Consider the following 109246-nt stretch of genomic DNA (forward strand, 5'->3'; position numbering starts at 1 on the left):
ATCCTCGGCCTCGACCATCTGGTCGCGGGCTTCCTCGGTTTCGATCTCGATTTCGGCGAGCCGGTTCTTCTGGGCGAGGCGCAGGGCCGCAGCACTCGGGGCGTCGGCGCCGGTGACATGGCCGTCCCAGCGGTAGACGGCGCCGTCGCGGGTGACCAGGCGCTGGCCGGGCGCGAGGTCTGCCATCAGCTTGAGAGCGTCTGCTTCCTCGACCACACCGATCTGGCGGAGTGCACGGGTGAGTGCTGCGGGGGCGCGGACATGGGCGATAAGGGGTTTGGCGCCGGATGGCAGGCTTGGGTCCCCTGCCCCGTCGCCATTGCCGTGCCAATGCGCAGGTGCTGCGGGATCGAGCGCACTGTCGAGATCGTCGCCAAGGGCAGCGCCCAGAGCGGTCTCATAGCCACGATCGACCGAGAGTTCGTCGGCGACCGGCGGGAAATCGCCTGTCGTCGTCGAGGCCAGGATGCGAGCGATGGTGCGGGCTTCTGTTTCCAGACCGTTGACCCGGGCGCGCGCGGCATCCAGCGGCTGGCGCAGATGGCTTTCGGTGCGGCGGGCCTCATTGAGCGCCGCCTCGGCTTCCATGGCCGCACTTTCCGCATCGGCAACCGCCTGCTCGGCGATCTCGACCATTTCGCGCTTCTCGTCCGGATCGGGGAGAGCGGCGATCCGGTCTGAAATCTCAGAGAGTTCGCGGGAGGCTTCCGACACCTGGCGCTCAAGGCGGGCGCGGCGCTCGGCGAGATCGCGGATGGCGCGTTCCAGCTGGTTGCGGCCGGCGGCGGCCTCGGCGCGCTCGGCGGTCAGGCGGGTGAAATCACGCTCGCTGTCGGCAAGGGTCGCGGCAGCGGCCTCGAAGGCTTCCTTTGCCTCTTCGCCGAAGCGTCCGGCATCGGCGAGGATTTCCTCGAGTTCGGCCTCTTCTTCCGCCAGCCGCTGGATGACTTCGGCATTCTCCGACACCAGACGCTCCTCGCGGCGGATGTCCTCGTCGAGCTGGGCGAGACGGCGGGTGAGCTCGTCGCGGCGGCGCAGGATGCGGCTGGCTTCCTCGTCCAGCTGGCTGCGGGCGATCTGCAGGCGCTGCAGGGCAGCGGCGGCCTTCGCCTCCTCCTCGCGCAGTTCCGGCATCTTGAGGCTTGCCACGGCCTGAAGCTTTGCCGCCTCCATCTGGTGGTTCGCCTTTTCGGCGACCGTCGACATGGCCTGGTTCAGGGCGCTTTCCGCCTCGCCTTCCGCCTGCTTGGCCTGCGACCAGCGGATGTGCAGGAGCATGGCGTCATGGGCGCGGATATCGGCGGACAGCATCTTGAAGCGGTTGGCCTGGCGGGCCTGTCGCTTGAGGCTCTCGATCTGGCTTTCGAGCTGGGCGGTGATGTCTTCGAGCCGCTCGAGATTGGTTTCCGCCGCGCGCAGGCGAAGTTCCGCTTCATGGCGGCGAGAATGCAGGCCGGAAATGCCGGCGGCTTCTTCGAGCAATTGCCGCCGCGCCTGGGGCTTGGCCGAAATCAGTTCGCCGATGCGCCCCTGGCCGACCATGGACGGCGAGCGGGCACCGGTCGATGCATCGGCGAAGAGCAGTTGCACATCCTTGGCGCGGGCTTCCTTGCCATTGATGCGATAGACGGAACCGGCGCCACGCTCGATGCGGCGCGTCACCTGAATCTCGTCGGCATCGTTGAAGGCGGCGGGTGCCGTCCGGTCGGAATTGTCGAGGTGAAGGCCGACTTCGGCTGAGTTGCGCGCGGGGCGGTTGCCGGAGCCGGAGAAGATGACGTCATCCATGCCGGACGCGCGCATGTTCTTGTAGGAGTTCTCGCCCATGACCCAGCGAAGCGCTTCGACAAGGTTCGACTTGCCGCAGCCATTCGGCCCGACAATCCCGGTCAGGCCGCGTTCGATGACGAATTCGGACGGCTCGACGAAGGACTTGAAACCGACGAGGCGGAGGCGATTGAATTTCATCGGCACTGCCTCCCCTTCGCCCCGCCTGCGGGGAGAAGGTGGCCCGAAGGGCCGGATGAGGGGCCTAGGTTTAGCGATACTCGGAAGTTCGAAACGCTACCGTCGAACGAGCGCGCCCCCCTCTGCCCTGCCGGGCATCTCCCCCACAAGGGGGGAGAGCGGCGCGTGGTTATCCTCGTGGCACCTGCTGGCGTCGAGTTCGGGGTTGATGGTGCGATCGGGGGAAATGGGACCCCGAAGGGAGAGGCCGGCGGGTTCCCAATCTCCCCCCTTGAGGGGGAGATGTCCGGCAGGAAAGAGGGGGGTAACGGCTGGCTGAAGCTCAAAGGATTGCCCCTCAACCGGCTGCCGCCACCTTCTCCCCGCAGGCGGGGAGAAGGACGATTAACGCCGCCCTCGCGCATCCAGACACCAGACAAACGATAGGGCGCACGGGTTTCCCCGGCGCCCGTCGTCAGAACGGAACGTCGATCAGAGCAGGCTGTCGATGAGGGCCGACATGGAGTCAACCGACATGTCCCCCGAATAGGCCTTGCCATTGATCAGGAAGGTCGGGGTCGACTGAACTCCGAATTCCTGGGCGCCGCGATCGCGGACTGCCGACACATCACCGGCAAGCTTCGCGTTCGTCAAGCAGGCGTCGAAGCTCTCCTGTGTAAAACCGGCGAGCTTGGACATTTGCAGCATGGCGCCGCGCACATCGCCATCGGCGGGCGCAGCCCAGGTGCGCTGCTGTTTCAGGAGCGTCGAGACGAAGGGGAAGAAGCGGTCTTCGGTGGTGCAGCGTGCCAGCATGAAGGCGGCAAGCGATGCGGTGTCCTGCGGGAACGGGAATTCGCGCAGCACGAAGTAGACCTTGCCGGTATCGACATACTTCGTCTTGATCGCCTCGAAGGTGTTTTCATGGAAGTGCGCGCAGTGGGGGCAGGTCATCGACATGTATTCGATGATCTTGACCGGTGCGTTCGGATCCCCGAGCGCCATTTCCTTGAGCGGACCAGGCTTCAGCGCGGCTTCCATATCCACATCGCGGTCGGCGGTCGGGATTTCCACGGCAGGCGTGGTCGAGGCCGTCGTCTCGTTGCTGACGGCAGGCTTGGCCTCGGTGCTGGCGGCCTTATCCTCGCTGTCGCTGCAGGCCGTCAGCGCCATGGTCACTGCGGCGATGGCGATGCCGCCGAGGAGACGGCGCTTGGTGATCGAGAGTTCTGAAGTCGACATGGGTGAATTACCTGCTTGCAAGGGTCCGTGATGGCATCACCGTTATAACGGCAACGGGTGCCAAACAAGGCAGGGTACCCCCTCAGATATCAAAGTTGCGTGACCTTTTTTCGTCGTGATGGCGGGCTGCGGCAGACAGCCGTCGCGGGCTGGAGCCGCACAAAATCAGGCGCCTGCGGAACGCAAACCTGCTGCGGGTTTCCTTGGACAGGCGCATGCGGGGGCTTACCAAGAGCCCTTCAGCTATGCGAGGGGACGGTCGGATGGGTTTCATCGCGGCCGGCAGGCTCCCCACAACCGACCCAAACTTGGCCGGTGCAAGCGCATTTCTTACCTTTTAACAAAAGCTTAACCTGCATTAAAGACTAGCCAGCGTTTTCAGTCCGAGTTCCTTTCACCATGACTTTGCCGAAGAGCCGGAAGGCTGCCATCCCCTTCGCCGATCCGTTGATGCTCTGCCTCGCAGCGGTTTGCCTGTCGCTCTCGGCCGGCAATCCTGCTGCGCAACAGTCGCAGAATGTCGCGCCGCGGATCGGCAGCTCTTCCGCCGAAGAGATCGAGGCCAAGCGGAAGGTGCTGTTCGCGAGGATGATGACGGCCCCGGATGATCTCGACTCCGCCTTCGAATATGCAGGACTTTCCTCTCAGATCGGCGATCTGGAGGGCGCGATCTCGACTCTGGAACGCATGCTGATCTACGCACCCGGCCTGCCCAGGCTGCAGCTGGAACTCGGCGTGCTCTACTATCGACTGGGTGCCTACGAGACGGCACGGCAGTATTTCAACGGGGCAAAGTCGGCGGGCGACATACCGCAGGAGGTGTCCGCCAAGGTCGAGCAGTATCTCGCGGCCATCGACCGGCGTGGCGCGCCCTCTGAATTCTCCGGCATGATCCGCAGCGGTCTGCGCTATCAGAGCAATGCCAATGCCGGCCCCGGCAATTCGACCGTTACCTTGAACGGCCTGTCCTATACGCTGGATGGGCAGACCGTGGCGGGCGAGGACTTCAACGGGTTCGTCAATGGTGCAATACGCTACCGTCTCGACACCGATCATCAGGGACTGTCCCTTGAGGCCGGCCTGTCGGGATATGCGGCCGGATACAGAAACCGCGATACGCTGAACACCGCAGCCGTCGAAGCCTATGCTGGCCCGGTGTTCGATCTGGGACGCTTCGGTCTCGACAACCGGACGCTTTCGGTTCTGCTGACCACCGGGGGCGTCATCATCGAGGGCGACCGCTATCTGGCTTCTGCGGGCATCTCGACGACCTCGGAATGGCAGATCACGCCCAGCGACAGCCTCTCGGCGAGCCTGCAATATCGTTACGAGGACTTCTCCAACACCAAGTCGCGCCGGACTGCGGAGCTGCAAAGCGGCAACCGGTTCGACGGACAGGTTTCGTGGACACACAATTTCACTGAGGATTTCAGCCTGACGGGGCGCATTCTCGCAACCCGGCGGGAAGCGAGGACCGGCTATCTTGCGGGGACGGAAATCGGCGGCGCAATCGCCGGCACCTACCGCTATGCCGCTTTGCTCGGGGACGGTCCGGCCTGGATCACCGGACTGGAAGCGGCCGTCACTGAGCGCCGCTACGACGATCCGGACACGATGATCAATGCCTCGCAAAGCCAGCGCGACAAGGAGTTCAGCCTGAACTTCAGGCAGATCATGCCCTTCACCGAGCAGGCAGCCCTGGTGATGGAGGCCGGGTATCGCAAGGTCCGGTCGAACTATGACATCAAGGCCTTCGACAACATTTCCCTGTCGATCGGCATCCAGGCGGCATTTTAGGAGCATCCCGATGAAGCCAAGGTCCCGTCGTATCCTGCTTGCCGCGTCTGCAGCACTTTTGGTCATCGCGCCCCATTTGGCGCTGGCGGAAACCGATGTGGCGGGTGTAACCGCTGCCGTCAATCCGGATGCCACCGCAATCGACGGTTCCGGGCGGACGAGACTGGTTTCGCTCGGCGATCCCGTGATCCGCAATCACCGCATTGAAACAAGCGGTGCCGGTCTGGTGCAGATCCTGCTGGCTGACGGCACGTCGTTCACGGTCGGGCCGAATTCCTCCGTGGTGATCGACAGCTTCGTCTACGATCCGGAGAAAAACACCGCTTCTCTGGCGGCGACCATGACCAAGGGCGCGCTGCGCTTCATTGGCGGCAGGGCATCCAAGGCCAGCGGCAACGTCAAGATCAACACGCCGATCGGCACGGCCGGTATCCGTGGGGCGGTGGTCGATATCAACCTCGGCGGTCAGGCGCCCGATGGTCAAACGCTGCCGCCGCATCTGACGCTGGTCTATGGCAACGAGGTGCAGCTGACCGGCAACGGAGCACCACAACGGCTGTTCCAGCAAGGGTTCTCGATCGTCGCCGGCGAGGGACAGCCGCGCATCCAGCGGACACCACCGCAATGGGTCAGCGGGCTGCAACAAGTTCTGGCCGGTCGCCCGGGCCAGACCGGTGGCGCGACCAACACGCCGACAGAACAGACTGTTGCGAGCAGCCCGATCGCCCAGAGCAATTCGGCTCAACTGCCATCGGAAAATGCTATCCCTGTTCCCACACCACGGCCGGTCGCCGCAGCGCCGGTGGAAGACGTGGCGGGCAATTCGCAACGGGATGTCGGACCGCGGTTGCAGGTGTCAAGTAGCGGCGGCAGCGGCAGCGGCAGCGGCGGCAGCGGCGGCAGCGGCGGCAGCGGCGGCAGCGGCGGCAGCGGCGGCAGCAGCGGCAGCGGCGGCAGCGGCGGCAGCGGCGGCAGCGGCGGCAGCGGCGGCAGCGGCGGCAGCGGCGGCGGCAATAACAATGGCGACCTGCCGACTGCAGTTTCGGTGCTCTCGCCGAAGGATACGGGCGGCGGCGGTGGCTCACCTCCGTCACCCGGGGGTGGCTCCGGCAACCTGCGACTTGGCGAGGCGCGGGGGACGCTCGTTCGCAAAACCGACGGAAGCCTGAGCGGCACCGACAACGCAGGCAACACCTTTGCTCTGCCGGCGCTGTCCTCCACGAACACATTGACCAGGCGGACAATGTCAGGCCAGGTGAACGGGGCGGCGGTGACGGGTACGGCCTTTACCGGAAGTGGCGGATTTTTCACCTATGGCCTGGCAGCCCAGAACGGCGCACCGCAAGCCTTCTATGTGGTTGGCGGCACACCGGCCGTCGCGAGCACGACGCTTTCGACGGCGCAAATTCTTTCCTACGTCGTGCAACCGGACCTGCTTGCTGCGCTGACCAATGGTGACGGCGTCACAATCCCGTTCACCGGCAGCTTCACCAACACCGCAGAAGCCGTGGCGAGCCATCTTCTCGTCGGTGGGGTGAGCGGTGGCAACAGCACCATTATCGGACGCGCGCTGCAGGCCTCGCTAGTCATCAGCGGCACGGGTGCCGGGCAAACCAGTGCGATCAACGTGTTCGGCGGCAGAGTCGATGCCCTGGATGGCGGGGGATACGGCCTCGTCGCCTCGACGGCGGGATCGAGCCGGGCCAATGCAGCCGATGCCGCCCAGAATGGCCAAGGCAAGGCCGGGAGCATTGGCTCCACCGCCGGGAAGGATCACTTCCTCGGTGCAAACGGCGAGTATCTGGTGATCGGATCGGGATCGATCGGTGCAACACAGTTCGGCTCTCCTGCTCCCGTCTATCAAGGATATGAGCAGGTGCATGTCGCAAGCCGTGACGATGCGGCAACGGTCTCGAGCAGCCGCACTTTCAACGGGCAGGTTGGCGGCTTTTCCTCCGCCGTGATCCGGCAGTGGGGCAGCAACAATCTCACGCGCGGCAGCTTCAGCCTCAACTTCGACAATGCTGCGGGCACATTCACGGGAGGCATCAGCACGGGCGGCGGCAGCTACTTTGCCGAGTTCTATGACGAGGCAGACCGATCCTATCTGTCCGACCAATTGATGGCCGGAACCAATTCAAAGGACGGCGCCTACATGGTTTCGTCTGCCGTCGTGCCGGCAAAGATCTTCAACAACAATACCAGCTCCGCCATCTGCAATGCCTGTGACTTCATGACCTGGGGCTGGTGGGGCCGAAATATCTATGGCGAAGTGAACTACACGGCTCATCTCGGCAACTGGATCATCGGCAAGCAACCGGAGAACAGCGCCCTGCCGATATCCGGTACGGCGTCCTACAACGGCAATGCTGTTGGTACTGTGGTCAACGGAGGCGCTCAATACATCGCCACGGGAACGATGACCTCGACGATGGATTTCGGTGCGCGCTCCGGTACCGTTTCCGTTTCCAACTATGACAGCAAGAGCTTCAGCGCCGCGGTCAACTTCGGCACCAACGCGGCGACTTTCAGCGGCAACGTGTCGAGCGGTGTCGCCTCGGGCAGCGTCAGTGGCGCCTTCGCTTCCAATGGCACAGATCCCGTCAAGGGCATCATGGGCAACTTCACCGCCAACGACAACGCCGGCTGGTCCTCCACCGGCGTCTTCGCCGGCAGTCGTTAAGCCTCACGATGGTCGCAACGAAACCCAGCCTTCGCCGCCTCTCCTCCTCGCAGCGCCGCCGGCTTGCCGTCATCCTTGCCGGCATGGCGGCGCTTCTGGCCGTCATCTTCGGTCAAGCAGCCTTCGCCCCCCAGGCTTTTCGGCTGACGGCGCTGGTCTTCGACGCCTATCAGCTGATCAAGCCACGCGCGGCGACCGATCCACCGGTTGCGGTCATCGATATCGACGAGGCCTCGATCGGCAAGCTCGGACAGTGGCCTTGGTCGCGCAGCACGGTGGCGGGGATCGTGACGCAGGCGAGCGGGCTCGGGGCAGCCGCAATCGGCTTCGACATCGTGTTTTCCGAACCGGACAGAACGGCACCCGCGCGACTCGTCGATGAGATGCGGCGGCAGGGGGTGGCGATCGAGGTGGGGGCCGATCTGCCCGATCCGGATGCCGAACTGGCCGACGCGGTCGCGTCCAATCCGGTGGCGCTCGGCATTGCACTCAGCAACGAAACCTCAGCGAAAGCACCGGATCCCAAGGCCGGATTCTCGTTTCTCGGGCCCGACCCCAAGGCGCGCCTCACCCCCTATGCGGGTTCGCTATCCAACCTGTCCGCTCTGACCGACAGGGCAACCGCGATGGGTTACTTCTCCTTCCCGCCGACGCCAGACAACATCATCCGCCGTTTCCCTCTGGTCTCCTTGAGCGGTTCCCGGCTATACCCGGCGCTATCGATCGAGACGCTCAGGATGGCGCAGCAGGAAGGTTCGTTCATCCTGCGCTCGGCCGGAACGGAAGAAGGCGCGGCTTTCACCGATCTCAGGGTTGGGGCCCTCGACGTCCCCGTTTCGGCCGACGGCGAGATCTGGATCTATTACTCCGGCCTGCCGAACATGCCGGTGATCTCGGCCGCCGATTTCTTTGATCCGGCCAAGTCCGATTGGCTGGCCGGACAGATCCAGGGACGCATCCTGCTGGTCGGTACCAGTGCGGTCGGGCTGCGGGATATCGTGGCGACGCCGGTCGATCCGGCCATGCCGGGCGTCAAGGTGCACGCCGAAATCATCGACCAGATCGCAAGCGGCGTGTTTCTCCAGCGGCCCGACTGGATCATCGGGGCGGAACGGGCGGCGGCGATCGTCGCCGGGCTGATCCTGCTTGCGGTTCTTGCAACCGCCACCCCTGCCCTTTCCGTGGTGACAGCCCTGTTGCTTGCGACACTCGTGACCGGCGGTTCCTGGATGGCTTTTTCGCAGGCACTGACACTCTTCGACCCGCTGCTGCCGCTCGCCGGTCTCGGCGCCGTGCTGCTGACCGCGCTGCCGCTGCTCCTCATGCTCACCCACCGCGAGAAGCGCTTCGTGCGCGAAAGCTTCGGGCGCTATCTCTCGCCGACGCTGGTCGAGCGCCTCTCTGAAAATCCAGAGAGCCTGACACTGGGCGGAGAGGACAGGGAACTCACCATCCTGTTCTCCGACATCCGTGGCTTCACCACCCTTTCGGAGAAGATGACCCCGACTGAGCTGACCAGGCTGCTCAACAACTTCCTGACGCCGATGACCGACGTGCTTCTCAAGCGCGAGGCGACCATCGACAAATATATCGGCGACGCGATCATGGCCTTCTGGAATGCGCCACTCGACATAGCCGAGCATCCGCAGAAAGCCTGTCTGGCCGCCCTCGACATGGTTTCGGCTCTCGACCGGCTCAATCGCGAGAGCGGCATAGAGCTCAAGATCGGCATCGGACTGAACACCGGGATGGCCTGTGTCGGCAATCTCGGCTCCGACCAGCGCTTCAGCTACTCCTGCCTCGGCGACAGCGTCAATCTCGCCTCCCGTGTCGAGGGCATGACCAAGCTTTACGAGGTCTCGATCCTCGCAACCGAAGAGGTGCGGGCGGGCACGACGGAACTCGTTTTCGCGGAAGTGGACCGGGTGCGCGTGGTCGGCCGCAAGGCGCCCGTCACGCTCCATGCACTGATCGGGCTCGCCAATGCACAGCCCGAGGAGCACTCCGATCTCCTCAAATCCCATGCGGCTTTCATCGCGGCCTGGCAGTCGGGAGATTTCGGCGCAGCGCGCGCCCTGCTGAAAGATCTGCTGGCGCTGCCACCGAACCCGCTCTCGGGCGCGCACAGGCTCTATCGCGAGCGGCTTGCCATGCTGCCAGACACGGCTGCAGACGATTGGGACGGGGTGTTCACCGCAAGCAGCAAGTAGTGGTCTCACTCGTGCAGCGACTGGACGACGCGGTTGGCGATGGTCAGGCGTTCGGCCAGTGTGGTGGCGCAGAGGCGGTGGACAAGGAGCGCGAGCTCGGGGTCTGCCTGTTCGAAATAGCGCAGCTGACGTCTGGCCAGACGGTAGACCGTCGAGGGGACTTCGGCGACGACATCAGCCGTGCGTACGCCCCCGCGATAGATGGCGATTTCGCCCAGCACCACGCCGGGCTTGACCGTTCTCAAACGCAGGCGCTTGCCGTTGGCGAGCATGGCTTCCACCTTGGCACGGCCCGTCCAGAGCAGGAAGAGATCGTCGCCCGGTTCGCCCGCCCGGATGAAGCGGTCACCCGGCTGCAGGCGGATTTCCTCCATCGAGGCGACCAGATCCTTCAACCGAGCACTCGGCCCGATGGTCTTGGCGAAATAGTCCTCGATATCCTGCCAGGTCTCCTCCCGGCTGATTGCGGCGATCAGGCGCTCCTCGCAGCGCTCCAGGGCATGGTCGAGATCCCGTTCGCACCCTACAGCCGGGTCGCAGACGAAATCGATCCCGTTTCGGGCCAGAACCTGCTCGATCTCTGGCGAGAGGCTGCTGAAGATCAGTTCGACGTCGCTGCCAGCGAGCAGGTTGCGGATCTTGGCGAAGGTGGCCGCAGCGGCCGCATCCATGCCGCTGACACGGCGGAAATCGATGACGACGAAGCGCAGCGACAGGCGGCCGCGATCCTGCTGGCGGCGGCGTATCGCCTCGATGATCTGTTCCGCCGTGCCGAAGAAGAGGAATTCCTGAAGCTCCAGAACCTGGACCTGTTCGCCCTCCAGCTCGATCAGGCTGTTTTCTGCCGGCGGGCGGTCGATGCTGCTCTTGCGCTCGCGCAGCGAGGCATCGACGCGAATGACGGAAAGACGAGCGTAGTTGTAGACGAAGGTGACGATGGACAGGCCAAGACCGAGCGCCATGCCGCCCATGAAACCGAAAACGGCCATGCCGAGCGGAATGGCGAGAACGACGAGCCATTCCATGCGCGGCAACTGCCTGCGCGTGCGCCAGAGCCAGTCGTGGATGAGTTCGACACCAAGCGCAATCATCAGGCCGGCCGCAACGAAGGTCGGCATGGCGCCCGCAAGTTCTCCCGCGAACGGCAGCATCAGCGCGAGCATCAATGCAGTGGCAATACCGACGGATCGGGCCTTCGCACCCATGCGGTTGGCCAGCAGCGTCATGGACAGACCGGTAAATCCCGGTGCACCACCGAAGCCGCCAGCCACGATGTTGGCGATGCCCGTCGTGCGCAGTTCGGCATCTGCATCGATCTCCTGTCGGGTCGCAACCTCCAGGCCACTGGTGTTGAGCAGGAGCCCGACCATGCCGAGAAGCGCCACGGAAATGATGGCCGGCAAAACATGAAGCACCACCGACCAATCGGCCGCGGTGACGACCTCGACCGGATTCGGGAGGGCAAAACCCTGATCCGCAGGCATGGCGGGGAGCCACTGCATCGCCCTTGCCTGTTCGCTCTCGACGCCGATCACCGCCAGCATGGCATAAAAGAGGATCCCACCGCCGAGCAGAACCAGCGGCATGGTGAGCGGGCTCGTCGAGCGGCGCAGGGCAAAGACCATGACGATCGAGAAGACAACTGCGACATAGAGATTGGCTAGCGCCTGCTGGCCCTCTGGCCTTACGAGAAGATCCACGAGGTTGCGGTCGCCGATCATCATCATGACAGCCCCCTGGATGAGCAGCCAGCCCGAGCCGGCGAGGAAACCGGCAACGACCGGATAGGGCATGAAACGGACCAGCCGTCCGAAACGGCAGAGGCCGAAGAGCCAGAAGACCGCACCGGTGACCACCGCACTCGACCCGAGGATGGCAAAGGCGGTGGCGACCTTGACCTCGTCGGGCGCGAAATCGAGATGCACGGTTGCCGTTGCGATTGCGGTGGCCAAGATGGCGATGCTGGCTTCCTGCACCTGGCCGATGCTGGAGGGATAGCGGCTGCGCAGCGCAATCCACAGAGCCATGACGATGCTGGATAGCAGGATGACGCCGACGCCCCATGTAAAGCCGGCGGCCAGCGGCCCGGCGAAGATCAGCGCAGCAAAGGCAATGCTGGTGCCAAGACCATCGATCCCGGCAATCATCGCGAAAAGCATGGGAGCGAGGAACGGGGTCGCGGAGCGGAGGACCGGGATACGCCATGTCCGCCGTCGCGGGCTGGCATCGACCGGGGCCTTGCGATCCGGAGCGGGCGCTGCATTGTGGATGTTCACGGGGTTACCTGCTGGACAAGCTGGAATTCGTCGGGTCTGTGGCCTTCCGATGCTTGGTAGACCCGGCCTTTGCGCGCGGCAACGCAGCGCTCCAGATCGGCCCAAACTTGGCCGTCTGTAGAGGGTTAAGGTGACGATAAACTCTGGAAAACCCTTCAGTTTCAGGGAGACTGCCGGCGCGCTGTACGCGGGCCCGTCACTTGCGTTTCGCCTGCAATACGGCTGTGCCGAGACGCTCGACGGCGCGGCGGAGGTTCTCGTCTTCGATGCCCTCCATCATCGCTGCCAGGCGTTTTGCCTTTTCGCCTTCGAGCTTGCGGATGCGAGGCCTGGTGCTTGCGACCGAGACCGGCTTCTGGACGATGCGGACCTGGCCGATTGCGGGGTAGCCGAAGAAGCCGTTGATGCGGGCGATCAGCTCGCCCTGGGCATGGGAGAGGAAGAGCGCGCGGGCGCCTTCGCAGGCGATCGTCAGCACGCCTGGGCGGTGGCCACCATCTTCGGGCAGATCGGAGCGGCGGGGCCAGGCGATCTTTTCCGGCCGCGTGCAATCGGCAAAGCCCTCCCCGACGATGTCTTCCCAGGAGCCGAGCAGCGCCGTGTTGATGCCGGCGCGGCGCGCCAGCACCGGGTCGACGATGCCGTTGGCGATCTCGGCGATCTGGTTTGCGCCCTTGAAGGTGGCCATGGCGTCTGGGGATCCTTCACATCGGCCCTTGAACGGGCGACTGCTTTGGCCAGATATAGGCCATCCGCCCCTCTTTCCGCAAATGACCGATTTGACACTCCCCAGCAAAGCCCTGACGAGACCCAAGGCCGCCAACCTCCTTGCCTGGTATGACCGGCATCACCGGGAGCTGCCCTGGCGCATTTCTCCCAGCGCGGCCAAGCGTGGGGTCACGCCAAACCCCTACTACATCTGGATGTCCGAGGTGATGCTGCAGCAGACGACGGTTGCTGCGGTGAAGGCCTTTTTTGCCAAGTTCATTGCGCGATGGCCGACGGTCAAGGATCTCGCGGAGGCGCCGAACGAGGAAGTCATGGCGGCCTGGGCGGGGCTTGGCTACTATGCCCGCGCCCGCAACCTGAAGAAATGCGCCGAGGCCGTGGCTTTCGATCATGGCGGTGTCTTTCCGGATACCGAAGAGGGATTGCGCGCGCTTCCGGGCATCGGCGACTATACGTCGGCAGCGGTTGCGGCGATCGCCTTCAACCGGCCAGCGGCTGTCATGGACGGCAATGTCGAGCGGGTGATCTCGCGGCTCTTTGCCATCGAGGCGCCGCTTCCAGGATCAAAGCCGCAGATGAAGGCGAAGGTGGCGGAGCTGACGCCGACCGACCGGCCGGGAGACTTTGCCCAGGCGATGATGGATCTGGGTGCGACGATCTGCACGCCGAAGCGCCCGGCCTGCGCGCTCTGTCCGTTCAACTACGCGTGTCTGGCGCTCGCGACCGACGAGCCGGAACGTTTTCCGGTCAAGGCGGCGAAGAAGGCAAAGCCGGTGCGGTTGGGGGCAGCCTTCATTGCCGTCGATCGCGACGGGCAGCTTCTGTTGCGCAAGCGGGTGGAGAGCGGCCTGCTCGGAGGCATGACCGAGGTTCCGACGACCGACTGGACCTCGCGGCAGGACGGCGAAACGGGGATAGAGGCTGCCCCCTTCCCGGCCGACTGGCAGGCGACCGGGGTCATCACCCATGTCTTCACGCATTTCGAGCTCCGCCTCTCGATTTTCCGTGTCGGCCCGATCGACAGGCCATCGGATCATCACGGTTTCTGGGTGCCCGTCACCGAACTTGATGGGGAAGCGCTGCCGACTGTCATGAAGAAAGCAATTGCAGCGGCTATTCCGACGGCCTTTCAACATTCCAAAGGGTAAGACATGACCGAAATCCGCCATATCGTTTTCGACATCGGCAAGGTGCTCATCCATTACGATCCGAACCTGCCTTTTTCGCGGATCATCCCGGACGCCGAAGAAAGAGCGGAGTTCTTCGCAAAGGTCTGCACCCATGACTGGAACCTGGAGCAGGATCGTGGCCGCAGCTGGCACGACGCCGAAGCGCTGTTGATCGAGCAGTTCCCGGACAAGGAGACGCATATCCGCGCCTTCCGGAAATACTGGGCCGAGATGGTGCCTTACGCCTATGAAGACAGCGTTGCCATCATGACCGGGCTGATCGATGCCGGACGCGACGTGACCATGCTCACCAACTTCGCCGCCGACACTTTTTCGGAAGCGCGCAAGATGTATCCCTTCCTTAACCTGCCGCGCGGCGTCACGGTGTCCGGCGAAATCGGGCTGATCAAGCCTGATGTGGCGATCTACGAGCGCCATGCAAAGGATTTCGGGCTTTCGCCGGCCCATTCCGTCTTCATCGACGACAGCCTGGCGAATGTCGAAGGCGCGCGCGCTGCGGGCTGGCAGGCGGTGCATTTTACCGGAGCGGAAAAGCTGAAGGCGGATCTCGGCGCACTGGGCGTGACAGCCTGACCATGGAAAATGCCCTTGAATGCATATGCATTCGAGAGCATATTGAGATCTAAGTTGGCCCGTTCTTCTGCATACGGATTTCGAGCCGGAGTTTCATGCCCTGCCGGAAGTGGTGCGGGATGAAATCTTCGTCTCGCTTCCGCTTATGAAGACTTACGGACCAACACTCGGCAGACCCTGGGTGGACACGCTCAAAGGGTCGCGATTCGCCAAGATGAAGGAGCTGCGGTTTCGCGCAGCAGACGGTGTCTGGCGGCTCGCCTTTGCCTTCGATCCCAAGCGGCAGGCGATCCTGCTTGTGGCAGCCGATAAGTCCGGCGTGAGCGAGCAGCGGTTCTACAAGGTGCTGATCGACAAGGCCGACAGACGCTTTGCCGCGCACTTAAAAACTCTTGAGGGTGAGTGATGATGGTACGTGCATTGGACGATCTCCTGGCGGAACTGCCGATGGAAAAACGGAAGGACCTCGAATTGCGCGGTCAGGCCCGGCTTGAGGACTATAGAACCCTGCAAGAACTGCGCAAATCCCGGGACCTGACACAGGAAAAGCTTGCCGCCCTGCTTGGCATCAACCAGGAAAATGTATCGCGCCTCGAACGTCGCAATGATCTGCTCTTGTCGACGCTGAGAGACTATGTCGAAGCCATGGGAGGAGATCTTGAAATCATCGCCCGATTTCCGGATCGGGAACCTGTACGGCTGAGTGGTCTCTTGCGAGATGTGGTGCCGGGCGAAGCTTCGAAAGAATAAGGCGCTGGCGCGGGTGGAGTTGGCGGACCCCTGCCCGCGCCAGATCGACCCCTGAAGATCGAATGCAGCCGGATGTAAGAGCTTCGACTTGCTCGAAACTGATCACAGGAATGTGAAGTTATTCTAATGTTGATGAAAATCGGTTTCGGCGCGTCCTGCGCGCCGAAAGCTTGTGTTCACTCCAGGCCGCCCATGCGGCTGCGAATGACGGCGCGCAGATCATCGATCGGTTTCAGGGCGCCCTTTTCTTCGACATGCCAGAAGGTCCAGCCGTTGCAGGCGTCCAGCCCCTGAACACGGGCGCCGACGCGGTGGATGGAACCTGCCTCGCCGTTTGCCGTCAGCGTGCCGTCGGCGCGAATGATGGCGGAGTGGCGGCGCTTGGCATCGGTCAGGACCTGGCCGGGCTTCACCAGGCCTGCTTCGAGCAGAACGTTGAAGGCGACGCGTGGTTCGGCCTTCTTGCCGGACATGACCGTCAGCTCGACCTTGCCGAGCGGCTCGACGGCGGCGATGCGGGCCGAGGCCGCATCAATGTAATCCTGCTCGCGCTCGATGCCGACGAAATGACGGCCGAGACGTTTTGCAACGGCTCCTGTCGTGCCGGAGCCGAAGAAGGGGTCGAGCACGATATCGCCCGGCTTGGTGGACGCCATGATGACACGGGCGAGCAACGCTTCCGGCTTCTGGGTCGGATGGACCTTCTTGCCGTCGTCACCCTTCAGACGCTCGCCGCCCGAGCAGATCGGGAAGAGCCAGTCGGAGCGCATCTGCACGTCGTCATTGGCCGCCTTCATCGCATCGTAATTGAAGGTGTAGCCCTTGGCCTTCGGATCGGGCGAGGCCCAGATCATCGTCTCATGAGCGTTCTGGAAACGACGGCCCTTGAAGTTCGGCATCGGGTTGGTCTTGCGCCAGACGATGTCGTTGAGGATCCAGAAATTCAGGTCCTGCAAGGTCGCGCCAACGCGAAAAATGTTGTGGTAGGAGCCGATGACCCAGATCGTGCCGGTCGGCTTCAACACGCGGCGGCAGGCCAAGAGCCAGGCGCGGGTGAAGGCGTCATAGGCTTCGAAGGAGGCGAACTGGTCCCATTCGTCGTCGCAGGCATCGACGAGCGACTGATCGGGGCGGTGCAAAGCGCCACCGAGCTGAAGATTGTACGGCGGATCGGCGAAGATCACATCGACGGATTTGTCGGGAAGGGCCTCGAGGGCGGCAACGCAATCGCCCTTGATGATGCTGTCGACCCAGGCCAGCGGGTCGGACGAACGGCGGAGTTCGGCAATCGGAAACACAGAAGCCATCGGTTACTCACTCTTACGCTGACGCAGCACGGGAACACGACGCTATGGTTACCGAAGTTGGTTACCGAAGGGTGAAGAGGCGGCGAGATTTTGTGCGGGGGTGGGATGGGGGGACGACCGGGGAGTGCGCCACTTAAAGGCAACTTATACGCGAGCCAGCCTTTTCGACTCAAGGCTTCCCGGTCAAACTGTCCGATATCGCCGCTCCAGAGGCTGGACAGAAGGACGGCATTGCCGTATAGAGAGGGAGTCATGCAGACCGTCATCCAGACGCAGACTTTTCTGGTGCAGGCGAAGCGCTGCGGCCTTTCCGACGACGAACTGCAAGACATTCTGGCTGTCATCGCGGCCGATCCCGAAGCCGGAGACCTGATGGCGGGAACGGGTGGGGCACGTAAGCTGCGGCACCGACGCGATGGTCATGGTAAACGTGGGGGCTTTCGGACGATCCACTATTTCGGTGGCGGAGACATTCCGGTGTTTGCGCTGGCGATTTACGGGAAGAACGACAAAGGCAACCTCTCGAAGGCCGAACGGAACGAACTGGCGCGCATCCTTCCCAGGTTGGCCGATGCCTACAGACAGAGAAAGACCAGAGCATGAGCTTCGGAAAAGAGCTGATCCAGAGTGCAGAAGAAGCGCTCGCTATTGCCGAGGGCCGGGCCGAACCTGCGGCTGTCTTCGTTCCGGAAACCGTCGACGTCGCGGCGATCCGCAAGCGTCTTAAGCTTTCACAGGCGGAGTTTGCGCGGCGTTATGGACTGCCTGCTGGCACGATCAAGGACTGGGAACAGAAGCGTCGCCAGCCTGACCGGGCTGCATTGGTGCTGCTGAAGGTGATTGACCGGGCGCCCGAGATGGTCGCTCAGGCGTTGCACTCCCGGGGCTGAGCTGAGGAAATTCGACATCTCAGTGTAACGTCAGAGCGTAACACGCCTGCGGCGCCCCCTCACCGTCCCGCATCCCAGGCCTTCACCACCGCCTTCTTGGCCTGCGCCCGCCAGACGCGGGTGAGGTTTTCGCGCGCCCATTCGATATCGAGGCGATCGGGGTGGGCGAGTACCATCGGATAGGGGCGGTGATGATCGGTGGTGAAGAAGGTGTCGGGGTCCATGTCGATCAGGTGGTCGCGCTCCTCGAAGGGGACCTTGAAGACCGGGCAGTCATGGGTCGGGTTCCAGAACAGCATGGCCTTGCCGTTGACCTTGAAGGACACGGCGTTCCAGGAGGTGGTTTCCTCCGTGGTCGGCAGGGCAAGGATGATCTGGCGCAGCATATCGAGGGTGATCATGGCTATTTCATCTTCCGCTCAGAACGCTTTCGGCAAACCTGCCTGTTTGAGCGTTTCGTTGCTATATGGCGGGACTTCATACCGTGATCGACGGTGAAATGGCGATTGGTGATCGGGCTATACCAAATCTCGTGATCGCCCTTTCCCGGCCGCACGAAGGTGCAGCCCGCAGCGGTCAAGCGCTCCTTCAACTCGCGGAGATAGCTTGCCATATCCGCGTCAAAAGCTCGGGTTCGGCACCTTGCCGATCTGTTCGGCAACAATGTGCACAGGAATTTCCGGCAGGTCTGAGCCGACCCCATTCAGCTCCAGTAGATCTGCGACAGCCGCCATGACCTTCGGCTGAAGCTTTTCCATGCTTTCCGACTCAACCGCCAGGCCTTCGATATCATTGCTGGTGGCCACCCAGACCTCGGCTTCGTCGTCCCAGGTGGCGCGCACAATGATCGACCGCATGTTCATCTCGGCTTCCTCCGGTGTCGATGGAGAGACCCTACACTCAACCGAGGACAGACGAAAGCGCCTGATACGCTCCTCGTCCCCGGTGCAACCAGTTGCACCTGAGCGCTTCGGGCACCTTCTCCCCGCCAAGTGGGGAGAAGGAAACGCCGACCGCCTCAGGGCGCGACGCGGACACCCCTATAGCCGCCATCGGCGACGCTGTCGCAAAGGCTCGACCATTCACAGCCGGAACAGGCGGTGCGGATCTCGCCGGTGGCGAAGGTTTTTCTCAGACGCGTCAGCAGAGCGGCAGAGGGCGTGATGCGGGCACCCAGCGGCAGCGGGCTGCCGATCAGGCGGGCGACGGCGTCTGCTGCCGCGCGATCCCGCTCGATGACGCTTGCCCCATGGCAATGGGCCTTAGGGTCTGCGGTCAGAGGCCCGCAGATATCGTCCGGCCCTGCCACCAGTTCGATCTCCTCGCCGGCCGAGAGCCTTGCGGCAATGACCTCGTAATTCTCGACGAAGGCGGGCGAATAGCCCTTGCCGACATAGGTCAGCATGCAGAGCAGGTGGTGGGCGCGGAGCCGGACGGTCATGCGTGTTTCAGTCTGTTGTCAGGCGCTCAGAGGTGGAGCTTGCTCGTCTGGCGGCGTGCCAGCGCCAGCAGCAGAGCGGCGGCAAGCGCGGATTTCAGCACTGCACCCAGAATGAAGGGGGTGACGCCGAGAGCCAAGCCCTTTTCGGCACCGATCAGATAGCCAAGCCAGGCGCCACCGATGGCGAGGCACAGAATGTTGGCGGAGAGATGGGCGAGGAAGCTCTTGACGACGTGGCTGCCCGTCCAGCCCTTCTCAGCGAGATAACCGGCAAGGGCCGCGATGATCGGGAAGGAGACGAGGTAGCCGGCAGTCGGCCCGACAAAGGGTGCCAACCCGCCGCCGCCACCCGCCAACACCGGCAGACCCATCATCGCCTCGCCGAGCCAGGCAAGCACGGTGAGCGCGCCGAGGCGCCAGCCGTAGAGCACGCCGATCATGGTAATGGCAAAGGTCTGCATGGTGATCGGCACCGGCACCATGGGCACGGAGATCTGCGAGGCAAGGGCCAGCACACCCGTGCCGAAGAGGAGAAGGGCGGCCTGCACGGGAAGCGAACGGCCGGATATGCCGAGCGGATCGAAACCGCGAGCGGCGGGCGCGAGAATGGTCGTCATGGGCAATCTCCATTTTATAGATAATTTATGTGGCGACGAATCTTTTATCTATGGAATTGGCGGGTGCCAAGGTGGTGGATGCAGGAATCTCGTGAGTAGCCGTCAAATTCGGCGTCGGATTTGTTTATCGTGATATGATCTGGTGGACGTTCTGAACTTTTATCTATAAATTTACACTGAGAATTAGAGCGTAGCCCCTCACCCTACCCTCTCCCCGCAAGCGGGGAGAGGGAGGCACGCGCGGTTAGCGCTTCGGCTTTACTCGCATGTGGGGAGACGGTGCCGCCCTCGGCAGGCTCAGAAGTCGGATGAGAGGTAAAGGATCCCCCTCACCCTAAGGCGCCTGCGCCAGCAGGTCTCGAAGGGCGAGGCCACGAGAGGAGCCACCCGCCCTCGTCCTTCGAGGTGAGCATTCGCTCCCACCTCAGGATGAGGGCTGGTCAGCAGCAAGGGGCGCTCCTATCACAGGGCGATGGCTGATCAGCGGAGAACAGCACGTTCCTTTGCCTGGATGAGGGTTTGTCTGAGGCGCCACCACCAACACCCTCCCCTTGAGGGGGAGGGTCGGACCGAAGGTCCGGGGTGGGGTGACGGCAACGCTTGCCGGGATCAATGGCGAAGTGGTTCTTCGGCTCCCAAAAGCGGCCCGTGGCGGAAGTCGGACAGGTCGGCGGGGCTCACACCCACCCGCCGCTTTGCAGCGACTTCCCCCCTCAAGGGGGAGGTAGACAGCGGCGGAGCCGGTCGGCGACGCTCACCCGACGATGGCGAAGCCTTCGGTCTCCGCCCGGCCCGGAACCGGCAGAGGCGCGCGGCCGATCCACTGGACGTGGCGCTCGAGGATGCGGGCGGCTTCCGTCGCGTCGCCGGACTTCAGCGCTTCGAGGATGGCGCGGTGGTCATGGTCGGTGCGGGCTTCCCAGGTGGCGCGCCAGGCGACGAAGAGGAAACGGGCGGAGACGGCGTGAAGATCATCGATGACGGACAAGAGGCGCGTCATGCCGCAGGTGGAGACGATCAGCCGGTGGAAGCGGCGGTTCGCCTCCTCCCAGGTGCGAACATCCTTGGCATTGTCGGCATCGGCAGCGGCCCGTTCGGCGGCGGCCAGCACCTCCGGCGTGAGGTTAGGGGCGGCGTGGCGCAGTGCGAGCACTTCCAGCGCTGCGCGCATTTCGGCGACTTCTCGCACCTGTTTCAGGTCGAAGCTTGCGACCCGCACGCCGCGACGGGGAATGCTGACAACAAGGCCTTGCGCCTCCAGCCGTCGAAAGGCCTCGCGCACCGGCACATGGCTTGCGCCGAATTCCTCGGCGATATGATCCTGGGCCAGACGCGATCCGGGCACGAGTTCGCCATGGATGATGCGCTCCGCCAGCGCGCGGCTGATGCGGCTCGCAATCGTATCCTCAGGAGAATCTTGGGGCTTCTTCGGCATGGGTATCTGCATAGTCAGCGGCTGCCGGCTTGTCGAGATATGGCGGCGGAGGACGCGCGTCACTCGAGCGCCCTTAGGATCGCCTGCCAGTCCTGCCGGCCACCGAGAACGCGCAGGATGGTCACCTGCCCTTCCAGATCCACACAGACAATCAGATGGCTGCGATAGGGATAGATCCGGACCGGGGGTGAAAACTCGAGGCGCTCGCGAAACAGCGTCGGAGACCGAGCTACCCGATCGAAGGCCTGCACGAGTTCATCGAGGTAACGATCAGCCTGATCGGCGGACCAGGTATCCGCACCATGGGCCCATACACCTTCGAGGTCTCGCAGTGCCTCAGGCGCAAGGGTGTAGCGGGCGCTATCGGGCGCCATGGCTCTCGCGCATCCGCCGCTTGAAAGCCTCGGGATCAAAGGGCTCCGGTGGGCCGCTTTCGATCCCCTTGGTGATGGCGGCCTGAAGCTGGTCGAAAGCTGCCAGACGCTCCTGGTCCTTGCGAATGAGGTCGCGGATATAGTCGCTGGCATTGCCATAGCGACCGCTTTCGGCCTGACGCTCGACCCAGGCCTTCATCGGATCGGGAAGGGATACGTTCATCGTTGCCATGGTCTGCCTCCGGTCATGCAGACAAAATGGCGCGTATGGCAAAGTTTGTCAAAACACGGCCTCACCCATGCCGGGCGCGACTGTCCTCCGGGGCCTCGGCACGATCCTCAAGGCCGTAGTCGCGGAGCACTTCGGCGACGCGGAGGCGGTAGGCGGCGAAGACGCCGCCCCGGCCGGCGGACTGGGCAGCGCGGTGTTCTTCCGTCTCGCGCCAGCGGCGGACGGCCTCTTCGTCGCGCCAGAAGGAGAGCGACAGAAGTTTGCCGCGCGTGGTCAGGCTCTCGAAGCGTTCGACGGAGATGAAGCCGTCGGTCGCCTCCAGGTGGCCGCGCAATTCGCCGGCGAGATCGAGATAGCGGTGGCGCTCGCCGAGAAAGGGCACGACCTCGAAGATCACCGCGATCATGGCTGGACTTTCGACAGTGGTGGATTGGAGACGTTTTTGAGGAAGAGGCGGTCCTCCTCCAGGATGAAGCGGGCGTTTCTGGCGAATTCGTAGTTCGCCTTGCCGAGTGGATCGGCGGCAAGCCTTCCGCGATAGGCCTCGTAGGCTGCCAGATTTTCGATGTTGTAGATGCCGTAGGCCGTGGTTGCCGAGCCCTCGTGCGGGGCGAAGTAACCGACGAGGTCGGCGCCACAGCGCGGAATCGCCTCGCCCCAGTTGCGGGCGTAGGTGGCGAAGTCGTCGCGACCGAAAGGATCGATGCGGTAGCGGATGATGCAGGTGATCATGGGTGGCTCCTCGTTTGTTGCGAGGCGGGTTTGCCATGAACGAAGGGCGCGATGCTTCGATCGGGATCGAAGTTACCCCATACCTCGCCTTCAACAGTTCGACCGGGATCGAAGCATTGGCTAGACTGGCCAGGCAGACTGCGCGTCAAAACCTGGAGAAAATCTTATGGCGGAAGGTCCTGATATCGCGCGCATCGCCTCGCTGATTGGCGATCCCGCGCGTTCGAACATGCTGCTGGCGCTCCTCGGCGGCAAGGCGCTGACGGCCACGGAGCTGGCGGGGGCCGCCGGTGTCACGCTGCAAACCGCGAGTTCGCATCTGTCCAAACTCGAAGAGGGCGGGCTCCTCTCCCAGCGCAAGCAGGGTCGACATCGCTATTTCGCGCTGGCGGACGGTCATGTCGGGACAATGATCGAGACCCTGATGAGCTTTTCGGCGACGCGCGGGCATCTGCGCCACCGTACCGGGCCGAAGGAGCCGGAGCTGCGCAAGGCGCGGATCTGCTACGATCATCTGGCAGGCGATTTCGGTGTCCGGATGCTGGACAGCCTGATTGCGCAGGGCGCGATCCGGGCGGAGGACGAGGCGCTGACGCTGACGGCGCAGGGCGAGGCATTGCTCGACGCCAGAGGTATCGACATCGGAAGCCTTCGCGCCAGGCGCCGACCGCTTTGTCGCGCCTGCCTCGACTGGAGCGAACGGCGGACGCATCTCGCGGGCAGCCTGGGGGCGGCATTGCTTACACATTTCCTCGATCGCGGCCTTGCCCGACGGGTCGAAGAGAGCAGGATCATCCGATTTTCTCCCGAGGGGGAGCGGCATTTCGCAGCTTGGTTTCCTGTGGGTGGAGACCGTGAATCGGGCGCTGCAACGCCGGCAGGAATGAGCAGTGCGATCAATCGCGTTCAGGCGGCCCATAAAGAGGCGAACTGATGAGCATACCTAGCCTCGCGGAGATTGTAGCATTGGAAGAAACACTTCATCGGCCGGAGGTCAGGCGCTGCCGACAAACTGTGGAAAACCTGATAGCCGAAGACTTCATGGAAATAGGCGCTTCGGGCAAGATTTATGACAGGAGAGCAATTATCGAGCTGCTGGCAAAAGAGCCGGCGCTGCCCGATGACGTCGTGAAATCGATGAATTATTCGTTGAAGATGATCAGCGAGGGATCGGTGCTCCTGACCTATGAGACGGAGCGCATCCATGCTGACGGGTTGCAGAGGCGCGCTGCAAGAAGCTCGATATGGGTGCAAACCGGGTCCAAATGGCAAATGCTGTTTCATCAAGCTACGATCAGGCTCTCATTCTCATAGGTAAAGTCGTCTTCCAAGGTTGATCTCCGGCCGTTCGTCACCTCCTGCCCCTCGCGAGTCTGGTCGCACTTGAAAACAAACCGACCGTACGGTATGTTTACTCTTCTCTCGTCCGGAGCCCTGTCATGAACCCCACCCTTACCGCATATGGTGCCCTCGCTGCGGCCATTGTGCTCGAAGTGATCGGCACGACGCTGCTGCAGAAGTCGGCGCAGTTCACCAAGCTTTTGCCGACGGCGGGCATGGTGATGTTCTATGTCGCCTCCTTCTACCTTCTGTCCCAGGCGCTGAAGGGCATGCCGCTCGGCATTGCCTATGCCATGTGGGGCGGGCTTGGCATCGTGCTGACGGCGCTGATCAGCGTGTTTTATCTCAAGCAGAGCCTGGACCTTGCAGCGCTAGCGGGTATTGCGCTGATCGTCGCCGGGGTGATCGTGATGAACACGCTGTCGAACACGGTCTCGCACTGATGGCGGCCTCCCCTGCATCTGCCGAGACCTCGCTCTCGGCCCATCATCGCAAGAAGCAACCGGAGCAGGTGCGTCGGGCGCTGCTCGATTGTGCCGCGCAGATTGCCGCCGAACAGGGAGCGCAAGCGATCACAATTCAGGCGGTCGCCGAACGGGCCGGCGTGACCAAGGGCGGATTGCTGCACCACTTCGACAGCAAGCAGGCGCTGCTGGCGGCCGTGTTTTCCGATCTGCTCGCGCAGATGGACCGGGAGATCGACCGGACCATGGCCGGCGATCCTGTGGCGCATGGGCGCTTCACAAGGGCCTATGTGCAGGTCTGCTTTTCCGACCGCCTGCTCGGCGAACGCAGCCTCTGGGCTGCACTTTCGGTCGCCATCGTTTCCGAGCCGGCGCTGCGCGCGCTCTGGTCCGGCTGGCTCGACGGTCGCATGGTCCGGCATGCGGAGACGGACGGCGATCCCGCTCTCGTCGCAGTACGGCTTGCCGCCGATGGGGTCTGGCTCGCCGACATGATGGAAAAGGCGGGTGGGCTGAAACGCTATCCGCAGCATTTCGAGGCGGTGCTGCTCCAAATGGCAAGCGCGCAAACGTGACGACAATGGCAGAAGGGCTGCCATGCGCCTTGCATGATTGTCCTTGCCGTTGCGATCGTGTAGGAAGCCGCCTTCTCCCAGACGACACGATGGATATCCCCATGAGCGGCTTCGACCTCACCCTTTTTGATTGCGACGGCGTGCTCGTCGATTCCGAAATCATCGCGGCCAAGGTGGAATCGAAGCTTCTGACGGAAGCGGGCTATCCGATCTCGGTCGAGGAAATGGGCGAGCGTTTTGCCGGCATGACCTGGAAGAACATCCTGCTGTCGATCGAGAAGGAAATCGACATCCCGCTCTCGGCGAGCCTCATCGACAAGTCGGAACAGTTGCTCGACCAGAAGCTTTCGCGCGAGGTCAAAGCGATCGAGGGTGTGCAGTATGCGCTGTCGCGTCTATCAGGCCCGCGCTGCATCTGCTCCAACTCGTCCTCCCACCGCCTCGACATGATGCTCTCGAAGGTCGGCCTGAAGGAGTTCTTTGCACCGCATATCTATTCGGCGAAGGACCTCGGCGCAGACCGCGTGAAGCCGAAGCCGGATATCTTCCTGCATGCGGCCAGCCAGTTCGGCGTCCCCCCCTCCAAATGCATCGTGATTGAAGATTCCGTGCATGGCGTGCATGCGGCGCGCGAAGCCGGCATGCGGGTCGTGGGCTTTACCGGCGCTTCCCATACCTACCCCTCGCATGCCGACCGGCTGACCGATGCCGGCGCCGAAACGGTCATTGCGCGGATGCAGGACCTGCCCGGCGTGATCGCTGCCATGGCCGAATGGGAAGGCGCGTTCTGAGAGTTTTCGAGCCGGCCCTTAAGTCTTGACGGTCAGGGCGCCGGGCAGGATTTCGGCCGTGAAGGCACCCCGGATGGCGCCCTCGCCATCGACCTCGATCGGAAAGCGCGTGGCGTCGAGCGGGCGCACCTCGACCCGGCGGCCGCGATGGAAGCTCAAAAGCGGGTGGCCGACATGACCAGCGGAATGCAGGCGTCCCAGTAAATTCAGAAGCCCCAACACTTTCTCTTCGCGCATCACGGCAATATCGAACCGGGCGTCAGCGACATCCGCTTGCGGCGTGATGTGCATGCCGCCGCCAAACCAGGCCCCATTCGCAATCGCGACCACGGCGAGCCGTCCGGCATGCACCTTCATGCCATCGATCAGGATCTCGAATTCATAGGGGTGGTATCGGAGGATGGCGAGTGCCGAATGGACGAGGAAGCGAAGCGGACCGTTCAGGATGCGCCGGCGCCCGGGAGCATTCACGGCGTAGACGATTTCCCCGGAAATGCCGACGCTGGTGATGTTGGCGAAATGCCGGCTGATCTCCCGGCCCGCGTGGTCCCTCGAGATCAGTAGACCCGCATCGATACGCCGCAGCGGGGCGTTGGCGATATGTTCGGCCAGCTCTGCGGGATCGGCGGGCAGGTTGAAGTTGCGGACGAAATCGCAGCCGGTGCCGACGGGCAGAAAGGCGAGCGGCATCTCGGGGCGTGTCGACGTCAAAACGCCGTCAACGACGTCGCTGATGGTCCCGTCACCGCCTGCCACAAGCAGCAGGTCATAGGGACCAGCGGCCAGTTCCTGCGCCAGCCTTTTGGCATCGCCACTTGAGCGACTTTCGTGGATTTCCAGATCCGGGAAACGCTGACCAAGAGCTCTGTGCAGGGGCGCCCATTGCTTCTGGCCCACGCGGCCTCCGGCGACGGGGTTTCTTACGACCGCAATTCTCAATCAGGCCTCCCCAGAGGCATCTTCGCGGACGCCTCCCCTTCTTCTTCTTGCCGGAGCGTCCGTGGCACGAGCGACGGTCGCATCCGGTTACGCGCCGGAAACTAGCATCCGCCACGCGCCGAGAGCAAGGTGAGGTTCCAGCCCTCAGAGGAGCGCGGCAACCGGCGACCGGGGATCTCAGCCGGGATGGTATCGATGGGTTGCGGCAACATGAGCCTTGCCGAGGCGTGGTTTGCCGAACAGCTTCTGACGCAGCGGCCCTTCGCCGTATTCGGTCTTGTAGAGGCCTCGCTCCTGCAGGCGCGGGACGATCAGTTCGATGATGTCATCGAAGCACTCTGGCACCACGGTGCGCGAGAGGTTGAAGCCATCGACGCCGGTGTCTTCGACCCAATCCACCAGCCAGTCGACGACCTGATCTGCGGAAGCGACGAGCGGCGGCTGGCGGCTGCCGAGCACCATCTGCTCGATCAGCTTGCGCTTCGTCCATTGCGGGCCAGCGGCCCGATCCATTGCCTTGATGTTGGAGGTGATCGCCTGGCTCTTGCCCGTCTCGACCGGTTCGTCCATGTCGAACCGGTCGAAGTCGATGCCCATGGAGGCAGCGGCATGCACGAGCGCTGCTTCCGAACTCACATAGTGGCGGTAATCCTCGAACTTTTCCCGTGCTTCCTTCTCCGTCCGACCTGTGACGATCGTGGCGCCGAGGAAGACCCTGATGTCATCGCCGCGGCGTCCCAGACCTTCGGCACGGGCGCGGATGTCGGAGACAATTTCACGTACACCCTCCTTCTTCTGGCCGTTGACGAAGACACATTCGGCATGGGTGGCGGCAAACTGGCGGCCGCGCGGCGAGGAGCCAGCCTGATAGAGGACCGGCGTGCGCTGCGGCGAGGGTTCGCAGAGGTGATAGGCATCAACCCTGTACTGGCGTCCATGATGATGGACGGGATGCACCTTGTCCGGATCCGTATAGACCTTTGCCTGCTTGTCGGCGACCACAGCGTCATCTTCCCAGCTCCCCTCCCAGAGCTTGTAGACCACATCCATGTATTCATCGGCCAGATCATAGCGGTCGTCATGGGCCATCTGGCCGTCGAGACCGATGGCGCGGGCGGCGCTGTCCAGATAGCCGGTCACGATATTCCAACCCATGCGGCCGCCGGTCAGATGGTCGAGCGTCGCCATTCGACGGGCGAAGAGAAAGGGCTGTTCGTACATCAGGTTTGCGGTAACGCCGAAGCCGAGATGCTGCGTGACGGAGGCCATGGCCGGCACCAGCATCAACGGGTCGTTCACCGGCACCTGGACGGCGCCCCGCAGCGCTGGTGCCGGACTGCCGCTCAGCACATCGTATATGCCGACGACATCGGCCAGAAAGATGCCGTCGAACAGACCAGCTTCAAGCCGCTTCGCATAATCGGTCCAATAGGCGAGGCTGCGATAGTTCATCGACCGGTCGCGCGGGTGGGACCAGAGGCCTTGCTGGATGTGGCCGATGCAGTTCATATCGAAGGCGTTGAAACGGATTTCACGTGCCACGGCGGTTCGCCCCCTTCCTATTTATCGTGGCGGCTTGTGGATGCGCCGTCACCTATCGTATCCTCTTGTCCACCATAGAAGACAAAGCCGCAGAATTTTGCAAGGGTCGAGATGCCAAAGACGGCGCATAGCAACGAAGTTCACGACGAAAACTGCCAAGCGCGGGCGATTGCCGAACGCATCCGGCTGGAGCGAGAGACTCGCGGCTGGTCGCTTGCAGAACTGGCGGCCCGTTCCGCTGTGTCCAAGGCCATGATCAGCAAGGTGGAACGGTGCGAGGCGAGCCCAACGGCCACCGTGCTCGGCCGCCTTTCGGGTGCCTTCGGCCTGCCGCTCTCCGTGCTTCTGGCGCTTGCCGAACGCGAGGGGGAACGACTGGCGCGACGGATGGAGCAGCCGGTCTGGACGGATCCGGAAACCGGCTACACGCGTCGGACGCTATCACCTCATAATGGTGGGCAACTGGAACTGTTGGAAGTGGTTTTGCCGCCGGGTGTCCGGATCCCCTACCCCGCTTCAGCCTTCAGCTTCCAGCATCAGCAGATCTATGTTCTCGACGGGCGTCTCGACTTCATCGAGGGCTCCCGCAGCCATGCGCTTTCAGCAGGCGATTGTCTGCAGCTGGGGGCACCTTGCGACTGCGTGTTCATCAACGCCAGCGACGAAGCGATCCGCTATTTGGTGGCCCTGACGCGGCGCGGGTAGGCGCCGATCATCCGACCGGGCGCCTTCTCTCGGAACTTACTTCTTCTTCGGCTGTTCAAAGCCGATGAAGACACGGGCCGTACCGGAGACATTGCCGGGGACGGTTGCCACCTTGCTGTAGATGAACTGTGTCGGTGTGTTCACGTCGGCGAGCGTGACAGGATACTGTTCGACCTCGCTGAACAGTTCCTGGTCGCCGTCCATCACGGTTACACGGACCGGAAGATTGATCGTGCCCGCCTTGCCCTGAGGGCCCGCAACGAGGCGGCCCTTCACGAGGGCATTGATCGTCAGCGAGGTGTCGGTCCGCGAGCAGGAGCGCGTCGTGTCGGCGAGCGAGGCCTGCAAGACCACCTGCTGGGCGTCGCCGTCCTTGCCGCGCGCATAGGTGCGATAGACGGCGGTTCCGTCCCGAAGAGAGATGACGGGGCAGAAGCCTTGCACGACGGCCTGCTGTGCTGCGGCAGCCGCCGCGGCGTTTCCGGGCTGCGACTGGGGCAGGCCGAGGCTGCTACCGAGGCTGCCGGCATTGCAGCCAGAGAGAACCATCATCAGCGAGACGGCGACAACACCGCGCGACACGTTTACAGACACGAGACTTCACCTTCCGCATGCTCGGCCAAAAGCCGAAAAACAGTCAAACTTGAGGCTTTTCAGCGCCCTCGCGGATGGTCTATACCAGCGGCCACAACAAAAATCGATTGGGTAGCCGGCAATTTGCTTCAATTTTCGATGGGCCTTCGAAGGACGGCGAACTGCCCCAAACCGGCCACGCCATCCGCAACTGCCGAGCTTGCGAAATCCTGGCCGGCACTCTGGCGCAAACGGGCAAACCTCTTTATCGGAAACGCCATAGGTTTGACGGCGATTTCGGCTCCGATTTCTTGAACTTTAGGGATGAGCATCGTGGAATATATCTCGACCCGCGGCGAGGCCCCCAGCCTCGGCTTTTGTGACGCACTTCTGGCGGGTCTCGCCCGCGACGGTGGTCTTTATGTGCCCCGCGAATGGCCGCAAATGTCGAAGAAGGCAATCCGCGGACTTCGCGGCAAATCCTATGAAGAGGTCGCCTTCGAAGTCCTCCTGCCGTTCACCAATGGCGAGATCGAGCCCGCCACCTTCCGGGCGATGATCGACGAGGCTTACGCGACCTTCAAGCATCCGGCCGTCGCGCCGCTGGTGCAGACGGGTCCGAATTCCTTCGTGCTCGAACTTTTCCACGGCACGACGCTCGCCTTCAAGGACGTGGCGATGCAGCTGCTCGCCCGCCTCATGGACCATGTTCTGGAAAAGCGCGGCGAGCGTGCGACGATCGTTGGCGCGACCTCGGGTGACACCGGTGGGGCTGCGATCGACGCCTTTGCCGGACGGTCGCGTACCGACATCTTCATCCTCTTCCCGCATGGCAAGGTGTCGCCGGTGCAGCAGCGCCAGATGACCTCCTCAAAGGACGAGAACGTGCATGCGATTGCCGTCGAGGGCAATTTCGACGACTGCCAGAACCTGGTGAAGGCGATGTTCAACGACGTTGCCTTCCGCGATCGTGTCAGGCTGTCGGGCGTCAACTCGATCAACTGGGCCCGCATCATGGCGCAGGTGGTCTATTACTTCACCTCGGCGGTCGCGCTCGGCGCGCCGGACCGCAAGGTGTCCTTCACCGTGCCGACCGGCAACTTCGGTGATATCTTTGCCGGCTACGTCGCCAAGAAGATGGGCCTGCCGATCGACAAGCTGGTGATCGCCACCAATGACAACGACATCCTGGCGCGCACGATGAAGACCGGCCGCTACGAGATGAAGGGCGTGTCCGCCACCACCTCGCCGTCGATGGACATCCAGATATCCTCGAACTTCGAACGCCTGCTTTACGAAGCCTATGGCCGCGACGCATCCGCCATCCGCTCGTCGATGGAGGGCCTGAAGCAGTCCGGCGCCTTCGAGATCCAGCCAGAGGCGCTCAAGTTTATCCGCAAGGACTTCCGTGCCGGCCGCGCAACCCAGAAGGAAGTGGCCAAGACCATCAAGGCCGTTCTCGACGAGACGGGTTACCTGCTGGACCCGCATACGGCCGTCGGCGTGCATGTCGCAAAGAAGTTTGAAAAGCCGCAGAGCCCGATGGTCGTGCTCGCCACCGCGCATCCTGCGAAGTTCCCCGCTGCAGTAAAATCAGCCTCCGGTATTGACCCCGCGCTTCCGGCGTGGCTTGCTGATCTGATGGACAGGGAGGAGCGCTTCGAAGTCCTGCCCGCGGAACTGAAAGCCGTCGAAAGCTTTGTCAGTGAACATGCGCGGGCAGTCAGGTAGGAAGCGCGGAAAGACGGACCATGAATGTTGAGTGCACCCGGCTTCCATCGGGTTTGACTGTTGTAACCGAGAACATGCCGCATCTGGAAAGCGTGGCTCTCGGCACCTGGATCAAATCCGGCTCGCGTAACGAGACCGAAGCCGAGCACGGCATTGCGCATCTGCTGGAGCACATGGCCTTCAAAGGCACGAACCAGCGCACGGCCCGGCAGATCGCCGAGGAAATCGAGAATGTCGGCGGCGAAGTGAACGCCGCCACCTCGACGGAGACCACCTCCTATTACGCCCGCGTTCTGAAGGACAATGTCCCGCTCGCGGTCGATATTCTCGCCGATATCCTCACCGACAGCGTCTTCGACGAAGAGGAGCTGGAGCGCGAGAAACACGTGATCCTGCAGGAGATTGGTGCGGCCGACGACACGCCAGACGACGTGGTGTTTGACCGCTTCTCCGAACAGGCGTTCCGGGGCCAGACGATCGGGCGCAGCATTCTCGGCACGCCCGAGACGGTGCAATCCTTCTCCAGCGACCAGATCCGCGGCTATCTTTCGCGAAACTACACGACGGACCGGATGTTCGTGGTGGCCGCCGGCAAGGTGGACCATGATGCCTTCGTCAAGCAGGTCGAGGCCCGCTTTGCCTCGCTGCCGACGAAACCCTCCACGACACCCGTGATGGATGTGGCGCGCTATACCGGCGGCGAAGCCCGGGAAGAGCGCGACCTCATGGACACGCAGGTTCTGCTCGGCTTCGAGGGCAAGGCCTATCACATGCGGGACTTCTACTGCTCGCAGATTCTGGCCAACATTCTCGGCGGCGGCATGTCCTCTCGCCTCTTCCAGGAAGTGCGCGAGATCCGCGGCCTCTGCTACTCGGTCTACGCCTTCCACTGGGGCTTCTCCGACACCGGCATCTTCGGCATCCATGCGGCAACCGGCGGCGAGAACCTGCCGGAACTGGTGCCCGTCATCATCGACGAACTGCGGAAGTCGTCCGAACATATTGACAGCCAAGAAATCGAACGCTCGCGGGCGCAGATCCGCGCCCAGCTGTTGATGGGCCAGGAAAGCCCGGCCGCGCGTGCCGGCCAGATTGCCCGGCAGATGATGCTTTACGGCCGGACGATCCCGAACCAGGAAATGATGGACCGGCTCGCCGGGATCACCACCGAAAGGCTGACGGACCTCGCGGGCCGCCTGTTCTTCGACACCGCACCGACACTGTCGGCCATCGGCCCGATGGATCACCTGGTTCCACTTGATGACATCCGGGGCGCATTGACGACGCAGCCTGCCGGTATCCGCAAGGCCGTCGGTTAGCAGCCGTCGGCACAGACCTCGACCGGCGGCAAAACCGCCGGACATCGCTTGAGGATTGACGATGACGCGCTCGGTCTTTCGGTTTCTGTCCCGGCAGCCGGATATGCCAGAGCTTGCGAGCGAGGGACATCTGCTGCGCCTGCCCCGCTTTCGCGATTTCGAGCAATGGCACCAGTTGCGCCGTGAAAGCCGTGCCTTCCTGCAGCCCTGGGAACCGACCTGGCGCGCCGACGAGCTTACCGAACGCGCCTTCCGTCAGCGGGTCCTGCGTAATGAACAGGAATTTCATTCCGGCATGGCGGTGCCTTTTTTTCTTTTCGATCGGGCCGAAAACACCATGCTGGGCGGGCTGACCATCGGCCTCATCCGGCGCGGAGCGGCGCAAAGCTGCATGATCGGCTACTGGATGGGCGAACGTTACGCGGGCCGGGGCCACATGTTTGCCGCACTTCAACTGGCTATTCCCTACATCTTCGGGCCACTTGAGTTGCACCGTATCGAAGCAGCCTGTATTCCGGACAACGTCAACAGCCTGCGGCTACTCGAAAAAGCGGGATTTGAGCGGGAAGGTCTTTTGCGCGACTATCTGAAAATCAACGGGCAATGGCGCGATCACCTGCTGTTCTCACGGATCGGCGACGCCAAGGTGCGGAACGGCAAGACGTCCTCATGACCATATCTGCCCCCCTGTCGTCCGTCGTGTCACGCGTGGCCGCCCTCTGGTCAGCGGCGCTTGCCTTGGCCTATGTCTGCCTGGCCGCTTCGGCTGCCTTTGCCGTCGAGCCGGTGAAGATCGCACGCGACGACAATGCGCTGGACCTGACAGCGACGACCGAGATCTATACGAACCAAGGCGAGGCTTTCCAGGTCTCTACGGCCGCCGGTGCCGACGGGATCCGCCGTCGCATCGAAGTGCGCTCGACATCCGAGGGGCATCAGGGCGACTGGGCGGTCTTTGCGCTCGCCAACGTTTCGGAAGAACAGCTCGAGCGCGTGATCGTCGCACCCCATTTCCGTCTCTCCGGCTCCAAGATGTTCTGGCCGGATCTCGGCTCGCAGCGCATTATGGCGATCACGCCATCGGAAGGCTTTGCGCTTGACCGGGTACCGAGCGCCGATGCCGACGTCTTTCGCATCACGCTGAACCCCGGCACGGTGATCACCTTCGTTGCGGAACTGGCGACGCCTGAACTGCCGCAGATCTATCTGTGGGAGCCCGACGCCTACAAGGACACGGTCAACGCCTTCACCCTCTATCGCGGCATCGTGCTTGGTATTGCCGGCCTGCTCGCTGTGTTCCTGACGATCCTTTTCGTGGTCAAGGGCACGTCAATGCTGCCAGCCGCCGCTGCTCTCGCCTGGGCGGTTCTTGCGTATATCTGCGTCGACTTCGGCTTCCTCGAAAAGCTGATCACGCTGACCTCCTCCGACATCCGAATATGGCGCGCGGGTGCGGAGGTGGCGCTTGCCTCGTCGCTCGTCATCTTCCTGTTCACCTATCTCAACCTCAACCGTTGGCATGTGCATCTCGGTTATGCGACGCTTGCCTGGATGCTGGGCCTCACCGTGCTCTTCGGTGTGGCGATCTTCGACCCGTCGATTGCCGCCGGTATTGCGCGCGTTTCCTTCGCACTGACGGGCGTCGTCGGCATCGCGCTGATCATCTATCTCGGCTTCAATCGCTACGACCGCGCCGTGCTTCTGGTGCCGACCTGGGCGCTGATCCTGGTCTGGCTCTTCGCCGGCTGGCTGACCGTGACCGGCCAGCTCGACAACGACATCATCCAGCCGGCGCTCGGCGGCGGGCTGGTTCTCATCGTTCTCCTCATCGGCTTCACGGTGATGCAGCACGCCTTTGCCGGCGGCGCCTACCAGCAGGGTCTGTTCTCAGACCTCGAACGCCAGTCGCTGGCGCTCACCGGATCCGGCGATACCGTCTGGGACTGGGACGTGGCGCGCGACCGTGTGGTAACGAGCCCGGACGTCTCTCTCCGTCTTGGCCTCTCGCCCGGCACCATGCACGGCCCTGCCCGCAACTGGCTGCCGCGCCTGCATCCTGATGACCGCGACCGCTTCCGCGCCACGCTCGACGTGCTGCTCGAACACCGCAAGGGCCGCCTCAGCCACGAATTCCGCATTCGCGCCGAAGACGGGCACTTCCACTGGCTGAAGATCCGCGCCCGGCCGGTGCTTGGCTCGAATGGCGAAGTCATCCGCTGTGTCGGCACGATCATCGATGTCACCGAGCAGAAAAACTCGATCGACCGGCTGCTGGTCGATGCCATGCACGACAATCTGACAGGCCTGCCCAACCGCGAAGTGTTCCTCGACCGGTTGCAGGCGATCCTGTCGCTGGCCTCGTCCTCCGAGAGCGTGCGGCCGACGGTGCTCGCCATCGACATCGACCGCTACAAGCAGGTGAATGATGCGCTCGGCATTGCCGCGGGCGACAATATCCTGATTGCCATCACCCGCCGCCTGCGTCGTTTGCTCAAACCGCAGGACACGCTGGCGCGCCTATCCGGAGACGAGTTCGGCCTGATCCTGGTGTCGGAAAAGGACCCGGCGAAGATCGCCGACTTTGCCGATGCCGTATCCAAGGCGATCATGGTGCCGCTCAACTTTGCCAATCGCGAAATCAATCTGACGGCCTCGATCGGCCTTGTTTCCTGGGTCGACCAGCAGGAAAGTGCCGCCAGCCTGCTTGCCGATGCCGAGCTTGCCATGTTCCGAGCGAAACGCTCCGGCGGCAACCGCGTCGAGCCCTTCCGCCCGGCCTTCCGCACGGTCAGCACCGATCGTCTGCAGCTGGAAACGGATCTCCGCCGCGCCATCGAGCGCAAGGAACTGTCGATGGCCTACCAGCCGATCGTCAAACTTGCGAATGGCGAGATCGCCGGTTTCGAGGCGCTCATGCGCTGGGATCATCCGAAGCGCGGCAATATCTCTCCGACCGAATTCATTCCGATCGCGGAAATGTCCGACCTGATCGAGCCGCTCGGCATGTTTGCGCTGGAGCGTGCCTCCAGCGACCTGATGGAATGGGAACGCCAGACGGGCGAACTGCCGGTCTTCGTTTCGGTCAACCTGTCCTCGGCGCAATTGATCTCGAGCGAAATCTACAACGACATCCGCGCCATGCTGGTGAAGACGCAGTGCGATCCGAAGCGGATCAAGCTGGAGCTCACCGAAAGCGTGGTGATGGAGAACCCGGAGCAGGCGCGCCTGATGCTGGAAAAGCTGAAGGATACGGGCATCAGCCTGGCGCTGGACGATTTCGGAACCGGCTATTCTTCGCTTGCCTACCTCACCCGCTTCCCCTTCGACACGATCAAGCTCGACAAGGCGCTGGTCTGCGACCAGTCGGACAAGAAGTCCGTGCTTCTGCGCTCCGTCGTCTCGATGGCGCGCGGGCTCGACATGCAGGTGGTGGCCGAGGGCATCCAGACCGACCAGGATGCCGCCGACCTCGCGATGATGGGCTGCGACTTCGGCCAGAGCTATCTCTTCGGCCCGCCGCTGGGCGCGGAGTCAGTGCTCAGGTTGCTCAAGGAGCGGTTTCCGCTGATGAAACGGGCGTAATCGAGAGGCCGCAGATCGCGGCCCCTTACCTCAAGCGTGTCCCGCCTCCATCGACAGCATCGCGGGATTGATGCCCATCAAGGCCAGTGCCCTGTCATACTTGTTGTCGAGGCTGCGATCGAAGATCAGGCTTTCGGTGGCGGCACAATGCAACCAGCCGTTCTGGGCAATTTCCTCTTCCAGCTGGCCCGGGCCCCAGCCGGCATAGCCGAGCAGCATGGTGGCGTGGCGGGGACCGCGGCCGTCGGAGATCGCACGGACGATATCGAGGGTGGCGGTCAGCGAGATATCGTCGCTGACGGGGATGGAGCTGTCCGAGAGATAGTCGTCGGAATGCAGCACGAAGCCGCGGTTTTGCTCCACCGGGCCGCCGCACTGGATGGGGAAATGGCGGGCGTGATCGGGCAGCATGATCGCATCGTTGCGGTCGATCAGCTCCAGATGCAGGAGCAGATCCGCGAAGGTGACCGATTGGGCACGATTGATGATGAAACCCATGGCACCCGCATCGGAATGGGCGCAGATATAGACCACGGAACGGGCGAAGTTGCCGTCTGCCATGCCGGGCATGGCGATCAGCAGCTGGCCATCCAGGAAGCCGCGCTCTCTCAGACTGGTTTTGGACGACAATGCCATGCCCGCCTCCTTGGTTTGCCTCGAGGGCAATCGGCTTCATGCGTGGTTCAGATGTGGTCTCTTCTTCAAGATGGGGCAGAAGACGATTGTGATCAACCCAAAATGATGACCATGAAGCAAGCGTGACTGGCGAATGTGAGAATGATCTTCTACAGCCTGAGACATGACCTTGAGGATGAAAACAGAGATGTCTTGTTCGCGCCCTTTGCGGGTCTTTCGGGCCGCGCGGCCGATATTGCTTGCGGTAATCATTGGGCTGATGCCGATGGTGACCGGCCTTAACGCCCTTGCAGCGAGCAGCGACTGGGCCGTGAACGAAGGCGGCCGCATGCGGCTCATCCTGTTGCCGGAAGGACCGGACGGGCTTCGGCTGGGCGCCCTTGTGATCGAACCCAAGCCCGGCTGGATCACCTATTGGAAAGAACCGGGCGATGTCGGCATTCCGCCGGCGATCACACCTGCGCCGGGTGCGCCCTATACGGTCGAAGACCTGGGTTTTCCGATACCGAAGGTGATGGAAAGCGGCGAGATCACGGATGTGGGCTACGACGAACCGGTAACGCTTCCGCTGACGCTGAAAAACGCGCCCGACAGCATGGGCGTCACGCTCAATGCCTTTGTCGGCGTCTGTCAGAATATCTGCATTCCGTTCCAGGCCGATCTCCGGGTGCCGCCGGACGAGGCAGGGGTGAGCAATCCGGTTGAGGCAGCGCTGGTTCGTTCGGCGCGCGCCCAGGTGCCGCCCGGCCCTGCACCCGATTTTCATGTGGTTGCCCACGAACTGAGTGCAGACCGGAAGGAACTGACCATCCGCCTGAAGATGCCAACCTCCGGCGAGGCACCGAAGGCCTTCGTGCGAGGCCCCAGCGGACACGTGTTTGTCGAGGCCACTACCAGCCAAGGCGCCGAGGGCGAGACCTTGCTCACGCTCCCGATCGGAAAGCTGCCGAAGAAGTATGACGTCTCCGGCAAGGAATGGGGTCTGCTGGTCGTCAGCGGCGGGCGCGCAATGGAAACCAAGCTTGCCTTTGATTGACCCATTCCTATATTCGCCTCGATTGCCATCCCGGAGGGGTTCCGAGTGGCGCAACCAAGCGAGGACGACTTCATGACCATTGCCATTGGCGAAAAGCTGCCCCAGGCCACCTTCAAGGAAAAGACCGCCGACGGTCCGGTGGAGATCACCACGGAACAGCTGTTTGCCGGCAAGAAGGTCGTTGTTTTTGCCGTTCCCGGCGCCTTCACCCCCACCTGCACCCTGAACCATCTGCCGGGCTATCTCGAGAACCGTGACGCGCTGATGGCGCGCGGCGTCGACGACATCGCCGTCCTCTCCGTCAATGACTGGCATGTCATGGGCGCCTGGGCCCAGCATTCCGGCGGCATGGGCAAGATCCACTTCCTCGCCGACTGGGACGCCTCCTTCACCAAGGCGCTCGGCCTCGACGCCGACCTTTCGGGCGGCGGCCTCGGCGTGCGCTCCAAACGCTATTCCATGTTGGTGGAAGATGGCGTGGTAAAGAGCCTGAATGTCGAGGAAAATCCGGGACAGGCAACCGTTTCGTCGGCTGCGACGATGATCGAGCAGCTCGGCGCGTAAGCTATATCGAGAATTCTCGGAGAATTTTCAGAGGCTCGGGAAACCGGGCCTCTTTCCGTTTCGATCGCGGCTCAATGAGCGAGGTCGAAGACGAGTATGCCGGCAAGTCCTCCATCGGTGGCGCTGACGATGCGCTCGCCGACCTCGATATGCTTCGGGTGCTTCAGGTAGTAATCGCGGACCACCTCATCCTCGAAGGTGACGATGAAGCCGTCATTATAGCCGCCCGTCAGCCCCTCGGGCGAAACATTGGCACCCGCCTTCACCTCCAGCATGCCCGGCACCACGTCCTTCAAATCGGCAATCGCCGCGTAGATCGCCTGCTTTTCGGCTTCCTGAACGGCAGCCTTGAAGCGCAGGAACACGCAGTGCTGGATCATGGATGTCTCCCGTCGGTTTTGTTTTGACGGGAGCATAGGGGCAACGGAGGAAAGGGCAAGGGGAGGACGTGCTTGCTGTGCCATTGCGACGGACGACATGTTCCAGCAGACTACAACCGGAGATAATCACAGCATCGGTTGTCATCTGACAACCGATGCTGTAGGATCTTTGGGGCAATCGGTGAGGCGCAGGCATCCGAACAAGGATATCGAAGAAGCCTTGCGTTACGCGGAGGTACAAGGTTGGCGCGTCGAGGTCGGTGGCAGTCATGCCTGGGGTCGCATCTATTGTCCCTATGACGACGAGACATGCCGATGCGGAGAATTCTGTATCACGAGCATCTGGAGCACGCCGGCCAGTCCAACGAACCATGCACGCGCCATCCGACGCGTTGTGGACCGCTGCAGTCGCCGATCGGATGAACGCGGGTTTTGAAAGGGCTGCGGATGAACGATTACCTCTTCGTACTGAAGTATCGACTTCCTCCTGATCTAGAGGTTGGCGCGGTCGTCGAAAGGCTCGGAGCAGCCGGCTGTACCGATGCACTTGTCGGCATCGGGATCGCGGGACGGCTCGCGCTTGAATTCGATCGAACTGCAGCCAATGCATTCGACGCCATCATCAGCGCGATCACGGATGTTCAGGACGCCTTGCCCCATGCCGAACTCATCGAAGTGGGCCCCGATCTCGTCGGTCTGAGCGACATCGCCGATTTCGTTGCCGTAAGCCGCCAGAATATCCGCAAGCTGATGGTCGGCAACCCAGCGGCGCCTCTCCCGGTCCATGACGGTACGACGACACTCTGGCCCCTGGCGGAGGTTCTGGATTGGTTGTTTGCAGAGAAGGGCTACCCGCCACAGCCCGTATTGCGCGAAACGGCAATGGCAGCGCGGAGCGTGAATATGGACCGTCAAAGGCTTCGTTATGACGTACTGAAGCGGGTCGACCTGCAGCCCGCAGCAGGCTGACTGCTTTACTTCACCATCAGCGACTTCGGAAAACCGCCGGTCTTCTTGAAGGGCTCCATGCCCTTGCGGGCGAGTTCGTCGGCGCGTTCGTTTTCCGGATGGCCGGCATGGCCCTTGACCCAGTGCCACTTGACCTTGTGGCGCTGGTTGGCGGCGTCGAGCGCCTGCCAGAGCTCACCGTTTTTCACAGGCTTCTTGTCGGCGGTCTTCCAGCCGTTCTTCTTCCAGCCGAAGATCCACTTGGAGATGCCGTCCATCACATATTTGCTGTCCGTGTAGAGGTCCACCTCGCAGGCATCCTTCAGCGCGTTGAGCGCCGTGATCGTGGCGAGCAGTTCCATGCGGTTGTTGGTCGTGTCGGCCTCGCCACCGGAAAGCTCCTTCTCGACCTCGCCGTAGCGCAGCACGGCGCCCCAGCCACCGGGGCCGGGATTGCCGGAGCAGGCGCCATCTGTGTAGATCTCGACATGTTTCATGCGATCAGTCCGTATTCGGAGGCATTGGTGACCGCGCGGTGGAAGCGCAGTTTTTTCAGATATTCGAGCGGGTCCTTCTTCACCACAAGCGCGCCGGCCGGCGTCGTCAGCCAGTCGTAGAGGCGGGTGAGGAAGAAGCGCAGCGCGGAGCCTCGGCAGAGGATCGGCAGGGCCTCGATCTCGGCGGCCGAGAGCGGGCGCACGGACTGGTAGCCTTCGATCATCGCCTTGCCCTTGGTGATGTTGTAGGCACCGTCCTTCTCAAAGCACCACGAGTTCAGGCAGATCGAGAGGTCGTAGACCAGCAGGTCATTGCAGGCGAAGTAGAAGTCGATCAGGCCCGACAAGTTGTCGCCAAGAAAGAAGACATTGTCCGGGAACAGGTCGGCATGGATGACGCCCGCGGGCAGATCCTTCGGCCAGTGGGTGGCGAGGAAATCCAGTTCCGCACCGATCTCCGCTTCGAGCCCCTCCTCCACCTCGTCGGCGCGCGCCTCTGACTTTGCCCAGAGCATCTGCCAGCCTTCCAGCGACAGCGCATTCGGGCGCGTCAGCTCGAAGCCTTCGCCGGCAATGTGCATCCTGGCGAGTGCTGCCCCCACTTCGCGGCAGTGCTGCGCCTCCGGCTTTCTCAGCCACATGCCCTCCAGGAAGGAGATGAGCGCTGCCGGCCGGCCGGAGAGCTCGCCGAGCAATTCGCCATCCCTGCGCGGCAGGGGCAGCGGGCAGTTCAGACCACGTTCGGAGAGGTGATGCATCAGGCCGAGGAAAAACGGCAGGTCGGACTTCTCGACGCGCTTTTCGTAGAGCGTCAGGATCAGAGGTGATTTCGAGGTGTGGAGCAGAAAGTTGGAGTTTTCCACGCCCTCGGCGATGCCCTTGTAGGACAGCAACTCTCCGGCGTCATATTGCGCGAGAAAGGCCTTGAGGTCGATTTCGTTGATATCGGTATAGACTGCCACAGCGCTCAGGTTCCGTGCCGCTTGAAGATCGACCGAGTCCTATAACGGGCGGACGGACAGTGCCAGCCCCGCAGCGACACGGGGCACAGGAAATGGGACGGTGATGACCCACTGCGATTGCTAAGCTCGACGAGCCCTCAGCGCCTTTGTTGCGCCTCTTACGGGAATACAGTAAGTTCTGGGTTCTGAGCGGCGTATGAGGAGATCATGAGCGGTACAACGAGCATCAATCTCGGAGATCACTTCACCGCATTGCTCGAGAAGTTGACGACTAGCGGTCGATATGGATCAGCAAGTGAGGCCGTCCGCGCTGGCCTTCGGCTTCTTGAGGCGGAAGAGCTAAAAGTCGAAGCACTGCTGAACGCCCTGGATGAGGGTGAGCAAAGCGGCGAGAGCGCACGGACCCTTGATGAAATCATTGGGGAGGCGAAAGCGCGGCAGCATGCAGGCTAGCTATGCCCTTTCGCGTGCCGCAGACCGAGACATCCTAACCCTGCTTGTAAGCAGCATCGACACGTTCGGTGCATTTCAGACTGATGTCTATATCAATGGGCTCCGCGATATTTTCGCCATGCTCGCAACGCATCCGGGATCAGGCGTGGCCTTTATCCATCCGCGAACTCATCGAACCTACCGCCGGTTCCACCATGGCAGTCATGTGATCTATTATCGCCAGCGCGCTACCGACATTCTGATTGTCCGCGTTCTACATGCCAGGATGCTGCCCGAAAAGCACCTGTGAACACACCTCACCCATTCACCCAGGCCATGTCCTCCCGGGTGAGCTCCACATCGCGCAGTTCGCGATTGACGAGGAAATGCTCGTTCTCTTCCGCGGTGATGGCGAGTTCGACCTTTGCGTCGAAACGTTCGCGGAAGGCGTCGATGATTTCGTCGACGATGACCTCAGGCGCCGATGCCCCGGCGGAAATGCCGAGGGTGCCGATCTCACCGATTTCGGCCCAGTCAATCTCGGAGGCGCGCTGGACCAGCATCGAACGGGTAGCCCCTGCCCTCAAGGCGACTTCGACGAGGCGCTTGGAATTGGAAGAATTCGGTGCGCCGACGACGATGAAGAGATCGCAGCCGGGGGCGGCCTGCTTGACGGCCTCCTGGCGGTTGGTCGTCGCGTAGCAGATGCTGTCGGCCGAAGGGGCCGTCAGATTGGGGAAGCGCTCCATAAGACGCGCGATCACGCCTGCCGTGTCGTCGACGGAAAGCGTCGTTTGGGTCACATAGCCAAGATTGTCGGGATCAGCAGGCTGGTAGGCGTCGGCATCCTCGATCGTTTCGATCAGTGAGACGCTTCCAGGCGGCAGCTGGCCCATGGTGCCGATCACTTCCGGATGGCCTTCGTGACCGATCAGAATGACATGGCGGCCAAGGCGCTGGTGACGCATGGCCTGCTTGTGGACCTTGGAGACCAGCGGACAGGTGGCGTCGAGATAGAAGAGGTTGCGGCTTGTCGCATCCTCCGGCACCGATTTCGGCACGCCATGGGCCGAGAAGACGACCGGCTGCAGGCGATGCTCGGCAGGGATTTCGTCGAGCTCCTCGACGAAGATCGCACCCTTGGCTTCCAGCCCTTCAACCACATACCTATTGTGGACGATCTCGTGGCGGACATAGACCGGCGCCCCGTAACGCTTCAAGGCGAGTACGACGATCTGGATCGCGCGATCGACGCCGGCGCAGAAGCCGCGCGGGCCGCAAAGCCTGATCGTCAGAGGGGGGCGGTTCATGTGCATGTTCATCGGGTCAACCGGCAATCAGGACAGCGAGAATGGCGAGTGCGGCGGGAAGAGCCTGGATGACGAAGATCGTCCTTGAGGCCGTCGCACCTCCATATAGGCCCGCGACCAGCACGCAGCCAAGGAAAAACAACTGAATTTGAAAACCGAAGGCGAGATCGGGCTGCAGAAGACCCCAGATCAGGCCGGCAGCGAGGAAGCCGTTGTAGAGGCCCTGATTGGCCGCCATGACCTTGGTCGCTTCGGCCTGTTCGGGCTTCAAACCGAAGGCACGGCGGCCGGTCGGCGTTGTCCAGAGAAACATCTCGAGGACGAGAATGTAGATATGTTCGAGCGCGACCAGCGCCACCAGTGTTGCAGCGACGTAAGACATGCAATCCCCCTTCAGGAGCGGCCGATTCAGACCGCAGGTCGAGCGTGTTTAGACCAAAAGAGGGTCAGGGACTATCGGGATCTGCGCTTGAAGAGACCCGCCACCGTCACGGCCACAAGGGCGATGGCCAGGCCGTACCAGGTGATGGCGTATTGCATGTGGTTGTTGGGAAGGTCGATCTGGGTCACGCCGCCCTTCGGGAGCCCTCCAGCCACCGGCGCTGCGTCGGCATCCAGGAAGAAAGGCAGGACGCGATCGATGGGAAGATCGACCGAGGCCGCCATGCGCGTCAGATCCTTCCAATAGAAGATGTTCGCCGCTTCGTCATTGTCGGGCACGAGTGAGGACGGCTTTTCTGCCAGTTTCGCGCGGGCGAGACCGGTGACGGTCTGCATGCCCTCGACCTGGCCTTCGCTGCGGCTTAGCGGATCCTTGCGGTCGTAGGGCACGAAGCCCCGGTTCACGAAGAGATAACGGCCATCGGCGAGTTCGAGCGGCGTGTAGAGATAAAATCCCGATTGTCCCTGGAAGGTGGCGAGGAAGTGGCGCTCCTTGTCATGGAGATAGCGCCCCGCGCTGCTCGCATGGCGGTAATCGATCGGCTCGCCCGCCGCCAGCTGTCGCTCCACCTCCGCGATGCTGATCGCGGCTGCGGTGCTGCGAGCCTGGATATCGGCGAGAAGAGTTTCCTTCCAATGCAGTCGGTTGACCTGCCAGGTGCCGAGCGAGAGGAGGATGATAAGCGCCGCCGGCACCAGGATCGTCGCCAGCCAGAAGCGCCAAGTGCCGCGGCCGGCGTCCTTGCCCTGCCCCATCCGCCTGTCAGCCACGGTCTATCACTCCCTGCGAGGCATTGTGCTTGTATTGGAGCGCGATCAGCAGCGCTTTCAAAAAGCGCATCAGCCAAAGCGTCAGTGCCACACCGAGCGGGGCGAAGACGAGGATGTGGAGCCATACGGAGGGTTGATAGGTCAACTCCACCCAGACGGCGAAACCCACCACGAGCAGATCCGCCAGAAGAATGACAAAGATCGCGGGGCCGTCGCCCGCATCGATCCAGGAGAGATCCAGGCCGCAGGCATTGCAGCGTGTCTTGGGCTTCAGCAGTCCATCGAAGAGTTTGCCGGTACCGCATCGCGGGCAGGAGGCTGTCAGCGCTGCCTTGACCGGTTCCACCGGCGGGAATTTTGCCTTGTCGTCGGTCATCTGACTCTCCTCGCTGCTCAGTTGCTGTCCCTCGCCAACCCATAGAGCACCGGAGCGTTCCCTCCCAGTGCCGGATCGTCGCATGAGGCCGAAAGCACGAAGGGCGGCTTGCGCCGCCCTTCTGAAATCGTATCACCCGGATCAGTGGGCGAGCGGTGCGCCCCAATCGCCCCAGATGTAGATGGCGAAGAAGAGGAACAGCCAGACCACGTCGACGAAGTGCCAGTACCAAGCAGCCGCTTCGAAGCCGAAATGCTGCTTCGGGGTAAAGTGGCCGGCAAGCGCACGGAACAGGCAGACGATCAGGAAGATCGTGCCGACCAGAACGTGGAAGCCGTGGAAGCCGGTCGCCATGAAGAAGGTCGCGCCGTAGATCGAATTCTTGAAGTCGAACGGCGAGTGGATGTACTCGTAGGCCTGCACGAAGGAGAACAGGATGCCGAGCAACACGGTCAGCACGAGGCCATAGACGAGGCCCTTGCGGTCATTGTGCAGCATGGCATGGTGCGCCCAGGTCACGCAGGTGCCGGACAGCAGCAGGATGACGGTGTTGTAGAGCGGCAGGTGCCAGGGATCGACGACCTCGATGCCAACAGGCGGCCACTGGCCACCGGTGAATTCGACGCGGCTGGCCTGGATCGCTTCATTGGCGAAGAGGCTGGCGTCGAAGAAGGCCCAGAACCAGGCAACGAAGAACATCACTTCGGAAGCGATGAACATGATCATGCCGTAGCGAAGATGCAGCGAGACGACGCGGGTGTGATGACCGTCGTGCGCTTCCTTGATGGTGTCGGCCCACCAGGCGAACATCGTGAAGAGCACGATCGCCAGACCGATGAAGAAGAGCCACGGATTGGCAAAGTCAACGCCGAACAGGTTCAGCGAGCCGCCGTTCAGGTAGCGCATGTAGCCAACGCCACCAAAGGTGAGGACGAAGGCGCCGATCGAGGCCAGAAGCGGCCAGGGGCTCGGATCGATGATGTGGTAGTCGTGGTTCTTCTGGTGCGCTTCGGCCATTTCAGCAATCCCCGAATGTCAATTTCATTACGAGTTCCGGCGAACCGGAGCCCTCTCACAGTTTCGGCTGTTCCTTGCCTTCCTCGACCGCCAGAGCGGCCACCGGCTTCTGATCATTGCGCGGGTAGAAGGTGTAGGACAGGGTAATCGTGCCGATGCCCTTTGTCTCCTCCGAGTCTACGATGGAGGGATCAACAAAGAACACGACCGGCATTTCGAGCGTCTCGCCGGGCTGCAACGTGGTCTCGGTGAAGCAGAAGCACTGGACCTTGTTGAAGTATGCACCAGCCTCGAGAGGCGTGACGTTGAATATGGCCTCGCCGGTCACAGGATGCGGCGAGTTGTTGGTGGCGGTATAGGTCACCTGTACCGTCTCGCCGATCTTCGGCGTGACCTTCTTGTCCACCGACTTGAAGTCCCAGTTCAGGCCGGGCGCCGAATTGGCGTCGAAGGTGACGTTGATCGTGCGATCGAGCACAACATCCGACATCTGATCGACACGCTGGGTGGTGCCGCCGAAACCGGTGACCTGGCAGAACAGCTGGTAAAGCGGCACGGCTGCATAGGCCATGCCGACCATGGAACCGACGAAGACGACGCAAGCGGCCGCCACGCCGACATTGCGGCGGTTCGATACCTTTGTGTTGTCGTGCGATACAGTCACGGTACGAGCCTCGTTAACCCACGTTGCCGATCTTAATGATGGTAATGACGTAGAAAATGATCACCAGCGCTGCCAGGACCACGCCAAGGGCGATGTTGCGGCCTCTGCGCGACTTCTTCTGCTTTTCGTTCAGCTCGACGGTCTCCATCAGACAGCACCCCCGAGCATGACCGCCAGCGGCGCGACATAGAAGTCGATCATCAGGGCCGAGAAGATGGCGAAGAGATAGAAGATCGAATAGGCAAACAGCTTCTTTGCCGGAACCATCTTCTCATCGCCGTCGGCCATGCGCCAGACGGCGATGGAACAGTGGACGAAGACGGCGCCAAGGAGCGCGGCGACGATCCCGTAGCCGACCGAGGACAGGCCGGTGAATGTCGGCAATACGCCGGTCACGGCAGTCAGCACCGCATAAAGCGTGATCTGGCGCTTGGTCGAGGGAATGCCCGCGACATTCGGCATCATCGGCACGCCGACATCGCCATAATCCTTCATCTTGAACAGTGCGAGCGCCCAGAAGTGCGCCGGGGTCCAAAGGAAGATGATCATGAACAGAATGAAGCTGTCGAGCGAGACGCCGCCGGTGACACAGGCCCAGCCGACCATGGGCGGGAAGGCGCCGGCCGCACCGCCGATGACGATGTTCTGCGGGGTCGAGCGCTTCAGCCACATCGTGTAGACGACGGCATAGAAGAAGATGGTGAAGGCCAGCAGGCCAGCGGCAAACCAGTTGACCGCAAGACCCAGCACGCCGACGGAAAAGACCGAGAGAACCAGACCGAAGGCGAGTGCCTCCTGCGGCGTTACACGGCCGGCGGGGACAGGACGGGTCGCGGTTCGCGACATGATCGCGTCGATGTCGGCGTCATACCACATGTTGAGCGCACCCGACGCACCGGCGCCGACGGCAATGCAGAGGATGGCGATAAAGCCGATGATCGGATTGATGTCGCCCGGCGCAAGGATAAGCCCGGCGAGCGCGGTGAAGACGACGAGCGACATGACCCGCGGCTTCAGGAGCGCGAAGAAATCGCGTGGGCCGGCTTCGGACAGGCGAACCTCGCCTTCGATGCCGAATACGTCGCGATTGTCGATGACCGTCATGCTTTCGGATTCCGTCTTTCGTTTGGCTTTTCGGGCGCCGCGATCCTGATGACCGCGGCGCCCGAGAGTGTGGCGCGGGTTGCGCGCTGCTTACTTGATCTTCGGCAGCTGTTCCCACTGGTGGTACGGCGGCGGCGAAGAGAGCTGCCATTCCAGCGTGGTCGCACCTTCACCCCAGGGGTTGTCGCCAGCGACGCGCTTCTTGGCGAAGGCTTCGAAGACACCATAGAGGAAGACGAGAACAGCAAAGGCCGAGATGTAGGAGCCGATCGACGAGACATAGTTCCAGCCGGCATAGGCATCCGGATAGTCGATGTAGCGGCGCGGCATGCCTGCAAGGCCGAGAAAGTGCTGCGGGAAGAACACCAGGTTGACGCCGATGAACATGATCCAGAAGTGCAGCTTGCCGACGAACTCGTTGTACATGTAGCCGGTGATCTTCGGGAACCAGTAGTACCAGCCGGCGAAGATCGCGAAGACGGCGCCGAGCGACAGAACGTAGTGGAAGTGAGCCACGACGTAGTAGGTGTCATGCAGCGAACGGTCGAGGCCGGCATTGGCGAGCTGGACGCCCGTGACGCCGCCGACGGTGAACAGGAAGATGAAGCCGATCGACCAGACCATCGGGGTCTTGAAGCTCAGCGAACCACCCCACATCGTCGCGATCCAGGAGAAGATCTTGATGCCGGTCGGCACCGCGATGACCATGGTCGCGAAGAGGAAGTAGCGTTGGGCGGCAAGCGAGAGGCCAACCGTATACATGTGGTGTGCCCAGACGACGAAGCCGACGGCACCGATGCCGACCATGGCATAGGCCATGCCGAGGTAGCCGAAGACCGGCTTCTTCGAGAAGGTCGATACGATGTGGCTGACGATGCCGAAGCCGGGCAGGATCAGGATGTAGACTTCCGGGTGACCGAAGAACCAGAACAGGTGCTGGTAGAGAACCGGGTCACCACCGCCTTCGGGCGAGAAGAAGGTCGTGCCGAAGTTGCGGTCGGTGAGCAGCATGGTGATGCCGCCGGCGAGAACCGGGAGCGACAGCAGGAGCAGGAAGGCGGTGACCAGAACGGCCCAGGCGAAGAGCGGCATCTTGTGCAGCGTCATGCCCGGAGCGCGCATGTTGAGGATGGTGGTGATGAAGTTGATCGCACCGAGGATCGAGGACGCACCGGAAACGTGAAGCGCGAAGATCGCCAGGTCAACCGCCGGACCGGGCTGACCCGAGGTCGCGAGCGGCGGATAGAGCGTCCAGCCACCACCGACACCATAACCGCCGGCCGGGCCTTCGACGAACATCGAGAGCACGAGCAGCAGGAAGGCCGGGACGATCAGCCAGAAGGAGATGTTGTTGAGGCGCGGGAAAGCCATGTCCGGAGCACCGATCATGATCGGGATCATCCAGTTGGCGAAGCCGCCGATCAGCGCTGGCATGACCATGAAGAAGATCATGATCAGAGCGTGCGCCGTCGTGAAGACGTTATACATGTGCTTGCCGCCATCGATGGCGGCATCGCCTTCGAAGCCGTAGACCATGGAGGCCAGACCGTGGAAGATCTGGATGCCGGGGTCCTGCAGCTCCATACGCATGGCAACCGAGAGGCCGGCACCGATGATGCCCGCGACGATCGCGAAGATCAGGTAGAGGGTGCCGATGTCCTTGTGGTTGGTCGACAGGAACCAGCGGGCGAAGAAGCCCGGCTTATGGTCGTGATGCGCACCGTGCGCGTGTTCGTCGTGGGCAACAGAGCCAGCCATTGTCCTCACTCCTCTCAGTTCGTTACGTTTTCGGCAGTCTGGACGGCGGCGGGAGCGCCGTCGACAGCAGCCATCAGCGCCTTGTTGGCGCCGGACAGATCGGAGGTCGCCGCCTGCAGCCAGGTCGCGTACTGCTCGTCCGAGACCACACGGATCGCGATCGGCATGTAGGCGTGGTCCTTGCCACAGAGCTCGGAACACTGACCGTAATAGAGGCCTTCACGATCAGCGCGGAACCAGGTCTCGTTCAGGCGGCCCGGGATGGCGTCGATCTTGATACCGAAGGCCGGCATCGCAAAAGCGTGGATGACATCGGTCGGAGCGGCCGTGACGAGCAGGCGAACCGTCTTGCCGACGGGCACGACGACCTCGTTATCCACAGCCAGAAGGCGCGGATAACGCGCCATGTCTTCCTTGCCGGCGGAGGCGCGATCGCCTTCCTTCAGCATGTAGCTGTCGAAGGACACGGCCTGCTCGCCCTGATACTCGTAGCTCCAGAGCCACTGCGTCGCGGTCGCCTTGATGGTGACATCAGGGTTTTCCGGCATCTTCAGCTGGTAGGTCAGCAGGTTGAAGGACGGAATGGCAATCGCGAAGAGAATGAGGACCGGAATGACCGTCCAGGCGATTTCAATCGCCGTGTTGTGGCTCGTCTTCGACGGCACCGGGTTCGCCGATGCGCGGAACTTGACCACGACGACCACGAGCAGCAGCAGAACGAAGATGGTGATCGGAACGATGAACCAAAGAGTGTACTGCTCGAACCAGCTGTTGAACTCCATGATGGAGGTTGCTGGTTCCTGCATACCCATCTGCCAGGGCTTCGGCTGATCGGCGAAGCTGACAGAAGCGAAAAGCAGACAGGCCAAAGCGGCCAAGGCTGCATAGGTTCTCTTCATCACGGTTGGTCTCCCCAAGCGCTTGATCCACATCAAATCAGAGCGCAAAAATCATGCTAGTGTCGCCGTTTCAAATCACAGATTGGCCGCAATCGCAATACGCTCAGGCGAATGGCGGTGCGGCATTTTTGCGCTTCATCAAATAGATGACCGCTCGATTCACAGTCTTTCGTCCGAAGCGACCGAAAAGGCTGCATGATTGCGCTCCCGCCTCGAAGCCACAGTCCCAATTATGCCGCAGTCCGCTTTAAAACAGCCATCAGGGCTTCCATTTGCGGACCCCCGCGACAAGAATGTCGTCAATGATTCGTTTTCCAGAGGTTTTCATGGGTCTGCCTAGACTTGCCTGGTCGAGCCTGATCGCGAGCGCCGTATTGACGGCCGCACTCGCCACGCCGGCGCTGAGCCAGCAACCCCAACAACAGCCGGGCTCGATCCGTTCCAACCACGGCGCCTGGTCTGTGATCTGCGACAAGCCAGCCGGCGCATCGGAAGAGCAATGCGCATTGATGCAGAACGTGATCGCCGAGGACAGACCTGAAGTCGGTCTGTCGGTCGTCGTCCTGAAGACCGCCGACCGCAAGTCTCGTATCCTTCGCATTCTGGCACCGCTCGGTGTGCTCCTCAAGGATGGGATGGAACTCTTTGTCGACGGCAACAACATTGGCCGCGCCTATTTCACCCGCTGCTTCTCGGAAGGCTGCTATGTCGAGGTCGAAATCGACGAAGAACTGATGAAGATCCTGCGCGTGGGCAAGGCTGCCGTGTTTGCGCTGCGGGAATCGGCGGATCAGGATCGTGTCGGCATTCCGATCGAGCTGGCCGGCTTTGCCGAAGGCTATGACAAGCTGCCGTGAGGCCGCAGTCGCCGGATCGTGATGACATTATAGATAGGGGCAAGTCCGGCGGGCTTGCCCCTTTTTCGTTGCGCGCCTACATGCAGGAGGCGAGCGCCCAAGGAGACATGCATGACCCAGGACCTTCTCTCCCTTTTCGACTGTGACGACGCCACGCTGACGCGGCGCGTTGCCGATGCTCTCAAGGGCGCCGATGACGGGGAGTTGTTCGTCGAACATGCCCAAGCGGAATCGCTGACCTTCGACAATGGGCGCCTGAAGGGCGGCTCGTTCAACACCGACCAGGGTTTTGGCCTACGCGCCGTCGCCGATGAGGCGGTCGGTTACGCCCATTCCGGCGAACTGTCGCTTGCGGCTCTGTCGCGCGCGGCCGATGCCGTCGGTGCGGTTACCCACGGCTATTCCGGCTCCTATGCGACCGCGCCGCAGCGGACCAATGCCAAACTCTATGGCGACGGCAATCCGATCGGTTCCCCGACCTTCGAGGAGAAGGTGAAGCTCTTGTCCGAGATCGACGCCTATCTGCGCGACAAGGACCCCAAGGTGCGGCAGGTGACGGCAACCGTGGGCGCAAGCTGGCAGGTGGTCGAGATCCTGCGCGCCGACGGACACCGGGTACGCGACATCCGCCCGATGACCCGTATCAACATCTCCGTCGTCACCGGACAAGGAGACCGGCAGGAAAGCGGTTCCTTCGGCACCGGTGGACGCATGGGCTTTCAGGAGTTCCTGACGCAGGAAAGCTGGCAGCGCGGCGCTGACGAGGCGCTGCGCCAGGCGCTCATCAATCTCGACGCGCAGGAAGCGCCGGCCGGGACCATGGACATCGTGCTCGGCAACGGCTGGCCGGGCGTCATGCTGCATGAGGCGGTCGGCCACGGGCTGGAAGGCGATTTCAACCGCAAGAGAACGTCAGCCTTTGCCGGGCTGATGGGCGAGATGGTGGCGGCTCCCGGCGTGACCGTCGTCGACGATGGCACGATCAACGACCGCCGTGGCTCGATCACCGTGGACGACGAGGGCACGCCGTCTGCCTACAATGTGCTGATCGAGAACGGCCGCCTCGTCGGCTATATGCAGGACCGGCAGAACGCCCGGCTCATGGGCATGAAGGCGACCGGCAACGGCCGACGCCAGGGTTATGCCCACCAGCCGATGCCGCGCATGACGAACACCTACATGCTCTCGGGCGATAAGACGCCGGAGGAGATCATCGCTTCGGTGAGACAAGGCATCTATGCCGTTTCCTTCGGCGGCGGCCAGGTGGACATCACCTCGGGCAAGTTCGTCTTCGGCTGCACAGAGGCCTATCTGATCGAAAACGGCAAGATCGGTGCGCCGGTCAAGGGCGCCATGCTCATCGGCAACGGTCCGGATGCGATGAAGCGCATCACCATGATTGGCAATGACACGAAGCTCGACACCGGGATCGGCAATTGCGGCAAGGCCGGCCAATGGGTCCCTGTCGGCGTCGGCCAGCCGCATCTGAGGATGGACCAGATCACCGTGGGCGGGACGAAGGCTTGAGGACAAACGCCCTCGTTCCCGAGCTTGCCGTCAGTGACTGGCGGACGAGCCGGGCGTTCTATTGCGACCTTGTCGGTTTTGATGTCGCCTATGAGCGGCCGGATGAAGGCTTCAGCTTCCTGACGCTCGGCGCAGCGCAACTGATGATCGACCAGATCGGGATCGGGCGCACCTTCGAGGTAAAGGATGTCCCTCTCGAACGGCCTTTCGGTCGCGGCGTGAACCTGCAGATCCTGGTGCCACAGGTTGCGCCCATCCTGGCGCGGCTCGAAAGTGCCGGGGTGCCACTCTATCTGCCGCTTGAGGAAAAATGGTATCGCCGCGACGATCACGAGGTCGGCAATCGACAATTCGTCGTTGCCGATCCGGATGGTTATCTTCTCAGGCTGTTCGAAGATCTCGGGGAGCGTCCGGTCGCCAGGCCATAAGGCCGCCCCTTGCCGGAATGGAAATTTCCATTACTCTATCCTTCAAGGAGATTTCCATGACGTCACTTACCGTCACGATGAAGGGCCAGGTCACCTTGAAGCGCGAGCTTCTGCAGCATCTCGGCGTCAAGCCGGGCGAGCGGATTGCGCTGGACAAGCTACCCGGCGGAGAGCTGCGGGTTCGGGCAGACCGGCCGGCAGGCGATATCGGCAGCTTCATTGGGCGGCATGCCGGTAAGGTGAAAGCGCCGCTCACCCTTGACGAAATCAACGAGATCGCCGCGTCCGGCTGGGCCGGTATGCGGTGAAGATTGCAGTCGACACCAATGTGCTGATCCGGGCAGTCCTGCAGGACGACCCGGATCAGGGGCCGGCTGCAGCGAAGATAATGTCGGAAGCGTCGCTGATTGCCGTTTCGCTACCGAGTCTCTGCGAACTCGTATGGGTGCTCAGGCGTGGAGCGAAGCTTTCGACCACTGAGGTCGCTCAGTCCATTCGGGATCTTCTGCAGGCCGGCAATGTTGCCATGAATCGTCCGGCGGTCGAAGCCGGACTTGCTATGCTGGAGGCCGGTGGCGATTTCGCTGACGGTGTCATCGCGCATGAAAGCCAGTGGCTTGGTGGCGATACGTTCTACTCCTTCGACAGAGACGCCGTTTCGCTCCTGACAAGGATCGGGCAGACAGCCCGACTGCTGGCCTGATCCATTTTTGCACCCGCTCGAGAAAACCCCTGATGCCCCACCTCCCCCGCCCTCCCCAGGCCGTTGTCTTCGATATGGACGGGCTGCTGCTCGACACCGAGATCCACTACCGGGCCTCGGTCATTTCGGCTGCGCGGGAACGAGGCCTGCCGATCGATGAGCGGGTTTATGAGGGCATGATGGGGCAGCCCTGGACCGGGATCTCGGCGCTCTTCAAGCGGACCTGGGGCGACGGTTTTGACGCGGACGGTTTCCGGGTTCTCTGGCTTGAGCATTTCCACGGGCTCCTGGAAAAGGATCTGCGGCTGAAAACCGGTGTGGTTGAATTGCTCGACCTCCTTGATACCCTTGGGCTGCCCAGGGCGATTGCCACTTCGTCTGCGCATCACCAGGTCGAGCATCACCTGGCGCGCTTCGACCTGATCCGCCGCTTCGACGCCGTGGTGGCGCAGGGGGATTATCGCGAGGGAAAGCCCGCGCCCGACCCCTATCTCGTGGCGGCCGAGCGGCTGGGTGTTGCGCCCCACGACTGTCTGGCACTCGAGGACAGCCATAACGGCATCCGCTCGGCCCATGCTGCAGGCATGATGGCGGTGATGGTCCCGGATCTGCTCGCACCCACAGAGGAAATCGAGGCGCTCTGCGCCCATGTGGCGCAGGACCTCCTGGAATGCATGCGGTTCTTCGAGGTGGTCGAGGCAGGCTGATCAGTCGGCTTTCAACATGTCTCTGATGCGCAATCGCGCGGCTTCTGCCAGAAAGCCGGACCGCGACTGCTTGGCATATTCGGCGGCGCGATCGATTGCCTCCACCAGCGTCTCGTCCATCGATATGTTGATGCGCACCGACTTTCGCGGCAATTCGTAGCGCGCGAGAAACAGCACACCTTCAGCCAGGCTCTCCTTTGCATCAGGATCCGCCAGAAGCGCCTTCACGCTTCGCCTGGCAGGCAACGCTTCGCCGCCCTCCAGCATGCCACTCACGTGGAATGTCAAGACTTCATCGGCTTTGCGAATGGCGTCCTCTTCGCTGTCAGCGCCTGTAATGCATCCGGGAAAATCCGGGAACGAGACACCGAATACGCCGTTTTCTTCATGAAGAATTGCATGGGCAAAAGGCATTGTCACTCTCCATGGCCACTTCAGGTTACCAAACCCAGCCGGCCTGCCCGTAGATGGATCGCAGCGTTCCGGTCGGGACTTCGCGAACACCCATGTCCAACGTGACTTTTCCCAACTTGTCTGTATGGGCATATTGCACATGGTCGCCTGGTCCCTTGCGCTTGATGGTCCAGCCATCCGCTCGTAGCCTCTTGTCCACCTCACGGGGCGTTAGCGGTCTGCGTTTTGCACCCATCCCGACCCTTGTGTATTTATACACAACGCATAGCAAAATCTACACATGTGACAGCTGGCGAAGATTAGGTAATGAGAAATACCGGTCTACTCCGGATAGCTAGGGGCTTCCGGGTAAGAATGGTATCAGCTCGGGCAGGAAAATCGCCAGCGATGCAGCTGATGACTGAGGCAGGCAAACCCAACTGATCCTGGTTCCCTCAGGCTAAGGGGTGAGGCGCCACTTCCTTTGGATGGCTTCCTCCGAAGGCAGAACATGATGGCGTGCAAAGAGCAGGACATGGCCGAGGAGATCGGCGGTCTCATTTGCGAGCAGAGATTTCAGCTCCTAGGTGGACCTCTGAAGGCTGAACCTCACCCCCGCGCGGGCATCAGCACGCAGTCGTAACGCTTGCGCACCAGCTTGTCGCAGGCAATCCGGGCTTCTTCCTTGGTCTCGAAACCGGTGAAGCGGGCACGGTAGAAGGTGACGCCATTGCGGGTGACCATTTCGGTGTAGGTGTCGAGATCCTCCAGCGGATCGCCGACCTTCTGGCGCGCCTGGGAAAGCAGCTCCATCGCCGCCTGGGCGGACGTGGCTGCGGCAATCTGGATCTGCCACTTGCTCTTGGCGGGCGTCATGGCAGTACTTGCAGTGTGTTGCGGATCGACTGTGGCAAGACGACTGGCCGGCGCGGCCGCGAGGTCGGTCGAGGCGGCAGGTGCCGGTGCATAGGCTGCAACAGTGCCGGGTGCCTCCGTTCCCGTTGCTCCCGCCATGGTCTGGACAGCGGCAAGGGCCGACTGGCGCGAGGCGGGGACCGGTATCGTATCGCCGAGACGGGCGAGATCCATCTGCACACCGGTCGAACGGGAGACCAGGAGCTGGCTGCCGCTCGATGCCTTCCTGATGTTCGCATCGATCAGACGCTCCATGATCGTGTCGCGGCTGGCTGCCGTGCGGCCACCCATGACGACACCGACGACGCGGCGGCCATCATGTTCGACGGCGCTGACGAGATTGAAGCCCGAGGCATTGGTGTAACCGGTCTTGATACCGTCCATGCCCTTGTAGCGATACATCAGATTGTTGTGGCCATTGATGGTCTTGCCGCGGAACTTGAAGCTGCGCGTGGCAAACATCTCGTACTCCTTGGGGAAGTCACGCATCAATGCCACGCCGAGGGTCGACATGTCCCGGGCGGTGGTGAACTGGCGGGGATGCGGCAGGCCGGAGGCATTGAAGAACGTGGTGTTCATCATGCCAAGCTGGCGAGCCTTGCGCGTCATCATCGCAGCGAATGCCTCCTCCGTGCCGCCAAGCTTCTCGCCGATGGCGGCCGAGGCATCGTTGGCCGACCTGATGATCATGGCCAGCACGGCCTCGCGCACGGTGATTGAATCGCCGGCCTTGACGAAAAGCTTGGTGGGCGGACGGGAGGCGGCGTGTTTCGAAAAGGGAACCGGGCTGTCCCAGCTGATCTTGCCGGCGCGGATCGCGTCAAAGACCATGTAGACCGACATCATCTTGGTCAGGGAAGCCGGATGATTCAGCTCGTCGGGGTTTTCCGACGCGAGAACCTCACCGGTGCGGGCATCCAGAAGAAGCTGGGCGCTGCCGGCCTGGGCTGTTGTCGAGAGGGAGAGGATCGCCACGCAAAACGACAACGCGATCAGCAACTTGCTCATGAAAACTCCAATGCCGCCGGATTTCGATGAAGACTGGGAATGGCTCGATTCGATCGATCGACCGTCTTGGTCCGACGCCCTATGGCAAGAATGGGGCGACAATCAGCCGAACAGAATCAAATGCAACCATCTTTCCACAAAAGGTCGCTCAATCATGGTCAACAGAGGGTTAACCGATTGTGCAATTGCTGACATGACCGGTCACGAAGGCGTCAGCGAGCCAGCGTCACGGCGCCAGTCCCCTCTTCGCCCAGCCGGTCGGCAGGATTGACCAGCTGACAACGCTGAAGCGACAGGCAACCACAACCAATGCAGCCGTCGAGATCATGCCGCAGGCCTTGGAGAATGCGGATGCGCTGGTCGAGTTTCTCAGCCCATCGCGTGGCAATGTGGCGCCAGTCTTCCGGTGTCGGCGTGCGCTTCTGCGGCAATGCGGACAGCGCCTCGGCGACTTCCGAGAGCGGCAGTCCGACTTCCTGCGCGGCGCGGATCAGGGCGAGCCGGCGCAGCACGTCGCGGCCATAGCGTCGCTGGTTGCCGCCCGTCCTGTCGGCAAAGATCAGGCCCTTGCGCTCGTAAAAGTGGATGGCGGACACGGCCAGTCCGCTGCGCCGGGCGACGTCTCCGACGCTCAGGTCGTATTTTTGTTCGGGCATGGCTTTACCTCAACCGTTGTTGAGGTTGTAGCATCCGCGCAAATCACATCCAATGCCTTGTACAAAGTGAGTTCAATCATGTCAGACAGCGCGACCGACAGACTTGCGGGCCCTTCCCTCCCCTCATATCGAGAGGGGATGGAAGAGCTCGGGCCGCCGCCAGGCGAAGCGAGCGGCTGGCTCGATCTTCTGTCACGCGAACACCTCGCCACCACGCTGATGCTGAGCATGGGGGTTGCGCTCTTTGCCTTCAACGGCTTCTTCGTTTCCACCGTCCTGCCGAGCGCGATTGCCGAAATCGGCGGCGGTCACCTCATCGCCTGGTCGGTCTCGCTTTATCTCATTGGTTCGATCGTCGCAGGCGTGACCGCGGCCCAGTTCAAGCAGCGCTTCGGTGCCCGGCGGGTCCTGATCGTGGCGACGCTGGTCTTTCTGGCCGGCACGATCACGGCGGCTTTCGCTTCAACGATGGAGCAGGTTCTCCTTGGGCGGATCGGCCAAGGGCTCGGTGAGGGCGTCGTCGCGGCGATCTGCTATGCGCTCATCCCGGCACTCTATCCGTCGCGCCTGGTGCCGAAGGTCTTCGGAGTGGAGGCGCTGGTCTGGACTTGTGCATCGTTCGGAGGACCGTTTGCCGCGGGCTGGCTGGCGGAGAGCTTTTCCTGGCGGACCGCCTTCTTGATCAATCTGCCGTTCGGGCTCGTCTTTCTGGTTCTAGCGCTGTTTACGGCGCGGCCACGCCATGAGTCCGGCGCGATGTATGCCGGCGTTCCGCTCTCCCCGCTCGTGCTGCTATCGATTGGCCTGCTGATGATCCTCTCTTCCGGCGTCATGGCCGAGCCTCTGCACTCGGCCGTGCTGGTCGTCCTTGGTCTCACCCTTCTGGTCGCGAGCGTTCGCCGCGATCGCGCTCTGCCGACGCGCCTGATGCCTGCAGACGCTTTCGGTCTGTCCTCAACGGTCGGGGCGGGTCTCTGGCTGGTGCTGCTGATGCCCGTCGCCCAGGCGACCAGCAGCGTCTATTTCGTCTTCGGACTGCAGCACGGCTTTGGCTTCGGTCCTCTGGCGGCAGGTGGGCTCGGAGCGATCATGGCCATGAGCTGGAGCCTGGTTGCCGTGCTCGTCGCCCATGCCGGGACGGAGAAAGCGCGGCGACGGGCGATCGAGGCGGGACCGCTCCTGCAATGCTGCGGCATGGTGCTGGTTGCATTGGGCTTTCAGCAGGGATCGCTTGCCTTGCTGATAACCGGCCAGGTCGTCGTCGGTGCTGCCTTCGGCGCCAGCTGGGCCTTTCTCAGCCAGATGCTGATGGAGGCGAGCACGAGCGCCGAGCGCGACAAGACCTCGGGCCTCATCCCGACACTGCAATCTGCCGGTTTCGCGATTGGGGCTGCCTTTGCCGGGCTCGCCGGCAACAGCCTCGGGCTCGGCGAACTGACAAGCGAGACGCTGGCGCACCAGGCGTTTTCAGTCACGTTCCTGATCCCCATCGTCTGGACGGTCCCGGCCATGCTGCTCGCCCGTCGGGCAACCCGGCTTGCAGAAGAGCAGCCTTCGAATGCATAAGAGAATTGAATGAGGCCGTTGAACCTCGCTTAAGGACTCCAAGGTTAGCCTGTCCGACATTGCGCAAAATGACATTTCAGGCAGGGCTATGACGGGACGGTTCAAACAAAGGTTGAAGCGAGCGGTGATAAACGGCGGGCTTGAAGCCTCGTTCCTCTTGTCACGGCTTGGGCTGACGACGGGGCTGAAGGGCCGCGGCGTGATCTTCACGCTGCATCATGTGCGGCCTTCCGACCCCCGCCCCTTCCAGCCGAACAAGCATCTGGAGGTTACGCCCGAATTTCTCGACGCGTCGATCGCGGCGCTCAGGGCGCGCGGCTATCGCTTCATCCCGCTGGATGAGGTGCCTGCAGCATTGACGGGACCGGAAAGCGCCAAGCCGTTCGCCGTCTTCACCCTTGATGATGGGTTTCGCGACAATCGCGACCATGCGCTCCCAGTGTTCGAGAAGCATGCCGTGCCGTTCACGATCTTCGTCTGCAAGGGGTTTTCAGAACGCAGTCATACGATGTGGTGGGACACGGCCGCAACGATGATCGAACGGCGTGACCGCCTGACCGTGTGCCTGCCAGCCGGTCGGCTGGATCTGGACTGCACGACGACTGCCAGGAAATGCCACGCCTTCACGGTGCTCGCGGAGCTCTTGATGAAGGGAGACGAAACCAAGAGCGTTGCACAGCTCGATGCGGCGGCGAATGCCGCCGGGATCAATCCGCATGCGCTGGTGTCCGAACTCATCATGGACCAAGGGGAGCTTGCGGCGCTTGCCCGACATCCGCTCGTCTCCTACGGCGCCCATACCGTCAGCCATCGTGGCCTGGCGGCCCTGAGCGATGAGGACCTGCTGCGCGAATACAATGAAAGCGCGGACTATGTGGCTGGAATTACCGGATCACGGCCGGCGACTTTCGCCTATCCTTACGGCGACGTCCGCAGTGCGACCGTTCGCACTGCAGGTTTCGCGGACTGGACCGGTTTCAAGCTTTCCGTCACGACACGACCGGGAACACTGACCCCTTCATCGATGGAGACCCCGCAGCTTCTGCCGCGGATCTCGCTCAATGGGTTCTATCAGAAGAGCCGCTATGTCGAAGCGCTGGCCTCGGGGCTGCCGTCAAAGCTGGCCGGCGGCTGAGCCCCTTCAAGGATCAGGGATACATCCGGACTTTGGACCAACCGTCGCCATCGGCATCGCGGCGGAACTCGATACGATCGTGCAGACGGAACTTGCGATCATGCCAGAACTCAATCGAGCGCGGCATGATGCGGAAGCCGGACCAATGCGGCGGACGGGGGACATTTCCGAGAGCGTATTTCGCGGTGTATTCGGCCACCGCCTTTTCCAGCGCGAAGCGGCCTTCGAGCGGCCGGGACTGTTTTGAGGCCCAGGCGCCGATGCGGCTGCCGAGCGGGCGGGACTGATAGTATTCGTCGGCCTCCTCGTCGGAAACAATCTCGACATCGCCCCTCAACCGAATCTGACGGCGCAGTGATTTCCAGTGAAAGCACATGGCTGCCTTTTTCTGGCCGAGAATTTCCTGTCCCTTCTGGCTCTCGAAATTGGTGTAGAAGACGAAACCCCTGACATCGAACCCCTTGAGCAGCACCATACGGACATTTGGCAGGCCTTCCGCATCGACCGTTGCAAGTGCCACGGCATTGGGATCGTTGATTTCGGAGGCCTCGGCATCCTTGAGCCAGGTCGCGAAGAGGGCGAAGGGTTCGTTCTCTTCGGTGAAGTCACCAGTTGTTAACCCGATCTCTGACATATTGTGTAAAATGCTCCCGATATGCATATTGGCCGTCGATGACGAAGCACTGGATCGCAGGGCCCTTGGCAGACATACCAAAATCGGTCGAGCGGACAAAGGGTTGGTGCATGCGTAGAAGCTCTATCTTGCTCATCATCGCTGCGACACTTCCGCTCAGCGGTTGCTTCGGCGGGAGCATGGACCTGTTCGGAACCGATACGGTCGACAACTCGATCTCCACCTCCACTGTCGCAAAAGGTGGTAACACCACTAGCCGATCCGATGAATTGACTGTGCAAAGCGCCGTGTCGTCCGCAGATCTCTCCAAGACTGAAGGCAAACCTTTGCCTTGGGCCAATGCCAGCACCGGCAGCGCCGGTGTCGTGACGGCGATCCAGGAGGAGAAGGGAGACGGCGTTATCTGCCGCAACTTCTCGACCACCCGACACTCCTACGAGGGCATCGCCTATTTCTCGGGAAAGACGTGCACCTCCGGCTCGGGCAACTGGCAGCTGATGAGCTTCGACCGTCAGTCGTAAACGCCGGGCCGTTTTCGGTTGCATTCGAAAGATTTGCTTAAGCAAACCCGAAGAAATGCCCCCCTCTGCCCCCAGGCTGCGTAACCTTCGATTAGGACCTCACATGCGACGCTTCGCCGGATTATAGGCGCGGCCCCCCATGTATCAGGCGGGACGGCATTTCAGAGTCGCGGAGGAGACGCCATGAACGGGTCTTCCCGCATGGGGTTTGTTGGTGTCCTCAATGCGTGACTTCTACTCGATTCTTGGCGTGAAGCGTGATGCCGGTGCCGACGAGATCAAGGCGGCCTGGCGCAACAAGGCGAAATCCGTGCATCCGGATCAGAACCGTGACGACCCGCAGGCGCATAATCGCTTTGCCGAAATCGGTCGCGCCTATGAAGTGCTGAAGGATCCGGCCAAGCGCAGCCGCTATGACCAGCAGCGCATGAAGGTCGAGGCCCTCGAACGCGAACAGACCATCATGCAGCAGCGCCAGGCGGCCCGTGAGGCGGCCGAGAAGGCCAAGCAAGCCAAGGCCAATGCCGAACGCGTGCTTGAGGAACTCGCCCGGGCCGAGGCCGAAAAGGCCAGGGCCGACGCCGCGCAGGCAGCCAAGGTCAAGGCCGCCCAAGACAAAGCCGCCCAGGACAAGGCTGCCGAAACGAAGGCAAAGGCCGATGCCAAGGGGAAAAGCGAGCCCAAGGACGATGCTCAAGCCTCGGCCAATGCAGGCAGCGCCGAAAAACCCGGCTTTCAAGATCAGACCGGCGCACGGGGTCCGACTGTCGGCGGAACCACATCCGGCCCCGAAGAGGCAGCGTCGCGCATTTTCGGCGACAGTCCTGAGGCTGCAGCCGCTGCTGAGAACCTGCGTCGCGAGCAGGAAGCGGCCGAGCTTGCAGAGGGCATGCCGCTCAAGCCGGCTGCGTCGCCGCTGCTGGCGCCGATCGAGCTGTTCAGCTCACTTGTCCGCCGACTGCGCGGGACACCGCCGCCGCCCCCGGAAAAGGCGCCGGACATCTTCTTGGAAGCGGTGGTCGCGATTGCTGACCTGCTTGAGCAGAAGTCCGTGCCGATCACGCTCAACGACGGACGCGAGGTACGCGTGCCGCTGGAGGGCGTGACCGAAGGCCATGTTGTGCGTCTGAAAGGCCAGGGTCTGAAGTTCCAAGGACTGCAGCGCGGCGACGTCGCCGTGACGATCCGCGTATTGAAGGCGGAACGGTTCGTGGTCGACGAGTACGACATCAAGACGGTCCTGCCGATCACGCTTGAAAACGCCGTGCTCGGCTGCGAAACGCAGGTCGAGGGGCCCGACGGGAGCATGGTGCCGCTGACCGTTCCGGCATGGTCGAACTCCGACCAGGTCATCCGCATAGACGACCTCGGCCTGCCCAGGGCCGAAGGCGGACGCGGCGCCCTCGTCGTGGAACTGCGTGTGATGCTCTGGGAGAAGCCGGACGAAAAAGTCACGGACCTGATGCGCCTGATGCGCGAGGGCCTCTATCTCTGAGGTCCCGACTGACAGCCCAAAGATGCCATGAGCAGCCTGCCGGCTTCCGGGCCTGTGACCTCAACCTTCAAGGCCACCGAGGTATCTACCCTTGCTGCAGAGCGCCTTGGCCATGGTGACGAAATTATCCTGATTTATGAGGAGTTTCTAACGTCTGGCGGGAAACAGAAACACTCCCGTGCCTAACTCCGGCTGTTATCTTGAAGGATGGAACGGCCTATGCCATAGGCAACACCACCGAAAGTCTCAAAGGGTCTCGATATGGTTCAGGGTTCCGGCCTTATGGCAGGCAAGCGCGGCGTCATCATGGGTGTCGCCAACAATCGCTCCATCGCCTGGGGCATCGCAAAGGCCTGTCGCGATCAGGGTGCGGAAATCGCGTTGACCTGGCAGGGCGATGCCCTGAAAAAACGCGTCGAACCGCTGGCACAAGAGCTCGATGCCTTCCTCGCCGGCGATTGCGACGTGACCAACCTGGACAGCATCGATGCGGTTTTCACCAACATCGAGGCGAAGTGGGGCAAGATCGATTTCGTCGTGCATGCCATTGCCTTTTCTGACAAGGATGAGTTGACCGGCCGCTATATCGAGACGAGCCGTGACAACTTCGCCCGCACGATGGATATCTCTGTCTATTCGTTCACCGCCGTTGCGGCACGTGCGGAAAAGATCATGAACGACGGCGGCTCGCTGCTGACGCTCACCTACTACGGTGCCGAGAAGGTCATGCCGCATTACAACGTCATGGGTGTCGCGAAGGCGGCGCTCGAAGCGTCGGTGCGTTATCTCGCCGTCGACATGGGCGGGCGCGGTATCCGGGTCAACGCGATCTCCGCCGGCCCGATCAAGACGCTGGCGGCGTCGGGCATCGGCGACTTCCGCTATATCCTCAAGTGGAACGAGTATCATTCGCCATTGAAGCGCAACGTCACGACCGATGAAGTGGGCAAGTCGGGCATGTATCTCCTGTCCGACCTTTCCACCGGCGTCTCCGGCGAGGTCCACCATGTCGACTGTGGCTATCATACGGTCGGAATGAAGTCGGTCGACGCGCCCGACATCGTGCTTGGCAAAGACTGAATCCGGAGTTTGGCGCCGTGCTCATCTACATGATCCGCCACGGCCAGACCGACTGGAATGCCGAAGGGCGAATGCAGGGGCAAAAGGATATCGGACTGAACGATATCGGCCGTCAGCAGGCCAGTCAAAACGGGCGCAAGCTTGCAAAAATCCTCGGTGACAGCGCCGGGGATTTCGATTTTGTGAGCTCCCCACTCGGACGGACGCGCGACACGATGGAACGCGTGCGGACTGCCATGGGGCTTGCCCCAGCTGGCTATCGGACCGACGAGCGGCTGAAGGAATTGTCTTTCGGGGATTGGGAAGGCTCGACGCTGCCGGAACTGGCTTTGATCTCGCCGGAGCGCGTCGAGGAACGGGCACGACAGAAATGGGGCTTCATCCCCCCCGGCGACGACGCGGAAAGCTACGAAATCCTGTCATGGCGGATCGGTGCGTGGTTGACCTCGGTTGAGCGGCAGACGGTCTGCGTCAGCCATGGGGGCGTCATCCGCAGCTGCTTCAGGTTGATCGGCAATATCAGCGAGGACGAAGCTTGCGAGATGAACATTCCGCAGGACCAGATCCTCAAGATCGACCGTGATCAGAAGCTGATTGGCTGGCTGTGAACCCCGGCGGGCCGCCATGCAGCAACGGCCCGCAATACCCCTTTACTTACTGCAGGACTTCCAGGTCATCGACGACGCGCTTGCCGTCGACTTCGGTATAGAACACGATCACTTTCTGCCCAGGTTCCAGGCCTTCGAAGTTGAACTCCGATGGAACCGCGTAGGTTTTGCCGTCTTCAAGCACCAGGCTCATGCCGTCGACATTGACGTCGCGAATGGTCGATTCGACATCGGCACTGCCGGCGAACGCGCTGACGGGAAAGAGGAAGCCTGCCGTGGCGAGGAATACGGAAACCATGAGACGCATGCGCACCACCTTCAACCAATTCGATGCTGAAAACCTCTGCAAGATAGCCTCCTGAATGTGGCGGAATTCGCCCCCGATCTTGTTATTTCAAGGGAGTTTGGACCCGAATGGTGACCGGGATCAAGCGCTTATCCCGATTTCCGGCCCGATATCCAAGCCCATGATGCCGATCGTGCATGATAGCGTTCGGTCAGAAAAACATCGCCAGAGAGAAAAACCTGTCTTTGCCGAAATCCTAAGTTAACCGCAGAAGCATAGACTTAGCGCACTCGCGATCTGGAGACCCTTACACTTGCGCAAGTTGATGATGGACGAACGTGCCGATTCGAAACTGAGCAACGGCATGTTTTGGCTGATCGGCGCTGCCGTTCTAAGCCTCCTGATCGTGTCTGTCGGCCTGATGATCGACCGGCAGACGGCGCAAAAGGAGCGCGGACGCATCGAGCGCGCCATTCTCGACCGTCTTGTGCATGTGAAGTCCGAAATCACCACCCGTCTCGACGACGAAGTGGAGCTTGCGCTCAGCCTTGCCGACGACCTGGCCGATGACGAGATGATTTCTCCGGTGGAATTCAACCGCACGATCAACCGCCTTCTCGCCGACAAGCCCTATCGGCGCAGCATCCGTCTTGCGCCTCTCGACGACGCCAGCCGGATGGCGTTCACGCCCAAGGTCGATAGAGAGGGGCGGACTTTTGTGATCGACATTCCGGTGTCCCCGCCATCATGGCAGGCAAGTCAGGCATGGGTCTCACTCGTCATGGAAATCGACGGGGATCTCTTCTTCGATCACCACGGCATGCTTACTCATGCCGACCTGCCAGACCATGAGAACAACGACCACACGAAGGTCGCCGTCGTCATGACCTCGCCTTCCGGAAGCCGGGAGGTGTTCGGAGAGGGGTCGATCTTTGACGGCCAGCCCATCTCGATTGAGGCCGAGGGCGGACAGCTCCGCTTCCAGCTTCACGGCGTGCCGGCCGATGGTTGGGACGCGGCGATGAACCGCCTGCTTCCAAGCCGCCTTCTCGTTCTGGCCGGGGTAACGGCCATGACGATATCCGTGCTGCTCGCGCTTTATCTGCTGCGGGAGCGCAACCTGAACATCAATCGCCTGAAGGCCCGTGAACAACGGCTGCTCGAACTGTCGCAACGCTTTCAGCTGGCCCTGGAAACCTCCAATATCGGCATCTGGGAGATCGACTCGGTCACCCATGCCCTTATCTGGGATCCCCGCAGCGCCGGTCTGCATGGCCTTCCAGAGAGCCTGTCCGATGACGAGGACCGGCTCGCCGACTGGTTTGCCTGTCTGCACGCCGACGACATCGGCAAGGCGGAGCAGCTGTATTTCCATTGCGTCATTGCCGGTACGGCAGACCAATGGGATATCAGCTACCGCGTTCCGCTGGCAGACGATAACTTCCACTACCTCCGCTCCGTCGGCGCGCGCACGCTGGATGGCAATATCACCGGCATCGTCTGTGACGTGACGCGCGACACGCTGCTCACCCAATCGCTGAGCAAGGCGAAGGAAAACAGCGACATCAAGAATGCCGAGCTCGAGCTCGCGCTCGAGGAACTTTCGAGCCGAGAACATCAGCTGGCTGAGGCATCCCAGCGGCTCGACCTGGCACTTGGCTCGTACAGTTGCGGCACGTGGGAAGGCGACCCCGTCACCAAGAGTGCCATCTGGGACGAGCGCATGCACCAACTCTATGGTCTGCCGTTCAGCGAGAAGCCGGTCCCGGAACACACCTGGCTGTCACGGGTCCACCCGGACGACCGAGGCGAGCTCCAGCTTGCGACGAAGCGTGCCGTGACGCTCGACCAGGTGATCAACACGACCCAGCGCATCGTGCTGCAGAATGGCGAGATCCGCTACATCCGCTCCGTCGGTCAGCCGCATACGGGTCGGGACGGCAAGAAGAAGCTGATCGGCATCGCCTTCGACGTGACCGCGGACGCGCTGCTGGCCGAGCAACTGCGCACTGCGAAGGCAGAAGCCGACATGCGCAACATCGAGCTCGAACTGGCAAAGAACCGTATCGAATTCAACGCCCTGCACGATCCGCTGACCTCGCTTGCCAACCGCCGCAAGCTCGATCTCGAGCTGGACACGCTGGCGCGCAGCAAAGACCGTCAATCGTCGAAATTCGCAATCCTGCATCTCGACCTAGACCGCTTCAAGGAAATCAACGATACGCTCGGCCATGCGGCCGGTGACGCCATGCTGGTGCATACCTCCCGCATTCTCATGAAGCACGTCCCGCGTGGCGACCTTGTCGCGCGTATCGGAGGTGATGAATTCGTGGTGCTCGCGCGCCGCCAGACATCGGTCGACGAACTCGCAACACTCGCGAACAAGATCATCGAGGAAATGCGGCAGCCGCTTGATTTCGAAGGGTTCGACTGTCGCTGCGGCGTGTCGATCGGCATCGCCCAGGCCCATGGCGCCTCGCCCGACCCGCGCAAGGTGTTGATCAATGCCGACATCGCGCTCTACCAGGCGAAGGAAAAGGGTCGCAACTGTTGCGAATTCTTTACCCCGGATCTGCAGGCCAATATCGTTGCCAAGAAGCGCATGGCCGATGACATGCTGGCGGGTCTCGACCGCGACGAATTCATCGTCTGGTATCAGCCGCAATTCGAGGCCGACAGCATGCAGCTCTGTGGTGCCGAGGCGCTGATCCGCTGGCGGCACCCCGACCGGGGGATCCTCGCTTCCGGCAGCTTCCTCAAGGTCGCCGAAGACCTCAATGTCATGGCGCGCATCGACGAACTGGTGCTGCAGACAGCGCTGAAGGACCAGATGCGCTGGACGGCGCTCGGGATGCAGGTGCCGCGGATTTCGGTCAACGTCTCTTCCAAACGCCTGCATGACGACAATCTGATCGACCAGCTCAAGGGGCTTTCGATCTCGCCGGGCTCGATCTGCTTCGAACTGGTGGAATCGATCTTCCTGGACGAAAGTGACACGATCGCCTCCGACAATATCGAAAAGATCAAGGCGCTTGGTATCGACATCGAAATCGACGATTTCGGCACTGGCCACACATCGATCGTTTCGCTCCTGAAGCTCAAGCCGAAGCGGCTGAAGATCGATCGACAGCTGGTCATGCCCGTCACTGTCCAGCCGCAGGAGCGCAGCCTCGTGCGCAACATCGTCGAAATCGCGCGCTCGCTGGGCATCGAAACGGTCGCCGAGGGCGTGGAGACGCATGAGCATGCCGGTATCCTGCGCCAGTTGGGCTGCGACTACCTGCAGGGTTATGCCTTCGCAAAGCCGTTGTCGTTCGAGGACTTCACCCGCTTTGTCGATCGTCTGCCGCAGCGCAAGGCTTCCTAAGGCGAAGCGGCTGACGGATTACGATCGCTGCGGTGACACAGAGTCATCGCGAATCCGCCGGATGCGCCGCAAAAGCGCTTCACAGAATTCGCGCATTTGCTCTATGAGTGACGCCATCCGATGCAAGGCCCGCCGGAAGACGTTCCGGTGGACGAGAATGGAACGGTAGCTCACGCATGTCGCACAATACCTTCGGTCACCTTTTCCGCGTCACCACCTGGGGCGAAAGCCACGGGCCAGCGCTCGGCGCGGTCGTTGATGGCTGCCCTCCGGGCGTGCGGTTCCGACAGGAGGACCTGCAGGTCTTCATGGACAAGCGAAAGCCCGGCCAGTCGCGTTTCGTCACCCAGCGACGCGAAGACGACATCGTCAAGGTGCTCTCCGGCGTCATGCCGCAGGAAGACGGCTCGATGATCACCACCGGTACGCCGGTCTCGCTGTTCATCGAGAATACCGACCAGCGCTCCAAGGATTACGGAGAGATCGCCAAGCGCTATCGTCCCGGCCATGCCGACTATACCTATGACCTGAAATACGGGATCCGAGACTATCGTGGCGGCGGGCGCTCGTCCGCCCGCGAGACCGCCGCCCGCGTGGCCGCCGGTGCGCTCGCACGGCTTGCCATGCCCGGTGTCACCATTCGCGGTGCTCTGGTCCAGATCGGCACGCACAAGATCAACCGCGACAACTGGGATTGGGCGCAAGTCGACCAGAACCCGTTCTTCTGCCCGGATGCTTCCATGGTTCCGGTCTTCGAGGACTATCTCGACGGCATCCGCAAGGCGGGTTCCTCGGTCGGTGCGGTTATCGAGGTGATCGCCGAAGGAGTGCCGGCCGGGATCGGCGCGCCTGTTTATGGCAAACTGGATCAAGACATCGCTGCGGGCCTCATGTCGATCAACGCCGTCAAGGGCGTCGAGGTCGGCAACGGTTTTCAGGCGGCAGAGATCACCGGCGAGGAGAATGCCGACGAAATGCGGATCGGGGCGGACGGCAAGCCGGTCTTCCTGTCGAACCATGCCGGCGGCGTCCTCGGTGGCATTTCGACCGGGGAGCCGATCGTCGCGCGCTTCGCCATCAAGCCGACTTCATCGATCCTGACGGAAAAGTGCTCGATCGATGCCGATGGCAACGAGGTGGACGTTCGCACCAAGGGTCGCCACGACCCCTGCGTCGGTATCCGCGCTGTTCCTGTCGGCGAAGCGATGCTCGCCTGCATTCTTCTCGATCATATCCTGAGAGACCGGGGCCAGAACGGCCGGACCAGATGAGGACCTTCCCATGACCTACGATCAGAAACGTGTCGTCGAGGCGATCAGAGCCTTTGAAGCCGGGGAGATCGTGGTCGTCATGGATGACGACGGGCGCGAAAACGAAGGTGATCTGATCGTTGCCGCCGTGCATTGCACGCCGGAAAAGATGGCCTTCATCGTGCGTCATACCTCGGGCATCGTCTGTGCCCCCATGCCGAAGGAAGAGGCCAAGCGCCTCAATCTGTCCGCCATGGTCGCCGACAATGACAGTGCGCATACGACGGCATTCACCGTCTCGGTCGACTTCAAGCATGGTACCAGCACCGGCATCTCGGCGGACGATCGGACGCTGACGGTGCGCAACCTCGCCAACCCGAATGTCGGCGCCAGCGACTTCGTTCGTCCTGGCCATATCTTTCCCTTGGTCGCGCGCGAAGGCGGCGTGCTCATGCGCTCCGGGCACACGGAAGCAGCCGTCGACCTTTGCAACATGGCCGGTCTCCCGCCGATCGGTGTCATTTCCGAACTGGTCAATGATGACGGCACCGTGATGCGCGGGCCGCAGGTCGCAGCCTTCGCCGTCCAGCATGGCCTGAAGCAGGTTTCGGTCGCCGATCTCATCGCCTACCGTCAGCGCAAGGAAACGCTCATCCAGCTTGCCTCCAAGTTCGATATTCAGACACCTTATGGTCCCGCCAAGGCCTACGCGTATTCGCTGCCCTGGGACCCGATGCAGCATCTCGCCGTGGTCTTCGGCGATATCCGCGACGGGGAGGACATCCCGGTGCGCCTGCATCTCGAACATGTGGGCAAGGACGTCTTCGGCACGGATCGCCAGATCGACGCGATCATGAAGCGGATCGCCGACAAGGGGCGTGGCGTCGTCGTCTATCTCCGCGAGGGATCCGTCGGGGTCGGGATTTCGACCACGGCGCGCAGCGGCAAGCATGACCGCGAGGAACACTCAGAAGCCCAGGCCCGCGAAAGCGAGTGGCTGGAAATCGGGCTCGGCGCACAGATCCTGAAGGATCTCGGCGTCACCTCGATCCGCCTCTTCTCCTCGCGCGAGCGCCACTATGTCGGCCTGGAGGGCTTCGGGATCAAGATTTCGGCGACAGAGATCGTCTGAACCCGTTAGGGCCCCTCGTTAGCGACGGGGCGCGGACGCCTGAAGGTCAAGACGCCAACGGCCCTTCGATGACGGGCTCCGGCCCGCCCTTCCATGTGAGCCGCCAGACATCGCCCTGGCGGACAGACTGGACGGCGGCAGGGCGCAGGATGGCAAAGCAGGTGCCGCCTTGCTGGCGGACGGAGGGATAAACAATGCCGTTCAGCCCTGCCCGTCTTGCTTCCAGGGCCAGACGGTTGCCTTCCGGATAGCCGGTCGCCTTGTCCGGCGACAGAGCCGGATGACCGGGCACCGGCCGCAGGTCGAGAAATTCGCCGGAGACACTGCAGAACATTTCCGCATAGTCGGCAACGGCCTCGAACCGACCGGTGCGGGCCAGAAAATCCGTCATGTGGAAGGCGATCTCGGCGAGGCATGTCTTGACGGACAGGGCCGCATACCAGGCGCCGCGCATGTCCCCGTTGAAGCGGTTCGGCTCACGCGGCTTGGCATAGGCGAAGCTGGCATTGATGAAATGCGCGTGCGGCACGTCGTAGACAAGCTCGTTGGCGGCAAGGCCCGAAATGCCGGTCGCCTGCGCCTGCATGCGGCTGGAGGTGGCTGCCTCGATCTCGGCCAGTTCAGCGAGTCCGTCTGCCGTATCCGCAAGGTCGGCCAGCACGGGCCGGCGCAGGCGAGCGGTGGATACCAGCCGCACCGTTTTTGGCTCGGCCAGCGTCGTGACCGGCAATCCGACGAATTCCACCTAGAGGCCCCCGCGCACGGCGTCGAGATAACGGCGAACCTCGAGCATATGCGGGATCCCGCCCTCGATCATGGCGGCGACGGGTGTGCGACGATCAAACAGCGGACCGGTGTTTTCCAGCATGGGCCAGCGATCGGCCATGGCATCGACAAAGAGCAGATGCAGCGCCTTGTAGATGCCGGTGAGCGCAGAAATGCGGGTCATCTGATCTTGGCTCAGCGTCTTCACCACAGTTTCCGGCTTCAGCCGCTCCCAGGTGCTGACCGAGACGCCAAGAAGGGCTGCCGCCTGCTGACTGGTGATATCCCACTTGTCGACGAGGCGACGGAAGGCCTTGAGAGCTGTCGCGGACAGACGCTTGCGCTCGGTCTCGTCCGCAAAACCTTGCGGGACGGCGATCACTGTGGCTTGGCGTTCGGTGGCGTGCAGCACGGCCAATCTCCTTCAAATGACGTTACAAATATATATCACTTGATGGAGTTTACAACCGGAAGCGGCCCTGTCTTTGCCACCATGATGCGATCGGCGCTCTCAGCGCCCGTCGCCTGTTGTGTCCGATGACCTTGCGGGCCCAAAGCGGCGCTCCTAGACTTGCGGCGGGTTTCAGGCTTCGGGGATTTCAGCATGTGGGATTTTTCGATCGGGCGGGCGCTTGCGATCCTGCTCCAGACCTTGCCGTTCGTCGCGCTCCGGATCGTCATCTATTTCGCCATCACGCTGGCCTATGTGCTGGGCACCGGCGGATCCGCCGGGATTGGCTATGGGCTTGGCGGCGTTTTCGGTTCCAGCGAGGATCTCGCCGTCTGGGGCGGGATCATCGGCTTTGGCCTTGTCTCCTTCGCGGTCTACTGGATCCGCGAATGGCTGCTCTACATGGTGAAGGCGGCCCATATCGCCGTGATGGTCGAGATCCACGAGGGGCGGAACCTGATGCCGGATGGCAAGGGGCAGATCGCCCATGGGCGCGCCGTCGTGGAAGCCCGTTTTGCCGAGGCCAACCTGCTCTTCGTGCTCGACCAGCTGATCAAGGGCGTCATCCGCGCGATCACCGGTCTCGTCGGCGGGATCGGCATGATGATCCCCGGGCTGGAGGCGGTTACCCGCTTCATCAACACGGTCATCCGGCTGTCGCTCACCTATGTCGACGAGATCATCCTCGCCCACAACATCCGGACCAACAGCGACAACCCCTGGGAGACAGGGCGACAGGGTCTCGTTCTCTATGCCCAGAACGGCGGACGCATGGTGAAGAACGCGGTGTGGCTTGCGATCTTTCTCTGGCTGCTGACCGCTGCGATCTTCCTGCTCCTGATCGGGCCGGCACTGGGACTGGTCTACGCCTTTCCCGGTGCCGCCAGCGGCTTCGGCATCGCGATCGCCGTGGTCGGGGCGCTGGCGCTCAAGGCAGCGGTGCTTGAACCCTTCGCGATCGCGGCCCTGATGCAGGTCTATTTCCAGACGATCGAAGGGCAGCGACCTGATCCGACCTGGGATGCCAAGCTCGCCTCCGTGTCGCGAAAGTTTCAGGAGTTGAAGGACCGGGCGTTGATGGGCATGCGGGAGGCGATCTGATCCTCAGCAGCGCGTCGAGAAAGCCGAGAAGGTCTGTCCGTCCTGCTCATAGTAACGAAGGATGTAGCCCTTGCTGCCGCCCCGGAGGGGGACCTCGCAGCGCATTTCGGCAGCGGTCTCGAAACAGCCTCCGATCTTGATGCACTGGCCCTTCTGCAACTCCCCGACAATCCCGCTCTTGTAAGTGGGGGCTGCGCGCATGGTCAGCTTGCGAAGGATGCGCACGCTTTCCGGCCCGCGTGGCACACGCAGTTCCGCCTGGGAGGCGCATTGTCCGGTCACCGGACTGAGAATGCAGCCGTTGTGATCGGTGATGCCGGGAAAGGCGGTGGCGGGCGGTCGCGGTGCTGCGACACGCGCGACCACGGCCGTCGAACCATCGGACAACTGCCCGCGCAGGCCACCCGAGGCCGGCGAAAAGCGCCCGAGCGTACCGCCCGTGATATTGTGCAGAAGGAAGCCGTCCGGGGTCGGCTCCCAGCCGTCGAGAAAGCTCATTGCGCCAACGCAGGTGGTCGTTGCGCGAAAACGTCCCTTCCAGTTTTCGAGCGTCAGCGTCAGGCGGCAGGGGCCAAAGATGCTGCCATTGTTGAGGGTCCAGTCGCCGACGAGACTTTGGGGCGAGACAGCAAGGCTCGGCGAACTCGCGGCAAAGCTGCCGATCAGCATCATCAGTCCGAGGACTGTCTTCGTGGTCAATCGTTTCATGGTCCCGTCCCCTCTCGCCTCACATGCGCCCGGCGCTGGACATGAGAAGAGAGCCCGCCACCGCAGCAGGACATGACCGTGGCGCGTTACCGGATCCGCTCCCAGTCCAAACTTTGCCGGTATCGGCGCCGATGCGCGTCAGGTCACGCGGCGTGCCATGCCGACCGAGCGCGGTGCGGTCTCGTCGAAGCCATACTGGGCGTAGAGGCGGTTCGCCGGCACGTCTGCGATCAGGCTGACATAGGCCGTCTTCGGCAAGGTGGCGATGAATTCTGACAGTGCCGCCATGATCCATTTGGCAAGCCCCCTGCCCTGATGGGCCGGCAGGATGGCAATGTCGGTCACCTGGAAGAAGCAGCCGCCATCGCCGATAATGCGGCCCATGCCGACGGTCTCGTCGCCGAGCATCAGGCTGACGCCGAAGATGGAATTGGGCAGCCCCTTCTCCGCAGCTTCCCGGGAAAAGGGCGTCAGGCCCGATTCAAGACGGAGGCGCAGGTAATCGTCGATGTCAGGCACGCGGTGCTCGATGCGGTAGGCGCGGTTGTCGGTCACGTCTTCAGTCTTTCTGATGGATGTTTCTGGTGGTCAGGCGAGCCAACCAGGCTGGAGCTGCACGGCTTCCATGCCGGCGAAGCGGGCGACACGCTGGAGTTCGGCCTCCAGCTTTTCGAGGCGCCCGGCACTGGGCTTCACGCCCGGCTCCAGCCAGAGGCGGCGGACATCGAGAACACCGTCCTTGCGCTCGGCCTTCATGTCGATGCGGCCGATCAGCCGGTCACCTTCGAGCAGCGGAAAGACGTAGTAGCCGTACTGGCGCTTCGGCTCGGGCACGAATACCTCGATGCGATAGAAGAAACCGAAGAGGCGTTCGGTGCGGTTGCGATCGCGGATCAGGGGATCGAAGGGCGAGAGTACGCGGATGCGCGCCGGCGGCTCGGGCACGTCGAGGAGGCTCGAGACCTGGTCGGCGAAAGCAAAAGAGGCGCGCGGCTTGCCGTCGACCGTTTCGAGCTGCAGCTCCTCAAGTTCATCGCGACGGGACATCACCCAGGCCTTGGCCTCCTCGGGGGTGACGATATCGAAGAAGGCCGCGATCTCGCCCGAGGTGGCAAAGCCGAGGCGGGTGAGTGCCGCCCGGCACGCCCAGTCGACAAAGGTCTCGTGTTCGACTTCGGCCGCGTGATGTTCGGCAGGGATGACTCGCTCGGAAAGATCATAGACCTTCTGGAAGCCCTCGCGGCGGGCAATTGAGAGCTTGCCGGTATGCCAGAGGAATTCCAGCGCCGTCTTCGAGGGATGCCAGTTCCACCAGCCGCCGGACTTGTGATCCTCGGCCTTCACGTCGCGGGCCATGACCGGGCCATGGTCGCGGATGCGCGCATAGGTCTCTTCGAAGGCCTGGTCGAAGCCCTCCCCCTGCCATCGGGCCCAGTTCTTGCGGATCCGCTCTTCACGGCGGACGAAGCGATGCTTCCAATAGGGAAAGAAGGCTGAAGGGATGACCGAGGCATCATGCGTCCAGTGCTCGAAGAGCAAGCGATCCTTCTCCAGAAGATGCTGGAGATCCTTCGTTCGATAGGTCTGATTGCGCGAAAAGAGGATCTGGTGATGCGCCCGCTCGACCCACTGGATGCTGTCGACCTGAACGAAGCCCAGATCATGGATCAGGTCGTAAAGCCCCTGACGCCCGAGCGCCTTGGTCGGCGAGCGGGACAGGCCCTGCCGTTCGAGGAAGATTTTTCGCGCAAGCGCGTTGGGCACGAGAATCGACATGCCATTAGGCTAGTGCATGTTCGTGGTTTGTTCAATGGTGGCAAATTCAAGGTTGCAGGTTTCCACCACGGTTCGGCAGAAGACCTTGGCGGTCCCATCCTGATCGGGTGCGATGGAAGACATCTGGCACCGGCCCCATGACCGGTCTATAGGATCAACAATTGCCCGGAGGAGACCCACCCGCCTTGCTCATCCATTTCGACCAGGCCGAATTGCGTTACGGCGACCGTGTGGCGCTCAAAGCCCTCACCCTGTTGCTGGGCGAGCTTCGCATCGGCGTCATCGGACTCAACGGATCGGGCAAGACAAGCTTTGCGCGGCTGATCGCAGGACTTGCCAAGCCGACCTCCGGCACGGTGAGGCTCGACGGTCTCGATACCGTGGCCGACGAAAAGGCGGCGCGGGCGAAGACCGGCTTCATCTTTCAGAACCCCGGACACCAGATCATTCTGCCCATCATCCGCGAGGATGTGGCGCTCGGGCCGAAATCGCGGGGGCTGGCGGCGCCCGAGGTCGAGCGGCTGGTGGACGAGGCCCTCACCCGCTTCGGCATCAGCGATCTGGCGGGTCGGCGACCACATGAGCTCTCCGGCGGTGAACTGCAGCTCGCGGCACTGGCCGCCGTCTGCGTCAACCGGCCCGATGTGGTGATCTTCGATGAGCCGACAAACCAGCTTGATATGAAGAACCGCGCCCGGGTGAAGGCAGCGATCGACGGACTCGGCGAACAGGCTGTTGTCATCAGCCATGACCTGGAGCTTGTCGCGGATTTCGGCCGCGTGCTGGTGTTTCATAAAGGCGCACTTGCCTTCGATGGCGCTGGCCAGGACGCGATCGGCCGCTACCGGGAGATCGCCGGATGCTGACCAGCCTGCATGTCGAAGGCACGAGCCTCCTGCATCGCATCCCAGTCAAGCCAAAGCTCTTCGGCCTGATGGTCTTCGGGCTGCTTCTCTACTTGATCGACCAGCCGGTCATGCTCGGGGCTGCGCTCATCATGACAGCGCTTGTCTATCGTGCGACCGGCATCGGGCTTGCCGAAGGCTTCAGGCGGCTGAAGCCCGTGCTCTTCACCATCGCCTTTCTCGCCGCCGTCAATCTGCTGCTGCTGACACCGCTCGAGGCGCTGGTGACAACGCTTCGGCTTGTCGCGATCCTGTTTCTCGCGGCTGCCGTGACCGCCTCCACTACGGTTGCCGATTTCATGGCGGCCGTCACCGATCTGGCCCGACCGCTGGAAAGGCTGGGACTGTTGAAAGCTGCCGATCTCGGCCTCGCTTTCGGACTGGTACTGCGTTTCGTTCCGGAGATCGCGGCTCGATACGAGGCGCTGAAGGAGGCGCATGCAGCGCGCGGCATTCCGGTGAAGCTGTCGCGTTTGCTCGGTCCGCTGATCATTTCGACGCTGAAGGATGCCGATCGCATTGCAGAGGCAATTGACGCGAGGGGCATTCGGGGTCAGTAACGAGGCGATCTTTTTCGGGGACCTTTCATGACCACCAGAGACATTGTCCTTATCGCCCTGTTCACCGCCATCATCATTGTTCTGGGCTTCATCCCGCCCGTGCCGATCCCGCTCATCCCGGTGCCGATCACGGCCCAGTCGATGGGTGTGATGCTGGCCGGCTGCATCATCGGCGCCAAGCGCAGCGCGCTGGCTTACGCCCTGCTCGTCGTGCTCGTTGCCGTCGGCCTGCCCGTTCTCTCGGGCGGTCGCGGTGGCCTCAACGTGCTGATGGGTCCGACCGGCGGCTATATCTTCGGCTGGATCATCGGTGCCTTCGTCACCGGTTTCCTGGCTGAGAAGCTCGTGCGCGAGGGACAGTCGGCGGCCAAGCAGATGACCGGCTTTTTCATCGCTTCGATCGTCGGCGGCATCGGCGTCGTCTATCTCTGCGGCATGCCGTGGCTGTCGCTCGTCGCCGGCACACCTTTCTCCGCCGTTCTCACGGGTTCGCTCGCCTTCATTCCGGGCGACCTGGTGAAAGCTGCGATCGCGACGCTTGCTGCCCGTGCGGTACTGGTCGGCTATCCGCTGCTTCCGGCCCGCGCATAACACCCAGAAACCGTCGTTCAAGAATCAAAATGCCACCGCTAAGGTGGCATTTTCTGTTTTGGGTTCCTGGGGATATTGAACCGTGACGACATCGACGACGAGACTGCTCTTCGCCTGCGCTTTTCAGGCACTGGCCGCCACTTCCGTGCTGGCAAACGATTCCATGGCGACACTGGGGGCCGGCGGGCTGATCTTCACGCGCAGCGAAGAGATCACCATGGCCAAAGAGGACCTCTACATCTCGCCGGAAAAGGTCGAGGTGAAATATCTCTACCGCAACACCACCGACAAACCAGTCAAGACAATCGTCGCCTTCCCGATGCCGAAGATCGGCGGGCCGGTCGAGATCATGTCTGCGGTTCCTGACGAGCAGAGCGACAACTTCATGGACTTCTCGGTTGTGCAGGATGGCGAAGAGATCGAGGCCAACCTGCAACAGCGGGTGCTGGTGCGCGGGATCGACATGACGGCAGAGGTTGAAGCGCAGGGAGTTCCTCTGCAGCCGCTCTCCAAGGAGACCACGGAAGCGCTCAAGACGCTGGACCCCGAGATTGCCAAGGACTGGCTCGCCAAGGGCCTGATCTACGATCTCAACGGCGGGGCGAACAACAATGGGCAGCCGGTCACGGAATATGTGCCTGTCTGGGAACTCGAATCCATTTTCTGGTGGGAAACGACTTTCCCCGCCAACGCGGATGTTGAGGTCGAGCACCGTTACAAGCCGAGCGTCGGCGGCAGCTCCGGTCTCGTCTTCGCGTTCGATGGCAAACCGTCGGAGGCATATCCCGACTATCAGAAGCGCTATTGCGTCGATCAGGCCTTCGTCGATGCAACCACGAAACTCGAGAGCAAGAACAAGGATCCGGAGGTTTTTTATTTTGAACAGTGGCTCTCCTACATCCTGACCACCGGCAACAACTGGTATGGCCCGATCGGTGACTTCCACCTCACGGTCGACAAACTCCACCCGGAATCGCTCGTCAGCTTCTGCGGCGATAACGTCAAGAAGACCGGTCCCACCACATTCGAGATGCGCGCCAAGGACTACTACCCGATGGACGACCTCAACATCCTGCTGATTGTCACCAACAAGGTGTGGATGCAGGACCAGCAGTAACGGTCTCAAACGGGACCAAATCTTTCCGGCCCGTCAATCGGCCATGATCTGGTAACGGCTTGTAAAACCGTTTCCGACAGGATCGCCAGGATCGACCGATTCCGGTGTCCCCCTGAGCGCCCCATGATGGTGGTGCGAACGCCTCGAACGGATCATGTCACCGCTGCACTGTGACGTCCCCTCCCGGACGTCCTGCCCCTTCGCGCGCCTGAAAGTGACCTTTATGTTCATCAAGAACCTTTCCCTCAGCAAGAAGCTGATCCTCACCTTTTGCACCATCATGGCAGGATGTTTCCTGGCTTCGGTGGTCGTCTTCGTCCAGGCCTATACGGCCAAAACGGCGCTTACCGAGCAGGACCGCGCCCAGCGCATCATCAATCTCGTCGATGCCGCAGCCACAGCCATGGCAGAGCAGGCCGCCAACCAGCGTGGTTATCTTCTGCTCGGCAGCGAGAGCACGCTTTCTGCGGTTACAACGGCGCGCCAGTCGCTCGACGCAGCCCTTGCAGAGGCCCGGCAACTGGCCGCCGGTGATCCGGCCCTCGACGCGCCGCTGCGTGCCATGCGCTCCGTGGCAGATGCCTATGCCTCGACGATCGCCGATCCGCAGATCGCAGCCCGGAAGGGAGGGACTGCATCGATTGCCGAGATCGCCGCGATCGGCCAATCGCAGACAGCCGCAGAACTGGATTCCTTCCGCATGGCTGCGGCCGATATCAAGAGCCGGCTGACAACCGAGGCGGCGGAGACCCGTGCGCGCGTTGAAGCTGCCCACTCTGCACTCGAGATGGCACTCATACTGGGTGCCGCTGTCGCGGGCGTGTTTGCCGTTGCCCTTATCTGGCTGCTGGCCCGCTCCATCGTCACGCCGATCACCGGCATGACCAATGCCATGAGCCGTCTGGCGGCAGGCGACCACGCCATCGACGTGCCGGCCCTCGACCGTGGCGACGAGGTGGGCCGCATGGCGCAAGCGGTGCTGGTGTTCAAGGAAGCAGCCATCGAAAGCGCACGCATGTCCAGCGAACGGCGCGCGCTGCGCGAGGAGGCCGAGGCAGAGCGACAGAAGGCTGAGGCCGAAAAAGCCCGTGAGGCGGAGGAAGTCCGGTTTGCGATGACGGAACTCGCCAAGGGGCTTTCTGCCCTTTCCGACGGGGACGTGGTGTTCCGTCTCCAGCAACCCTTTGCGGCGCATCTCGACAGCCTGCGTGGCAATTTCAACGATTCCCTCGACAAACTGCAGGCCGCCCTGCGGACGGTTGGCGCGAACGCGCATGCCATCCATGCGGGTGCCGCGGAGATCCGCTCTTCTGCCGATGATCTTGCCCGCCGCACCGAACAACAGGCCGCATCCGTGGAGCAAACGGCTGCCGCCGTTGCCGAAGTCACCAAAACCGTGCGGGATACGACCAAGCGCGCCGAAGACGTTGGCCAGCTGGTCGAGAGCACCCGGTCTGGGGCTGAACGATCCGGAGAGGTCGTGCGCAATGCAGTCCAGGCAATGACGGAAATCGAGCAGTCCTCGCAGTCGATCTCCAGCATCATCGGCGTGATCGAAGACATCGCCTTCCAGACCAACCTCCTGGCACTCAACGCCGGTGTCGAGGCCGCACGTGCCGGTGAAGCCGGCAAGGGCTTTGCCGTTGTCGCACAGGAGGTGCGCGAGCTCGCCCAGCGCTCGGCCAATGCCGCCAAGGAAATCAAGGCGCTGATCTCGCGCTCGACAGCACAGGTCGGCAACGGCGTATCCCTGGTGGGCGAAACCGGGACGGAACTCGAAAAGATCGTCAGCGCCGTGCAGGAGATCAGCCACCACGTCAGCGCGATCGTCACCGCGGCGCGCGAACAGTCCACCGGGTTGCAGGAAATCAATCTTGCGGTAACCAGCATGGACCAGGGTACGCAGCAGAATGCCGCCATGGTCGAACAGCAGACGGCGGCTTCCCATACACTCGCGGCGGAAGCGGATTCACTCAACACGCTGCTCGCGCAGTTCCGTCTGGGCCAGGCCAATGCTGCGGCTCCGGCGTCCGCACAGCCGCGTTCGGCAGCCCCCACACGGCCCGCACCCGCCGTTCGTTCTGCAGCACGTCAGCCGGCGGCCGCGTCTGCGACCCATGCTCCCGCACCTTCACCGGCACGGGCCCTTGCCAACAAACTCGGTCGTGCCTTCGGGAAGGGTTCTGCCGCCGCCGTGGAGCCGGTCAAGCAGGACTGGACTGAGTTTTGACATCCGGGGCCGGGCTGCAAAGCCCGGCCTCCTTCGCCGGCATGTTCAACAAGCGCTTAAAAAATCCCCCTCAATTTTAGTAGTTTCTTCCAAAGAATTAACGATTGTCCGCCATCCTGCCGCCATTGACGGGGCCGTGCCAGCGGCCGGGGTAGGGACGAAAATGTTGACATCGTTGAAGAGAATACCGCTCTCGGTGCAGATGGTGCTCGGGATCGGGATCGCGGTTGCCGCCATTCAGGCTGGCACTGCAGCCTATGAAATTTCTGCCGAACGGCTGAGCCTCACCGACAAGGCAGCGAAGCGCGGCGATGCAGCCCTCGACATGCTCGAGTCGGTGCATACGCAGGCCATGCTCAACCGCAAGGCGGTCGGCGAGGACGATCCCGCGATCGAAACGCTCGACGGCACCATGGAGCAATTCTCCAATGCCGGCGGCAGCGTGAAGATCTGGCTGGTGATGGGCCCGAAGGTCATCGACTTCCAGAAGGCCCAGGGCGAAACCGAGTTCGAGAGCCCGCGCGACACGCTCGACCAGCAGACGATCGACACGCTGCAGAAGCTGAACAGCCTCGACGGCGAAACCTTCCGCATGACACGCCCCGTCGTGCTTGGACAGGGCAGCGCCTCTGGCGAGAAGTGCGCCGCCTGCCATACGGCACAGATGAACATCAAACCGGGCGAAGTGATCGGCGTCTACAGCGCCGAGGTCGACCTGGCACCCGAACTCGCAGCCTGGCGCGCCAATGTCTGGACACGGGTCTGGATCGGCACCGGCGCCATCGGACTGATGATCGCGCTTGTCATCGCCATGCTGCGACTGACGGCCATCAACCCGCTCCGCAACTTGACCAAGGCGACGGAACGGCTCGCCGGCGGCCATCTTGACGTCGAGATCGACAATCGCGACCGCAGCGACGAACTCGGGATCATGGCTCGCGCGCTCGAAGTCTTCCGGGACAATCTGCGCCGCAACAAAGCCCTCGAGGACGAAGCCGAGCAGGCACGACAAAAAGCGGAGGCGCACCGCCTTGAGGTGGAGCGTCGCGCCGAGGAAGAGGCTGCAGAGCGACTGCGTGTGGCGACGGCCGGGCTTGCAGGCGGCTTGCGACGGCTGGCCTCCGGGGATCTCGCCTTCCAGATCGACCAGCCGTTTGCGGAGAACTTCGAGGCCCTGCGGCGCGACTTCAATTCATCGGTGCGAGAGCTTGCGGCCACGATGGAAACGATCAGACAGGCATCGGGAACGATCGATGGTGGTAGCGCGACCATTGCCGATGGCGCACGGGAACTGGCTCGCCGCACCGAAAGCCAGGCGGCTTCGCTCGAACAGACTGCCGCCTCCCTCAAGGAGATCAACACGACCGTCGCCGCCGCCAACCAGCGCGTCGCCGAAGCGCAATCCGTTGCCAAGCGGGCAAACGACAGCGCTCTCAACTCGGGCAAGGTGGTGACAGAGGCGGAAGAGGCCATGCACCGTATTGAAGAGAGCGCGCAGCAGATTTCCAACATCATCGGCGTCATCGACGAGATCGCCTTCCAGACCAATCTTCTGGCACTCAACGCCGGTGTCGAGGCCGCCCGCGCCGGTGAGGCCGGCAAGGGTTTTGCAGTGGTGGCTCAGGAGGTCCGCGAGCTTGCCCAGCGTTCGGCAAACGCTGCAAAGGAGATCAAGACTTTGATACAGAACTCGACCTCGCAAGTGGAGAGCGGCGTGCGCCTGGTGCATGGTACCGGCGAGACACTGCTGGAGATCGGCGGACTGATCCAAAAGATGAACGAGCATATGGATGCGATCGCCGACTTCACCCGCGACCAGGCCAGCAATCTGCGCGACATCGGGGGCGCGGTCGACACGCTCGACACCGTCACTCAGCAGAATGCCCAGGTGTCCGAGCAGTCGAGCAATGAAGCGAACAAGCTTGCCGCAGAAGCCGGGTCGCTCAGCCAGATGATCCAGCGCTTCAAGCTGCCAACGGATCAAGGCACCTACCGAAGCGCCGCCTGAGACCGACAAAAGAACCTGATGGAACGAAGAAAGCCCGTGGCTCGCGCCACGGGCTTTCCCTTTGCCTGAACTCGAAACAGTCAGGCTACCGGTCGTCCTCGACATCGTCGACGACGTCCGTCATGGGGCGGTCCGCACCGTCCGCATGTTCGTGATGCCACTCGCCTTGCGAATCCTGCCAGCTGATTTCGGCATCGCCATCTGCGAGTTGCTGAGCCCCGGCTGCCTGCCTTGCGGCGGCAAGCGCTTCCTCGTGTGTCGGATAGGGCTCTGAATAAACGTCACCCAGACGATAGGCATAGCCTTCGTCGTGGGCCACGACGTGATAGGTCACCTTCACCATAAGGCGGCCTCAGTGCCAGCGCCAACGGTTGTCACGCGCCGGCGTCGAGGTCGCGACGAGATACCCGATGACGCCGCCGATGATACCGAGCGTGATGAGCGCCGTGGAGGTGGCGGCCGGATGGCGGCGGACGACGCCGGCGACGCTATCGGCACCGTCTCTGGCATATTCCGCCACGTGGCCCGCCGTGCGGGCTGCACCGTGCAATGCCTCCGCTGCACGGTGGCGGGCATCATAACCGGCGCGACCGGCCTGGCGTCCGATGACGTCCTTCAACTCGGTCATCTGTTGACGCAGTTCGCGCAGTTCTGCCTGCAGGTTGGATGTCGCCATGGCTTGGCTCCTTTGCTGTTTCGGTTTCTTGCCGAACAAACGTGAGCGGGGCGCGATGGTTCCAATGCAGTGCACAAGTGGAACGAAAGGTCGTCCAAACAAAGACGCCCGGCGCTTGGCGCCGGGCGTCCTCGGTGATCGTGGAGATACCGCTTACTTGGTCGCGGCTTCGTACATTTCGAGCACGTAGTCCCAGTTGATCAGGCTGTCGACGAAGGCTTCGAGGTACTTCGGACGGGCATTGCGGTAGTCGATGTAGTAGGAGTGCTCCCAGACGTCGACGCCGAGGATCGGGGATGCACCGTGGATCAGCGGGCTTTCGCCGTTCGGGGTCTTGGAGATTTCGAGCTTGCCGTCCTTGACGGAGAGCCAGGCCCAGCCGGAGCCGAACTGGGTCGTGCCGGCTGCAACGAAATCGGCCTTGAACTTGTCGTAACCGCCGAGGTCGCTGTCGATGGCAGCCTGCAGCTTGCCGGGCAGCTTGTTGCCGCCGCCGCCCTTCTTCATCCAGTTCCAGAAGTGGATGTGGTTGTAGTGCTGGCCGGCATTGTTGAAGAGGCCGGCATTCTTGCCGTAAGACTGCTTGACGATCTCTTCCAGGGACAAACCTTCGAGGCCGGAATCCTTCAGCAGGTTGTTGCCGTTGGTCACATAGGCCTGGTGGTGCTTGTCGTGGTGAAACTCAAGCGTTTCAGCCGACATGAACGGCGCCAGCGAGTCGTAGGCATACGGGAGGGCGGGCAATTCGAAGGCCATGGTGAGATCTCCTTTTGGCAATAAGATTGCGGTTTGGCAGGTGACGGGAACATAGGTGCGGAACAGCGCTCAGGCAACCTTTGCCCTTCCAAAATCCGGCCTCCAAGCGAAAGAAATGTCTTCCGTTTTTGGACTTGCGCGACGTGGCGTTCCGGTCGAGGTTTGAAGCCCGATTGCATCCAACCGAGGTTCCCCATGTTCCGTTCCCAGACGATTCTCCATGTTGCAGCACTCGTGCTCGTGCCGGTTTCCTCCCCGGTGCTTGCCTCCTCGGATGATGCCTGGGCGGAGTTCGCCAGGGATGTTGCTGCCAAATGCACAGCGCTCGCCGAAGGTCGCATCGAGCAGCCGAAGGTTGTCGTCGATCCCTTCGGGACCGAGAGCTATGGCGTGGCCATCCTGACCGGCAAGGCCGTCGGCGCGGACGCCACTGTGAGCTCGATCTGCGTCTACGACAAGAAGAGCCAGGCAGCGGAAATCGGCGGCGAACTGCCGGCCGATCAGGTGACAATCAGCATGCCCTGAGGCCTTAAGCCTCGTAAACCTCCGGCTCTGGCAGGCCATCGATCGGAAAGCCGAACTCGGCGCGGGCGATCTTACATTCCTCGTCGCCGGGCATGCAGGTGCGGCAGACATGCGGGCGCACGGAATAGACCGCGCAGCCAACATGTTTGCCGACTTCGCCCGTGAGCGCGGCGCAGCGCCCATTCTCGAACTTCATGCCGCTCTCGTCCTTGGCGATCATCGCTTCGGGGATCGCGGCGATTTCCTCGTCGCTTTCCATGGAAAAGCGCGGCCATTCGGCGGAATAGGCGCAGCAGGCACCGCAGGTCTGGCAATCGAAAATGTCGGGCGGCGAGGTTTCCAGCATGGATCAGCGCTTCGCAGCGCGGACGCGCATCAGGTTCAGGGCGAAGAAGCCGGTGAAGCCCAGCATCAGCAGGCCGACGAAGACAGGCCCCGCATCGACCGAGATCAGATCCATGGTGAGGCCCGTGCTGCCGGAGCCGGCGGCACTGCCGATCGCGTAAGCGAGCGCGAAGACGGCGGCGCCTGAGACCAGCAGCCCCCCACGAAAGCGTTCGCCGAGCAGGGTCAGCGCCGCCGTATAGAGCGAGAAGCTGGCGGCTCCGAGGATCGAGATGGTGATCAGCAGAGCGGCCTGCGAGGTCATGAAGGGCAGAGCGAGGAAGGCGACAGCGGCGATCAAGGAGCCGGAGACGGCAATCGCCGGGCGCGACAGCCGGTCGAGTAGCCAGCCGACAAAGGGCTGTGCCAGTGCCGTCGGCAAAGCCACCATGGTGACGACGAAGGCCGCGAAATTCTGGCTGTAGCCGCGCTCGACGAAATAGAGCGGGATCATCGAGATCGCCGCGATATCCGAAAAGCCGAAGGCGACGACCATCAGCGTCAAAACCGGCGCCATCCTGACGAAGGTCAGGAGCCCGCCGGCTTCCGAGGCTTCCGGCTTGGTCTTGGCATAACGGCCGAGCATGACCGAGGCAAAGGCGACAAGCGCGACATAGGCCGCCGTCAGCGCGAAGGCGAAGCCGTCCTCGATGCCGACAAGCGGAATGGCAAGCGGGCCGGCAGCGAACCCTGCGCACATGCCCGCGCTATAGGCGCCGGAGACACGGCCGCGCAGGCGGTCCGGACAGGCGGTGTTCAGCCAGGCTTCCGAGACCGTGTAGATGATGCTGGTGCAGAAGCCGAGCAGGAAGCGGGCGACGAACCAGATCCAGAGCTGGTCGAAGGCCGAGAAGGTGGCAAGGCAGACGGAAACGCCGAGCAGCGAGGCGACGATCAGCCTGTCGCCACGGACCACCTGCGTCAGTCTGCCGATCAGAAGCGTCGAGGAGGCAAGGCCGAGCGCAAAGACCGAGGCGTTCAGGCCCGCCATGCTGGAGGAGACACCCCGGCTTTCGAGGATCAGCGAGATCAGCGGATAAGTGAGCCCCTGCCCCACCGCAAAGGCGGTGACGCCCAGGATGACAACCGCGATCGCCGCCCAATCGGGCGCGAAATCCGGTGCGATTTCCGTGGTGTGTGCGGTGTGCATGGGGCCTCCGAGGCGCATTTGGGCGCCCGTCGTTTGAAGGCCCGGTCTAGCGGGGCGTTTGGGGGAAGTCCAGAGAGGACCGCAGGTATCAGAGAGTCGCCAGCGCCTCGCGTATTGCCGCCACCGGCAAGAATAGCCGGAGCGGGTTCGACGGTAACGCCTCGAAACCGTAGCGCAGGTAGAGGGCCTTTCGACGAGCTACGTGATCCGGCTCGCCGTCGTCAAGCACATCCAGAATGACCACCGCAATGCCGATCCGCTCCGCCGCGTGGGCGATCCGCAGCAAGGCGTCGACGAGCAGATCGCCGCCATAGCCTTGTCCGACGTATCGCTTGTCCACGCCAATCATCGAAATGAACGCTGCAGGGATGGCGCCATGGGATGGGCGGCTCCGGGCATAGCGTGAGGGCAACTCGGCGAAATCGACAGAATGTGCATTGAGGGCGTAGAAGCCAATGACATCGCCGCTCAGGGATGTCATCACGTAGACGCGGGCATTGCCCGCCTTGGCCAGCTTGTTCGCGGTCTTGCGGAAGTAGTTGTCGACGGTTTCGACGCCGCAGGAGAACTGATCCCGATCATGGCGCTCGGGATCGAGCAACTCGATGATGACCGAGCGCCCCTCGTCATTCATCTGCTGATGACGCGCGACTTGTGGCTGGCGAAGGCTTTTCGCAAGGCGTCGGTCGGCGAAGACGGATTATCCAGTGCGTCGAAGAAGGCTTCGTGATCGATCGGTTGCAGAAGCGTGCGTTCATGGGCCTCGATCGTCGCGAGCGCCGAAGCATAGGCTGCGTTCATCGCAAAAGCCGTTTCATCGACACCGCTGATGGCAGCGGCGCGCTGGATCGCCTGTTTGACATGAGGCTTGGTGCGAAAGTGCATCCGCTCCGTCGCACGGTCTTCACTGGTCTGGCGGATATCCTTGGCTGTGTTCATGATGGCGACCCTCACGTCTCGCCACAAGTGTACGCCGTTTTGGCGTACGCTTCAATCTCGCCGCTGAAGGTAGGTCAGCCCGCCGCAATCACGCCCGGCACGTCCTGTCCAAGCGCTGCAAACACCGTTTTCAGAATACCAGCAGCGTCGAGGCCGGCCTTGGCATACATGGTTTCGGGCTTGGCCTGGTCCATCCAGACATCGGGCAGCACCAGCGAGCGGACCTTCAAGCCGTTGTCGAGCAGGCCCTCGTTGACGAGGAAATGCATGACATGGCTGCCGAAGCCGCCGACGGCGCCTTCCTCGACTGTCACCACGACCTGATGGTGGCGGGCGAGCTGGCGGATCAGGTCGTGATCGAGGGGCTTGGCGAAGCGGGCATCGGCGACGGTGGTCGAGAGGCCTGCGGCGTCCAAATCCTCGGCGGCGAGCAGACAGTCGGCCAGGCGCGTACCGAAGGAGAGGAGTGCGACCTTGGAGCCCTGCTTGACGATGCGGCCCTTGCCGATTGCAAGGATCTCGCCGCGCTCCGGCAGGGGAACGCCCACGCCTTCGCCGCGCGGGTAACGGAAGGAGATCGGGCCTTCGTCATAGGCAGCGGCGGTGCGGACCATATGCTTCAGCTCCGCCTCGTCGGCAGCGGCCATGACCACGAAGCCCGGCAGTGCTGCGAGGAAGCCGGTGTCGAAGGAGCCGGCATGGGTCGGGCCGTCGGCGCCGACGAAACCAGCGCGGTCGATGGGGAAACGAACCGGCAGGCCCTGGATGCCGACATCGTGGACGACCTGATCGTAGCCGCGCTGCAGGAAGGTCGAATAGAGCGCGCAGAAGGGCTTGAAGCCTTCGGCAGCCAGACCGGCTGCAAAGGTCACCGCATGCTGTTCGGCGATGCCGACGTCAAAAGTGCGTTCCGGGAAGATCGACTGCAGCTTGTCGAGGCCGGTGCCAGACGGCATGGCGGCGGTGATGCCGACGATCTTGTCGTCGTGGCGGGCTTCCTCGACCAGCGCATCGGCGAAAACTGCGGTATAGGCCGGGGCATTCGGCTTGGCCTTGGCCTGGGTGCCGGTGATGACGTCGAACTTGTTGACGCCGTGATACTTGTCGGCAGCGGCTTCGGCCGGGGCATAACCCTTGCCCTTCTGCGTGACGACATGGATCAGCACCGGGCCCTTGGCATTGTCGCGGACATTGCGCAGCACGGGCAGGAGGTGATCGAAGGAATGACCGTCGATCGGGCCGATATGGTAGAAACCGAGCTCCTCGAACATCGTACCGCCGGTGACATAGCCACGGGCATGCTCGACGGCGCGGGTGATGGCGCGGTCGACGGTCTTGCCGAGATAGGCGGTCAGCTTCTTGCCGAACTCGCGGAAGCCCATATAGCTGCGACCGGAGGCGAGACGCGCGAGATAAGCGCTCATCGCGCCGGTCGGCGGGGCGATCGACATGTCGTTGTCATTGAGGATGACGATCAGGCGGGCGTCTAGGGCGCCTGCATTGTTGAGCGCCTCATAGGCCATGCCGGCCGACATGGCACCATCGCCGATCACGGCGATGACCTTGCGGTCGGTCTTTGACAGTTCGGCGGCAACCGCCATGCCGAGGCCCGCGGAAATCGACGTGGACGAATGGGCAGCGCCAAAGGGGTCGTATTCGCTTTCGGCGCGCTTGGTAAAGCCGGAGAGCCCGTCCTCCTGGCGCAGCGTTCGGATGCGGTCGCGGCGGCCGGTCAGGATCTTGTGCGGATAACACTGGTGCCCGACATCGAAGATCAGCCGATCATCCGGCGTCTCGAAGACCTTGTGGATGGCAATCGTCAGCTCGACGACGCCAAGGCCTGCACCCAGATGGCCACCTGTCTTCGATACCGCATCGATCATCTCGTCGCGGACCTCGCGCGCCAGCTGCGGCAGGTCGCGATCCTCGATGGTCTTCAGGTCTTTGGGAAGCTTGACCTTGTCCAGGAGCGGCGTATCGGGCAGGGATGTCACGGGCTGATGCCTCTTCAGTCTTGTTTGGATGCGCGATACCATCCCCCGACGATCAGGGCAATTCCACGTCATCAAGCGCTTATATAGCCGTCAACGGCCCTCCGGCAAAGGCACGAACTCCTCTTCGTCCCCCGGAACGATGTCGAAACGGCCGGTTCTCCACTCTTCCTTGGCCTGTTCGATACGCTCCTTGGAGGACGAAACAAAGTTCCACCAGATATGTTTCTGCGTGCCGAGGGCCGCACCTCCGAACAACATCACGTGACAACCGGTCGCGCCGCCGATCAGGGTGATCTCGTCTCCGGGGCGGAAGACGAGAAGCTGGTCCTGGGCAAAGCGGTCGCCGGCGATCTCGATCTCGCCCGAGAGAATGTAGAGCGCGCGCTCTTCCTGACCGGCATCGAAGGGAAAGCGGGCACCGGGCTCGAGCGTCAGGTCAACGTATAGTGTCTCGGAGAAGGTCTTGACCGGCGAGCGCAGCCCGGCCGTCGAGCCGATGACCACGCGGCCCGAGGCACCGCGATCGGCAAATGTCGGCAGCTCGCCTTTCGCGGTATGCGCGAAGGCCGGATCGATTTCCTCAAGCTGGTCGGGAAGCGCGATCCAGGTCTGCAGGCCGGACATCGAGAGCGGATGACCACGCAGGTTCTCCGGCGTGCGTTCGGAATGCACGATACCGCGCCCGGCGGTCATCAGATTGATGTCGCCGGGGGAGATCACAAGCTCTGTGCCGAGACTGTCGCGATGCTTAATCTCGCCATCTAAGAGATAGGTGACGGTGGACAAACCGATATGCGGATGGGGGCGAACATCCATCGCTTCTCCGGCCTTCAGGACCGCCGGTCCCATGCGGTCGAAGAAGATGAAGGGACCAACGAGGCGGCGACGGACAGAGGGGAGCGCGCGGCGCACGGCAAAGCCGCCGATATCGCTGGAACGAGGAATGATCAAATGTTCGATCGCATCACAGGCAAAGGCGTCACCTGGGACAGGATCGTTTCCGGGAAAGAAGGACATGAAAAACCTCCGTATTCGATCGCCTCAAACTAACAGGTATCGACGCGGATCATAGAACGGATTGACTGGGGGGCGGGTGACGCATCGTTCAGCCTTCGCTGAACCAGCGTCATCTGCACGCTTACCACCTTGGAGCGGAACGATCCGCAGAGCGGATGAAGGCCCTGTCATGCGGAAAGGCATCGAGACCGCCTGCGCTGCACTGAGCCGCTCTTCGTCGGCACGAAGCTCGGCATCCGCCGATCGGGCGCAGTAAGTCCGTTAATGCTAAATAAGTCATATCTAACTATTGTCGTCGCGGTCTGCCGAACCGTTGGGTATGGCTCCCGCGAAGCACGAAGGAAGCGAGGCAATCTTGGTGAAGAAAATTCTGGCGGTCGATGATTCCAAAACCATCCTGTCCATGGTGACCCAAACACTTCAAAACGCTGGCTATGAGACGCTGCAGGCGGAAGATGGCGTTCAAGGCCTTGAAGTGCTCGAAGACAGCGCGCCCGACCTGGTTATCACCGACATCAACATGCCGAGGCTCGACGGCTTCGGCTTCATCGAGCGAATTCGCCGCAGCGACCGTTACAGGGCCATCCCGATCCTCGTGCTTACGACAGAAAGCGACCCTCAGAAGCGGGAACGCGCCCGCAAAGCCGGCGCCACAGGCTGGATCGTCAAGCCTTTCGAAGCTGCCAAACTTGTCGACGCTGTCGGGCGGCTGAGCGGCTGAGCACAGATGCTGCCGGGATAAGTGAGCCTATAAGGCTCGTTCTTTCGTGGCCGGCTACTCCCGAACCGGGATGTGCAATCCAACCTTCACATCGCGTAACACGACATTGGTGTGCATGCGGCGGATCTGCGGGTTTTCCGCCATCAGCTGCGCGCTGATATCGTCGTAGTGCTCCACATCCCGGGCCGTAATGATCGCGACGAGATCGACCTGACCGGTGACGTAGTAGACCTGCTGCACATGCTCCTGCCTGTCGGCCCACGCGCGGAAGCGGGCCAGCGCGTCGTAATTGTCCCGCTCGATCTCCATTCCGGTGATGAAGGTCATCGGGAAACTGGTCGCCTTACGGTTCACCACGGCGATCTCTGCGGTGATGACACCCTCGTCACGGAGACGGCGAAGCCTGCGCTGCACGGCCGATGGCGATAGGCCGACCTTGTCGGCAATCGCTTCCGCCTTGAGCTGGCAATCCCGCTGGACCACCTCCAGAATGCTGCGGTCGAATTGATCGAGCTTATCCGGCATGGTTCCCCCTCCTTGCGCGACCTCGTTTTCGCTCGATTACCCGATTTCGCAGATGCGCGCCATCTTTCCGCACCATCTCCAGCTTTCATGCAGGATTTTCCCGCCTTCGAGCTTAAATGCGCCCATAATCCGCAGCGCCAGCCTCCTATGGTCGCGCAATTGCCAAATGACCTGGGATCAAGATGACAGGGACCACCCCGGCCGCGCTCGACGTGCACGACATCACCAAGAGTTTCGCCGGCATCGAGGTTCTCAAGGGCATCTCGGCGACGGCCCATCGCGGCGACGTGATTTCGATCATCGGCTCGTCCGGATCCGGCAAGAGCACGTTTCTCCGTTGCATCAACCTCTTGGAAGCGCCTGACCGGGGCCGCATCGTTGTCGGCGGCGAGGAGCTGAAGCTTCGCCCCTCCCGCAAGGGCAGCCTGGAGGCCGCCGACCGAAAGCAACTGGAGCGGCTGCGCACCGGGCTTGGCATGGTGTTCCAGAGCTTCAATCTGTGGGCTCATCGTACTGTGCTCGAAAACGTCATCGAGGCGCCCGTCCATGTTCTGAAAATGCCGTGCCGCGAGGCAGTCGAGAAGGCCGAAGCACTGCTCGCCAAAGTCGGGCTCTACAACAAGCGCGATGCCTATCCCGCCTTTCTCTCCGGCGGCCAGCAGCAGCGGGCGGCGATTGCGCGTGCGCTTTGCGTCGATCCGGCCGTGATGCTCTTCGACGAACCGACCTCGGCGCTCGATCCGGAGCTTGTCGGCGAAGTGCTGAAGGTGATCCGCGATCTCGCAGAAGAGGGCCGCACGATGCTCATCGTCACCCACGAGATGAGCTTTGCCCGCGAGGTTTCGAGCCATGTGATGTTCCTCGACAAGGGACGCGTCGAGGAAGAGGGGTCGCCAGACCAGGTCTTCGGCGATCCGAAAAGCGCCCGTTGCCGCGAATTCACCCGCAGCCTTGGCGGGCGCGGGACTGCTTGAAAACAGATCCAGAACCAACCAACCAATCGGGGAAAACGACGATGAAAATGATCTCCCTTCTGCTCGCCGGTGCCGCCTTTGCGGCAACCGCCGTCACCGCCCAGGCCGAAGTCCGCTTCGGCATCATGAACGAGGCCTATCCGCCCTTCTTCGCCAAGGATGCTTCGGGCACCTGGAAGGGCTGGGAAATCGATCTGATGAACGCCGTCTGCGCGGAGATGAAGGAGACCTGCTCGATCGTCGACGTTTCCTGGGACGGCCTGATTCCGGCGCTGCAGACCAAGAAGTTCGACGTCATCTGGTCGTCGATGTCGATCACCGAGGAGCGGCTGAAGACGATCGACTTCACCGACAAATACTACAACACGCCGAGCAAGCTGATCGGACCGAAGGACGGCACGCCGGGTGCGACGCCCGAAGCGGTCGAAGGCAAGACCATCGGCATCCAGGTGTCCACGGTGCAGTCGGAGTATTTCAAGAAATACTTCGCCGACAAGGCAGAAGAGCAGACCTATGCCACGCTCGACGAAGCTTTCCAGGATCTCGCGGCCGGCCGCATCGACTATGTCTTCGGCGACGCCATCCCGCTGGCTGACTTCCTGAAAACCGACTTCGGCAAGGATTGCTGCGCCGACATGGGCGACGTTGCGGCTGATCCCGCGGTTCTCGGCACCGGCATCGGCGGTGGCCTGCGCAAGGAAGACACCGAACTGAAGGCCAAGCTGAATGCGGCCATCGCCGCTGTGCGCGCCTCGGGCAAGTATGACGAGATCACGAAGGCCTATTTCACCTTCGACGTCTACGGCCAGTAATCGGCGGGGGCCGGGAACGAGATGGCGACTGGGTCGATGACGGCGTGGCAATTGCTGGCGCTTCAGCCTCCGGGCTGGGGCGGCGCGCTGTTGACCGGTGCTGCGACGACCGTCGCCATCTCGGCTTGTGCCTTTTCGATCGGGCTTGTCATCGGGTTGTTCGGGGCCCTGGGCAAGCTTTCCGATAACCGACCGGTGGGTCTGATCCTCAAAGGCTATACGGCGATCATTCGGGCGGTGCCGGAACTGATCCTGATCGTCGGGCTCTATTATGCCGGGACCGATGGCCTCAACCGACTGCTGATGGCCTTCGGCCTGCCGCCGATCGAGGTCAACGGGTTTGTGGCGGCGGTTGCCGTGCTCGGCTTCGTTCAGGGCGCCTATATGACCGAAGTGCTGCGCGGCGCGATCCTGGCGATCCCCAGCGGGCAGCTCGAGGCGGCTCGGGCCTTCGGCATGTCGCCGCTCCTGCGCTTTCGTCGGGTGACGCTGCCGGCACTGCTTCCCAACGCCCTGCCGGGCATGGCCAATCTCTGGATGTCGGTCACCAAGGATAGCGCGCTCGTTGCCGTGGTCGGCTATCAGGAACTGGCGCTGACGACGCGTCTCGCGGGCGCCAATACCAAGGAATATTTCCTTTTCTTCCTGGCGGCAGCCGTTCTCTATCTGGTCATTACCCTTCTCTCCAACCTCGTCTTCCATGGCATCGAGCGCCGCGTGCGCCGGGGCCAGAAGCCGGCGCATTGAGGGAGGGGCACAGATGAATTTCGAATGGATCGCGAAATACTGGCCGCTTCTGATCGAGGGCGCCTTCCAGACCGTTTCGCTGCTGGTGATTTCGGTCGGCTTCGGCTTCGTGCTGGCCGTGGGGCTTGCCTTTGCCATGGTGAGCGGCGGCCCTCTTGCCCGCAATCTCGCGCGCGGCTATTCGACCGTGTTTCGCGGGACGCCACTACTGATCCAGCTCTGGCTGCTCTACTACGGCGTGGGCTCGCTGCTGCCGATGGTGCCGGGGCTAAGACAGAGCTTCCTATGGCCGATCCTGCGCGAAGGTTTCTTTTTTGCCGCCGTTTCTTTCACGCTGAATTTTGCCGCCTATCAGTCGGAAGTGCTGCGCGGGGCGCTCCTGTCCGTGCCGAAGGGCGAGCTGGAAGCAGGACGCTCGCTCGGCATGAGCCCGTTGATGCTGATCCGGCGCATCTGGCTACCGCGGGCGATCCGCACGGCGCTGCCGACGATTGCCGGCGAGATCGTGCTGCAGCTCAAGGCCACACCGCTCGCCTTCACCGTGACCGTGATGGATCTCTATGCGGTCGCCTTCAAGGTCCGGCAGGACACGCTCCTCGTCTACGAGCCACTGCTCGTCGTCACCCTCTTCTATGTCGCGCTCACGGCCCTGATCACCCGCGCCTTCGGGGTGGTCGAGGCGCAGGTGCCGATCCGCCGCTGAGGTGGCCCGAAAGTAAAATGCCATGACGAAAGTCTTCGTGACCCATCCCCTGCCCGCGTCTGCCGGTCCCGAGACCCGGGCGCTCGATGCCGGCTTGGTGATCGATCCGGCGAACGGAGCGATTGCGCCCAATGTCTCGATGTCGGTCAACAATGCGCTGATGCCCGGCGATGGCGCCTTCTCCGCCGATGGCGTCGAGGATCTCGCCGATCTTCCCTATCTCTACGCCCGCTGGACGAACCCCACCGTGCGGCAGCTGGAGCAGCGGCTGGCAGCTCTCGAAGGTGCGGAGGATGCGCTGGCGACGGCGACGGGCATGGCGGCGATCACGGGTACGCTGTTCACCTTCCTCAAGGCCGGAGACCATCTCGTGGTCTCGGATGTCTGCTATGCGGGCGCTGCCGAACTCACCCAGCGGATTCTGCCGGAATTCGGCATCGAGGTGACACCGGTCAACATGGCGCGGCTTGATCTGGTTGAAGCCGCCATGCGGCCAAATACCCGGCTTGTGCATTGCGAAAGCCCCATCAATCCGATCCTGCGCATCGTTGACCTCAAGGCGCTGGCGGCCATCGCGCATAGACACGGCGCGTTGATCTCGGTCGATTCAACCTTCGCAACGCCGGTGGCCACGCGGCCGCTCGCGCTCGGCGTCGATCTTGTCATCCATTCGCTGACCAAGTTCATCAACGGCCATGGCGACGTGCTGGGCGGGGCCGTGATCGGGCGCAAGGAGTTGATAGCGCGCATCCGTGGCCGCGCCGGCGTCTATCTCGGCGCTTCTTTGTCGGCACAGTCGGCCTGGCTGATCATGCGGGGCGTCGACACGCTTTATCCACGCCTGCGCATGGCATCGGACAGCGCTCTGGCTGTCGCAACCTTCTTGGAAGGGCATCCGGAGGTCGAGCGTGTGATCTATCCAGGTCTCACGTCCCACCCGCAGCATGATCTCGCCAAACGCCAGATGGATGTGTTCGGCGGCATGATCGGCTTTCGCACGCGAAGTCCCCGTGCCGCGGCCGATAGGCTCGCGGAGCGACTGCGCGTCATCCACTACGCCTTCTCCCTCGGCCACCAGCGCAGCCTCGTGGTGCTGCTCGACACCGAGGAGATGATGACCTCGACCTTCCGCCTGACCGGCGAGGCCCTTTCCGATTACCGCGCCTATGCCGGCGACGGGCTCTTTCGCCTGTCGATCGGCCTTGAGACCCCGGCAGATATCATCGCCGATCTCGACCAGGCGCTTACCCCCTGACCGCATCCGACGGAGACTTGTCCATGGCAGAAACCATCATCCTTGACGGCGGCATGAGCCGCGAACTTCTCCGGCTCGGTGCGGAGCTGAAGCAGCCGGAATGGTCCGCGCTGGCGCTGATGAACAGCCCCGAGATCGTTCGTCAGGTGCATGCGGAATTCATTGCCGCCGGTGCCGATGTCGTCACCACCAATTCCTATGCTCTGGTACCCTTCCATATCGGCGAAGAACGGTTTCGCGCGGAGGGGCCTTCCCTCATCGCGCTCTCCGGCCAGCTGGCACGCGAGGCTGCGGATGCGGCGGGCCGCAAGGTGGTCGTGGCCGGCTCCCTGCCGCCGATCTTCGGCTCTTACGAGCCGGAGAATTTCGATCCGTCGACTGTGCAGGACTATCTGAAGATCCTGGTCGACAATCTCGCCCCCCATGTCGATGTCTGGCTCGGCGAAACGCTCAGCCTGATTGCCGAGGGTGAGGCGGTCCGCAAGGCTATCGAAGGGCAGCCCAAGCCCTTCTGGATTTCGTTCACGCTCGCCGATGATCCGGCTCAGGTGGCCGGGGCAGAACCGAAGCTGCGTTCGGGTGAGACCGTTCGGCAAGCTGCAGAATGGGCAGCGGGCTCGGGTGCTGCGGCTCTGCTTTTCAACTGCGCCAAGCCGGAAGTGATGCAGAAGGCGGTCGAGACCGCATCGGCAGTCTTTGCCGAAAAAGGATCCAAGCTGCGGATCGGCGTCTATGCCAATGCCTTCGAGAGCGAGATTGACGAGAAGGCTGCGAACGAGGGACTGCATGACACCCGCCAGGACCTGACCGGCGATGTTTATTCGCGTTTTGCCTGCAACTGGGCCGAAGCGGGTGCCACGATGATCGGCGGCTGCTGCGGGATTGGGGCGGAGCATATTCACCGCGTGGCGGGTGCGCTTAGAGCGAGAGCATAGCCAGCCGCATTGACGCCTATGGCGGCCAATGTCATAGTTGGCCATGAAGGCGGATCTGATTGTCCGAGAACGGATGGTCTTCGGTGATGGTGCCATTCTGGAAGTTCGGATCTGGTCGGTGCCTGATCCGGTCCCGCCGTCACCTCACCTATACAAGTATGCGCTGTTCTATGGATATCCGGGCGAACGGCTGGTTTGCTACGACAATGAACGTGGCAAGGGTGACCACAGGCATCATGGTGAGATCGAGACACCCTATGCGTTCGTAGGCATTGAGCAGCTTCTCAGAGATTTCCGAGCCGATGTCGAACGGTTGCGAGGAGAAACGATATGACGAGAGAACTGAACGTTCATGTCGGCGGCGGATTTGACGCCCTCCAGGCACGGGTCGGAGACGCCTTGCGCCGTCACCAGGATGGCGAGCCTGTCCACGAGGATCACCTGACCTTTGTCGACTGGGACGCGTTTGCGCGCACCATGACGGCAAAGCGGCTGGAGTTGCTGCGCTATCTTCACCGTAACCCTCAGGAAAGCGTCGCGGCTCTTGCCCGCAACCTGAAGCGCGACTACCGGCGTGTTCACGAGGATGTCGAGCTTCTGACGGCAGCAGGGTTGATCGCACGAGAGGGGCTGGCGCTTTCCACCGGCTATGACGAAATTCGCACTGTGATTGCCCTCTGACGCAACGCCAGAGCGAATGACGAATTGTGTCATTCCTGTGTTTTTTTCTCGTCGACGGTCTTGAATTTTTCCTCCCAGGCCCCATCTGCGCTTCTGCGGACCGGGCCCCTCTGACGACGGATTTCCCTCGTGATGTCGGACCGCATCGAGCACGCTCGATGTCATGCCCGGACCGGACCTCTCTTCAGCGAGACCGTGCGTGCATTGCATCGAGCCGGGTCAATGCAACAGAGGTCATACAATTGGAACTCCTGCTCATCCTGTTTCTCGGCAAGCCACTGTGGATGTGGTTGCTGTTCATCTTCCTCGTCGTGGCGCTTCTCGCCTTCGACCTCGGCGTTCTGAACAAGGACGACCATGAAATCGGCATCGCCGAGAGCCTGAAGCTTTCGGCCATGTATATCACGCTGGGCCTCGCCTTCTCAGGTTTCATCTACTGGCAGATGGATACGACAGCGACCGCCCAGTACCTGACCGCCTTTGTGGTCGAAAAGACCCTGGCGATGGACAATATCTTCGTCATCGCACTGATCTTCGGCTTCTTCGCCATCCCGCGCGAATATCAGCATCGCGTGCTGTTCTGGGGTATTCTCGGGGTCATCGTGCTGCGCGGCATCATGATCGGCCTGGGTGCGACCATCGTCGATCAGTATCACTGGGTTCTCTACTTCTTCGCCGGCTTCCTGATCCTCACGGGCATCAAGATGCTGTTCGTCGCCGACAAGGAACACAAGATTGAGGAGAACGGCCTGATCCGCTTCCTCAAGCGGCGGATGAACGTGACGGAAGAGATCCATGGTCACGACTTCTTCGTCAAGAAGCCGGATCCGGTGACGGGCAAGATCAAGCGTTTTGCCACGCCGCTCCTGCTGGCGCTCGTCATGATCGAGATCGCCGACCTGGTGTTCGCCGTAGACTCCGTGCCGGCCGTGTTCACGATCACGACCGATCCGTACATCGTCTACACCTCGAACATCTTCGCGATCCTGGGTCTGCGCGCCCTCTATTTCGCACTGGATGCCATCCTGCACCGCTTCGCCTATCTCAAATATGCCCTGTCGGTGCTGCTGATGTTCATCGGCTCGAAGATCTTCATTGCCTGGGGCATGGGCTGGGAGAAGTTCCCGCCGGAGTGGTCGCTCGGCATCACCTTCCTGATCCTTGGCGTGGGCGTTGGCTATTCGCTGTGGAAGACGGGGAGCGGTGCGCAGCAGACAGAGGCCAAGGCTGTCGAAGCGCGGAACCCGGCCGAGTAAGGCTCAACCCTTTCCGATACGAAAACGACGAATGGCCCCGCGAGGGGCCATTCTGCATTTGATGGTCAGCGTTGAAGAGCGCGCGGGAATGCCCCCTGCCGCTTACGCACCATCCAAGGGCTCGACGCCGGTCGGCTTGCCAGCGCGATCGAGGCGGATCTTCTCGATGCGGTTTTCGGCAGCCGACAAGAGCTGCTCGCAATGCTTCTTCAGAAGTTCGCCGCGCTCGTAGATCGCGATGGACTCGTCGAGCGCCACGTCACCGCGTTCGAGGCGGGCGACGATGCTTTCGAGCTCGGCCACGGCCTTTTCGAAGGAATAGCCGGAGAGATCGGCGGTTACGGCGTCGGACATACTCAACCCTTCATCAGTCTCAGAATGTGCAGGCCTGCCGATTCGGCGAGGCCTTCGAGATCATAGCCGCCTTCGAGCAGGCTGACGACCCGGTTCTGGGCGAAACGGTCGGCGACTTCGAGCAGCCTTCCCGTCGCCCAGTCGAAATCCTCGCCGACCAGATTGATCTGGGCGAGCGGATCACGGTGATGGGCGTCGAAGCCGGCGGATATCAAGATGAAGTCGGGCGCAAAATCATGCAGCGCAGGCAGCACGCGGCTCTTGAAGGCCTCGCGGAAATGGTCCGAGCCGACATTCGGGGAGAGCGGCGCATTGACGATGTTGCGGTGCTTGCCCGTCTCGTCCTTGGCGCCCGTGCCGGGATAGAGCGGCATCTGGTGGGTCGAGCAGAAGAGCACGGAAGGATCGTCCCAGAAGATGTCCTGGGTGCCATTGCCGTGGTGCACGTCCCAGTCGACGATCGCTACACGCTCGACGCCGTAGGTCTTCTGCACATGACGGGCGGCGATCGCCACCGTGTTGAACAGGCAGAAGCCCATGGCCTTGGTTTTTTCGGCATGGTGCCCCGGTGGGCGCCCCGCGACGAAAGCATTGTCGGCCTTGCCGGTCATCACATCGTCGACGGCGGCGATGGCGCCACCGATGGCGGTCAGCGCCACCTGCAGGCTCTTCTGCGAAGCGTAGGTATCGGCCTCCAGCTGGTTGATGCGATCCTCTTCCTCCGGGATCTCGCGCATCACGGCAAAGAGATGCTCCTCGGGGTGCGCGAGGGTCACGGTATCCTCGTTGGCCTGCTTCGCCTCGACACGTTCGAGACGGGCAAAATTCGGATGCTCCAGGGCGATGTTGAGCGATCGTAATCTATCGGCACGCTCGGGATGGCCTTCGGGCGTGTTGTGCTCGAGGAAGATCGGGTTTTCGTAGAGACGGGTGGCCATGGGCATCCTTCCGGGGTTGGCGAGAAGATAATGCGGCGGCCTGTCATCTTCCACCTCCGATCCGGGTTTTACCCAGGCCATGGAGATGCGGACCCGGCGACTCTGTGGCTGCACGTGCTTGTGAAGCGGACTGCGATGCCGTTAGATGCCGCTAACGGACGGAAAACACCGGGGGACCTGCATGGACGAAATGGAACGGGTGGAGGTAAGCACGCTTGTCGTTGCCTATCGCGATATCGGTCCAACCGGCGAAATGCAGGCGGCCGCGTATATCATCCACGCCGAGGAGGCGCTGCGCCACTTCTGGCGCTATCGACCGCCGCTGGAAGGCGAGCCGCTCTACAGCCCGACGAAGTTCGAGGTCCGCCTGCACAAGCCGTTGAGGCTCGGGGATCCGGTTGGCATGATCGTTTCCGTCGACAAGATCGGCGGCAAATCGGTCGGCTTCGAGGTGCAGATGGAGACGGAAGGCCAGACGGTGGCCGAGATCGATATCACCTGGACAGCTCGGGATAGTGAAACCGGAGAGCCGGTCGCGCTGCCGGAAGATGTTCGCGACTGGCTCTATCGCTACGTGCCCTGAGCATCGCGCCGACCGCAATTCCAAGAGCCACCAAAGAAAATGAAGCCCCCCGGGCCCGAATCCGGGGGGCTTCTATTCCTACAGGCCGGAAGGAGGAGGAGGGCCTGCAGTCTTGTGTCGGAGCACGCTGCTTGGGAGGGAGGATCGCATCGCGCCGGCCATAGAACATTAGAATAGATTGCTTAACTTATCACTAATGAAACCGGGAATGGCCTCAAGCGTGAAATTTGCAACTCATCTCACCAGCACCCACGAGCCGTTCCTATCAGGATTGCGAAAAACACTTGCGCCGCGCCACGTCTCCGCTCATTGACGGTGCATGAAGAAGCTCCCTGAACCCCAGCGCCTCGACCAGCTCCTGGTCGCCCTCGGCCTATTCGCCAGCCGCTCCCGCTCCCGTGACGCCATCCAGCGCGGCACGGTGAAGGTGGACGGCAAGGTCGTGACGAAACCCAGCCTTGTCTTTGCGGCGACCCATGCCTTCGAGATCGACGATCCGGCGCAGGACTTTGTCTCCCGCGCGGCGCTGAAGCTTGTTGCGGCACTCGACCATTTCGGCCTTTCGCCGGAGGGCCGTCACTGTCTCGATGTCGGCGCCTCGACCGGTGGATTTACGGAAGTGCTGTTGAAGCGCGGTGCCGCGCATGTGACGGCCATCGATGTCGGGCATGATCAGCTGCATCCAAGGCTCGCCAGCGATCCGCGCGTGACCAATCTCGAAGGTCTGAACGCCCGTTATCTAGAGCCGGAGGATTATGACGAGGAGCCGTTCGACTTTCTCGTTTCCGACGTGTCCTTCATCTCGCTGAAGCTTGCGCTCGCCCCTGCCCTGGAACAGGCCGAGCCGGGCGCGCATTGCCTTTTGCTGGTCAAGCCGCAGTTCGAAGCGGGACGCGAGGCGATCAGCAAGGCGGGCCTGTTGAAGGAGCCGGAAACGGCGCCGCTGGTCGCAGCCGAGCTTGAACGCTGGCTGACAGAGGACATGGGCTGGACGAGCCTTGGTCTCATCCCCTCCCCGATCGCCGGTGGCGATGGCAATGAGGAATTCCTGCTCGCGGGCTTCAAGCCCGATGATGCCGACCGGGATGAAGACGGCGAGGACGCCGAATGAGCGCGGAGACCGTCACGATTTCGAGCCTCGGCGCCAAGGGTGATGGGGTAGCGCATGGGGCCGATGGCCCGGTGTTCGTGCCCTTCTCGCTGCCGGGCGAGACCGTCTCCATCGCGCGGGTGAAGAGCGAGGGCACGATCATGTCGATCGCCAGCCCCTCCCCCGACCGTGTCGAGCCACCCTGCCGGCATTTCGGGCCTGATGGCAAAGGCGGTGTGTGTGGTGGTTGCTCGCTGCAGCACATGGCCAAGCCCGCCTATAACGGCTTCAAGCGGCAGATCGTGATCGATGCACTCAAGTCGAAGGGCATCGAGGCGCCGGTAGGAGACGTCTTCGAAGCCCATCCGCATCAGCGCCGGCGGCTGGTGTTTACCGCGCGGCGGCGCGAGAGCGGTTTCGTCATCGGCTTCATGCAGGCAGAGACGCATCATGTCGTGCCGGTCGAGGAATGTCCCATCGCGTCGGACGGGCTGATCTCCCGGCTGGACGCGATCAAGATCATCGCGAAAGCGACCAATGCGGAACACTTCCGGATCACGGTGACGGAGACGACGACGGGGCTCGACATCTCCCTCGACGGCTTGCGCGGGGGCCTCGGCGACCGGGAGCGGCGCGCGGTGTCAGATGCCGTGATCAAGCTCAGGGGCATTGCCCGCGTCTCGGCGAATGGCGAGATCGTCATCGAGCCTCACAAGCCGCTGCTGGATTTCGGTGGCGCATGCGTTGTGCTGCCACCCGGCGGCTTTACCCAGGCAACGCATGAGGCCGAGGAACATATGGCGGCTCTCGCCATCGAGCATATCGGCAAGGCCAAGAAGGTTGCCGATCTCTTCGCGGGCGTCGGCACCTTTGCGCTCAGGCTGGCGCGCAAGGCCTCCGTGCATGCTGTGGAATCCGACGAGAAGGCGGTGAAGGCGCTCGATTTCGCCGCCCGCAACACGCAAGGGCTGAAACCGGTGAGTGCCGAGCGGCGCGACCTTTTCCGCCGGCCGCTGATGACCTCGGAATTCAAGGGCTTCGACGCCGTCGTCTTCGATCCGCCGCGCGCAGGTGCCGAGGCGCAATGCGCGGAACTGGCACGATCGCAGGTGAAGAAGGTGGTTGCCATCAGCTGCAATCCGCTGACGCTCGCCCGCGACCTCTCGATCCTGATCACCGGCGGCTACCGCGTCGACCAGGTGACGCCGATCGACCAGTTCCTCTGGTCGCCGCATGTCGAGGCCGTGGCTACGCTGACCAAGGGCTGATCCGCTCAGTAGGTGTAGAGCGTTCCTGAACCGGTCACGTTGGCGCAGCGGCAGCGGCCGCCGACGCGGCCGGGTTTGGCCGGGCAGGACACCTGCCCGCCGCCGCCCACGCTGCCGGACTGGTCGACGACGCAGATGTAGCGCTGCGGGCGCACGCGCGGGCTCTGCTGATTGGTGGAATAGGTTTCGCTGGTGATCACGTCATTGGAATCATTGACGAGGATGATCGAGCCGCCGGTGGCGGGCAGCATGTCCGCCACAGAGACGGTCACGCTGAGAAGCAGGCTGAGGGCGACACAAAACAAACGCAACATAAGGACCTCGACGCAAATTCTCGATTGGGGCTTACCGCGAGGGTAGCGGCAGCACTTATGGCTACCAAACGTCCGAAGCGGATCCCGGTTGCAAAGACTAGCGGCAAAGACTGAACACAGACTGAACCGACCAGGTGTTGCGTGAGATGAACGGGAAACGGCGCCGCTGGGGCGCCGTCTCGATTGCTGTTGCCTATGGGCCGGATCAGGCGGCGCGACGGGTCTGCGGCAAGGCGCCGGCGGCGCGTTCGTCGATGCGGAACTGATTGAGCAGAGCGGTCAGCGCTGCCGCTTCCTGGGCAAGGCCATGGCTTGCCGCCGTCTGTTCCTCGACCATGGCGGCGTTCTGCTGGGTGCCCTGGTCCATGGTGTTGACGGCGGTGTTGATCTCCTGCAGGCCGGTCGACTGTTCACGCGAGGCCGTCACGATGGCGTTGACGTGGCCGTTGATCTCCTGGACCTCGCGGACGATGACGTCCAGCGCCTTGCCGGTCTCGTTGACGAGATCGACGCCGACCTTGACCTGATCGCCAGAGGCGCTGATCAGAGCCTTGATCTCCTTGGCGGCGTTGGCGGAGCGTTGTGCGAGTTCGCGGACTTCCTGGGCGACGACCGCAAAACCCTTGCCGGCTTCACCGGCGCGTGCGGCCTCGACACCGGCATTCAGCGCGAGCAGGTTCGTCTGGAAGGCGATCTCGTCGATGACGCCGATGATGTTCGAGATCTCGCCGGAAGATTTTTCGATGCCCTGCATGGCACCGACTGCCTTTTCGACGATTTCACCGGACTTTTCGGCACCGGCGCGGGCACGGGTCACCAGCTGGCCGACTTCCTCGGCGCGGCGGGCGCTGTCCTTGACGGTGGTGGTGATCTCTTCAAGTGCTGCGGCCGTCTGCTCGACCGAGGCTGCCTGCTGCTCCGTGCGGCGGGCGAGATTGTCGGCCGACGAGCGGATTTCGGCCGCACCGCCGTCGATGGCGCGCGCGTTGCGGCCCACAGCGGCAAGCGCATCATGCAGCTTTTCCACGGAGGCGTTGAAGTCGACGCGCAGACGATCGAGGTCGCCGGAAAAGGGTGTCTCGATGCGCGAGACGAGGTCGCCATTGGCGAGGCGGCCGAGGCCGTCTGCGAGCGAGTGGACCGCAAAGGATACCTGTTCGGCTTCGCGCGCCTTGGCGGCCTCGCGCTCGCGCCGCTCCTGTTCGGTCATGGTGCGGGTTTCATCCGCTTCGCGGGCCAGGCGGCCACGCTCGATGATGTTGTCGCGGAAGACGGCGACGGCTGCGGCCATCTGGCCGATTTCGTCCTTGCGGGCGGTGCCAGGGATTTCTGCCGAGACATCACCGCCGGCAAGCTTGCCCATAACGCCGGTCATGTCGACGACCGGACGGACGACGAGGCGCGACAGGAGGGCTGCGAGGATGGCGATCATGGCGACGACGCCGACGAGGGTGGCAACGGCAGCGGCCGTGCGGAATTCGCCGATGCTGGCGTAAGCCAGATCGCGGTCGATCTGGACGCCGAGATACCAGTCGTCGCGCGGCAGGCCCTTGATCGGCAGGAAGGAGACGAGGACGTTTGCGTCTGCAAAGGTGGTTTCGGTGATGCCGGAGCCAATGGCTGGCGTCTGGTTCGGGAAGGCATCCTTCAGCGTTTTGGTGACGAGGTTGCCGTCGCGGTGAACGAGGATCGTGCCGTCCTGCTTGACGAGGAAGGCAGAGCCCTTGCCGCCCATATCGACAGAGTTGACCATGGCAACGAGCGAGGTCAGCGAAAAGTCAGAAGCGGCGACGCCGTAGAGCTTTCCGTCCTTCTTGACCGGAATGGCGGCGCTGATGATGAGATTGCCTGTGGAGGCGTCGGCATAGGGGTCGGTCAGGACCATTTTGTCGGCCTTGACGGCATCCTGATACCACGGGCGCTTGCGCGGATCATAACCTTCCGGCAGCGGCTGGACCGGCACGCTGGTGAACACGCCCTGTTCATCGCCGACATAGGTGGACATGAATTCGCGGATCAGGACCGGATTGTCGAAGGCTGCCGTGATCCCTGCGGCATCGGGCGCCTTCGCGGCCGCATTACCGGCGAGTTCCGTCAGCATGACGCGCGCGCCGAGCCAGTTGGCAATACTCTGGGATGCCTGGAGACCGGAGCTATCGATCTCGCTCTTGACGGCCGCGCTCGTCGCCTTGCGCTGGAGACTGTCGATATAGAAAGAGAAACCGGACAGGGCGGCAACCACCACGAGGGAGGCGACCACCAGGATCTTGGTCATCAGATTGGAGCTGGTCTTCACGATACGGTCCTGCAAAAACTCTCCGCGCAATTGCGACGCGGTGATGTCATGGGGCATTGTGTGATCACGGCACCATCATGGTGAGGAAGCGGTAAATTTGCCGCTCTCTCTTGGATAACCCGCAGGATTTAATGGGTACTTAAGCGACCGCCGAAAAATAAGTAGGCCTCACATACCGTGACAGCGTTATCAATTGCGGATCGGTGCGTTCTTCGTTGGTTAGGGTGTGAAGTTCCCGCAGTTCGATGCAGAGGGCAGAATGAAGCGAAGCGACAAGCTTAAGGCCGGCAAGTTCGACGTTGACACGGCGCTGGTTCGCCTGCTGCTGCAAGACCAATATCCGGAGTTCGCAGAGCTTCCCATCAAGCCACTCGAGGACGACGGCTGGGACAACTGGACGTTCCGCCTCGGCGCTCATCATAAGGTCCGCCTGCCCTCGGATGCCGCCTATGCCGCGCAGGCGGAGAAGGAGTTTGCGTGGTTATCAAAGCTTGCGCCACAGCTTCCGCTGGTCATCCCGAAGCCCGTGGCCCTCGGAATGCCGAATGTGCGCTTCCCCTGGCGCTGGTCGATCTATGAATGGATTGAAGGGGCGCCGCTTGGACGGCAGGCGGAGCTCGACCGCAACCGGCTTGCAGGGGATCTGGCCGATTTTCTGAAGGCGCTATGGCGAACAGACCGTACAGGCGGTCCGCCGCCCGGGCCGCATAACTTCTACAGGGGTGCAGATGTCATTGATGTCTACGGTCCGGAAGCCCGCACTGCGCTTTCAAAACTGGCCGGACGTATCGACCTGGCAGGTGCCGCGGAGCTGCTCGACCGCGCGGCTGCATCAACCTTCGAAGGAGAGCCGGTCTGGGTTCACGGGGATATCGCTGTCGGCAACCTGTTGATGCGGGACGGGCGGCTCACAGCCGTGATCGATTTCGGCTCTTCGGCAGTCGGCGATCCCGCCTGCGACCTCGTCATCACCTGGCTGTACTTCGACGGCGAAAGCCGGGCAAAGTTTCGTGATGCCGTTGCCGTCGATGAGGCCTGCTGGGCTAGAGCGCGAGCCTGGGCCCTGTGGAAGGCAGCAATCGTGGTGGCGGCGAATTCACCTGTTCATCCGGATGAGACGCCGCCCCTTGAGGTGATCGAGACCGTCGTAAGTGAACACCTCCGACAGTTTTCCTGACAGGCAAACGCCTTACCGCCCCTTCATGAAAGCTTCAAAGGCGGCGCGGGCTTCGGCGCTTTTCAGCTGGGCGACGAAGTGGACGAGCTCTTCCTGCATTCGGGCGCGAACCTCCTCGGCGCTACCCTTGACCAGCGCGCGGGCGATCTTCATCGCCGCCGGGGGCTTGGACGCCAGTGACGAGGCGATCTTCAGGGTTTCTGCCTCGACCTGATCGGGCGACACGACCTTCCAGATCAGGCCGGCCTCGCGGGCCTGTTCGGCGGAAAAGCCTTCGCTGGCTGCCAACATGGCAAAGGCGCGCTGATGGCCCATGATGCGCGGGGCGATCAGGCTGGAGGCGGCTTCGGGGACGAGCGCCAAATCCACAAAGGGGGTCTTGAACAGGCTGCGTTCCGAGGCGACCGTCAGGTCGCAATGCATGTGCAGCGTCGTGCCGATGCCGATTGCGAGACCGTCAACACCGGAGACCAGCGGCTTTGTGACTTCGGTCAGCGCCCGGAGCAGGCCAAAGGCGGCCGGTTCGCCGACGGCACCGGCCATGGCGAAACCGAGAAAATCGGCCATGTCATTGCCGGCGGAGAAGCAGCCTTCGGTGCCGAGGAAGACGATGGCACGGATGCTGTCGTCATTCTCGCCTTCGAGAAGGCCAGCGGTCAGCTTCTGGTACATCGCCTGGGTAATGGCGTTCTTCTTTTCCGGCCGGTTGAAGCGCAGGACGAGCACACCGGGATGGGCTTCCGGGCGGGTGATCTCAATGTGGTCGGTCATTTTTATTGTCCCTCTTCAATTTGTGTCCGTCGCTGCGAAAGGCCCCTCACCCCGCCTCCGCTTCGCTCGGCGCTCCCTCTCCCCGTAAACGGGGCGAGGGGGACCGGTGGCGCTGCGGCGTTCGCTCTTCTCCCCGCTTGCGGGGAGAAGGTGCCGGCAGGCGGATGAGGGGCGATCGGGGCCCGCTGAGGGGTAGTCACCCCCACCCACCGCGTTGCGGCGACCTCCCCCCTCAAGGGGGAGGTGATGATTACGCGAACAATGCCCTGGCTGCGTTGAGGCTTGCCTCGCCGTTGATGACGCGGTCCTTCAAGGCAGCGGTCTCGGCGATCAGGTTCTCGGCGGCGAAGCGGCAGAGGGCCAGGCGGTTGTCGCGGCCGTGATCTTCATCGGCGAGCGCGCCCTTGGCGAGGTAGACGCCGGTCAGCGCCAGGCCGAAGAGGCGCTGATAGGGTGTGGCACCTGCGAGCGCTGCCGACGCATTGCCAGCGGCGAGCTGGGAGAGCAGCCATTCAGTCGCATCTTCCAGATCAGACAGGCTCGCGTCGAGACGGGCGGCGGTTTCGCCAAAACCTTCGAGATTGGAAGCGCGCACGGCGTTCACCACCTGCTTCAGCTCGGTGAGGTAGCCGCGGACATGATTGCCGTTCGACAGCGGCAGCTTGCGGGTGACGAGGTCGGCGGCCTGGATGCCGTTGGTGCCCTCGTAGATCGGGGCGATGCGGCTGTCGCGCCAGAAGCGGGCGGCACCGGTTTCCTCGATGAAGCCCATGCCGCCATGGGTCTGAATGCCGAGCGAGGCGACATCGACGCCGGCATCGGTGGCGAAGGACTTGGCAATCGGGGTCAGGAGGGCTGCGCGCTCGGCCCAATGGCGGGCCTCGTCGCCGTCAGCATGATGGCTCATGTCGGTGGCGTGGGCGCAGACATAGCAGATGGCGCGGGAGCCTTGGGTCAGCGCCTTCATGGTCACCAGCATGCGGGCGACGTCCGGATGCTCGATGATCGGCGACATGCCGGAGCCGGTCCAGCCTGGGGCTTTGCCCTGCGTGCGGTCCCTGGCGTATTGCACGGCCTTCTGGGTGGCGGCTTCACAGATGGCGACACCCTGCATGCCGACGGCCAGGCGGGCATTGTTCATCATGGTGAACATGCAGGCGAGGCCCTTGTTTTCCTCGCCGATCAGCCAGCCGATCGCGCCCGGCTCATCGCCAAACTTGCCGTCGCCATAGATCATGGTGCAGGTCGGCGAGCCATGGATGCCGAGCTTGTGCTCCAGCGAATGGCAGTGGAGGTCGTTGCGGGCACCGAGCAAGCCGTCGTCGTTGACGAGATACTTCGGCACGAGGAAGAGCGAGATGCCGCGCGTGCCGGCCGGCGCATCCGGAAGACGCGCGAGAACCAGATGGATGATGTTCTCGGTGATCTCGTGCTCGCCCCAGGTGATGAAGATCTTCTGGCCGAAGATGCGGTAGGTGCCGTCATCGCGGCGCTCGGCGCGCGACTTCATGACGCCCAGATCGGAACCGGCATGCGGCTCGGTGAGGTTCATCGTACCGGTCCATTCGCCGGAGACCATCTTCGGCAGATACTTCGCCTTCAACTCCTCGGAGCCGTGGGCGGTGACCGCGTCGACGGCGCCCATGGTCAGCGTCGGGCCAAGGGCAAAGCCCATGGAGCCGGAATTCCACATTTCGAGAGCGGCGACATTCAGCATATGGGGAAGCCCCTGCCCGCCGAAGTCTTCAGACGCCGTCAGAGAGTTCCAGCCACCTTCGGCCCAGGCTCGGTAGAGAGTGTCCCAGCCATCGGGAACCACGACCTTGCCGTCGACCATGCGAGCGCCCTGTCTGTCGCCGATCTCGGCGAGCGGTGCGACTTCGTCCGAAGCAAAACGACCCGCTTCCAGGAGGATGGCATCAACGAGGTCGTCGCTCAGGTCGCCCAGCTTGCCGTCTTCGATGGCCTTGCTCAGCCCCGCGACGTGTTTGAGGGTGAACGCGATCTCTTCAACGGGCGCCTTGTACATGACGTGCTCCTCCATCTGGCGTATGCTCTTGGCCACGCCCAGTCTCCCACCCAGGAGGCGCGGCTTATTCTTCTCTTTGGCTAATTGATTTTTACGTAAACGTCAAATCTTTTG

The 109246-nt window shown here is 62.3% G+C and carries 120 protein-coding genes and 1 pseudogene (1 of these 121 cut by a window edge); 61 read left to right on the forward strand and 60 right to left on the reverse strand.

Annotation, left to right across the window (positions count from 1 at the left end; all coding sequences use genetic code 11):
• Positions 1-1968: the 5' portion of a chromosome segregation SMC family protein gene (locus H6M51_RS08245; protein ID WP_185809407.1), read on the reverse strand. The gene continues 1497 nt to the left of window position 1, outside the view; the window shows 1968 of its 3465 coding nt (coding positions 1-1968); it begins with the start codon at positions 1966-1968; the stop codon falls past the left edge of the window.
• 471 nt (positions 1969-2439) lie between these two features.
• Positions 2440-3189, reverse strand: a complete 750-nt coding sequence (locus tag H6M51_RS08250; protein ID WP_185809408.1) for a DsbA family protein — start codon at positions 3187-3189, stop codon at positions 2440-2442.
• Positions 3190-3588: 399 nt separating this feature from the next.
• Between H6M51_RS08250 and H6M51_RS08255 the strand changes: the two genes are divergently transcribed.
• From H6M51_RS08255 to H6M51_RS08265, 3 genes are read left to right on the forward strand one after another with little or no spacing between them, the layout of a single operon-like run.
• Positions 3589-4986, forward strand: coding sequence for a lipopolysaccharide assembly protein LapB (locus H6M51_RS08255; RefSeq protein WP_185809409.1), 1398 nt, complete (start codon positions 3589-3591; stop codon positions 4984-4986).
• A gap of 10 nt (positions 4987-4996) precedes the next feature.
• Complete coding sequence (locus H6M51_RS24830) at positions 4997-7669, forward strand: FecR domain-containing protein (protein ID WP_185809410.1); 2673 nt, start codon at positions 4997-4999, stop codon at positions 7667-7669.
• Positions 7670-7677: 8 nt separating this feature from the next.
• A complete protein-coding gene (locus H6M51_RS08265) occupies positions 7678-9879 on the forward strand; it encodes a CHASE2 domain-containing protein (RefSeq protein ID WP_185809411.1) in 2202 nt (733 codons plus the stop codon).
• A 5-nt stretch (positions 9880-9884) separates the two neighbouring features.
• Here H6M51_RS08265 and H6M51_RS08270 read toward each other — a convergent pair whose 3' ends face one another.
• Positions 9885-12155, reverse strand: coding sequence for a SulP family inorganic anion transporter (locus H6M51_RS08270; protein WP_185809412.1), 2271 nt, complete (start codon positions 12153-12155; stop codon positions 9885-9887).
• Positions 12156-12351: 196 nt separating this feature from the next.
• Entirely contained in the window at positions 12352-12843 is a 492-nt protein-coding gene (locus H6M51_RS08275; protein ID WP_185809413.1) for a DUF721 domain-containing protein, read from the reverse strand.
• Between the two features lie 82 nt (positions 12844-12925).
• On the opposite strand from H6M51_RS08275, the gene mutY reads away from it, so the two are divergent.
• The 4 genes from mutY (at position 12926) to H6M51_RS08295 (ending at position 15397) form a co-directional block, all read left to right on the forward strand.
• Positions 12926-14032 (forward strand): A/G-specific adenine glycosylase, encoded by a 1107-nt coding sequence (gene mutY / locus H6M51_RS08280; RefSeq protein ID WP_185809414.1) that lies wholly within the window; start codon positions 12926-12928, stop codon positions 14030-14032.
• Between the two features lie 3 nt (positions 14033-14035).
• On the forward strand, positions 14036-14647 hold the full coding sequence (locus H6M51_RS08285; protein WP_185809415.1) for an HAD family phosphatase: 612 nt from the start codon (positions 14036-14038) through the stop codon (positions 14645-14647).
• A gap of 100 nt (positions 14648-14747) precedes the next feature.
• The gene (locus H6M51_RS08290) at positions 14748-15053 is read left to right on the forward strand and encodes a type II toxin-antitoxin system RelE/ParE family toxin (protein ID WP_246780460.1); all 306 of its coding nucleotides are present in this window, start codon (positions 14748-14750) and stop codon (positions 15051-15053) included.
• A gap of 2 nt (positions 15054-15055) precedes the next feature.
• On the forward strand, positions 15056-15397 hold the full coding sequence (locus H6M51_RS08295) for an XRE family transcriptional regulator (RefSeq protein ID WP_185809416.1): 342 nt from the start codon (positions 15056-15058) through the stop codon (positions 15395-15397).
• Positions 15398-15573: 176 nt separating this feature from the next.
• Here H6M51_RS08295 and H6M51_RS08300 read toward each other — a convergent pair whose 3' ends face one another.
• On the reverse strand, positions 15574-16704 hold the full coding sequence (locus H6M51_RS08300; RefSeq protein ID WP_185809417.1) for a site-specific DNA-methyltransferase: 1131 nt from the start codon (positions 16702-16704) through the stop codon (positions 15574-15576).
• 252 nt (positions 16705-16956) lie between these two features.
• On the opposite strand from H6M51_RS08300, the gene H6M51_RS08305 reads away from it, so the two are divergent.
• Together H6M51_RS08305 and nadS are read left to right on the forward strand one after the other, a co-directional pair.
• Positions 16957-17307, forward strand: coding sequence for a type II toxin-antitoxin system RelE/ParE family toxin (locus H6M51_RS08305; RefSeq protein WP_185809418.1), 351 nt, complete (start codon positions 16957-16959; stop codon positions 17305-17307).
• The gene (gene nadS, locus H6M51_RS08310; protein ID WP_185809419.1) at positions 17304-17594 is read left to right on the forward strand and encodes a NadS family protein; all 291 of its coding nucleotides are present in this window, start codon (positions 17304-17306) and stop codon (positions 17592-17594) included. The genes H6M51_RS08305 and nadS overlap by 4 nt, the downstream gene beginning before the upstream one ends.
• A 59-nt stretch (positions 17595-17653) precedes the next feature.
• Here nadS and H6M51_RS08315 read toward each other — a convergent pair whose 3' ends face one another.
• From H6M51_RS08315 to H6M51_RS08355, 10 genes and pseudogenes are all read right to left on the reverse strand, one after another.
• Entirely contained in the window at positions 17654-17995 is a 342-nt protein-coding gene (locus H6M51_RS08315; protein WP_185809420.1) for an MmcQ/YjbR family DNA-binding protein, read from the reverse strand.
• 18 nt (positions 17996-18013) lie between these two features.
• A pseudogene (locus H6M51_RS24600) lies at positions 18014-18207 on the reverse strand (type II toxin-antitoxin system HicA family toxin).
• 7 nt (positions 18208-18214) lie between these two features.
• Positions 18215-18457 (reverse strand): DUF1902 domain-containing protein, encoded by a 243-nt coding sequence (locus H6M51_RS08320; protein ID WP_185809421.1) that lies wholly within the window; start codon positions 18455-18457, stop codon positions 18215-18217.
• A 155-nt stretch (positions 18458-18612) separates the two neighbouring features.
• The gene (locus H6M51_RS08325) at positions 18613-19035 is read right to left on the reverse strand and encodes a DUF1284 domain-containing protein (RefSeq protein WP_185809422.1); all 423 of its coding nucleotides are present in this window, start codon (positions 19033-19035) and stop codon (positions 18613-18615) included.
• Positions 19036-19061: 26 nt separating this feature from the next.
• Positions 19062-19652: a biotin transporter BioY gene (locus tag H6M51_RS08330; protein ID WP_185809423.1), complete on the reverse strand. Its 591-nt coding sequence runs from the start codon at positions 19650-19652 to the stop codon at positions 19062-19064.
• Positions 19653-20406: 754 nt separating this feature from the next.
• The gene (locus H6M51_RS08335; RefSeq protein WP_185809650.1) at positions 20407-21087 is read right to left on the reverse strand and encodes a GntR family transcriptional regulator; all 681 of its coding nucleotides are present in this window, start codon (positions 21085-21087) and stop codon (positions 20407-20409) included.
• 59 nt (positions 21088-21146) lie between these two features.
• Positions 21147-21461, reverse strand: coding sequence for a type II toxin-antitoxin system RelE/ParE family toxin (locus H6M51_RS08340; RefSeq protein ID WP_185809424.1), 315 nt, complete (start codon positions 21459-21461; stop codon positions 21147-21149).
• The gene (locus H6M51_RS08345; RefSeq protein ID WP_054151189.1) at positions 21448-21693 is read right to left on the reverse strand and encodes a type II toxin-antitoxin system ParD family antitoxin; all 246 of its coding nucleotides are present in this window, start codon (positions 21691-21693) and stop codon (positions 21448-21450) included. Before H6M51_RS08345 ends, H6M51_RS08340 begins: the two co-directional genes overlap by 14 nt.
• A 61-nt stretch (positions 21694-21754) precedes the next feature.
• Entirely contained in the window at positions 21755-22099 is a 345-nt protein-coding gene (locus H6M51_RS08350; RefSeq protein ID WP_185809425.1) for an antibiotic biosynthesis monooxygenase, read from the reverse strand.
• Positions 22096-22425, reverse strand: a complete 330-nt coding sequence (locus H6M51_RS08355; RefSeq protein WP_185809426.1) for an NIPSNAP family protein — start codon at positions 22423-22425, stop codon at positions 22096-22098. Before H6M51_RS08355 ends, H6M51_RS08350 begins: the two co-directional genes overlap by 4 nt.
• Positions 22426-22591: 166 nt before the next feature.
• Between H6M51_RS08355 and H6M51_RS08360 the strand changes: the two genes are divergently transcribed.
• The 5 genes from H6M51_RS08360 to H6M51_RS08380 all read left to right on the forward strand — a co-directional run bounded on the left by H6M51_RS08360 (position 22592) and on the right by H6M51_RS08380 (position 25596).
• Positions 22592-23359 carry a helix-turn-helix transcriptional regulator gene (locus H6M51_RS08360; protein WP_185809427.1) on the forward strand — a complete coding sequence of 256 codons (768 nt, stop codon included), beginning with the start codon at positions 22592-22594 and terminating at the stop codon, positions 23357-23359.
• Positions 23359-23739, forward strand: coding sequence for a DUF4440 domain-containing protein (locus H6M51_RS08365; RefSeq protein ID WP_246780447.1), 381 nt, complete (start codon positions 23359-23361; stop codon positions 23737-23739). The genes H6M51_RS08360 and H6M51_RS08365 overlap by 1 nt, the downstream gene beginning before the upstream one ends.
• Positions 23740-23864: 125 nt before the next feature.
• Positions 23865-24209 carry a multidrug efflux SMR transporter gene (locus tag H6M51_RS08370; RefSeq protein WP_185809428.1) on the forward strand — a complete coding sequence of 115 codons (345 nt, stop codon included), beginning with the start codon at positions 23865-23867 and terminating at the stop codon, positions 24207-24209.
• On the forward strand, positions 24209-24805 hold the full coding sequence (locus H6M51_RS08375) for a TetR/AcrR family transcriptional regulator (RefSeq protein WP_185809429.1): 597 nt from the start codon (positions 24209-24211) through the stop codon (positions 24803-24805). Before H6M51_RS08370 ends, H6M51_RS08375 begins: the two co-directional genes overlap by 1 nt.
• A 101-nt stretch (positions 24806-24906) precedes the next feature.
• Positions 24907-25596, forward strand: a complete 690-nt coding sequence (locus H6M51_RS08380) for an HAD family hydrolase (RefSeq protein WP_185809430.1) — start codon at positions 24907-24909, stop codon at positions 25594-25596.
• 18 nt (positions 25597-25614) lie between these two features.
• On the opposite strand, the gene H6M51_RS08385 is transcribed toward H6M51_RS08380, so the two are convergent.
• Together H6M51_RS08385 and H6M51_RS08390 are read right to left on the reverse strand one after the other, a co-directional pair.
• Positions 25615-26535, reverse strand: a complete 921-nt coding sequence (locus H6M51_RS08385) for a diacylglycerol kinase family protein (RefSeq protein WP_185809431.1) — start codon at positions 26533-26535, stop codon at positions 25615-25617.
• 177 nt (positions 26536-26712) lie between these two features.
• Positions 26713-28077, reverse strand: coding sequence for an LLM class flavin-dependent oxidoreductase (locus H6M51_RS08390; RefSeq protein WP_185809432.1), 1365 nt, complete (start codon positions 28075-28077; stop codon positions 26713-26715).
• A gap of 111 nt (positions 28078-28188) precedes the next feature.
• Between H6M51_RS08390 and H6M51_RS08395 the strand changes: the two genes are divergently transcribed.
• Positions 28189-28782 carry an XRE family transcriptional regulator gene (locus H6M51_RS08395; RefSeq protein ID WP_185809433.1) on the forward strand — a complete coding sequence of 198 codons (594 nt, stop codon included), beginning with the start codon at positions 28189-28191 and terminating at the stop codon, positions 28780-28782.
• Between the two features lie 36 nt (positions 28783-28818).
• On the opposite strand, the gene H6M51_RS08400 is transcribed toward H6M51_RS08395, so the two are convergent.
• On the reverse strand, positions 28819-29376 hold the full coding sequence (locus tag H6M51_RS08400; RefSeq protein WP_185809434.1) for a hypothetical protein: 558 nt from the start codon (positions 29374-29376) through the stop codon (positions 28819-28821).
• 303 nt (positions 29377-29679) lie between these two features.
• Between H6M51_RS08400 and thrC the strand changes: the two genes are divergently transcribed.
• The 4 genes from thrC (at position 29680) to H6M51_RS08420 (ending at position 35987) form a co-directional block, all read left to right on the forward strand.
• Positions 29680-31086, forward strand: a complete 1407-nt coding sequence (gene thrC, locus H6M51_RS08405) for a threonine synthase (RefSeq protein ID WP_185809435.1) — start codon at positions 29680-29682, stop codon at positions 31084-31086.
• 20 nt (positions 31087-31106) lie between these two features.
• Entirely contained in the window at positions 31107-32405 is a 1299-nt protein-coding gene (locus H6M51_RS08410; RefSeq protein WP_185809436.1) for a pitrilysin family protein, read from the forward strand.
• Between the two features lie 61 nt (positions 32406-32466).
• Positions 32467-33078, forward strand: coding sequence for a GNAT family N-acetyltransferase (locus H6M51_RS08415; RefSeq protein WP_185809437.1), 612 nt, complete (start codon positions 32467-32469; stop codon positions 33076-33078).
• The gene (locus H6M51_RS08420) at positions 33075-35987 is read left to right on the forward strand and encodes an EAL domain-containing protein (protein ID WP_185809438.1); all 2913 of its coding nucleotides are present in this window, start codon (positions 33075-33077) and stop codon (positions 35985-35987) included. Before H6M51_RS08415 ends, H6M51_RS08420 begins: the two co-directional genes overlap by 4 nt.
• Positions 35988-36017: 30 nt before the next feature.
• Here H6M51_RS08420 and H6M51_RS08425 read toward each other — a convergent pair whose 3' ends face one another.
• Both H6M51_RS08425 and H6M51_RS24605 read right to left on the reverse strand, forming a co-directional pair.
• Entirely contained in the window at positions 36018-36623 is a 606-nt protein-coding gene (locus tag H6M51_RS08425; protein ID WP_185809439.1) for a YqgE/AlgH family protein, read from the reverse strand.
• A 36-nt stretch (positions 36624-36659) separates the two neighbouring features.
• On the reverse strand, positions 36660-36953 hold the full coding sequence (locus H6M51_RS24605) for a hypothetical protein (RefSeq protein WP_246780448.1): 294 nt from the start codon (positions 36951-36953) through the stop codon (positions 36660-36662).
• Here H6M51_RS24605 and H6M51_RS08430 point away from each other — a divergent pair.
• Both H6M51_RS08430 and H6M51_RS08435 read left to right on the forward strand, forming a co-directional pair.
• Positions 36952-37659: a protein-disulfide reductase DsbD domain-containing protein gene (locus H6M51_RS08430; protein ID WP_246780449.1), complete on the forward strand. Its 708-nt coding sequence runs from the start codon at positions 36952-36954 to the stop codon at positions 37657-37659. The two genes, H6M51_RS24605 and H6M51_RS08430, sit on opposite strands and share 2 nt — an antisense overlap.
• Before the next feature lie 72 nt (positions 37660-37731).
• Positions 37732-38223, forward strand: coding sequence for a peroxiredoxin (locus H6M51_RS08435; RefSeq protein ID WP_185809441.1), 492 nt, complete (start codon positions 37732-37734; stop codon positions 38221-38223).
• Positions 38224-38294: 71 nt separating this feature from the next.
• On the opposite strand, the gene H6M51_RS08440 is transcribed toward H6M51_RS08435, so the two are convergent.
• Positions 38295-38603: a Dabb family protein gene (locus H6M51_RS08440; protein ID WP_185809442.1), complete on the reverse strand. Its 309-nt coding sequence runs from the start codon at positions 38601-38603 to the stop codon at positions 38295-38297.
• A 447-nt stretch (positions 38604-39050) separates the two neighbouring features.
• Here H6M51_RS08440 and H6M51_RS08445 point away from each other — a divergent pair, with 447 nt between their 5' ends.
• Positions 39051-39572, forward strand: coding sequence for an AlpA family transcriptional regulator (locus H6M51_RS08445; RefSeq protein WP_185809443.1), 522 nt, complete (start codon positions 39051-39053; stop codon positions 39570-39572).
• Between the two features lie 5 nt (positions 39573-39577).
• Here the strand turns inward: H6M51_RS08445 and rnhA are convergent, their stop codons facing one another.
• Together rnhA and H6M51_RS08455 are read right to left on the reverse strand one after the other, a co-directional pair.
• Entirely contained in the window at positions 39578-40048 is a 471-nt protein-coding gene (gene rnhA / locus H6M51_RS08450; protein ID WP_185809444.1) for a ribonuclease HI, read from the reverse strand.
• Positions 40045-41010, reverse strand: a complete 966-nt coding sequence (locus H6M51_RS08455; protein ID WP_185809445.1) for a homoserine kinase — start codon at positions 41008-41010, stop codon at positions 40045-40047. Before H6M51_RS08455 ends, rnhA begins: the two co-directional genes overlap by 4 nt.
• 207 nt (positions 41011-41217) lie before the next feature.
• On the opposite strand from H6M51_RS08455, the gene H6M51_RS08460 reads away from it, so the two are divergent.
• Both H6M51_RS08460 and H6M51_RS08465 read left to right on the forward strand, forming a co-directional pair.
• Positions 41218-41463 (forward strand): type II toxin-antitoxin system ParD family antitoxin, encoded by a 246-nt coding sequence (locus tag H6M51_RS08460; protein ID WP_185809446.1) that lies wholly within the window; start codon positions 41218-41220, stop codon positions 41461-41463.
• Positions 41453-41752, forward strand: coding sequence for a type II toxin-antitoxin system RelE/ParE family toxin (locus H6M51_RS08465; protein ID WP_185809447.1), 300 nt, complete (start codon positions 41453-41455; stop codon positions 41750-41752). The genes H6M51_RS08460 and H6M51_RS08465 overlap by 11 nt, the downstream gene beginning before the upstream one ends.
• A 7-nt stretch (positions 41753-41759) precedes the next feature.
• On the opposite strand, the gene ispH is transcribed toward H6M51_RS08465, so the two are convergent.
• From ispH to coxB, 10 genes are all read right to left on the reverse strand, one after another.
• Positions 41760-42758 (reverse strand): 4-hydroxy-3-methylbut-2-enyl diphosphate reductase, encoded by a 999-nt coding sequence (gene ispH, locus H6M51_RS08470; protein ID WP_407073570.1) that lies wholly within the window; start codon positions 42756-42758, stop codon positions 41760-41762.
• A 10-nt stretch (positions 42759-42768) separates the two neighbouring features.
• Positions 42769-43134, reverse strand: a complete 366-nt coding sequence (locus H6M51_RS08475) for a DUF1304 domain-containing protein (protein WP_185809449.1) — start codon at positions 43132-43134, stop codon at positions 42769-42771.
• 71 nt (positions 43135-43205) lie between these two features.
• On the reverse strand, positions 43206-43949 hold the full coding sequence (locus tag H6M51_RS08480) for an SURF1 family protein (RefSeq protein WP_185809652.1): 744 nt from the start codon (positions 43947-43949) through the stop codon (positions 43206-43208).
• A gap of 7 nt (positions 43950-43956) precedes the next feature.
• Positions 43957-44340 carry a DUF983 domain-containing protein gene (locus tag H6M51_RS08485; protein WP_185809450.1) on the reverse strand — a complete coding sequence of 128 codons (384 nt, stop codon included), beginning with the start codon at positions 44338-44340 and terminating at the stop codon, positions 43957-43959.
• A gap of 141 nt (positions 44341-44481) precedes the next feature.
• Positions 44482-45357 (reverse strand): cytochrome c oxidase subunit 3, encoded by an 876-nt coding sequence (locus tag H6M51_RS08490; protein ID WP_185809451.1) that lies wholly within the window; start codon positions 45355-45357, stop codon positions 44482-44484.
• 55 nt (positions 45358-45412) lie between these two features.
• Positions 45413-46021 (reverse strand): cytochrome c oxidase assembly protein, encoded by a 609-nt coding sequence (locus H6M51_RS08495; protein WP_185809452.1) that lies wholly within the window; start codon positions 46019-46021, stop codon positions 45413-45415.
• Between the two features lie 13 nt (positions 46022-46034).
• Positions 46035-46169, reverse strand: coding sequence for a hypothetical protein (locus tag H6M51_RS24835; protein ID WP_281418939.1), 135 nt, complete (start codon positions 46167-46169; stop codon positions 46035-46037).
• Positions 46169-47125 carry a heme o synthase gene (locus H6M51_RS08500; protein WP_185809453.1) on the reverse strand — a complete coding sequence of 319 codons (957 nt, stop codon included), beginning with the start codon at positions 47123-47125 and terminating at the stop codon, positions 46169-46171. The genes H6M51_RS24835 and H6M51_RS08500 overlap by 1 nt, the downstream gene beginning before the upstream one ends.
• Positions 47126-47215: 90 nt before the next feature.
• Entirely contained in the window at positions 47216-48883 is a 1668-nt protein-coding gene (gene ctaD / locus H6M51_RS08505) for a cytochrome c oxidase subunit I (RefSeq protein WP_185809454.1), read from the reverse strand.
• Between the two features lie 14 nt (positions 48884-48897).
• The gene (gene coxB / locus H6M51_RS08510) at positions 48898-49782 is read right to left on the reverse strand and encodes a cytochrome c oxidase subunit II (RefSeq protein ID WP_185809653.1); all 885 of its coding nucleotides are present in this window, start codon (positions 49780-49782) and stop codon (positions 48898-48900) included.
• A 326-nt stretch (positions 49783-50108) separates the two neighbouring features.
• Here coxB and H6M51_RS08515 point away from each other — a divergent pair, with 326 nt between their 5' ends.
• From H6M51_RS08515 to H6M51_RS08540, 6 genes are all read left to right on the forward strand, one after another.
• Entirely contained in the window at positions 50109-50639 is a 531-nt protein-coding gene (locus tag H6M51_RS08515; protein ID WP_185809455.1) for an invasion associated locus B family protein, read from the forward strand.
• 111 nt (positions 50640-50750) lie between these two features.
• The gene (tldD, locus tag H6M51_RS08520; protein WP_185809456.1) at positions 50751-52166 is read left to right on the forward strand and encodes a metalloprotease TldD; all 1416 of its coding nucleotides are present in this window, start codon (positions 50751-50753) and stop codon (positions 52164-52166) included.
• Positions 52163-52594: a VOC family protein gene (locus tag H6M51_RS08525; protein ID WP_246780450.1), complete on the forward strand. Its 432-nt coding sequence runs from the start codon at positions 52163-52165 to the stop codon at positions 52592-52594. Before tldD ends, H6M51_RS08525 begins: the two co-directional genes overlap by 4 nt.
• A 56-nt stretch (positions 52595-52650) precedes the next feature.
• Complete coding sequence (locus H6M51_RS08530) at positions 52651-52902, forward strand: AbrB/MazE/SpoVT family DNA-binding domain-containing protein (RefSeq protein WP_185809458.1); 252 nt, start codon at positions 52651-52653, stop codon at positions 52900-52902.
• Positions 52899-53297 carry a type II toxin-antitoxin system VapC family toxin gene (locus H6M51_RS08535; RefSeq protein WP_185809459.1) on the forward strand — a complete coding sequence of 133 codons (399 nt, stop codon included), beginning with the start codon at positions 52899-52901 and terminating at the stop codon, positions 53295-53297. The genes H6M51_RS08530 and H6M51_RS08535 overlap by 4 nt, the downstream gene beginning before the upstream one ends.
• Positions 53298-53329: 32 nt before the next feature.
• Positions 53330-54004 carry an HAD family phosphatase gene (locus tag H6M51_RS08540; protein ID WP_185809460.1) on the forward strand — a complete coding sequence of 225 codons (675 nt, stop codon included), beginning with the start codon at positions 53330-53332 and terminating at the stop codon, positions 54002-54004.
• Here the strand turns inward: H6M51_RS08540 and H6M51_RS08545 are convergent, their stop codons facing one another.
• The 4 genes from H6M51_RS08545 to soxR all read right to left on the reverse strand — a co-directional run bounded on the left by H6M51_RS08545 (position 54005) and on the right by soxR (position 56976).
• Positions 54005-54418, reverse strand: a complete 414-nt coding sequence (locus tag H6M51_RS08545) for a type II toxin-antitoxin system HicB family antitoxin (protein WP_185809461.1) — start codon at positions 54416-54418, stop codon at positions 54005-54007.
• A 25-nt stretch (positions 54419-54443) separates the two neighbouring features.
• On the reverse strand, positions 54444-54653 hold the full coding sequence (locus H6M51_RS08550; RefSeq protein ID WP_185809462.1) for a type II toxin-antitoxin system HicA family toxin: 210 nt from the start codon (positions 54651-54653) through the stop codon (positions 54444-54446).
• Between the two features lie 353 nt (positions 54654-55006).
• Positions 55007-56320 (reverse strand): D-alanyl-D-alanine carboxypeptidase, encoded by a 1314-nt coding sequence (locus H6M51_RS08555; RefSeq protein ID WP_185809463.1) that lies wholly within the window; start codon positions 56318-56320, stop codon positions 55007-55009.
• 212 nt (positions 56321-56532) lie between these two features.
• Positions 56533-56976, reverse strand: coding sequence for a redox-sensitive transcriptional activator SoxR (gene soxR / locus H6M51_RS08560; protein ID WP_185809464.1), 444 nt, complete (start codon positions 56974-56976; stop codon positions 56533-56535).
• Positions 56977-57114: 138 nt separating this feature from the next.
• Between soxR and H6M51_RS08565 the strand changes: the two genes are divergently transcribed.
• The gene (locus H6M51_RS08565; protein ID WP_185809465.1) at positions 57115-58542 is read left to right on the forward strand and encodes an MFS transporter; all 1428 of its coding nucleotides are present in this window, start codon (positions 57115-57117) and stop codon (positions 58540-58542) included.
• 88 nt (positions 58543-58630) lie between these two features.
• On the forward strand, positions 58631-59677 hold the full coding sequence (locus tag H6M51_RS08570) for a polysaccharide deacetylase family protein (protein ID WP_185809466.1): 1047 nt from the start codon (positions 58631-58633) through the stop codon (positions 59675-59677).
• 13 nt (positions 59678-59690) lie between these two features.
• Here the strand turns inward: H6M51_RS08570 and pdxH are convergent, their stop codons facing one another.
• Positions 59691-60311 (reverse strand): pyridoxamine 5'-phosphate oxidase, encoded by a 621-nt coding sequence (gene pdxH, locus H6M51_RS08575; RefSeq protein ID WP_185809467.1) that lies wholly within the window; start codon positions 60309-60311, stop codon positions 59691-59693.
• Between the two features lie 65 nt (positions 60312-60376).
• Between pdxH and H6M51_RS08580 the strand changes: the two genes are divergently transcribed.
• The 4 genes from H6M51_RS08580 (at position 60377) to H6M51_RS08595 (ending at position 64015) form a co-directional block, all read left to right on the forward strand.
• A complete protein-coding gene (locus H6M51_RS08580; protein ID WP_407073571.1) occupies positions 60377-60832 on the forward strand; it encodes an RT0821/Lpp0805 family surface protein in 456 nt (151 codons plus the stop codon).
• A 223-nt stretch (positions 60833-61055) separates the two neighbouring features.
• Positions 61056-62327 (forward strand): J domain-containing protein, encoded by a 1272-nt coding sequence (locus H6M51_RS08585; protein WP_185809469.1) that lies wholly within the window; start codon positions 61056-61058, stop codon positions 62325-62327.
• Between the two features lie 261 nt (positions 62328-62588).
• Positions 62589-63407, forward strand: coding sequence for an enoyl-ACP reductase FabI (fabI, locus tag H6M51_RS08590; RefSeq protein WP_185809470.1), 819 nt, complete (start codon positions 62589-62591; stop codon positions 63405-63407).
• A gap of 17 nt (positions 63408-63424) precedes the next feature.
• A complete protein-coding gene (locus H6M51_RS08595; RefSeq protein ID WP_185809471.1) occupies positions 63425-64015 on the forward strand; it encodes a histidine phosphatase family protein in 591 nt (196 codons plus the stop codon).
• Between the two features lie 46 nt (positions 64016-64061).
• Here H6M51_RS08595 and H6M51_RS08600 read toward each other — a convergent pair whose 3' ends face one another.
• Positions 64062-64322: a DUF1344 domain-containing protein gene (locus tag H6M51_RS08600; protein WP_185809472.1), complete on the reverse strand. Its 261-nt coding sequence runs from the start codon at positions 64320-64322 to the stop codon at positions 64062-64064.
• 292 nt (positions 64323-64614) lie between these two features.
• Between H6M51_RS08600 and H6M51_RS08605 the strand changes: the two genes are divergently transcribed.
• From H6M51_RS08605 to ribB, 3 genes are all read left to right on the forward strand, one after another.
• Positions 64615-67668: a GGDEF and EAL domain-containing protein gene (locus H6M51_RS08605; RefSeq protein ID WP_185809473.1), complete on the forward strand. Its 3054-nt coding sequence runs from the start codon at positions 64615-64617 to the stop codon at positions 67666-67668.
• A gap of 176 nt (positions 67669-67844) precedes the next feature.
• Entirely contained in the window at positions 67845-68939 is a 1095-nt protein-coding gene (gene aroC / locus H6M51_RS08610) for a chorismate synthase (RefSeq protein WP_185809474.1), read from the forward strand.
• A gap of 10 nt (positions 68940-68949) precedes the next feature.
• Complete coding sequence (gene ribB, locus H6M51_RS08615) at positions 68950-70050, forward strand: 3,4-dihydroxy-2-butanone-4-phosphate synthase (protein WP_185809475.1); 1101 nt, start codon at positions 68950-68952, stop codon at positions 70048-70050.
• Positions 70051-70096: 46 nt separating this feature from the next.
• Here ribB and H6M51_RS08620 read toward each other — a convergent pair whose 3' ends face one another.
• Positions 70097-70795: an RES family NAD+ phosphorylase gene (locus H6M51_RS08620; protein WP_185809476.1), complete on the reverse strand. Its 699-nt coding sequence runs from the start codon at positions 70793-70795 to the stop codon at positions 70097-70099.
• The gene (locus tag H6M51_RS08625) at positions 70796-71227 is read right to left on the reverse strand and encodes an antitoxin Xre-like helix-turn-helix domain-containing protein (RefSeq protein WP_348644434.1); all 432 of its coding nucleotides are present in this window, start codon (positions 71225-71227) and stop codon (positions 70796-70798) included.
• Between the two features lie 192 nt (positions 71228-71419).
• Here H6M51_RS08625 and H6M51_RS08630 point away from each other — a divergent pair, with 192 nt between their 5' ends.
• Positions 71420-72367 (forward strand): hypothetical protein, encoded by a 948-nt coding sequence (locus H6M51_RS08630; protein WP_185809477.1) that lies wholly within the window; start codon positions 71420-71422, stop codon positions 72365-72367.
• 3 nt (positions 72368-72370) lie between these two features.
• Here H6M51_RS08630 and H6M51_RS08635 read toward each other — a convergent pair whose 3' ends face one another.
• The 3 genes from H6M51_RS08635 to H6M51_RS08645 form a co-directional block, all read right to left on the reverse strand.
• Positions 72371-73075, reverse strand: coding sequence for an AprI/Inh family metalloprotease inhibitor (locus H6M51_RS08635; RefSeq protein WP_185809478.1), 705 nt, complete (start codon positions 73073-73075; stop codon positions 72371-72373).
• A 138-nt stretch (positions 73076-73213) separates the two neighbouring features.
• Positions 73214-73630, reverse strand: a complete 417-nt coding sequence (locus H6M51_RS08640; RefSeq protein WP_185809479.1) for a GNAT family N-acetyltransferase — start codon at positions 73628-73630, stop codon at positions 73214-73216.
• Positions 73631-73663: 33 nt separating this feature from the next.
• Complete coding sequence (locus H6M51_RS08645) at positions 73664-74851, reverse strand: winged helix-turn-helix domain-containing protein (protein ID WP_185809480.1); 1188 nt, start codon at positions 74849-74851, stop codon at positions 73664-73666.
• A 185-nt stretch (positions 74852-75036) separates the two neighbouring features.
• On the opposite strand from H6M51_RS08645, the gene H6M51_RS08650 reads away from it, so the two are divergent.
• The 6 genes from H6M51_RS08650 (at position 75037) to H6M51_RS08675 (ending at position 82262) form a co-directional block, all read left to right on the forward strand.
• Positions 75037-75717 (forward strand): energy-coupling factor ABC transporter ATP-binding protein, encoded by a 681-nt coding sequence (locus tag H6M51_RS08650; protein WP_185809481.1) that lies wholly within the window; start codon positions 75037-75039, stop codon positions 75715-75717.
• Positions 75711-76316 carry an energy-coupling factor transporter transmembrane protein EcfT gene (locus tag H6M51_RS08655; protein ID WP_185809482.1) on the forward strand — a complete coding sequence of 202 codons (606 nt, stop codon included), beginning with the start codon at positions 75711-75713 and terminating at the stop codon, positions 76314-76316. The genes H6M51_RS08650 and H6M51_RS08655 overlap by 7 nt, the downstream gene beginning before the upstream one ends.
• 27 nt (positions 76317-76343) lie before the next feature.
• Positions 76344-76907 (forward strand): biotin transporter BioY, encoded by a 564-nt coding sequence (locus tag H6M51_RS08660; protein WP_185809483.1) that lies wholly within the window; start codon positions 76344-76346, stop codon positions 76905-76907.
• 82 nt (positions 76908-76989) lie between these two features.
• On the forward strand, positions 76990-78024 hold the full coding sequence (locus tag H6M51_RS08665) for a DUF4424 domain-containing protein (RefSeq protein WP_348644435.1): 1035 nt from the start codon (positions 76990-76992) through the stop codon (positions 78022-78024).
• 223 nt (positions 78025-78247) lie between these two features.
• Entirely contained in the window at positions 78248-80254 is a 2007-nt protein-coding gene (locus tag H6M51_RS08670) for a methyl-accepting chemotaxis protein (RefSeq protein WP_185809484.1), read from the forward strand.
• A gap of 163 nt (positions 80255-80417) precedes the next feature.
• Entirely contained in the window at positions 80418-82262 is a 1845-nt protein-coding gene (locus H6M51_RS08675) for a methyl-accepting chemotaxis protein (RefSeq protein ID WP_246780451.1), read from the forward strand.
• Between the two features lie 85 nt (positions 82263-82347).
• Here the strand turns inward: H6M51_RS08675 and H6M51_RS08680 are convergent, their stop codons facing one another.
• From H6M51_RS08680 to H6M51_RS08690, 3 genes are all read right to left on the reverse strand, one after another.
• Positions 82348-82605: a DUF2188 domain-containing protein gene (locus tag H6M51_RS08680; RefSeq protein WP_185809485.1), complete on the reverse strand. Its 258-nt coding sequence runs from the start codon at positions 82603-82605 to the stop codon at positions 82348-82350.
• 9 nt (positions 82606-82614) lie between these two features.
• Entirely contained in the window at positions 82615-82938 is a 324-nt protein-coding gene (locus H6M51_RS08685) for a hypothetical protein (protein ID WP_185809486.1), read from the reverse strand.
• 153 nt (positions 82939-83091) lie between these two features.
• Positions 83092-83694 carry a superoxide dismutase gene (locus tag H6M51_RS08690; RefSeq protein WP_166601124.1) on the reverse strand — a complete coding sequence of 201 codons (603 nt, stop codon included), beginning with the start codon at positions 83692-83694 and terminating at the stop codon, positions 83092-83094.
• Positions 83695-83889: 195 nt separating this feature from the next.
• On the opposite strand from H6M51_RS08690, the gene H6M51_RS08695 reads away from it, so the two are divergent.
• Complete coding sequence (locus H6M51_RS08695) at positions 83890-84219, forward strand: hypothetical protein (RefSeq protein WP_185809487.1); 330 nt, start codon at positions 83890-83892, stop codon at positions 84217-84219.
• Positions 84220-84223: 4 nt separating this feature from the next.
• Here the strand turns inward: H6M51_RS08695 and H6M51_RS08700 are convergent, their stop codons facing one another.
• From H6M51_RS08700 to H6M51_RS08725, 6 genes are all read right to left on the reverse strand, one after another.
• Positions 84224-84565, reverse strand: a complete 342-nt coding sequence (locus H6M51_RS08700) for a YkgJ family cysteine cluster protein (RefSeq protein WP_185809488.1) — start codon at positions 84563-84565, stop codon at positions 84224-84226.
• A 3-nt stretch (positions 84566-84568) separates the two neighbouring features.
• On the reverse strand, positions 84569-85753 hold the full coding sequence (locus H6M51_RS08705) for an MFS transporter (protein WP_185809489.1): 1185 nt from the start codon (positions 85751-85753) through the stop codon (positions 84569-84571).
• An 88-nt stretch (positions 85754-85841) separates the two neighbouring features.
• Positions 85842-86387, reverse strand: a complete 546-nt coding sequence (locus tag H6M51_RS08710) for a GNAT family N-acetyltransferase (RefSeq protein ID WP_185809490.1) — start codon at positions 86385-86387, stop codon at positions 85842-85844.
• On the reverse strand, positions 86384-86692 hold the full coding sequence (locus tag H6M51_RS08715) for a DUF1778 domain-containing protein (RefSeq protein ID WP_185809491.1): 309 nt from the start codon (positions 86690-86692) through the stop codon (positions 86384-86386). Before H6M51_RS08715 ends, H6M51_RS08710 begins: the two co-directional genes overlap by 4 nt.
• 74 nt (positions 86693-86766) lie before the next feature.
• Positions 86767-88686, reverse strand: a complete 1920-nt coding sequence (gene dxs, locus H6M51_RS08720; protein WP_185809492.1) for a 1-deoxy-D-xylulose-5-phosphate synthase — start codon at positions 88684-88686, stop codon at positions 86767-86769.
• 90 nt (positions 88687-88776) lie between these two features.
• Positions 88777-89703, reverse strand: coding sequence for a pirin family protein (locus H6M51_RS08725; protein ID WP_185809493.1), 927 nt, complete (start codon positions 89701-89703; stop codon positions 88777-88779).
• Between the two features lie 355 nt (positions 89704-90058).
• Here H6M51_RS08725 and H6M51_RS08730 point away from each other — a divergent pair, with 355 nt between their 5' ends.
• On the forward strand, positions 90059-90424 hold the full coding sequence (locus tag H6M51_RS08730; RefSeq protein ID WP_185809494.1) for a response regulator: 366 nt from the start codon (positions 90059-90061) through the stop codon (positions 90422-90424).
• 54 nt (positions 90425-90478) lie between these two features.
• Here the strand turns inward: H6M51_RS08730 and H6M51_RS08735 are convergent, their stop codons facing one another.
• Positions 90479-90949 (reverse strand): Lrp/AsnC family transcriptional regulator, encoded by a 471-nt coding sequence (locus H6M51_RS08735; protein ID WP_185809495.1) that lies wholly within the window; start codon positions 90947-90949, stop codon positions 90479-90481.
• Positions 90950-91131: 182 nt separating this feature from the next.
• On the opposite strand from H6M51_RS08735, the gene H6M51_RS08740 reads away from it, so the two are divergent.
• The 9 genes from H6M51_RS08740 to H6M51_RS08780 all read left to right on the forward strand — a co-directional run bounded on the left by H6M51_RS08740 (position 91132) and on the right by H6M51_RS08780 (position 98312).
• The gene (locus H6M51_RS08740; RefSeq protein ID WP_185809496.1) at positions 91132-91923 is read left to right on the forward strand and encodes an ABC transporter ATP-binding protein; all 792 of its coding nucleotides are present in this window, start codon (positions 91132-91134) and stop codon (positions 91921-91923) included.
• A gap of 41 nt (positions 91924-91964) precedes the next feature.
• On the forward strand, positions 91965-92735 hold the full coding sequence (locus tag H6M51_RS08745) for a transporter substrate-binding domain-containing protein (protein WP_185809497.1): 771 nt from the start codon (positions 91965-91967) through the stop codon (positions 92733-92735).
• Positions 92736-92756: 21 nt separating this feature from the next.
• Positions 92757-93482 carry an ABC transporter permease gene (locus H6M51_RS08750; protein ID WP_185809498.1) on the forward strand — a complete coding sequence of 242 codons (726 nt, stop codon included), beginning with the start codon at positions 92757-92759 and terminating at the stop codon, positions 93480-93482.
• A 13-nt stretch (positions 93483-93495) separates the two neighbouring features.
• A complete protein-coding gene (locus H6M51_RS08755; RefSeq protein ID WP_185809499.1) occupies positions 93496-94185 on the forward strand; it encodes an ABC transporter permease in 690 nt (229 codons plus the stop codon).
• Between the two features lie 22 nt (positions 94186-94207).
• Positions 94208-95440 (forward strand): PLP-dependent aspartate aminotransferase family protein, encoded by a 1233-nt coding sequence (locus H6M51_RS08760; RefSeq protein WP_185809500.1) that lies wholly within the window; start codon positions 94208-94210, stop codon positions 95438-95440.
• A gap of 23 nt (positions 95441-95463) precedes the next feature.
• A complete protein-coding gene (locus H6M51_RS08765; RefSeq protein WP_185809501.1) occupies positions 95464-96375 on the forward strand; it encodes a homocysteine S-methyltransferase family protein in 912 nt (303 codons plus the stop codon).
• 43 nt (positions 96376-96418) lie between these two features.
• Positions 96419-96709 (forward strand): DUF6516 family protein, encoded by a 291-nt coding sequence (locus tag H6M51_RS08770; protein WP_185809502.1) that lies wholly within the window; start codon positions 96419-96421, stop codon positions 96707-96709.
• Positions 96706-97056: a hypothetical protein gene (locus tag H6M51_RS08775; protein ID WP_185809503.1), complete on the forward strand. Its 351-nt coding sequence runs from the start codon at positions 96706-96708 to the stop codon at positions 97054-97056. Before H6M51_RS08770 ends, H6M51_RS08775 begins: the two co-directional genes overlap by 4 nt.
• Positions 97057-97292: 236 nt before the next feature.
• Positions 97293-98312 (forward strand): TerC family protein, encoded by a 1020-nt coding sequence (locus H6M51_RS08780; RefSeq protein ID WP_407073572.1) that lies wholly within the window; start codon positions 97293-97295, stop codon positions 98310-98312.
• 102 nt (positions 98313-98414) lie between these two features.
• Here the strand turns inward: H6M51_RS08780 and H6M51_RS08785 are convergent, their stop codons facing one another.
• Both H6M51_RS08785 and H6M51_RS08790 read right to left on the reverse strand, forming a co-directional pair.
• Complete coding sequence (locus tag H6M51_RS08785; protein WP_185809505.1) at positions 98415-98666, reverse strand: exodeoxyribonuclease VII small subunit; 252 nt, start codon at positions 98664-98666, stop codon at positions 98415-98417.
• Between the two features lie 2 nt (positions 98667-98668).
• On the reverse strand, positions 98669-99604 hold the full coding sequence (locus H6M51_RS08790; RefSeq protein ID WP_185809506.1) for a histone deacetylase family protein: 936 nt from the start codon (positions 99602-99604) through the stop codon (positions 98669-98671).
• 181 nt (positions 99605-99785) lie between these two features.
• Between H6M51_RS08790 and H6M51_RS08795 the strand changes: the two genes are divergently transcribed.
• From H6M51_RS08795 to H6M51_RS08805, 3 genes are all read left to right on the forward strand, one after another.
• Positions 99786-100187, forward strand: coding sequence for a thioesterase family protein (locus H6M51_RS08795; RefSeq protein ID WP_185809507.1), 402 nt, complete (start codon positions 99786-99788; stop codon positions 100185-100187).
• Positions 100188-100506: 319 nt separating this feature from the next.
• A complete protein-coding gene (locus H6M51_RS08800; RefSeq protein ID WP_185809508.1) occupies positions 100507-101298 on the forward strand; it encodes a TlyA family RNA methyltransferase in 792 nt (263 codons plus the stop codon).
• Positions 101295-102545, forward strand: a complete 1251-nt coding sequence (locus tag H6M51_RS08805; protein WP_185809509.1) for a class I SAM-dependent RNA methyltransferase — start codon at positions 101295-101297, stop codon at positions 102543-102545. The genes H6M51_RS08800 and H6M51_RS08805 overlap by 4 nt, the downstream gene beginning before the upstream one ends.
• A gap of 5 nt (positions 102546-102550) precedes the next feature.
• On the opposite strand, the gene H6M51_RS08810 is transcribed toward H6M51_RS08805, so the two are convergent.
• Positions 102551-102859: a hypothetical protein gene (locus tag H6M51_RS08810; RefSeq protein WP_185809510.1), complete on the reverse strand. Its 309-nt coding sequence runs from the start codon at positions 102857-102859 to the stop codon at positions 102551-102553.
• Positions 102860-103064: 205 nt separating this feature from the next.
• The gene (locus H6M51_RS08815; protein ID WP_185809511.1) at positions 103065-105155 is read right to left on the reverse strand and encodes a methyl-accepting chemotaxis protein; all 2091 of its coding nucleotides are present in this window, start codon (positions 105153-105155) and stop codon (positions 103065-103067) included.
• A gap of 259 nt (positions 105156-105414) precedes the next feature.
• On the opposite strand from H6M51_RS08815, the gene H6M51_RS08820 reads away from it, so the two are divergent.
• Complete coding sequence (locus H6M51_RS08820) at positions 105415-106332, forward strand: aminoglycoside phosphotransferase family protein (RefSeq protein ID WP_185809512.1); 918 nt, start codon at positions 105415-105417, stop codon at positions 106330-106332.
• 12 nt (positions 106333-106344) lie between these two features.
• Here H6M51_RS08820 and H6M51_RS08825 read toward each other — a convergent pair whose 3' ends face one another.
• Positions 106345-107103: a crotonase/enoyl-CoA hydratase family protein gene (locus H6M51_RS08825; protein WP_185809513.1), complete on the reverse strand. Its 759-nt coding sequence runs from the start codon at positions 107101-107103 to the stop codon at positions 106345-106347.
• Positions 107104-107353: 250 nt separating this feature from the next.
• Positions 107354-109132, reverse strand: a complete 1779-nt coding sequence (locus tag H6M51_RS08830) for an acyl-CoA dehydrogenase (RefSeq protein ID WP_185809657.1) — start codon at positions 109130-109132, stop codon at positions 107354-107356.
• Positions 109133-109246 lie beyond the last annotated feature (114 nt).

Origin of the sequence: Rhizobium sp. AQ_MP (assembly GCF_014237835.1) — a bacterium.
Lineage (GTDB): Bacteria > Pseudomonadota > Alphaproteobacteria > Rhizobiales > Rhizobiaceae > Allorhizobium.

What these genes read in the sequence shown, in the direction of transcription:
- H6M51_RS08250 (WP_185809408.1), bottom strand. Translation starts at nt 3,189, where the DNA reads ATGTCGACTTCAGAACTCTCGATCACCAAGCGCCGTCTCCTCGGCGGC.
- H6M51_RS08255 (WP_185809409.1), top strand. Translation starts at nt 3,589, where the DNA reads ATGACTTTGCCGAAGAGCCGGAAGGCTGCCATCCCCTTCGCCGATCCG.
- H6M51_RS24830 (WP_185809410.1), top strand. Translation starts at nt 4,997, where the DNA reads ATGAAGCCAAGGTCCCGTCGTATCCTGCTTGCCGCGTCTGCAGCACTT.
- H6M51_RS08265 (WP_185809411.1), top strand. Translation starts at nt 7,678, where the DNA reads ATGGTCGCAACGAAACCCAGCCTTCGCCGCCTCTCCTCCTCGCAGCGC.
- H6M51_RS08275 (WP_185809413.1), bottom strand. Translation starts at nt 12,843, where the DNA reads ATGGCCACCTTCAAGGGCGCAAACCAGATCGCCGAGATCGCCAACGGC.
- mutY (WP_185809414.1), top strand. Translation starts at nt 12,926, where the DNA reads ATGACCGATTTGACACTCCCCAGCAAAGCCCTGACGAGACCCAAGGCC.
- H6M51_RS08285 (WP_185809415.1), top strand. Translation starts at nt 14,036, where the DNA reads ATGACCGAAATCCGCCATATCGTTTTCGACATCGGCAAGGTGCTCATC.
- H6M51_RS08295 (WP_185809416.1), top strand. Translation starts at nt 15,056, where the DNA reads ATGGTACGTGCATTGGACGATCTCCTGGCGGAACTGCCGATGGAAAAA.
- H6M51_RS08300 (WP_185809417.1), bottom strand. Translation starts at nt 16,704, where the DNA reads ATGGCTTCTGTGTTTCCGATTGCCGAACTCCGCCGTTCGTCCGACCCG.
- H6M51_RS08305 (WP_185809418.1), top strand. Translation starts at nt 16,957, where the DNA reads ATGCAGACCGTCATCCAGACGCAGACTTTTCTGGTGCAGGCGAAGCGC.
- nadS (WP_185809419.1), top strand. Translation starts at nt 17,304, where the DNA reads ATGAGCTTCGGAAAAGAGCTGATCCAGAGTGCAGAAGAAGCGCTCGCT.
- H6M51_RS08315 (WP_185809420.1), bottom strand. Translation starts at nt 17,995, where the DNA reads ATGATCACCCTCGATATGCTGCGCCAGATCATCCTTGCCCTGCCGACC.
- H6M51_RS08320 (WP_185809421.1), bottom strand. Translation starts at nt 18,457, where the DNA reads ATGAACATGCGGTCGATCATTGTGCGCGCCACCTGGGACGACGAAGCC.
- H6M51_RS08325 (WP_185809422.1), bottom strand. Translation starts at nt 19,035, where the DNA reads ATGACCGTCCGGCTCCGCGCCCACCACCTGCTCTGCATGCTGACCTAT.
- H6M51_RS08330 (WP_185809423.1), bottom strand. Translation starts at nt 19,652, where the DNA reads ATGACGACCATTCTCGCGCCCGCCGCTCGCGGTTTCGATCCGCTCGGC.
- H6M51_RS08335 (WP_185809650.1), bottom strand. Translation starts at nt 21,087, where the DNA reads ATGCCGAAGAAGCCCCAAGATTCTCCTGAGGATACGATTGCGAGCCGC.
- H6M51_RS08340 (WP_185809424.1), bottom strand. Translation starts at nt 21,461, where the DNA reads ATGGCGCCCGATAGCGCCCGCTACACCCTTGCGCCTGAGGCACTGCGA.
- H6M51_RS08345 (WP_054151189.1), bottom strand. Translation starts at nt 21,693, where the DNA reads ATGGCAACGATGAACGTATCCCTTCCCGATCCGATGAAGGCCTGGGTC.
- H6M51_RS08350 (WP_185809425.1), bottom strand. Translation starts at nt 22,099, where the DNA reads ATGATCGCGGTGATCTTCGAGGTCGTGCCCTTTCTCGGCGAGCGCCAC.
- H6M51_RS08355 (WP_185809426.1), bottom strand. Translation starts at nt 22,425, where the DNA reads ATGATCACCTGCATCATCCGCTACCGCATCGATCCTTTCGGTCGCGAC.
- H6M51_RS08360 (WP_185809427.1), top strand. Translation starts at nt 22,592, where the DNA reads ATGGCGGAAGGTCCTGATATCGCGCGCATCGCCTCGCTGATTGGCGAT.
- H6M51_RS08365 (WP_246780447.1), top strand. Translation starts at nt 23,359, where the DNA reads ATGAGCATACCTAGCCTCGCGGAGATTGTAGCATTGGAAGAAACACTT.
- H6M51_RS08370 (WP_185809428.1), top strand. Translation starts at nt 23,865, where the DNA reads ATGAACCCCACCCTTACCGCATATGGTGCCCTCGCTGCGGCCATTGTG.
- H6M51_RS08375 (WP_185809429.1), top strand. Translation starts at nt 24,209, where the DNA reads ATGGCGGCCTCCCCTGCATCTGCCGAGACCTCGCTCTCGGCCCATCAT.
- H6M51_RS08380 (WP_185809430.1), top strand. Translation starts at nt 24,907, where the DNA reads ATGAGCGGCTTCGACCTCACCCTTTTTGATTGCGACGGCGTGCTCGTC.
- H6M51_RS08395 (WP_185809433.1), top strand. Translation starts at nt 28,189, where the DNA reads ATGCCAAAGACGGCGCATAGCAACGAAGTTCACGACGAAAACTGCCAA.
- thrC (WP_185809435.1), top strand. Translation starts at nt 29,680, where the DNA reads ATGAGCATCGTGGAATATATCTCGACCCGCGGCGAGGCCCCCAGCCTC.
- H6M51_RS08410 (WP_185809436.1), top strand. Translation starts at nt 31,107, where the DNA reads ATGAATGTTGAGTGCACCCGGCTTCCATCGGGTTTGACTGTTGTAACC.
- H6M51_RS08415 (WP_185809437.1), top strand. Translation starts at nt 32,467, where the DNA reads ATGACGCGCTCGGTCTTTCGGTTTCTGTCCCGGCAGCCGGATATGCCA.
- H6M51_RS08420 (WP_185809438.1), top strand. Translation starts at nt 33,075, where the DNA reads ATGACCATATCTGCCCCCCTGTCGTCCGTCGTGTCACGCGTGGCCGCC.
- H6M51_RS08425 (WP_185809439.1), bottom strand. Translation starts at nt 36,623, where the DNA reads ATGGCATTGTCGTCCAAAACCAGTCTGAGAGAGCGCGGCTTCCTGGAT.
- H6M51_RS08430 (WP_246780449.1), top strand. Translation starts at nt 36,952, where the DNA reads ATGCGGCTCATCCTGTTGCCGGAAGGACCGGACGGGCTTCGGCTGGGC.
- H6M51_RS24605 (WP_246780448.1), bottom strand. Translation starts at nt 36,953, where the DNA reads ATGCGGCCGCCTTCGTTCACGGCCCAGTCGCTGCTCGCTGCAAGGGCG.
- H6M51_RS08435 (WP_185809441.1), top strand. Translation starts at nt 37,732, where the DNA reads ATGACCATTGCCATTGGCGAAAAGCTGCCCCAGGCCACCTTCAAGGAA.
- H6M51_RS08440 (WP_185809442.1), bottom strand. Translation starts at nt 38,603, where the DNA reads ATGATCCAGCACTGCGTGTTCCTGCGCTTCAAGGCTGCCGTTCAGGAA.
- H6M51_RS08445 (WP_185809443.1), top strand. Translation starts at nt 39,051, where the DNA reads ATGAACGATTACCTCTTCGTACTGAAGTATCGACTTCCTCCTGATCTA.
- rnhA (WP_185809444.1), bottom strand. Translation starts at nt 40,048, where the DNA reads ATGAAACATGTCGAGATCTACACAGATGGCGCCTGCTCCGGCAATCCC.
- H6M51_RS08460 (WP_185809446.1), top strand. Translation starts at nt 41,218, where the DNA reads ATGAGCGGTACAACGAGCATCAATCTCGGAGATCACTTCACCGCATTG.
- H6M51_RS08465 (WP_185809447.1), top strand. Translation starts at nt 41,453, where the DNA reads ATGCAGGCTAGCTATGCCCTTTCGCGTGCCGCAGACCGAGACATCCTA.
- ispH (WP_407073570.1), bottom strand. Translation starts at nt 42,758, where the DNA reads ATGCACATGAACCGCCCCCCTCTGACGATCAGGCTTTGCGGCCCGCGC.
- H6M51_RS08475 (WP_185809449.1), bottom strand. Translation starts at nt 43,134, where the DNA reads ATGTCTTACGTCGCTGCAACACTGGTGGCGCTGGTCGCGCTCGAACAT.
- H6M51_RS08480 (WP_185809652.1), bottom strand. Translation starts at nt 43,949, where the DNA reads ATGGGGCAGGGCAAGGACGCCGGCCGCGGCACTTGGCGCTTCTGGCTG.
- H6M51_RS08485 (WP_185809450.1), bottom strand. Translation starts at nt 44,340, where the DNA reads ATGACCGACGACAAGGCAAAATTCCCGCCGGTGGAACCGGTCAAGGCA.
- H6M51_RS08490 (WP_185809451.1), bottom strand. Translation starts at nt 45,357, where the DNA reads ATGGCCGAAGCGCACCAGAAGAACCACGACTACCACATCATCGATCCG.
- H6M51_RS24835 (WP_281418939.1), bottom strand. Translation starts at nt 46,169, where the DNA reads ATGGAGACCGTCGAGCTGAACGAAAAGCAGAAGAAGTCGCGCAGAGGC.
- H6M51_RS08500 (WP_185809453.1), bottom strand. Translation starts at nt 47,125, where the DNA reads ATGACGGTCATCGACAATCGCGACGTATTCGGCATCGAAGGCGAGGTT.
- ctaD (WP_185809454.1), bottom strand. Translation starts at nt 48,883, where the DNA reads ATGGCTGGCTCTGTTGCCCACGACGAACACGCGCACGGTGCGCATCAC.
- coxB (WP_185809653.1), bottom strand. Translation starts at nt 49,782, where the DNA reads ATGAAGAGAACCTATGCAGCCTTGGCCGCTTTGGCCTGTCTGCTTTTC.
- H6M51_RS08515 (WP_185809455.1), top strand. Translation starts at nt 50,109, where the DNA reads ATGGGTCTGCCTAGACTTGCCTGGTCGAGCCTGATCGCGAGCGCCGTA.
- tldD (WP_185809456.1), top strand. Translation starts at nt 50,751, where the DNA reads ATGACCCAGGACCTTCTCTCCCTTTTCGACTGTGACGACGCCACGCTG.
- H6M51_RS08530 (WP_185809458.1), top strand. Translation starts at nt 52,651, where the DNA reads ATGACGTCACTTACCGTCACGATGAAGGGCCAGGTCACCTTGAAGCGC.
- H6M51_RS08540 (WP_185809460.1), top strand. Translation starts at nt 53,330, where the DNA reads ATGCCCCACCTCCCCCGCCCTCCCCAGGCCGTTGTCTTCGATATGGAC.
- H6M51_RS08545 (WP_185809461.1), bottom strand. Translation starts at nt 54,418, where the DNA reads ATGCCTTTTGCCCATGCAATTCTTCATGAAGAAAACGGCGTATTCGGT.
- H6M51_RS08550 (WP_185809462.1), bottom strand. Translation starts at nt 54,653, where the DNA reads ATGGGTGCAAAACGCAGACCGCTAACGCCCCGTGAGGTGGACAAGAGG.
- H6M51_RS08555 (WP_185809463.1), bottom strand. Translation starts at nt 56,320, where the DNA reads ATGAGCAAGTTGCTGATCGCGTTGTCGTTTTGCGTGGCGATCCTCTCC.
- soxR (WP_185809464.1), bottom strand. Translation starts at nt 56,976, where the DNA reads ATGCCCGAACAAAAATACGACCTGAGCGTCGGAGACGTCGCCCGGCGC.
- H6M51_RS08565 (WP_185809465.1), top strand. Translation starts at nt 57,115, where the DNA reads ATGGAAGAGCTCGGGCCGCCGCCAGGCGAAGCGAGCGGCTGGCTCGAT.
- H6M51_RS08570 (WP_185809466.1), top strand. Translation starts at nt 58,631, where the DNA reads ATGACGGGACGGTTCAAACAAAGGTTGAAGCGAGCGGTGATAAACGGC.
- pdxH (WP_185809467.1), bottom strand. Translation starts at nt 60,311, where the DNA reads ATGTCAGAGATCGGGTTAACAACTGGTGACTTCACCGAAGAGAACGAA.
- H6M51_RS08585 (WP_185809469.1), top strand. Translation starts at nt 61,056, where the DNA reads ATGCGTGACTTCTACTCGATTCTTGGCGTGAAGCGTGATGCCGGTGCC.
- fabI (WP_185809470.1), top strand. Translation starts at nt 62,589, where the DNA reads ATGGTTCAGGGTTCCGGCCTTATGGCAGGCAAGCGCGGCGTCATCATG.
- H6M51_RS08600 (WP_185809472.1), bottom strand. Translation starts at nt 64,322, where the DNA reads ATGCGTCTCATGGTTTCCGTATTCCTCGCCACGGCAGGCTTCCTCTTT.
- aroC (WP_185809474.1), top strand. Translation starts at nt 67,845, where the DNA reads ATGTCGCACAATACCTTCGGTCACCTTTTCCGCGTCACCACCTGGGGC.
- ribB (WP_185809475.1), top strand. Translation starts at nt 68,950, where the DNA reads ATGACCTACGATCAGAAACGTGTCGTCGAGGCGATCAGAGCCTTTGAA.
- H6M51_RS08630 (WP_185809477.1), top strand. Translation starts at nt 71,420, where the DNA reads ATGTGGGATTTTTCGATCGGGCGGGCGCTTGCGATCCTGCTCCAGACC.
- H6M51_RS08635 (WP_185809478.1), bottom strand. Translation starts at nt 73,075, where the DNA reads ATGAAACGATTGACCACGAAGACAGTCCTCGGACTGATGATGCTGATC.
- H6M51_RS08645 (WP_185809480.1), bottom strand. Translation starts at nt 74,851, where the DNA reads ATGTCGATTCTCGTGCCCAACGCGCTTGCGCGAAAAATCTTCCTCGAA.
- H6M51_RS08655 (WP_185809482.1), top strand. Translation starts at nt 75,711, where the DNA reads ATGCTGACCAGCCTGCATGTCGAAGGCACGAGCCTCCTGCATCGCATC.
- H6M51_RS08660 (WP_185809483.1), top strand. Translation starts at nt 76,344, where the DNA reads ATGACCACCAGAGACATTGTCCTTATCGCCCTGTTCACCGCCATCATC.
- H6M51_RS08670 (WP_185809484.1), top strand. Translation starts at nt 78,248, where the DNA reads ATGTTCATCAAGAACCTTTCCCTCAGCAAGAAGCTGATCCTCACCTTT.
- H6M51_RS08675 (WP_246780451.1), top strand. Translation starts at nt 80,418, where the DNA reads ATGTTGACATCGTTGAAGAGAATACCGCTCTCGGTGCAGATGGTGCTC.
- H6M51_RS08680 (WP_185809485.1), bottom strand. Translation starts at nt 82,605, where the DNA reads ATGGTGAAGGTGACCTATCACGTCGTGGCCCACGACGAAGGCTATGCC.
- H6M51_RS08685 (WP_185809486.1), bottom strand. Translation starts at nt 82,938, where the DNA reads ATGGCGACATCCAACCTGCAGGCAGAACTGCGCGAACTGCGTCAACAG.
- H6M51_RS08690 (WP_166601124.1), bottom strand. Translation starts at nt 83,694, where the DNA reads ATGGCCTTCGAATTGCCCGCCCTCCCGTATGCCTACGACTCGCTGGCG.
- H6M51_RS08695 (WP_185809487.1), top strand. Translation starts at nt 83,890, where the DNA reads ATGTTCCGTTCCCAGACGATTCTCCATGTTGCAGCACTCGTGCTCGTG.
- H6M51_RS08700 (WP_185809488.1), bottom strand. Translation starts at nt 84,565, where the DNA reads ATGCTGGAAACCTCGCCGCCCGACATTTTCGATTGCCAGACCTGCGGT.
- H6M51_RS08705 (WP_185809489.1), bottom strand. Translation starts at nt 85,753, where the DNA reads ATGCACACCGCACACACCACGGAAATCGCACCGGATTTCGCGCCCGAT.
- H6M51_RS08710 (WP_185809490.1), bottom strand. Translation starts at nt 86,387, where the DNA reads ATGAATGACGAGGGGCGCTCGGTCATCATCGAGTTGCTCGATCCCGAG.
- H6M51_RS08715 (WP_185809491.1), bottom strand. Translation starts at nt 86,692, where the DNA reads ATGAACACAGCCAAGGATATCCGCCAGACCAGTGAAGACCGTGCGACG.
- H6M51_RS08725 (WP_185809493.1), bottom strand. Translation starts at nt 89,703, where the DNA reads ATGTCCTTCTTTCCCGGAAACGATCCTGTCCCAGGTGACGCCTTTGCC.
- H6M51_RS08735 (WP_185809495.1), bottom strand. Translation starts at nt 90,949, where the DNA reads ATGCCGGATAAGCTCGATCAATTCGACCGCAGCATTCTGGAGGTGGTC.
- H6M51_RS08740 (WP_185809496.1), top strand. Translation starts at nt 91,132, where the DNA reads ATGACAGGGACCACCCCGGCCGCGCTCGACGTGCACGACATCACCAAG.
- H6M51_RS08745 (WP_185809497.1), top strand. Translation starts at nt 91,965, where the DNA reads ATGAAAATGATCTCCCTTCTGCTCGCCGGTGCCGCCTTTGCGGCAACC.
- H6M51_RS08750 (WP_185809498.1), top strand. Translation starts at nt 92,757, where the DNA reads ATGGCGACTGGGTCGATGACGGCGTGGCAATTGCTGGCGCTTCAGCCT.
- H6M51_RS08755 (WP_185809499.1), top strand. Translation starts at nt 93,496, where the DNA reads ATGAATTTCGAATGGATCGCGAAATACTGGCCGCTTCTGATCGAGGGC.
- H6M51_RS08760 (WP_185809500.1), top strand. Translation starts at nt 94,208, where the DNA reads ATGACGAAAGTCTTCGTGACCCATCCCCTGCCCGCGTCTGCCGGTCCC.
- H6M51_RS08765 (WP_185809501.1), top strand. Translation starts at nt 95,464, where the DNA reads ATGGCAGAAACCATCATCCTTGACGGCGGCATGAGCCGCGAACTTCTC.
- H6M51_RS08770 (WP_185809502.1), top strand. Translation starts at nt 96,419, where the DNA reads ATGAAGGCGGATCTGATTGTCCGAGAACGGATGGTCTTCGGTGATGGT.
- H6M51_RS08775 (WP_185809503.1), top strand. Translation starts at nt 96,706, where the DNA reads ATGACGAGAGAACTGAACGTTCATGTCGGCGGCGGATTTGACGCCCTC.
- H6M51_RS08785 (WP_185809505.1), bottom strand. Translation starts at nt 98,666, where the DNA reads ATGTCCGACGCCGTAACCGCCGATCTCTCCGGCTATTCCTTCGAAAAG.
- H6M51_RS08790 (WP_185809506.1), bottom strand. Translation starts at nt 99,604, where the DNA reads ATGGCCACCCGTCTCTACGAAAACCCGATCTTCCTCGAGCACAACACG.
- H6M51_RS08795 (WP_185809507.1), top strand. Translation starts at nt 99,786, where the DNA reads ATGGACGAAATGGAACGGGTGGAGGTAAGCACGCTTGTCGTTGCCTAT.
- H6M51_RS08800 (WP_185809508.1), top strand. Translation starts at nt 100,507, where the DNA reads ATGAAGAAGCTCCCTGAACCCCAGCGCCTCGACCAGCTCCTGGTCGCC.
- H6M51_RS08805 (WP_185809509.1), top strand. Translation starts at nt 101,295, where the DNA reads ATGAGCGCGGAGACCGTCACGATTTCGAGCCTCGGCGCCAAGGGTGAT.
- H6M51_RS08810 (WP_185809510.1), bottom strand. Translation starts at nt 102,859, where the DNA reads ATGTTGCGTTTGTTTTGTGTCGCCCTCAGCCTGCTTCTCAGCGTGACC.
- H6M51_RS08820 (WP_185809512.1), top strand. Translation starts at nt 105,415, where the DNA reads ATGAAGCGAAGCGACAAGCTTAAGGCCGGCAAGTTCGACGTTGACACG.
- H6M51_RS08825 (WP_185809513.1), bottom strand. Translation starts at nt 107,103, where the DNA reads ATGACCGACCACATTGAGATCACCCGCCCGGAAGCCCATCCCGGTGTG.
- H6M51_RS08830 (WP_185809657.1), bottom strand. Translation starts at nt 109,132, where the DNA reads ATGTACAAGGCGCCCGTTGAAGAGATCGCGTTCACCCTCAAACACGTC.